This window comes from Aquimarina gracilis (genome assembly GCF_035285365.1).
Taxonomy (GTDB): domain Bacteria; phylum Bacteroidota; class Bacteroidia; order Flavobacteriales; family Flavobacteriaceae; genus Aquimarina; species Aquimarina gracilis.
The window spans coordinates 519,044-610,814 of record NZ_JAYKLX010000003.1 but is presented as its reverse complement, the minus strand read 5'-3'; the positions used below and the strand labels follow the sequence as shown (position 1 = coordinate 610,814).

The window sequence follows — 91,771 nt, the reverse complement described above, 5'->3', positions numbered from 1 at the left end:
AATATACAACCCCTTTTTTAACCACCAAAACTTTTTTAAATTATTTTTGAAAAAGTTTCCCCCTAACCACAAAACCTCATGAACAACACAAAACATAAACCCCGTTTTGCGGGTGCAAACATACACACCTTTTTCTAATCCACAACACTTTTTCTAAACTATTTTTTATCCTTTTTACAAACCCCTGATTATACATTGGTTACAAATAAAAAAAATCTTGAATTGATTATCCACATCAAACTTTGTGTATACGAACAATAATAGACTTACTAATAGGAGTATGACTTTTATCGGCAAAATGGTTGTAGGGAACTAGAATATTGGTTTCTGGAAAATATGCGGCCAAGTTTCCTTTTGGAATATTATAGGGTATCGCTAAGAAATTAATAGCCTTCCTTTCTTTATTATCATAGTGACTTGTTAAATTAACAATATCCAACTTCTCGATATTGTATTCTTTCATATCTTCACTATTAATAAACACAACCCTTCTTTCATTATACACTCCTCTATACCGATCATCCAAACCATATATTGTAGTATTAAATTGATCATGCGAGCGAATTGTCATAAGAACAAACTCATCTTTCTTCAATTTATGTTTAGGCAAACTACAAATACTAAATTGTGCTTTTTGATTAGGCAGCTTGCTAAAATCTAAATCTCTTACATTATTAGGAAGATAGAATCCTGTCCCTTTTGATCTATGCTCTATACTTTTAAATCCTTTGATGACAGTTTCTATTTTTTCACGAATCAATTCATAGTTTTCACTTAAGCTTTTCCATTGCACAACATGCCCCGTATCAAAATAAGCATTAGCAATACCTCCGATAATTTCGGGTTCACTCTTTAGGTTGTTCGAAATGGGTTTCATCAACCCCTTCGACCTATGCACCTTACCCATACTGTTTTCTACGGTAAAAAACCTTTGTTCTCCGTTTTTTTCATCTACTTCGGAACGTCCCAGCGTTGGCAAAATCAATGCTGTTTTACCAGTCACCAAATGCGTTCTATTCAATTTTGTACTAATATTAACGGTTAAGTCACAATTTTGAAGGGCTTCTGCTGTATATTTTGTATCTGACGCAGCTGACAAAAAATTACCACCTAAAGCAACAAAAACTTTAGCTTTTTTAGTATACATGGCTTCTATAGCGTGCACAGTATCCAATCCTTCTTTATTTGGTGGGGAAAAATTAAAAACATTTTCTATTGATTTATTTAAGACAGGAGAAACATGGTGCATAATCCCAACTGTGCGATCACCTTGAACATTACTATGACCTCTAACCGGGCAGGTACCTGCACCTGGCTTTCCCAAACTACCTTTTAGCAACAATAGATTTACGCATTCTTTGATATTTTCGACTCCATTTTTGTGCTGCGTTAATCCCATTGCCCAACAAATAATAATTTTGTCATTATCTGCCAGTACTGCAACTACTTTATCTATTAATTCTTCTTTTACCCCACATAGTTCTAAAAGTTCTTCTTTGGAATATTGTTCTATATCCTGTAATAATTCGGTAAATCCATGGGTATACCTCTTAATAAACTTATGATCAAAAACATCGGCTTTTTCTTTATCCAAAGCTGCCAACTTTTTGATTATTAACTTTAGAAGGGAAACATCTTGGTTAATTTTTACTTGAAGGTGAATATCGGTTAGTGATGTCCCTGAAGATAATACTCCTTTGATCTGCTGTGGATTTTTAAAACGAATTAAACCGGCTTCTTCTAACGGGTTAATACTTATAACTTTTCCGCCATTTTCTTTACATTTTTGAAGAGCAGATAACATTCTAGGATGATTGGTCCCTGGGTTCTGCCCCATAACGATAACCACTTGGGCTTCATCAAAATCTTCGAGTTTTACAGATCCTTTACCAATTCCTAAAGTCTCACTTAACGCAACACCACTTGATTCATGGCACATGTTTGAACAATCGGGCATGTTATTGGTTCCAAATGCTCTTACAAAGAGTCCATATAAGAATGCAGCCTCGTTACTAGATCTACCAGAAGTATAAAATATGGCTTCGTTTGGAGACTCTAATTTTTTTAGCTCATGAGTGATTAAACTGTAAGCATCTTCCCAGGAAATTGGTTCATAATGAATACTTCCTGGTTTTAAAACCATAGGTTCGGTTAGCCTTCCACTTTTACCAATTTGATAATCGGACCAATTTGAAAGTTCTTCGACAGAATATTTTGCAAAAAAATCTTTATCTACTTTTTTATGGGTTGCTTCTTCGGCCAGTGCTTTTACGCCGTTCTCGCAGTATTCTCCAAGCCTTGAAGGTTTCTCGGGATCTGGCCAGGCACACCCTGGGCAATCAAAACCTTCTTTTTGGTTCATTTTTGAAAGCGCATGAAAAGATTTAACCACACCCATTTCTTTAAAAGCATGTTGCAGCGCAACTTTTACAGCTGGGAGTCCAGCTGCATACTCGGCCGGTTCTTTTAATTTGATCCCCGTAAATTCATTTGGTCCTACAACCGAAATATTTCTTTTTTTGGTAGTGCTCATTATTTTGTGGTCTTGAAAAAACAACCCTTGATCAACTTCAAAGATACGCCTTAATCTTATGAATTGCACCAGGGATAGTAGTGAAAAATCCCGCAGTCCTATCAAGGCGAGGAATTGCAACGAATAGCCCGCCTGGGTGCCCATAATATTAGAGGAAGAAATTCCAGACCAACCCAAATCTGATGACTGCATCTCGAGTAGCATATCCCGGGGCCGAAAACTCTTTGTTCTGACTAAAAGCTTCTCCAAAATTTTCTACTTTGAAATAGATACGCGTTTGTCTTATTTTGGCATTAAAAAATATGTCTATTTGAGGAAAACCACCCAATTCTTCTTCGTTTTGAGTATAAAATTCTGATAAAACAGGATCGTATGCATCTGCAAAATACTTTGTGAAATACTTTAGTGTAACTCCTGTTTGCAAGAATAGGGCATTATTTTTAAAATAGCGATCTTCAAAATAAAGACTATTTCTAGTAATAATTTCGGGCACATTATACACTTGATCTCCACCATCAACGCTTTGATACATTACTGTATTTTCAAGACCAATTTTCCAGATTTTGAGCCCTTGAGAAAGTTTAACTTTAAGGAGGTTGATGCTTTCTGAGGATTGCAAAGGAACCGTAACAGAATCGGTATTTTTGGTAAAGTATGTGAAATTATCAATAGTAGTATAGCTTACCTCGAGGTTCGCAATTTTTTTAGCATTTACATTGACCTGTACTTTTTGTGTTTCTACATTCTCAAAAGAATTTTGCCAATTGTAATTTATATAATCACTTTGGTATAACAAGAAATTATAATTGGGTGCAACAGAGTTTGTACTTAATTTTCCTTGAATACGATATTTATCATTTAAATTATATGCGACACCTGCATTGATATAATTACCATCAAAATCGCCAGATACAATAGACATTCCGTCGGCAAAAATTTGAAGACCTTTATAATCATTTTGGTATTCACCCCCAACAGAGTATACATTGCCTTTGATACGATTTCTGATATTGATTTGATTACCCTCACTATCGGTTTGTCGAAGGATAGAATTGTATCCATAATTATAATTAGAACTACCTCCTGTAACACGAAGTTGTCCCAGCCATTTGTTTTTAAAATCAACAAAGACATGATTACTAAAATCCTCTAATGCTACTTTGTCGGTTTGTGTTCCTGATTCGTATGAGGCACCAAACAAATCATTTGCAGCGGTTTGATCAAACTGAAATGACTTATCTGTTAAATCCATTATATGTCCTAGAGAAAGCTCGGTATTGGTACTGTCTGTTTTTTTTACAATCGCGAATTTATGATTTAAGTAAAATCTCTTTCCTAAAAGAATGCTTTCTGCATCTTCGAATTTTACAGATATGGCGCCTCGATCTGCAAAATCTTCTTGTGCATCCTGACTGGAAAATTCTCCTAATGCCAAGTATTGTTGTAAGCCTTCATCAGATAACCCACCATTTTCTTCATTCAATAAATCCTGAGACACAAAATGCGACTTTACTTGATATCTTTTGTTTTTGGTAATATAATTTATTGTAGATCTAAAATTACCCGTACTTGTTAAAGCATGTTGGTATTTACCTAAGGAACGAACACCTTTATAAGCAATCGACAAGTTAAGTTGAGGCGAGGTATTTACAGTAAAAAAGGCATCCAATTGCTGCCCTTGTTCGAATGTCGTTTTAAAATATAATTCTGTAAGTGGGGTAGGCACATGATAATAGTCGATATCTTCTGCCTCCATGAAGTTAAAATGTCGAGCCCGAGCACCAAAAAGAGGCAAAAGATGATCTCTTTCTTCTCGTTTTGCCAAACTGTTGTATGTTTGACCTACATTATGAATGGGTTGCAGTTCAAAATCATCTCTCCTTAAATAGTTAAACCTATAATCCTTACGTAGTGTTAAGGTAGTATCAACATAAGTGGTATCATTTTCTATAGAAATGATTTTATAATCTGTAATCGGAGGTTTTTCCTTTTTTTCTTGGGCTCCCTCTACCCTTGATCGATTACCGGAGTCTTGAGAAGGTCTTCTACCAAACCCCGTATTTTCTTCTTGGTTTCTGTCCTGGGCCCATAGTATTGGTCCTACCAGAAGTAAAAAAATAATTATTAAGTTTTTTCTCATTCGAATGCTAAACTGTGGCAAAAATATACTTTTTTTAACGAAAGTAAATGATCTACATTGTTTGTTTAATTTATCTTTTTTATTGATTTCAAAAAATAGTTTCCTTTAAATCCTAATCAAACTGTATATTAGCATTATGCTTACCTTACAACTACATCCGAACAAACTTGAGTGCGGCACAGATGAAGCCGGTCGTGGATGCCTTGCAGGGCCTGTTACAGCAGCAGCCATAATATTGCCAAACGACTTTAATAATAGTGTTCTGAATGACTCTAAACAATTAAGCGAAAGCAAAAGAAAATCTTTAAAACCTTTATTAGAAGACTGCTGTCTTACCTATGGTGTTACACATATTTATATGGAAAAGATAGATGAAATTAATATTTTGAATGCATCAATCCTTGCCATGCAAAAGGCTATTTCGCAATTAAATCCGCAACCAGAACATATTGCTGTAGATGGAAACAAATTCAAAACTTATCAGGATATACCACATACCTGTGTGATCAAAGGAGATGGAAAATATTTAAATATAGCTGCCGCTTCGGTATTGGCTAAGACCTATCGAGACGAATACATGGAAAAAATCCATGAAGAATACCCTATGTACAACTGGAAAAAAAACAAGGGCTATCCCACTGTCGAACATCGCGAAGCTATTCGTAAATATGGTGTTACAAAGTATCATCGTAAAAGTTTTAGGCTCTTGCCAGAACAACTTACTCTGGATTTATTTTAATTCTTAAGAAATAAAAACAAAACAATATCCGTTTCAGGCAATAGGCGTATCAAAACTTCTAATTTTAAGAAAAACACTATATATCATAAATTATATTTCGGGTTTTGAAGTAGACTTTATATTTTGCAAACTCGAAATCTGAAATTTTTAAATTTGGAAACAGAGTCAAAGAATACAAAACGCACCCAAATAATGAAAAAAACAGTTGCATTGCTCTTACTATGTATTGCTATTTCCTGTACAAATGAGAGCAAAGAATCTAATGCTCTTATAGATCATATCCCCATAGACGCACAAGTCGTTATTAAAATTAATGACTTAGAAGAAACCTCAAGCAAGCTTAGGGATAACAACTTTATTAAGAACAATAAGCAAATTGATTTTTTTAAATACTTCGAAGAAATTTCGGTTTTGAATAAGACAAATCAACGTGAAGGATTATTATGTTTTTCTCCTCGAGGTAAAAACGACTTTGACTACACGTATATTTCTAAAATTGATCCCGCTTTACTTTCCAATGACTCCTTACAAACAAAAAAAATAGAGACTATAAACTATTCTGAAAAAACAATATATAAGGTAACAGATGTAAATCAGACTTTTTTTGCCACCAAAAGGGATAGTATACTTATTACTTCATCATCTCAATTACTAATTGAAAATGCTATTAGAATACAAGCAAATCCATTACCTATTGATAAAGATTTAAAAAAGGTATTTGAGGTTTCTGGATCGGACAACGCATTTTCTATACTGGTAAACGGAAAAAAATTACAAAGCATTCACAACTCATTACTACCAAATACAAAACTTGATGCCCTGGAAAATTTTAGCGGATGGGCATCTTTGGACGCCTCGCTAGACCAAAACACCATTCTTTTGGACGGAATCGCCATTGAAAAAGATTCTTTATATAGCACCATTGGCATTTTTGACAATACCATTGCCCAAGAGAATCGTATTGCAAAAGTTGCTCCAGTGACTGCCAAAGGCTTCATATCATTTACCTATGACGATTTCGAAGTATTAAAGAAAAATTTATCCTTGGCTCAGGATAGGGAATTCGAAGACATACCAAATGAGTTGGACGAAGTACTCTCTGGAGTTTCAGAAATAGGTTTGGTTTTTATGGAAAAGGAAAATGCATTGGTATTAACAACTTTGGATAGTGAAACGACTTCAAAAAGCCTTGGCGGAGCAAAGGTCGACACTTATAGAAATACCCCTATATATAATTATCAGAACACAGACGCTTTTTCGCAAGTGCTTAACCCTTTGGTCAAAAATTTTGAAGCAAAGTATTATTTTGTTAAAGATGAGTTTGTAGTTTTAGGCTCTTCTACCTCTACACTTAGAGATATTATTGCTAATATTCTTAACCAGACATTAATTTATCAACAAACGTACTACAAGAATACCGTAAAAGATTTATCTGATAATGCTTCAATTCTTATCGCCGGCTCTACCCAAAACCTTAAGAATTATATTTCTGAATATACCGAAGACAAGCTTAAGGATCAATGGGAAAATCTTCGAGATAAAGACCATCCTATCGGATTGATTCAAATCATTAAAGAAAATGATTTTGCTCACATACACGCGGTACTCAAGAAAGAAATAGCAAAAGGAGCAGCAACATCGGTAACACAAGTAGCTTCTACAACTTTAGAAAAAGAAGTATTGAACAAACCTGTTTTAGTAAAAAATCACCGAACAAAAGGGATGGATATTGCTATTCAAGATATAGAAAACAACTTGTATTTGATTTCTGACAAAGGGGACATATTCTGGAAGAAAAAAATAGATGGTGAGATTCTTGGAGAAATCCAACAAATAGATATTTATAAAAACGGAAGATTTCAGTTACTTTTTAATACAGCAAATACATTATATCTTGTTGATCGCGACGGTAAAGATGTTGCTCCTTACCCCAAAAAGTTTGAAAAAACAATTACACAACCCCTTGCATTATTTGACTATGACAAAAGCAAACGTTATCGCATCGTACTTACACAAGGCAATGAACTAACAATGCTTAATGCCGAGGGCGAAATAGTAACAGGTTTTGGATTTAAAGGTACAGATAGCAACTTGATCATTTCGCCAAAACATATTCGTATCGGCACCAAAGATTACATTTTATTATCTGAAGAAAATGGAAAGCTTAGTATTTTGGATCGACTAGGAAGAACCAGAGTTACAGTAAAAGATAAGGTCAATTTTTCAAAAAACGAATGGTATCAATACCAGGATAAATTCACATCGACTACCAAAGATGGAAAGTTAATCCAAATAGATGAAAAAGGTGGGGTAGTTACACAAAATCTAAATCTTGGTGAAAATAACGGCATCGTATCCACCAATAAAACCCTGGTAACTTTTTCGGAAAACAAATTATCTATAAAAGGACGGATCCTAGAACTAGATTACGGCGTGTATACTGAACCAAAGTTATATTATATCAATAACAAAATCTACATCACAATTACTGATGTACAAGCCAAAAAGGTTTATTTGTATGATAGCAATGCCGAGTTGTTCCCTAATTTCCCTGTCTATGGAAATTCTGTTTTAAGCTTAGGCAATATGGATAAAGACCCTAACCTAGAATTTGTTGTACAGGGCGAAGACAATAGTGTATTGATTTATCAAATTAATTAAAGAAAAAAATACAGAACAAAAAAACCGAGGTTAAGCCTCGGTTTTTTGTATATTAAATTCTGCTTCAAAAAGTGTTTTAAAATGCTTGAGTAGTTTTTCTTTTACCTCATCTATATTTACTTTTTCGAGGCCAAGTTCTACGTGAAGAGAGGTGACCGCTTTTCCTCTGATTCCGCAAGGGATAATATTGTCAAAATATCCTAAATCTGCATTTACATTTAATGCAAATCCGTGCATGGTTACCCAACGACTGGCCCGTACACCCATGGCACATATTTTACGGGCAAATGGCGTACCAACATCCAGCCAAACTCCTGTTTCTCCTTCACTACGGGTAGCTTTTATACCATACTCGGTCAAAGTAAGAATAACCATTTCCTCAAGAAAACGAAGATATTTATGTATATCGGTAAAAAAATTATCCAGGTCCAAAATTGGGTACCCTACTATTTGGCCGGGGCCGTGATAGGTTATATCTCCCCCGCGATTAATTTTATAAAAAGTCGCTTCTTTTTTTTCAAGCTCTTCTTCAGACAATAGAAGATTACTCATATCCCCACTTTTTCCCAGAGTATATACATGTGGGTGTTCTACAAAAAGAAAATAATTTGGCGTGTCGAGGCCGGCATCCTCTCTTCTGTTTTTAACCTTTATATCCAATATTTGCTTGAATAGCTGTTCCTGGTATTCCCAAGTATCTTTGAAGTCCTTATTCCCTAACTCCTGTATTTCGATCTTCTTATTCATCGGTACAAAGATACGACGAACTCAGTTCATTTTATTTGGTTATCCCGAAATTTTATTTATTTGGATTATTTAGTATTACCAAAGCGGCTATTACTCCAGGAACCCATCCGCAGATAGTTAATAACAAGACAATCAATACAGAACCGCATCCTTTATCTAATATTGATAGTGGTGGAAAAAAAATGGCTAATAAAACTCTCCAAAAACTCATAAATGTGGTAAAATAAATTAATATGTTATACTTATAGGTAGCTGGATGCAAAGTTATGTTACACCAGTTAAAAAATTAATCTTTATATTTCTCTTTTCTTTATGAAGATGAAACTACTATTTTCTTTATTTGGCATTCTTTTTTTAATACATCCTTGTGAAATCTTTGCACAGTACAAGTTTTCTGGTCATGTAAACAAAACAGATTGGCCCAATGGCGTTTACCTGTCTCTTGTTGAAGATTATAGGAAAATACATGGTATCTACTCCGAACAAATTATCCAGGAGGTTCAACCAGATTCTACTGGTTATTTCATTTTCAATGGAGATAACCTACCATCAGAAAATCGTATTTATAGAATCCATGTTGACAATTGTTCTGCGATTCACAAAAAAAGAGCGCACTTAAATGGTTTTTGTACAGATAGTGAAGAAATTCTTTTTATCGCAAACAATAAAGACTCTATTTCATTTCCTTTTTCTTTTGACAAAGAAATGTTTTGTAAAGTGGTCTCAGCAAGTGAAAAAAGTAATGGTTTCATAAAAATCGATTCTGTCATTGATGAGATGCATTATGCTTTTGGGAGCTATCGTAGTGTAGCAAACCGAAAAATCAATTCTGAAAAATGGATTAATACACTACGACAGTATAGTAAAAAATTAGACGAACCACTTATAGAACTGTATGTGTATAGTTTTTTATCCAACAAGACTAATGACTTATATTCGCAGTATCTAGAGGACTTGACTAGCAATACCTATTATGATGAATTATTAAGTAAGCTTGAGGAAAAATATCCTAATAGCACCTACAGCAATCAATATGAAATTGAATTGGCCGCTGATAAGTTTTTGCTCGACCCCAAAAAGGAAACCTCAAATAGTATGCTTTTATGGGGTATAGGAATTTTACTTATTTTTTCAATATCATTAAACCTATTTCAGTTTGTTAAGAGTAAAGAAGAAAGAAAAACAATATATGTTTCTGAAACCAAACTCACCCAACAAGAACAAAAAATACTAGAACTTATACTGGAAGATAAAACGAATAAAGAGATTGCATCTTCAATGTTTGTTAGTGTGAGCACTGTAAAAACTCATATCAACAATCTTTATAAAAAACTAGGCACTAGCTCCAGAGACGAGGTTAAGTCACTGTATATCAAATAACTTCAAAAAATCCAACCGGGGGTCTAGTCCCTATTTCATACCCGTTTTTTTCAATTCCTAGCTTTTAAAATTTCATTTTTGATGGTGTTTCTCAAGTACCAAGAGAGCAGTAAACTATTTCAATAATCCAAAAACCTATACCATGAAAAAAGAAATTTTAATGATTTTATCTACAGTGTTATTCATGACAACGTTATCATGTACACAAAAAGCTGTAGAAAAAGTGAAACCAGAAAATGTCGCAATAGCAGCAAAACATGACACTAAAGCAACAAAGTTACCTATTATGTCATTTTCAGAAACGACTTATAATTTTGGGACCATTAATGAAGGAGACGTTGTAGAACATGAGTTTCTTTTTAAAAATACAGGAGAAGCTCCTCTTGTGATCATTAGTGCAAAAGGCAGTTGTGGCTGTACTGTGCCAAAATGGTCTACAGAACCTATACAGCCCGGAGAAAGTGGATCTCTTTTGGTTCGTTTTAACTCTAGCGGAAAACCTAATATGCAGACCAAGCAGATTACAATTACAACCAATACCGAAAAGGGTAAAGAAATTCTTAAGGTTAAAGCTAATGTTACTCCAAAAAGCAGTATTGGGTCATAATTATTTCAATCTAACATCAAATAACCACAAGTAGGTAATGCAATATGTTCTTTATCTACTTGTTTCCACTTTAATTCATCAAAAAAATCAAAAAATGAAAGAGTTCATCTATATCATCCTATTGCTTATGATAACCGCAGTTTCTGGCAATGCACAACCGTTTAATAAAGAAGTTACCACAAGCAATAATCGCTCCTTACTTTTAGGAAAAATTAATAAGCAAGGACTTAGCCAAGCTCCTTATGGGCAATGGTTTCAAAAGAATTACAATCAATATGCTCCAAAAAAAGATGTGATCGAAACTATTAAGAACCAACTAAATCAATATACAATAACTGTATTCATGGGCACCTGGTGCGGTGATAGCAAACGTGAGGTACCAGCTTTCTATAAAGTGTTAGACTCGTTGAATTTTCCAGCAGAAAGAATAACTGTGGTCGCAGTAAATAATGAAAGGAATTTTTATAAACAAAGTCCAGGAGGAGAACATGAAGGCTTAAACATTCATAGGGTACCGACCTTTATTTTTTACAAAGATAGCAAAGAGGTTAATCGCATTGTAGAATCTCCAAAAGCCACACTTGAAGAAGATATTTTGCAAATAGTATCAAACAAATACATATCCAATTATTCTTCGGTGACTGCCATTGATGAAATACTAAAAGAACATGATCAGGATTACCTATTTAAAAAATCAAAAAAACTCATTTCAGAATTTAAAGAAAAAACGCAGAACATGTACGAGTTAAACACCTATGCCAATGTACTATTTTTTGCACACAAATACGAGGAAGCTATTGCTGTACTAAAATTCAATTTGATGTTATTTCCCGAAGAAGCCAATGCACATGTAAGCCTCGCAAACAAATATCTCTATTTAAATGATGAGACAAATGCAATCAAGTATTATGAAAAATCATTAAAGTTTGCCGATAATGAAGAAATTCAAAGTAAAATTAAAGAATTACGAATAGCGTCAAATCAAGAATAAAATTTTTAAGCAGACTTTTCCTTAAATTCTTTAAATACTATACTTTTGTGCCTCTAAAAAGGCAGATTTATGCAATTATCAGAACAAGAACTTGTAAGAAGACAAAAACTTAACTCACTACGCGATCTGGGTGTTAATCCGTATCCCGCTGCATTGTACCCTATTGATCACACTTCGGAAACTATAAAACATAGCTTTGAAGAAGGTAAAAAAGTGATCATTGCAGGTAGATTAATGTCGAGAAGAATCCAAGGAAAAGCTTCTTTTGCCGAGTTACAGGATGCCGAAGGGCGCATACAAGTATATTTTAATCGTGATGAAATCTGTACTGGAGAAGACAAAACAAAATATAACGAGATCTATAAAAAATTACTTGACATTGGTGATTTCGTTGGTGTAGAGGGAGAACTTTTCACCACTCAGGTAGGCGAAAAGACTGTGATGGTAAAAGATTTTACCATATTAAGCAAATCCTTAAAACCATTGCCTTTACCAAAGACCGATAAAGACGGTAATACGTATGATGAGTTTAATGATCCTGAGTTACGTTATCGTCAGCGATATGCAGATTTGGTTGTAAACCCTCATGTAAAGGAAGTGTTTATAAAAAGGACTAAACTTTTTAATGCAATGCGCGAGTTTTTTAACGATCGCGGATATTTTGAAGTTGAAACACCCATACTACAACCCATACCTGGTGGTGCTGCGGCACGTCCGTTTATCACACATCATAATTCGCTAGATATTCCTTTGTATATGAGAATTGCAAACGAATTGTATCTGAAGAGATTAATTGTAGGAGGATTTGATGGGGTTTATGAGTTTTCAAAAAACTTCAGAAATGAAGGAATGGACCGTACGCACAATCCAGAATTTACGGCTATGGAAATCTATGTAGCCTACAAAGATTATAACTGGATGATGGATTTTTGTGAACAGTTATTAGAGCATTGTGCTATTGCAGTAAATGGAAGCACAAAGGCGACTTTTGGCGAGCATGAAATTGATTTTAAAGCACCATATGCTAGAGTTACTATGGCAGATTCTATCAAACATTTTACTGGTTTTGATATTACAGGAAAATCGGAAGATGAAATTCGAAAAGCTGCCAAAGATATGGGAGTCGAAGTTGATGATACTATGGGTAAAGGAAAGCTTATCGATGAGATTTTTGGTGAAAAATGTGAAGGAAATTATATTCAGCCCACTTTTATTACCGATTATCCAAAAGAAATGAGTCCTTTATGTAAGGAACATAGAGATAATCCAGAATTAACTGAGCGTTTTGAACTGATGGTTTGCGGTAAAGAAATTGCCAATGCATACTCTGAGCTTAATGACCCTATAGACCAGCGTGAACGTTTTGAAGATCAGTTAAAACTAGGAGAAAAAGGTGATGACGAAGCTATGTTTATCGATCAGGATTTTCTTAGGGCATTAGAATACGGTATGCCTCCAACCTCTGGAATGGGAATCGGTATGGATCGTTTGATCATGTATTTGACCAATAATCAATCTATCCAGGAAGTTTTGTTTTTCCCACAAATGAGACCAGAGAAAAAGCAGGTAGAACTTAATGACAATGAGAAAACCATTTTTAATATCTTAAAGAAAGAGAAAAGCATGGTCCTTTCTGATCTTAAAAATGCAGCCGGACTTAGCAACAAAGGCTGGGACAAAGGAATGAAAGGTTTGTCAAAACTTGGGCTTACCAAGGTAACCAAAACAGAAGATAACCTAATTGTAGAGTTGGCAGAATAAAAATGTCAAAACTCTTTATACCAAACAAAAACGCAACCGGTATGGTTGCGTTTTCTCTTTTTTTAAAAACAGAATTCTAACCCTACGAAATAGTTTTTCCTGCCATTTCTGTATAATTGTCTTGAGCAATTGTATCGATAAAGTTCAATTGTAACTCTTCATTTCCAGCAGTAAAAGGTATCTTCACTCCTACTGTTTTAATGTTATCCTGCAATTACACAAGCCTTATTTATACCCAATTCAATATTAAGAATCCCTTATTCTAATGTTACGTAATTGAAGAATTTTTGTAGAAATTAAGTTATACTTGTAGTTTTCAAAGAATTCCTATATTTGAGTGTTCTAAAACTAACAACCATGCCTTTTATAACAGACGAAGAATTACAAGATTTTAAGGATCAAATAGAAAAAGCTGAAGAAGCTAAGCGTACTTCGAATTATATGCGTGAGAAAGCTATCAAAGATGAACAGGAAAACTCACAAAAATTTAAGATTGCAACCATCATATTAGGAATAGTTGCCTTGCTTGGTGTAGCAGGCACTATATACTTTATGAACTTCAGCACTCCTTCAAATATGATTTCGCAAAAAGAGCATAATGATCAAAAAGGGATCTTGGAGAATAAAATTGCAGGATTGGAAGAAACCATTCAGAATCTATCGATGAATCAAGAACTCAATGCGGATGACTCTGGAGAAAGTGCTGGTTCATTAAACGATGAATTGGTATACGCCGTACAGATAGGAGCTTTTGAAGAAAAAAATCTATCCATGTACTCTGAGAACTTTGTGAATTTCAAAGAAATTAGAAGTGAAGGCTTTAATAAATATGCATTAGGAAATTTTGAAACGCTAAATGAAGCCAAGAAATTTCGCCGAGAACTTGTAAAGCTAGGCTTTAGAAATGCTTTTATAGCTTCTTATCAAAATGGGAAACGCCTAAAAATTGAAGAAGCCTGGTAAAACACAAAATAATTAGTGGGTAGCCCTTCATTAATACCGACTACCCACTACAAACTCACTAACCGCCAACTATACGTTTACAATAACATACCCCCTTCGGGCTCTTTTGTAGTACACTCCATTACATCTGTAATATCGTACTCCTTTAACTTTCACAACCTTATACCCTCTTGGTAAAGTTGCTACTTTTACCCCAACTGGAGCTGCTACTGTTCTATACCCTCTATTGTTTTTCACATACCAAACTCCACCGCTTCTATAATACCGAACACTTTTATGCACAATAACAGTAGGGTTATGTAATTTTGTAATCACTATGGTTCGTGCAGGACGAACACGTACTGTTGTGGCACAAGAAGTCGTTAAAAAAGAAATTAATAAAATTGGTAATGCTATTTTTAGTATCGTCTTCATATCCATAGTTTTTTGCTTTCTCTATGAATAAGACCTCAATACCGAAAAAAGGTTTAATTGGCGGTTTATTATTTTTCTACATATTCCTGAATCGGTTTTCCATCGATAATCACATCTTTAAGTACTGCTTGCCCATTTTTTACATGAACAATTGCATATACATTTTGTTTTAAACTATCGCGATTTACTTTTGTGTATGCTACCTCGGCATCTTTAGCCTTGGTTTCTTCCATATAAAACCTGTTAAAAGGCAATTCAAAATTTACTACTCCTTTATAATTACCGGTGATTTTGGCGGTTACATAATCTTTTTGACCATCTAAAGGTTTTTTGCTTAGGCTAACTGCTTTGGCAAAACCATTATCATCTTTTTCTATATATACCCTAACCTTATCTCCATATGTAAGGTTGGTATCCGTAATGGTCATAGAATTCATTTCATAATTAAGTGTAATATACTTTCCTCGAAAAGGATCTGTTGGGTCAATTGGCATCGTTTTAAACTTATAAGCGTTCCCAGATTTTAATATATCTTCTTGTTTCCATATCATGTGTGAGGGAACAAAAATTTGAATCAAAGCGATCAATAGAAACCCTATAAATAGGTGTATCATCTTCATAACTGTAAATCTTTAAGTTGCTTTTTAATTTTTTGTTGTTTTTTGAGCATCACATAATTTGTTACAAAAAAACCTGCTCCCACTAGCACAAACAATATTCCTCTAAGGACAAAACTCATCCCAGTATCAAAAAACCTGCAAACTATTAGAATAGAAATAATCAATAACCCATAATTAAGTATGCCGAAGTTAAATTTATCGGCCCCTATTTTTATCGCAGATATCCCCAAAGCAAATACCAGCATATTCATAAGTATTACTGCCACAACCTCTAAAGAAGAAAAGGAGAAAAAGACGAACCAAAAAATCATAAATGCTACTTGAAACAAGTTAATGCCTTTTATTCCATTTTTTCCGAAGATATATCCCAAAGCGGTAATCGCAGCCACCAATAAGAATAATGCTGTATATAACCCCTGAGCGTTATAGTCGAGAATATCTGAATGTTCATCCCAAATCCATCTAAAAGTGAATATCATCAACGACACCGCGGTCCCCATGGATCCAATGATTAGATATCCATTTTTAAGCGTTCGTAATTTTTCAAAAATGGATAGCCTCCCGATATTATATAACAATCCAAATAAGGTAATATACTTCACAAAACCTAAATCGCCATTTTTACCAACAAAAGCTCCCAGAGCAATGACAATACTTGCTGGAAGTACCCAATTAAAAATAGCAACGGTATTACTAGAAATTTTCTTTTTCAATAAAAAGAAATAGTGCGGCAACACCCCAAAAAAGAATATTAAATACATCCATGGTGTTTGCGAATTTCTATAATTCCATAATCCTACCTCAACAGCATAATATGTACTAAATAGCACAACCAATAAAGCTACAGCATGTGATCGCAATAAATACATAAGTGGAAAACAAAGCGCAGTCCAGGTTAATAAATATGCTCCAAGATCACCTGGAATATTGTAGATCTGACTGATCAATGCTATACAGGCCCCAACCGAAAAAAACAAAAAGGTTCCCGATGCCTCTTTCCAGGTAGCCGATTTCTTTTTAAGTATCGAAAAACCAGTAAAAAACTGCCCTATTAACAATGGCGCAAAGGCTAGTATGGTTTTGGTTACTCTAGAAAAATCATCCCAATTATGCGCTAACATTAAGATAATTCCCGACCCGACTAATAATGCTCCAAAAACCCCAAAGATCATAAATAGTTTATTGGGCTTGCCAATATCTTTGGTGGCATAATATTGTTCTATTTTATCTGCAAGCTCTGGTGAGATCACTTTATCTCTAACCAAAGTCTTTAGTTCTTTATTAAATTTTGAACCCATGACACAAAATTGTTTAGTTATAAATGTAATGAAAAAGACGGCTACAGCCCTGCAGCCGTCTTCTACAATCATCAAAACAAGGAGCCTACCCCCAAATCTATCTAATGGTTACTATTAAATTGATTTGGCTCCTTCTTTTGATTACTTTCCTCTATCGTCTATATACTTTTTATCTCTGGTGTTTTTTTGCACCGCAATGGCCGCAAACAGACTTAGCGTAAAGGACATCCCATAAAATCCTTTTTCACTAAGGTCGAGATCTGCGTTCCATAAACCGATAATAAGTAGTAAAATAGAAGTAAGTGTTGTAAACCAACTTATCCCATAATAAATTTCGGTAACAGGAATTCCTTCTAATCGATCCCTAACACTTTTTTGCACCGATACTGCAGAGAACAATCCAAATAATAAGATTGTAAAATAGTATCCTTTCTCATTCAACATCATGTCGGCGTTCCATAAGCCGATACAATACGATATCATACCTATAAATAATGCCGACCACGAGGCCGATATAAAAGCCGATGTTGGCTTTTGATCATATACTTTTGGTTCTTTCTTTTCTTTTTTGTCTTTTGTATCAAGAGATACATCGTTGCTAAATTGATAATCCATAATAATTTGATTTTGATGATTTAACGGTACAAATGTGCAATGATCTGCCGAAGTACTAAATTCAATTTTTAATAAAAACTTACGATATATTTATATTAAAAATCAGTTATTTCTAATATTTATAGTATTTTTATATATATTATACTTACGATATAATGAGTACTATTTCATCTATTATAAACACTCTATCCGAAGAAGAAAAGCGAAGTTTTGTTGGGTTATTGCGACAAAAAAACAAAAGAAACGATACCAAAAACATTCAGTTATTTAAGCTTTTGGATACTACAAAACATATAAAGGACCTTGACATTAAACTCTATAGAAAACCCGCCAAAGGCGCGTTACATGCACTAAGCAAAAGATTGCATGACAACCTCATTGATTTTGTAGCTTCAAAGAGTTTTGAAGGCGAAACCTCTGAAGAAATGGAAATCCTAAAACTACTGCTCGCTAGCAGAATTTTCTTTGAACAAAAGCAATATAAAATTGGTTTTAAAACCTTACAAAAAGCAGAGCATAAGGCAAAAAGTTATGATTTGTTTACGATTCTTAATGAAATCTATTATACCAAAATACAATATGCACACCAGGATACTACACTAGTACTCGATGACCTTATCACAGATTTTAAAAACAACAAAGATTCGATACAGCAAGAAGAAAACCTAAACCTGTTTTATGCCAGTGTACAAAACGAACTTACCAAACAGCGAAGTGATTACGGAACGGTAATACGGGAAGCTTTATCAAAATTTGGGATCTCGACCACCCAGGACCTTACGTTTAGATCCTTGTTTAAGATTCTGGATATTACCAACAAAGCCGCCCAGGCTACTCGAAATTATTTTACGATACTCCCCTTTGTAGAAGAAGCCTATACACTTATAGACAACAAAGAAGACCTGATCGATAAGCACCTATTTTATCATATCCAGATTTTGTATTATGTTGCCAATGCCTATTTTAGAAACAAAGATTTTAAGACCTCGCAGCAGTATCTTGATCTCATGACACAGCAGATGGATAAGATGCAAGGCAAGTATTACCGTAGGTTTTTTCCACAATACACCCTGTTACACACCTTAAACCTTGCGTATACCGGTTGTGCAAATGAAGCAATTACCAGCCTTGAAGATTTTGACGACGACCGTCACAAAGAGCAAATCACCTATTTGTTGGACCTAAAACTAAGTTTGATTGTTTTTTACTTTATGAAATCCCGGTTTAAAGCAGCTTTGGGGGTGCTTAACAACCTTTATCATAGTGATCATTGGTATTTCGAAAAAGCAGGCACACTATGGGTCATCAAAAAGAACCTGGTCGAGATCCTACTACATATAGAGCTTGATAATCTGGATCTGGTAGAATCGCGTGCCAATAGCTTTAGAAAAAAACATGGCAGCTATCTTAAAAGCCACGGAGAACAACGCGCCCTGGATTTCTTAAAACTCGTACTCGAGTATTACCGTAAACCCGAAGTGGTCACCACCCAATCTTTTAAAAACAAAATAGAAATCACCCTCACTATCCCACCCCGAGAACAAGAAGATATTTTTGAGATGAGTTTTTATGCCTGGTTAAAAGCCAAAGCGTATGGCACAGATCTATATCAAACGGCTTTGAAGTTAGTTGGTCGATAGTGTACTGTCCATAGTCCGCAGTCCTTAGAAGAAAAACAGTATACAATAATTACTCACAATAGCTATCGAGTAAAACCAATCCCGGGATCACTATAAGGGTCCCGAGATTTTTTTATCCCCTCTGTATAACAAAAAGACTTCCCCGTAATTTATACAAGATCTCCTGTACTATACATACAGCTTTCCTGTAGGTTAAACACTATTCTTGTAGGTTACAAAAACACTCCTGTATATATTATAGATCTTCCTGTAGTGTATGCAAGTTACGGGACGAGCAAATCATATAACGGAAAGAGGCAATTATACTACGGGAAGCCTGTGTATGGATGATGGTTATTCCAGGAGCCAATAAAAAAACCCTTGTCACATTGTAAAAAAACAAAAAAAAAATCCCAGTTTCAAAAAATGAAACTGGCACGTATTAATATTGCCTTGAAAACAAAAAAACAAAAACCAAGATGAGGAAATCCGTAAACTATTTTTTTAATGAAATAACATTTTTTGTGTCGTTAATCCAAGTTATGAAACCGCATATCGAAAACTTTTAAAATAGGGGAAAATCCCCCTGCTGCCCCTATTGTTTAACCGTAAATATAATGATAGGTTTGCCAGCGGAAAAATTGAATCACTATCTACAAAACAACCATCGCTTATGAATAAATTTATTTGTTCTCTAACCTTTTTATTGGTTTTTTATACCTCGTTTTCTCAAGAGGAACAAGGGGCATCTGCTGAGTTTAATTATGACCAGGAGATCGCTAAAGCCACTCGATTACCAAATTCACCAGAAGCAGCAGCTTTTGCAAAATACGGGAATGTCCCGGTATCTATGTATACTGGAACGCCTTCTATAGAAGTTCCTTTATATACGCTACAAACCAAAGAAATGGCAGTTCCCATACGACTTACGTATGATGCCTCTGGACTAAAAGTAGAACAACTAGCCACTTGGGTTGGTTTGGGTTGGAACCTTCAAGCCGGGGGTGTTGTAACCCGCAATTTGATGGGGCGTCCCGATGCTCGATATTCAGCAACAGCTGCCTATAAAGCTCATTATAATTCTGAAACTCGAGCAGCCATGGCTTCTTATGGAACTCGTGTAGATGGAGGTCCATATCCACCGGGATTTATTCGTGATTACTTCGTTTTTTTAGATAAATATCAAGATGATGAGTACGATACTCAGCCCGATTATTATTCTTTTTCGGCACCAGGAGCATCAGGCACCTTTTTTATTGATTACACCACCGATCTTGGGGTATCCATGGAAAATCCCAATATCCAGATTATACCACAATTTAATACCACTCATGCTTCATACAGTAATAGCAACAATAGACTATTAAAAGGCTTTACAGTCATTACAGAAACGGGTACGCGATATGAATTCACGAACAGAGAAACTACACATCACTTCACTACCAAACATATTAATGGTGTAGAAGGAAACTTTAAAGAAGTGTATGCTTCTTCGTGGTTTTTAAGTAAAATCGTTACCGCAGTAACCCAAGAAGAAATCGAGTTCGTATATAGCACGGCTAAAATTTGGGATAACCCTCAAAATGGAGGTCGCACTACCTTTCGATCAGATTTTTTAAATAGTACCTCTTCACAGGTAAGCTGCTCAGGGCAGTTAGCCATCTCTAATGACTCTTCTTATCAAATCGAACAATTTGACTTAAAAGAGATTCGGGTAAATGGAAAGAAACGTCTTTTATTTACTACCAATCCAACCGATCGATTAGATCTTGCCGGAAAAAAATCTTTGAAAGAGATTAATATTTATGATGACAATTTGAAACTAAACAAAAAGATTACACTTAATACGACCTATTTTAATGACGACCTTTCAAACCCAACCGAATTTGACTTACGCCTTCGTCTTGACGGACTCACCATCGAAGGGTATGCCAGTACTAACGATGTTATCACACCAACTTCAAACGCCAACGCCATACAAACCTATGATTTTGATTACAATGCGGGTAGCTTACCTAGTCGTTTATCATTGGCCCAGGATTATTGGGGGTATTATAATGGTGAAAGTAACAGTACTTTAATTCCAAAATACAATGACGGCTCGACACTATTTAGTGGTGCCAATAGAGAGCCGGTCTTATCTTATACTCAAAAAGGAGTTTTACAAAAGATTACGTATCCAACCAGAGGTTCGACATCATTTGAGTACGAATTACATAAACTGAAACCCATAACACAAGAAAACACCTATGATCAATCTATTGCTAGTCTTACAGGAGGGATTGACCCCAATGACACTTATAACTACCTGGATTGTGATGATGCTGGAGCTGCACCAAAGGCAGTCAGCCGTTTTTTTACCGTTGATGAAGATGGAACCTATAAAATCACTTTAAGATCTACACAAACCGGAAATGCCACTACATCAGGTAATTTCACACATTTAGCGATTTATCAATCATATGATGGGGATGGTACTTGCAGGGATGTAGAATTTCCTCCAGGCTCTGGAATTATTAACCGCGTTTGTGATAATGACACGCCTCCAAGACAGTATTGCGAGGTGATGAACAATACTACTATCCCATTATGGGAAGAAGCCTTTGGAGTTAATTATACCAAAACCTTTACTGCTACCTTACAAACCGGAAAAGATTATCGAGTGTTTTTGGCCAGTATCATCGAGGGAAATTCTGTTTCAGTTACTATAGAAAAATCTAAGACTATCACTGTAACACCCCAGATTGGAGGATTACGTGTCAAAACAGTGAGAGATTATGACAATGATGGAACCCAAACCACTTCAAAACGATATATCTATGATCACTATAAAAGAGAGCAACCAGAATCTACAGCTTTGGTGCATCAGTCTGCCAGTTTTCATGATTTTCGACAACAAGAAACCGTTGCTGGATCAGGTCTAGGTGCCACAACAGAAACCTGCACCATGCTTAATCGATACTCATCAAATCTAAATGCACCGGTAAACAATGTAGTAACCTACAGTACCGTATCTGAAGTTTTAGAAGATGATAGCTTTACGGTTTTTAATTTCCATAACCGAATTGAAGCAAGTTACCGTCGCCCGTATCCTGTAAAGCATTTTCTAAATGGCCAGGTAAAATCACAAAGTGTGTATAAGGCTGATAAATCATTGCTTCAACACACCATACACCATTATGATGATGTGTATCTTGGGAATAAACGTGTTGGTTTCACTCTAGATAATTATGAATCCAAGCGTCAATTCGCAAAGATTTCGCAAAGTCCACAGGATCCAAATATGGAACAATTAGAATACCTGGCGATGTCTCCTCTGGGGGAGTCTTGTTTTGGAGCTCAAGGTATATATTGTAAACCGGGTCCTGTCTCTAAATTCCAACCACTAAAATACAGTTTCACCAACCATTGGATCAAAAACGACAGTACCATTACCAAACAGTTTTATGGTACAGATTCTCTAGTCACCAAAACAGCATATCACTACGATAATCTTGGACACAGATTACTCACTCGAATCTTAATTACAGACAGTAAAGGAAACCATGTAGAGACCCAAACTTTTTATCCTGAGGATGTAACCGTAACCACCAGCTTAGGACAAGCTTTGGAAAATGAAACCTATACAGCAATCCAGGAGCTTAAAAGAAATGGTTCTAATCCTCGTATTGCGGAACCGATACAAACGGTTACCACCAACAATGGATCACAAACAACGTTGCGACGCAATTTCAAAATTTGGAACAATGGATTTATTCAACCCAAAACTATCCAAACGGCCAAAGAAGATGACGAGCTAGAAAGCAGGTTGATCTATGAGAACTACGACACCAAAGGAAATCTTTTAGAGGCCTTTGCTCAAGACGGAGTGCATAGTATGTATATCTGGGGATATGATGGGCAATACCCCATAGCCAAAATTGAAAATAGTAGCTACACCGATATTCCGGTCGAAGTGCAGACCCTAATTGATGAAGCCATCACAGCGTCCGATAATGACACCGATCTAGCTAAAGAAACGCAGCTACTCGGTAAATTAAAACAGCTTCGGGAACATGTATATTTTGAAAACACCATGATCACTACCTATACCTATGACCCACAGGTAGGAGTAACCAGTATGACTGATCCAAGAGGGTATACTATGTATTATACCTATGACGATTTGGGTCGCTTGCACCATGTTAAAGATGCTCAAGGTCACCTGGTTTCTGAAAATAAATATCACTACAAAAACTAATCCACCACTACAAAGATGAAACATACATATATATACATTATACTGGGATGGCTACTGTGCCTTCCAAGCTTAAGCTATGGTCAATTTTCAAGTGATTGTGAAGATGAACTCTGGTATCGTGATGCCGATGGAGATGGTTATGGACATCCCTTCTATGTCATATGTTCACCTACCCGTCCTACAGGATATATAAAAAGACGAAATAGTGATGAATGGGATTGTAATGATACCGATGGTACCATTCACCCCGGAGCTCCAGAGCGATGTGATGGAAAAGATAATGATTGTGATCTTCAAATCGATGAAGACCCTCTACCTGGTATTCCTGCCACCATATCAGTATCTAACCAGTGCGGAAAAAGCGTCTTAACCCGCGGTAATCCCCCTGGTGGCATTACCTGGTACTGGCAAAGCAGTGCCTCGGGAACAAGCACCTCATATTACAGCACTTCCATTACACGAACCAGTGGTAGTAGTTACTATCTTCGAGCTAGAGACAATAGCACTCGATGTTGGGGTCCCGCTAGAAAAGCAAACTACAGTATCAAAGCAGTTCCTGGGCCTCCTTCGGCTTCTGTATCCAATCAATGTGGAAGAGCGGTACTTACCAGAGGTAATCCGCCTAGCGGAGTGACCTGGTACTGGCAAAGCAGCTCAAGTGGCACCAGTACTTCAAATGCTTCTAAAACGATTAATCGAACTAGTGGAAGTCAATATTACCTCAGAGCAAGACACAATACCTCGGGATGCTGGAGCAGCATTAAAACCGTAAACTATAGTATTAAGGCGGTACCCACTATGCCTGCTGCACCTTCGGTATCTAATTCTTGTGGAAAATCAGTACTTACCAGAGGCAATGCTCCTAATGGAATCTCCTGGCATTGGCAAAGCAGTGCTTCAGGAACAGATACTTCCTTTGCAAGTACAGTACCTTCATTGACCCGAACCAGTGGTAGTCGTTATTACCTGAGAGCTAGAAATACCAGTACCGGATGTTGGAGTACCGCCAGAACGGTGAATTATAGTATTAAATCAGTACCAGAAATGCCAGCACTAGCAGTTTCTGTATCCAATCAATGTGGAAAAAGTGTATTGACCCGTGGCAATCCGCCTAGCGGAGTAACCTGGTATTGGCAAAATAGCGTGAACGGAACAATACGAAATTCAACTAGATCCGCTGCCACTTTTACCGTAACTAGCGGAAGTCGATATTACTTGCGGGGAAGAAACAATACAACACGTTGCTGGGGTCCCGCTAGAGCCGTGGATTACAATATTAAACCTTTACCTGCCACTCCTTCCGGTGTTTCGGTATCCAATCAATGTGGAAAAAGTGTATTGACCCGTAACAATCCCCCTAGTGGAGTTACCTGGTACTGGCAAAGCAATGCTACAGGAACCAGCACTGCAAATTCTAATACTTCCATTACCAGAACCAGTGGTAGTACCTATTATTTGAGAGCAAGAAACAATAGCAACGGATGTTGGGGAAACGCAAGAACTGTAAATTATGATATAGAAGAACTGCCTCCCGCCCCACAACAGCCAGGTATCGCCTATAATTGTGGAAATACAGTACTTACCAAAGCTACACTTGTTCCACTAGAGGTAACAACCTATTGGCAAAGTAGCCCTACAGGAACTAGTACTGCCAATGCCAATGCATCTATTACGCTTACTAGTGGTAGTGTTTATTATTTACGAAACAAAAGTAGTGTTACCGGATGTTGGAGTCCAGTAACTACAGTTAATTATTCGATCACTTCACCACCTACCTGGTATAAAGATGGAGATGGGGATGGCTTTGCCAGTACTACCAAAACACAATGTGGAAATCCTGGATCAGGGTATAGCCTCACGGTAAAACCTTTGGGGGATTGTAATGATAATAATGCTGCGATTCATCCCAATACGGTTTGGCACAAAGATAGTGATGGAGACGGGTTTGCAAGTACTACCAAAACACAATGTGGAAATCCTGGATCAGGATATAGCCTCACGGCAAAACCTTTGGGTGATTGTAATGATAGTAATGGTGCAATACACCCAAACACCAAATGGTATGCCGATACGGATAACGATAGTTTTGGAGATCCAAATACAGTAAAAACACAGTGTGAAGCTCCGGCTGGATATGTTCTTGGAAACAATCAGGATCAATGTCCAAACGAGTCAGGACCGTATAACGGATGTCGTTATCGCCCTTATCAACCAGTGATCTTAAGCAACGAAAACTATGTCTATACCAAGGTATATCAAACCGCGGTAACTGCTGCCAACCAGGTGACCTTTAACAAAGATGTTATTGAAAGTGTGGCCTATTACGACGGACTGGGAAGACCCAAACAACAAGTAGCGATCAAAGCTTCTCCTGATGCTCACGATATCATCACGCATATCCAGTACGATGCCCTGGGACGACAAGCCAAAGAACACCTACCTTTTACCCATGAAGGGAATGGGGCGTTTAAGGCTGTGAATATTACCAACGATATTAATAGTCATTATCTCAACACCTATGCGGCTGACTTTAATGGTATCACCGATCCAGCACAAGTAAATGCCTATAGTGAAAGTGTATTCGAAGCCTCACCGCTTAATCGGGTACTTGAGCAAGGCGCCCCAGGAAAGGATTGGAAAGCCGATCCCAATAGCAATGCAGATCACACCATCAAGTTTGATTGGGATACTAACACAGCCAATGAAGTCGTGCGTTTTGAGGTGGCCTTTACTAACAACAACACCGAAAAACCAACAGTATCACAACATGGTTTTTATGCAGCCAATGAGTTACAGGTAACCATTACCAAAGATGAAAACTGGACCGAGAACGATGGCAACAATCATACCACCAGGGAGTACAAAGACAAGTTAGGACGTGTGATCCTGAAAAGAACTTATAATGCCGCTGGAAGTAGTAATGCTACAGGTAATGACGATGGAAATCATGATACTTATTATGTCTATGATGATTATGGGAACCTTACTTATGTGATCCCTCCCAAAGTAGATGTATCCGATGGGGTTTCTGCTATCGAGCTTGCCGAGCTGTGCTACCAATACAAATACGATTATCGTAACCGACTGATCGAAAAAAAGATCCCCGGTAAAGGTTGGGAGTATATCATTTACAATAAACTAAATCAGATAGTGATGACTCAAGATGCTAACCAGCGAAAAGAGAACTCTGGTAAATCTTCTGATGAATGGTTATTTACCAAATATGATGCTTTTGGGCGTGTAGCATATACAGGGATCATAGCAGACGATCGTGACCATAGTGCGATACAAGATGAAGTAAACGCGTTAACTACTTCGTTATGGGTAGAAAGCAGTAACGCTGTGATGGTAGGCGGAGTAACGATGTATTATGATAATGGCGGTTACCCGAATACACAGAACGCTGAAGTATTAAGTATTACGTATTATGATGATTATGACTTTTTAGCCAGTGAAGATACTTTCTTTGACAATCCTAATACCGTATATGGGGTACCTGTATCAAATCAAACGAAGTCACTTATTACAGGAACCAAAGTAAAGACCTTGAATACTTCGTATTGGACCACTAGCGTAAGTTACTTTGATAACAAAGCAAGGCAGCTGTATGCAGCCAGTAGGAATGAGTATCTAAATACTACCGATGTGGTAGCAACTAAGCTTGATTTTGTCGGAAAAATAGAGAAGACCAAAGTGACCCATAAAAAAGGAAACAACGCTGCAATTATTACCGAAGATGTATTTGAATATGATCATATGGGTAGAGTTATCAAGCAAACGCAAATCATAAATGGCCAGGAAGAAGTGATAGCCGAAAATAGTTATGACGAGCTTGGGCAACTGGTGACTAAAAAAGTAGGTGGTGGCTTGCAAGAAGTAGATTATACCTATAATGTGCGTGGGTGGTTACAAAAGATTAATGACGATGCCAAAAACGATAATGATATTTTTGATTTTAAGATTGCCTATAATAATCCAACACACGGTGCTGTACCTTTGTTTAGTGGAAATATTTCTGAAACGGAGTGGAAGACTACTATCGATAATACTACACGGTGGTATGCATACGATTTTGATGCTTTAAACCGATTAACCACAGCCAATAGCCATAGCGGTAATTTTGATGTATCCAATATCACCTATGATAAAATGGGGAACATCTTATCGCTGGATAGAGTAGGTCATTTGGGAGCCTCTTCTTTTGGAAGTATGGATATGCTTACCTATGAATATGCAGCCACTAGCAACAAGTTACTATCGGTAACCGATGGCACCACAGCTGCTCAAGGATTTAATGATGTAAACAAAACCAACGATGACTACGACTACGATGCCAACGGCAACATGATCCTGGATCAAAACAAAGGCATCTCTGGCATTACCTATAACCATTTGAACCTGCCTGAAACAGTTTCGATAAGTAATAGCGAGGGTACAGGAACTATTTCTTATATTTACGACGCCACTGGAACGAAGCTATCAAAGATCGTAACAGAGGGAAGTTCTTTAATCACTGAGTATGCGGGTAATTATGTTTATAAAAATGGGAATCTGGAGTTCTTTAACCATAGTGAGGGGATTGTAGAAAAAGAAGCTGATGGGTATAAGTATGTGTATCAATTTAAAGATCACCTGGATAATATTAGGTTATCTTACAAGGATGCCAATAAAGATGGTACCATTACCCAGGATGAGATTGTACAGGAAAAGAATTATTATCCCTTTGGACTTGAACATCGAGGATACAACAATACTATTGTTGGTAGGGAGCATCCATATAAGTTTCAGGGAGTTGAATTGGAAGAAAGTTTAGATTTAAACTTGTATGAGATGGATTGGAGACAATATGATCCTGCTATAGGTAGGTTTATTTCTATTGATCCACTTGCAGAAGAAAGAAATTGGTTAACTCCTTACAACTTTGTTCAAAACAATCCTATTATAAGAGTTGACCCAAGTGGTCTATTAGATGATTATGGGATAGATCGTCAAGGAAATATTACTTTATTACAAGAAACAGATGATACTACCGATACCTTATATGCTGTTAATACTAACGAGAATGGAGAAACCGTAGTAGATGAAAGCAGGGGCTCTGTAACTGTTAATAAAGAAGAAGATGGAAGTAGTATTTTATCTCAATTATCTGATAATACAAGAACCGAAACTTGGGCAGTAGGAAATGATGCTACAGAGGAAGTAGACGTAGATATTGCTGTAACAGATGAGAAAAATAAAAATGATGTATTCAAGGTATTCAAATTTGCAGCAGATAACTCAAATGTAGAATGGAGTGTTGGAAAAATTGAATACGAAGGCTTAGGGATTAATTATCAAATAGGTACTTATCATAAGAATGACTTATCGCCTGGTATACAAAACTCCAAAATAGGAAACCCTCTTGGCTTATTACACTCACATCCAAATCAACCAACGGCAAAAGATAGAAGCGAAAGTCTTTTTGGAGATAAGTATGTAGGTCGTAGCTTTTTGAGGAGAAATGGTAGTTCGTTGCCTTATTTAATATATTTTCCAGATACTAAAAGTACAACTAAAATAGGGTTACCTAAAAACTCTCCTTCAAATGGAGTTACTGTAAAAAGAGGTCTAAAAAATTATAAGTTCTAAATATGAGAATTCATAAAGAAATAATTAAAATACTTACTATAGCTATTATTTTTACAAGTTGTAGTACATCTGATAAGGAAAAAGACAAACACGGCTTGAGTACTGATTTTTCAAAAATTATAAATGATTATGTAAATAAAAACCCTTTAAAGTTACCAATTAAAGGTAAATTATACGAAAATGGCTTTTCATATCCGTCATATCAAGTTTATTTTGACATAAAGGATAATGATAGTATAATAAGTATTATTCAAGTAGCTCATTTTAATGATACTAAGCCTTATAATTACAAAGTAAATAAAGGGGAAACAACTTATGAAGTTACAAAAGCTAAAGGTTCTTTTTTATATGAAGATAAATATCCAATAACAATTTTTGATGAAAATTCACTTGGACAAAGGTTTTACAGCGAAAAATTGTTATTAAAAGTTCCTGATAGCTTAAAGTTTAACAAACATAATTATCATATAAAGCCCAATAAACAGGATTATAAAATTAAACAAGGATTAATAACAAATTAAAGAAAGCCACCTTCGGGTGGTTTTTTTATGCTTTAATTTTTTTGAATTTTGTGTTACAAAATTCAAAAAAATAGATGTTTAAGATATAAATGGCAAAAACCCGATCGCGGTTACCTAAATAATTAGTAAGAGGGCACAAGTTGCAAACTTGCACCGGCAAGGGGTAACGAAAAATGAAACTCGTAGCACCTATCATTGGATAATTTTTAAGGAAAAACAAGCTTGAAACTCCGGCAGCTTATTATCCCATCAGAATGTGTTGCCGGAAAACCCGGCACGTTTTTCCGGGCCCGGAAAATGATCCCGGGTTTTCCGGGGCGTTTTTCCCAGGTGTAGAATCATTCTAAATAATTTAAGTTACATATAACCTATGAACCATGTATTGGTCATGCTACAATGAAAAAGTTTTAAGAACAGAGAATTTTCAAAATACACCCGTACTGCCATACAGCCTGGCGAAGAACAAGATCTCGATGCCATAGCTTAGAACTTATGTAGACCCGATAACGCATTCTATGGATAAAAATAAAGAAAAGGTTGCGTATGATTAATCATTAGACTGACTTACAACCTTTTGCATTGCTAGTTCACCACTAGCTACCAATGTACTACCTAAAATTAATCGTGCAACTTTTGGATTGCCCAAACCACTTTACTCTGTTTCGTGAAGCCAGGTTATAGATCGCATCTCGTATCATTCTAGGAACAAAGGCCAACAACGCTGCAACCAACCGCCATCGTGGAATTTTGGAAACAATTTTCAAGAAACCATCAGAGTGGGTATGTGAACCATTTTCATCGATAAGAATAACAGTTTCAAGGCGTTCTAGCGGATAGTTATATTGCTTCAGGAACCCTTGTCCTTTTGGTGATTGAAAAGGTACAAACTCAAAAATATCTTTGGGAGCAAATTTCAGTAACCATCCTACTACCCCATTGCATAAATTACATTCGCCATCAAAAATAATTGTGCTTTTTGCTCCTAAATTCTCCATGTCATTGGTTTTTAAATTGTTATACTTCTATAGTCGAACAACACCATCAATCATTTCAATAGCACGATGAGAATTTTGATAAATTTTGGGATTATGGGTGGCCATAACCACCGTTTTACCTTTTTCGCGGGTAATTTTTTTAAGAAGATCAAACACTATATCGGTATTTTTTTGATCCAGATTTCCGGTAGGTTCATCGGCCACAATCAAAGTAGGATCATTGATTAATGCCCTTGCAATAGCTACGCTTTGTTGTTGCCCACCAGACAATTTATAAGCCGATCGCGCAGCAAAATCGTTCATACCCATTTCTTTTAGCAACTGCAAAGCATCTTGTTTAATCTCTTCTTTGCTTTTGCTACCAAGCTTCATAGCGGGTAACATAATGTTTTGCAATACGGTAAATTCGGGTAGCAAATAATGAAACTGGTAGATAAACCCAATATGTTTGTTCCTAAAATTTGTAAGTGCCAAAGAAGACAATGTTTTACTCTCTTGCCCATGAATCTGTAGTGATCCTTCAAAATCTGTATCCAGGGTAGATAAGATATACAACAGCGTAGATTTCCCACTCCCAGATTCTCCATATATCGACACTAGTTCTCCTGGATTAAGCGCTAAAGAAACGTTGTGCAATACCTGATGCCGTTTGGGATCCTCAAAAAACTTATTAATATGTTGTGCCTTTAAAATCATATCCCTCTTATAATGGTTACCGGATCTACCTTACTGGCTTTTCTAGACGGAAAATATCCCGCCAATACCGTTGTGAGCAACCCAAAAAGAAGCCCCATAACATAATAGGCAACCTTAAAATTAATAGGATAGGTGTCTACAATAATAAAGTCTGAGGTATCTAGCGGTGTGGTCGAGATCATATAACTGATCAAATACCCAAAGACAACGCCAAAAAAGGCTCCCAGCAACCCTATGATTACAGATTGTACCAGGAAAATAAAAACCACATCGTTACTGGCGTATCCCATTGTTTTTAGTACGGCAATATCCTTTCTTTTTTGAATTACGGTGATATTCAAAATATTATAGATCCCAAATCCGGCCACCAAAAGCAGCGCAAATGATACCGACCAGGTAAGAATATCTCTCACTTTGTTTCCTATAACTATGGTTTTATTACTATCCTTCCAATCCTGAACGGTAATTGTATTCAATCGTTCTGCGAGAATTGTCTTCAGGCTTACATCGTTTCGATTCTTTAGTTTTACATGAACATGGGTACTCTTATTTTGCTGGCCCAACAGTTTTTGCAAGGTCTTTGCCGAGAAATAGGTACGTACATTGTCTATAGTGGTGATTCCAAAACTAAAAATACCCGCCACTTGAAGGTGGAGGCTTTTTCCATTGGGAAGGATCATTTTTAACTCATCTCCAACCGACACCTGTAGTCTTTTTGCCAGGCTCACCCCGAGTAAAATGGAATTCTCTTGATTGAGGCTCTGAAACCCTTTGCCTTCTATAAGTCTGCGCTCGATATCTACCATTTTATTTTCTTCTGAAGAAAACACACCATTAATACTGCCCGGTAATTGAGCTTGATTACTTACCAATATTGCTGGCGAAATCATTTGATGCGCATACGATTGGACATTCTCATCTTCAGAAAGCAATGTGTCTATACGTTCAAGGTTTTTGAGTGTTTTAATCTGAATTCCTAAACCACTCTTGGAAGATTGCTGATTTTTGGCTCCAATAATGATATCCGGACTCCCGTTGAATACCGCATCATCCAAAAAGTCATTTACTCCAGTCATGAAGTTTATCATCACGATAAAGGTCGTTACCCCAAGCATAACACCCATCGTAGCCAAAATACTTTGCTTTTTTCTGGCAAATAGATACTGCAAGGCAATAAAAACATTGGTTTTATTCAAAACGGTTTTAGACATACCTCATAGGTCGGGAAAGTATTGATGAGATTACAAAACTATCAGAAAAGACAAACTCCCTACCAAATCTTTACCCAGCATCTATTTACAGACCTTTTTACTCATTTTCCAGAAATTTCCCCTGTAAAAAAAGGGGTTTATTCCCGATACCGCCGCATAGGTATTTGATGTAAGTTTGTACCGATCAAAAAAGAACAACCTAACCTTAATAGAAAAGGAAAGGGATCAAAAGTTGAGTTTGTGTTAGTTAGGTAACCCCATAGGATTTTTCTTAAAACCCTGTGGGGTTATTTCTTTGTTCTCTTTTTAACATACTCATAGTACTTTGTTATAAACTCAAAAAGTTATCTTAAAACCTCTTTCTACAACAAAAACAGTTGGAAAACGTTATATATTGCAAGAAATTTTCACACAAAGAAATGAGCATATTACCGCAATATGGCCTAATACAGTATCGCAACGCTACCAGAATATATACAAAAACGGTTAACGAAAGCTTGCAACTATTTAAACAAGAGCCACGTGATCTAATGGTTTCTGTATTTATTTTTCATAAGCATGACGAGCTTGAGGAACTGGATAGTGCAATCAATTTTTTGAACAGCTTTGGTGAATTGGTCTATGCCGATTGGATCGATGAAGACATGTATGAAAACACCACCGAAGCTACCAAACGTATTCATATTACCATTAAAGAGAAAATAAAAGAAAACCAAAAGTTTATCTTTCTCGCTACCGAAAGTGCATTGAACTCTAAAATGGGAAAGTGGGTCCTGGGACAACTACATGGTCAAAAAAACCTGGATCATATTGCTATTTTCCCAATCCGCGGGGATTATAGCGATTATAGTGGCGAAGAATATCTTGGTAAATATCCTTATATCCACGAAATAGAGAGTGAGGTGTACGGCGTAGAATTCCCAGATCAAAGTACTATAGAACTAGGGACTTGGCTCTCGTCAAAATAGGCTATTTACAATGTCTTTGCTACTTTACTAACCGCCAAAATAGTTTCATCGAGATCTTTGTATGTCAATGCCTCAGTAATGAACCAAGTTTCAAAAGCACTTGGTGCTATATAGACTCCATTTTCCAGCATTCCGTGGAAAAACTTTTTGAACGTATCGTTATTACCATTGGCAGCTGTATCAAAATCGATTACAGCATCCTCAGCAAAATGCACAGAAATCATAGACCCTAACCTATTTATGGTATACGTGATATTATGCTTGTCCAAAGCCTCAGCTATCCCCTTGTGCAGATATTCGGTCTTATCGGCTATGCTTTTAAAAATATCTTGATTTGTATTAAGTTCGGTTAACATTGCCAATCCAGCAGCCATGGCCAATGGGTTACCGCTCAAGGTTCCGGCCTGATATACTGGTCCCAGTGGTGCCAAATGGTTCATGATTTCTTCTCTTGCAGCAAATGCTCCAACAGGTAATCCCCCACCAATCACTTTACCGAAGGTAACTATATCGGCATCTACCCCCAATACTTCTTGCGCACCCCCTTTGGCAAGTCTAAAACCAGTCATTACCTCATCAAAAATCAATAGTATATTATGAGTATCACACAAAGATCGAAGTCCTTCTAAAAATCCTTTTGCCGGTGGGATACATCCCATATTTCCTGCTACAGGTTCAATAATAATACAGGAAATCTCATCTTTATTAGAATTGATAATACCTTCTACATGCTCAAGATCATTGTAACGTGCTAGTAACGTATCCTTGGCGGTGCCTTGAGTTACTCCCGGGCTATTGGGACTACCAAAAGTTACAGCACCACTTCCTGCCTGTATTAAAAATGAATCACTATGGCCATGGTAACACCCTGCAAATTTGATGATTTTATCTTTTTGTGTATATCCTCTGGCCAAACGCACAGCACTCATACAAGCTTCGGTACCCGAGTTTACAAATCGAATCTTATCGATATTTGGCACCATTGCTACGGCTAGTTCTGCAATTTGCGTTTCGATTTCTGTTGGCATTCCAAAGCTGGTTCCTTTTTTTGCCTTTTCTACAACCGCATTGACCACAGGAGGATGCGCGTGCCCCAGGATCATGGGTCCCCACGAATTAATGTAATCAATTAATCGATTACCGTCTTCATCGTATAAATATGCTCCTTTGGCCTCTTTTACAAATATTGGGTCACCCCCAACTGCTTTAAAAGCTCTAACTGGTGAGTTTACTCCTCCCGGAATTACTTTTTGCGCATCTTTGAATAACGCACTACTTCTTTGGTAGATCATGTTTAGTTGAAATCTTCTTCCTCTTCTTCAGCCGTTACTCTAAGTACTTGACCGATTTTGATATTATTATCGACTAGATTATTGAATGCTTTAAGTTGGTCTACAGAAATTTGATATCTTCTTGATATAGAATATAAGGTATCTCCTTTTTGCACTAGGTGTCCTCCACTTTGAGAAACTCTAGAAACTGCAACCGCTACATCTTCATTCTTTTTGGGTCTTTTTCGATTTTTCCTTCCTAATACTTCATTATCAAATTCGTATAATCTGTATTTTTCTATGATCCCGATTAATTTAGCCGGATATTTTTTGTCGGTTGCATAGCCTGCTTCTTTTAATCCCCGAGCCCATGATTTATAATCCCGTTGATTGAAAGTAAATAATCGCGCATATCGTTTTCTATTCTTCAAAAACAACGAGTGATCTCTAAACGATTCACTGGCATGATCATATTTTCTAAAACATTCTTGCAAACGATCATCGTCATGATAGACACGATCACCTTTCCAGTCATGGCATTTTATTCCGAAATGATTTTTGGCCCTACTGGTAAGGTCTCCATATCCCGCTCCCGACTCAAGAATTCCTTGTGCCAAGGTAATACTTGCCGGTATTCCGTAGGTTTTCATCTCGCTTTTGGCAATACCCGAAAATTCATAGATATACTGTTGTACACGCTCTTTGTATGAAAGGGTTGTTGCTGGTTTTTTGGAAGAAATAGTAGGGAGTTCTTCTTTTACAACTTCTTTGGCATTCCTTTCTACCTTGGTAATCGAAGTTTGTTTTGGTGTTGATCTTTTGGTTCTTGAAGTAGAGGTTACTTTTTTGCTTCCCCCGCAGGAAATCAAAAATGCAGTCATACATACAAGTGCAATAAATTTCTTCATTTTAGCATCAAATTGTAATAAGGGGTAGCTTCTTTTTCATTAATTTTTTGTTCATCCCCGCGATACCTTGTAACCCTCCGGTATGCACGGCTAAAATACGAGTATTTTTTGGAAAAACACCTTTTTTGACCATGTCAAAAATCCCAAAAAGCATCTTGCCTGTATAAACGGGATCTAGTGGAATTTGTTGCTCGTCTTTGAACGAGTTTATAAACGCTATAAGCTCTTGATTTACTTTTCCATACCCCCCAAAATGGTAATCACAAACAAGATTCCAATTTGTTTTTGACGTGTATGCATTTATTGCTTCATCAAGAAAATTTCCTTTTAGAGCAGGAAACCCAAGAACTTTTTGATGATCTTTGGTACTATTAATGAGTCCCGAAATAGTGCCCCCGGTACCTACAGCACAACAAACAATATCATATGTATCGTCTATTGATGTTATTATTTCTTGACACCCCTTTATTGCCAAAGCGTTGGTTCCTCCCTCTGGAATATGATAAAATGACCCAAATTCTTCCTTTAATTGATGTAAAAACTCGCTGGCAGTCTTTTCTCTGTATTGCGTTCTACTTACAAACTTAAATCGCATATCGTTTTTTGAAGCAAATCGCAAGGTATCGTTCTCTAATAAGGTTTTACTGATATCGATACCCAGTTCATCCCCTCTTATAACACCGATAGTGCTTAACCCCATCATTTTTCCTGCTGCTGCAGTCGCGGCAATATGGTTACTATACGCACCTCCAAAAGTTAACACTCTTTTATAACCAAGTTTTTTGGCTTCAATAAGATTATACTTTAATTTTCTGAATTTATTCCCCGAAACCTGCTGATGTAACAAATCTTCACGCTTAACATCCAGGAAAACTTCGGAAGCCTCTAAAATGGGATCTGTAACTGATTGATTTTTTGAAGGTATTGTTTCCGAAGAAAAAATATGCATACAATTAACTTTTCTATGACCGCAAAAATACATTTAATTTATTTTTATGTATTTTTGGTCAACCAATTTACAATTCTTCTTAAATGCAAGGTAAAAAAACTTTTCTGGCGATATTCATTTTGGGGTTTTTAATGTTATTGATAACTGCTTGCAGCTCCTCAGAAGAGGAAATAATTGATCGGCCTATAGATTCGGGAGAAACAAATCCAGATGTAGCATCACCTGATCAAGATACTGAGCAAGAGCAAAATTTTATTTGGAAAAACTGGTACTTATCTGTACCTATTGACAGAGGAAATGGTAAGGCGACTTCGATCTACTATGAAGCCATAGAAAATAATACGTTAACCGATGATCAATTAGCGTATTTCTATAAAAATAATGATGGCAGCTATACTTTGTATACAAAGTTTACAGGGTATACCACATCTGGAGAATATGCTTTGGATCAAAAAAAATACTGTAGAACAGAATTAAGAGAATATTGGAGAGGCAACCAAACCACTTCAGACAATTGGTCTATGACTACAGGAACTCATATTATGGAATCTACTTTAAAAGTAAATTTCTGTGAAGGCAATAAACAAACGTATGTTGCTCAAATACATGGCATCAAAAATGAGGCCCTTGGTTTACAGAATTCTCCGGCAACAGTCAAAGTACAATGGTATGATGGCGATATTGTTATCGAATACTATAAAAAACCTGAAAGTGGTGAATGGACCAGTCAAGGAGATGGCAAAATTACCATCGGGAAGGTAGACAACGAAAAGTTTACCATCTTTTTGAAAATCGAAAATGGTAAATTATTGTACAAACTAATTTGTGGTGCCAAAAATATAGAAACAGCATATGTTACCGTATACGATTATGTTGGTAACGGTTATTCTTATGAAAACTATTTTAAAACGGGTAACTATTTTAAATGGGACGATGACTACACGCAATCTGCAGAAGTAATTTTATATAGTGTTAAAACCACTCATGACTAATCTCTTGAAAAAAATTACCAATACTTTGTGAAACTCCAGAGTTTTCTGTTTTTCAGGTAATACAGATCGTCTTCATTATAGTAAGCTTCTCTTTCAAAAGAAATATTTCTATAAGCGAGTTGTGAATTTCTATACTGAATAAGTCGTATAATATACTCGGTAAAGTAAAGAAGATAAAATGGCAGTACGAGCAATTCTGCTTGTTGTCTTATATGTATGCGTTCATGATTAATAAAAGCTTCATCTTCTTTCAGAAAAGAATCTTTGACCACAATAAATGGCCACAGAGCAATACCCACAAAGTGACGACCTATCAAATATTTGTTAACAACTATGCGCATATAACTGCAAGATACTATTTTTGTAAAAGATGAATAACTCTAAAAAAATAATAACTCCAAAAGAAGGAGATTATTATATTACCCCGGAAGGGTATCGATGTTTTACAGAACAATACCACTTAAGAAGAGGATATTGTTGTGAGAGTGGCTGCAGACACTGCCCATATGGCTATGACAAGAAAACAAATAGCTATTCTAAAAAATAGCCTTGCACTACTCTATATGGTATGATTATTGTGGGTTTTTAAAATAAAAAGGCTATTGTTAAACCATTAAAATTCAGGGATTATGAAATTTTTCTCTCTTTTATCATTAATCCTTATCATAACTTTAAGTTCTTGCACTACTGTGCGTGTTGCTTCAGATTATGATAAGCAGGCAAATTTCGACAGTTACAGAAGTTTTGCATTTTATAAACCGGGAATCGACAAAGCAGAAATAAACGACCTGGACAAAAAACGCATTTTACGAGCTATAGAATCAGATATGAAGGCAAAAGGATTTGCCAAGTCTAGTGACCCAGATATGCTGGTTAGTATTTTTACAAAAACCAGAGAAAATGTAAATGTTTACAACAACAACTGGAACTGGGGCTGGGGATGGGGTCCTGGTTGGGGTTATGGATGGGGTTGGAACCCTTGGTTTTGGGGTGCAAACAACAATACGGTCTCTCGTGTTACCGAGGGTACTTTGTATATTGATTTGATCGATGCATCCAAAAAAGAACTAATTTGGCAAGGTATGGGGACTTCTGCACTTACCAAAAATGTAGATAAGAAACAGGAAAAGATGAATGAGATTGTTTCTGCAATACTTAAAAAATACCCACCGCTTGCCAACAAGTAACAAAAATCTTAAAAATTGCATATAGCTCTTCTTTTCAGAAGGGCTATTTTTTTTCTGTACATTTATAGAGAACTTTACAAAATAAAAATATGCGTAATTTTCTATTAGGTGCAGCTATTATGGCACTTTTGGCTTTTGGAGTCAAGTATTTTATTGACCAATCCAATACTAGAAAAACAGAACTTGAATCTTCTGACCTTATCCTGGATCAAATGAAAAATGTTGGTAAACTTGTAGTAACCGAAGGACATTTTGCCGAAGTAATATCATATAAGGATAATAAAGGCTTTTTTTCGGGCCTATTTACCGCTACAAAAACTGCATTGGTTGTGGTTAATGCAAAAGTCCAGGTCTCATATGACCTAAGTAAAATTGATTATATCGTTAATAAAGACATTAAAACGGTTGTGATTACCAAAATTCCTGAGCCTGAAATCAATATTAATCCAGATATCAAATATCATAACCTGGCTTATGGTTTTCTTAATCAATTTGCTCCCAAAGATCATAATCTAATCAAAAAAAAAGTAATTGATCAACTTGAAAAAAAAGTACATAACTCTTCATTGGTTGCCAATTCTGAAAATCGACTAATTAGTGAACTCCAAAAAATATATATTCTTACGAATTCGCTGGGTTGGACACTAAAACACAAAAATACCATAATCGATACTCCAATTGCAATCGAGGAGATACTACCCTAGTGTTTATGGTTTGCAAATGTTTTATTCTAATATGATTGCCACCCCGAATCTAAAGATTCGGGATCCGTTTCACAAACTCAACCAACATGGATTCTGTATGCAATAATTTTTTTGATCTTATAAATGCGTAAACAGAACGGCAATATACTTTTAGGGTTGTATAAAAAAGATGGAAAGAGAAATCTCCTTCCATCTTACTATAAAATCTGTGTTTATAGAAATTTGTTTGTCCCTCAAACTCTACATCATTTTACAGATTATTATTTTGTTTACGTATCTAAAACGAACCAATGTTGAGATACCCTACCCCTTTTACTAAAAAAAATAAAATATTTTAAACAGGAAGTGTTTTTAACTCATCCAAAGCTTTATTAAATAGAGCCTCAATAAACTTAACCACATCTTTAACATTAAAATCAATATTCCAATGATAATCTTTTCCTAAAAGTGCAACATCCAACTGTGCATCAAATAGGTTTCCTTTTTCTATTTCCTTTAAGCTTCCTGAAATTTTAATCTTCTTTATATCGATAATATCTCCTGCATGTTTTGCAATATATTCTGAAAGTTTCAATACTCCTTTTGCCCCCAATTTTGCTCCTTCCAAAATTGCTTTGGCGCTCTCAAATGCAACCGCCTCTGTACTTTTTTGAATAATTTCAAGTTCTTTTTTAGCTGCTTCGAAGGCCAAATATGCTGCAGATCTTCCTATGGTGTTAATTGCATTACTTGCCTGTGTGATCGCTTGTTCCCCAGATACCTTTACAGCACTTAAACTTTTTAAAGCTCCTTGCCACACCGTATAGTCGCTTCCGTAACGAACACTTTCTAGTGTTTTCTTGGCGGCTTCAAAAGCGGTGTAATTCACTCCTGTCTTTGCAGCTTGTACTGCAGCTTTTGCAGATTCGAATGCGGTATAGTTTACTCCCGTTTTTGCCGTTTGCAATGCTGCTCTTGCTGATTGAAATGCGGTGTAGTCTACCCCGTATTTCGCGCCATCTAAAAATTTCTTTGCTGCAGCCAATACTCCTTTGGCAATCCCATATGCTGCCAATGTTGTACCGTAATTATAATGATGCTTTTTTAGTTTATTACACTTGCGGCTGGCACTATCTACAGCTCTTTGAGCAGCGCCTATACTGTTATTATATTTTCGTTCTGCATCATTTACAGCTTTTTGTGCTGTTTTTATACCATTATTATATTCTCTTTGGGCAACATCCAGGTCACTTTGCGCTTTTTTCATCCCAGCATTGTATTCTTTTTGAGCGGTAGTTACATCGTTTTGAGCTTTCTTTAATGCATTGTCATACGTACCTTTTGCCTTCTTTACATCTTTTTGGGCTTTTTCAAGATCTTTGACATACTTTTCCCTCTCTTTATTAAGGTTGTCTGTAAGTTTTTTGAGATAGACATCTGCATCTTTTTGAGCTTTGGTAAGTGCTTTTTGAGCTGGAACAAATTTGGCATCGTATGCTTTTTGGGTCTTATCCACATCGGCTTCAGCTTTATCTATTCCTGCTTCAGCATTTTTGAGAGCTGTATCCAATCGTGCTGCAACTTCATTTTTCAGATATGCACTGATATTATTGTCCATCTCTCCTGAAAGTTTGAAATCCAATGTTTCTGGCTTCGTAATGGTTCCTATACTTTCTCCTTCAATTTTATATGTTAGAGCACCAAAAAAGTTTTGCTCGAATGTAAAGGCTATTCCTTGATTAGAAATATCTACATAAACCCCTTCTTTGGCACCCAAAAAAGAAATACTTCCATCGATTAACAAGGACTGTTTTGATGTGGTTAGTACAAGGTCTACAGAAGCATCTTTGCCTTTTTCGCCTCCTATCTTTAGAGGACCAAAATTAAGGTTATCTATATGTCCTACTCCTTCGATTCCGGTATCAGAAACTCGGGTATACATCGCTATTTTTTTTCCGGCTATTACCAAATCCCCTGAAAAGCTAAACCCGGGTTTGTAGGTAATTGTTCCTATAGATCCTCCAGCAGGCGCACAATACAACTCTAACTCCTTTAGCTCAAAAAAGTCTGGAACATCTGGTATATTTATATGAGTTAGATTGGCGGCAAATTCTATTAATTGCGAAGGATTTAATTCCTCTAGTTTCCCCATTAGAATTTCTTCCATAGGGTTTTCTGAAATGCTTACTGCCATATCGATTACAGTATCTGCAATTTCGAGTCCACCTGCAATTCCAAACTCCGATGGGATTCCCGTTGCTACAAACTGCTCATAAATAATGCCTATTTGTAAAGCTAGAGCCGGACCAATTTTCACACCATGAATACCGAATGGATTAACCCAATAGTTTTTCATAGTAACCGATCCTTTGGCTTCAATTGCTCCTACCGATAGTGCCATATCAAAATGAAGTGGTGTTGTTTGTTTTGGCACATCTACTTCTATACCAAATACCAACATTAATGATGGCTGTGGGGTAATATTAATTTGAATTTTAAAAGGGTCACATTCTACCGAGTGTCCAAGATGCAATCTCGTATCCGGTATCTCTATGCCAATATTGGTTGCGGCTCCAAAATGAGCTGTTAATATTAGCCCCACATGCTTTTCACCTGTCAAACTTGACAACCCCGGAATCTCTTCTAAAACTCCCATTAATTGTAAACCTTCTTGTACAGAATAATTAAGCCCTTCATTTTTGGTAACACAACTAGCCGAAGCGTAAATAAATCCAACTTTTGAAAACGACAGTTCATCTACAAAAGAACCTTGAGTTTCGGGAAAAACATGAGACATTTTAAAAGAATTTGCAACAAGATCAGCATATAGGACTGTAGTCCAATCGGTATATTTTTCGAAGTAGATTCCGCAGTCAACAGTAACCCCTTCGATAACTGCTTCGCCAGAAATTTCGAATTTGGCAGGTTTCTGCGTCGATTTCTTATAAATCTGAAAATCTAGTGCGGTCTTGTTTATTTTAACCGGACCCAAGGTGAGATTACCTAAAGCTCCATAAAATACGACTCCCATACACGAAATCTCTGCCTGGGTATCAAAAGTGTGCCCATGTGCGGTAGCATTGGTCATTACAGTAAGCCCCATTTTCACATCGGTGGTGTCAATTTTACAATCTGCCGTCGCCAAAGCAATACTTGTATTCTTAAAATCAATAGTAAATTCTGGTAGTGTTAATCCACCCGGGGCAATTTTTATAAATATGTTGTTAAGCTCATCTAGATTAAAATCATCTACTTTTGCTATCACACCAGTAGCTTCAGGTGTTACAACACCGCCAAAATCAAATGTTGTATTACCTACAACAAATTGCGATGCTATATTTAATGATTTGGTCTCGCCAATTTTTCCATTGACGGTAACATTTTCTAGAAAAAGTTCCTGAATTCCAAATGCTCCTTTTAAGTTTTTGGCAGTAGCATTTAAAATCAAGGTTTTGTTTTCTTCGGTAAGCTCGGCAGTTAGTTTACCTTCATCTTTATCTGTAAGGTCATTTATATCAAAATCCCCAGCAATTTTTGGCACGATCACCCAATTTTTATCCTTTTTGGTAAGATCTAACTGTATCCAGGCTTGTGTTAATGTCACCCCTTGAAATATTTCTTTGTGAAATTGTAAAACGCTTTTAAAAGTTGCATTTTGAGGCGTTATTTTTTGAGTAAGATCTTTGCAACTAGAAATTATTGTTCCAGTAATTTCGATATAATCATCACTATTTAAGTAGTCCTTAAAGATAGAAAGTGTTCCTTCCATCGTTAACTTACCCTTAAAAGATATTTTATTTTTTAATCCCGATGCGCTAGCATCTTCAGAAATTTTGAGAGTGACTCCGTCAAAAACAAATTCATCGACATTTGTGCAGTTAAAATCTTTAAAAAGGTCCGAAAATTTAAAATTATCCTTTATAACAGGACTTGATTGAATTGTGGTAAGCATCGTTGTTATTTTTTGTGCACTTCTGTCTAATATGATCATCAAAAAGACAGCGTTGGTTGATTACTTAAAAATACCACAGTTTTAACAGCGGCACCAGTATTTCTATGCTTATTTTTTGTAGAAAAAGAAATTTTACTTTGTTGAACAAGAGTCTATAGAATGTTTCATTCAATTTGTTATAAAACCAATAATAATTCTGGCCAATTCCTCCTTATCTACTTGTTCGATAGGATGAGGACAATTATCTATTACTTTAAACTGCCCTTTGAGCAATGAATTAGCAATTCTTTTAGATTCTTCGTGACCTACCATCTTGTCTAAATCGCCTATTCCAATAAGAGTTTCATTATCTATATGCATTATTTCCTTTTCTTGTAATGTTGGGTTATTTCCCAAATCGCTCATCATTTTGGCCGTCTGTTCTACAACATGACTCCAATACCTTTCTGAGTGTACTTTTTTAAGATATTTTGTAAATTTTGGAACTTTTTCTTGCATTTTTACAGGGTTTAACATTTTCACCTCCTGTTCTGCAAATGCCGGAGTCCAATCAAATTTGGTCCCCAAAGTCATAATTTTCCCGATTACTCCATTATATTTTCGAGCTACATTCAACCCCACATAGCCCCCCATACTATACCCAAAAATATGTGCGCCCTGTATTTTATTTTCCTTTATAAATGCCAAGGTTTGTTCTGTAAATAAATCTATACTATAATCATGAGTAATAGGTTTACCCCCATGTCCTTCAAAATCAAAAACCAAAACATTCAGTTCTTTTGACAAAATATTGGTGAGTTCTTTAAATTGATTTTTACTTCCCAAAGCTCCATGAAGCAGAACTATATTTTCACTCATATTGCGATTCATTTAATTGTGCTAAAACATTAAAGTGTTGATATTTACTTTCTATACATTTTAAAAATACTTTTTTTTAATGAAAAAATAAATCCATACACAAATCATAAACAATTACATATCAATAAAATAAAAGTTTTTAAACGACTACAAACGGTTACAAACGAAACTAAATACTTCCTAACCGAATCTCTAGCAAAACCAAATCTATGTTTGCATCGTCGAAACATAAGAACTCGATAGTATCAATTGTTTAATACGAAAAACTAAAAATTATGAACACGATTAAAAACAAAGTACAGTTGATTGGAAACTTAGGACAAGAACCAGAAATTGTAAATCTGGAATCTGGAAAAAAATTGGCCAAATTCTCTATCGCCACCAATGACCATTATTATAATAAACAAGGTGATAAAGTTACAGATACACAATGGCACAATATTATAGCATGGGGTAAAACTGCCGAGATCATAGAAAAATATGTAAATAAAGGTCAGGAAATTGCCATAGAAGGAAAATTAACCTCTAGAAGCTATGAAGATAGTGAAGGAAAAAAAAGATACATCACAGAAGTAGTTTGTAATGAACTATTGATGTTGGGTAAATAAAAAAATGGGCGTCAGGTATCTGACGCCCATCTTTATGTTTTCATTCTAAAGGAAGTTACCTTCATCATCAGTTTTTACTCTTATAAGCTTATCACCATTTTCTAATCTAAGCTTATACATTTTTTTTGTAACACCTTTCTTGTCATGGAAATTAACCAAATAGACATCTTTGGTAACATTCCAACCCGGAAATCTTTTTTGTATAGATTGCGATACGGATACCGGTAGTTTTACATTCTTAAATTTTTCTACAGTACGCAAAACTTTACCATCCTTATCATAAGCCGCCAAGATCTTACCCTCTGGGATATAAAAGGCTACTTCGTAGTGATCATATTCATCGTTATAGATATCAGAACTTTTTATATCATATGTTGCCACTTTGCGTTGTAATAGCTCTATAGGAAGTGCTTCATCTTCCGCGTCTGTCTCACTGAGATATTTATAATTCGTAGCAATAATCCATACTTCGGCCAATTGCTCTACATTTTGAGAAAAGGACTGAAAAGTGAATCCGAATACAAGTAAACCTAAAACTATTTTTTTCATGATTTTAATTTTTTATGAATGATTAGTAAAAATTAAAAAAATGACCTTTGTTGTGTATCCCCTAAAAATATCCAGCCTATAGCTAGTAAACTATGACATTTATCAGTTTTATTAGTAATGTCCTTTTGTAATCCGAAGTAACTTTCAGAGACTAATTCGTAAAAGGTAATCACAAAATTCATTATTTTTAACAATACTAACTCATAAACCGTCGTCCTCTCTTGAATATATATGCCAAATATTGGGTTTTGGAAGCATGTAACTATTTTAATAAATTAGGTCGAATCTTCGCACTACGTGCTGGCGAAATTCTGGAAACCAAAAACATTGATCTGAATGCTACCACCGGGTTAATTAAAATTTTGATTTTCAAAAATATTTCAGTCCCCTAACCTTAAGATCAAGCCCGCAATACTTATAACGTCAAGAATGATTTTACCTCTCATATATGAAACTCACACAACTAAAACTCATCTTACTGCTCATTATTCTTTCTCGGGGAGTTTTACATGCCCAGGAAATTGAGGCCTCTATTTTTATAACGGCCAATACAAATGAGAATTCGGGATTAGACATCCTAGAAAAAATTCAATCTTCTTCCGTGGATGCACAAAATGCCACGCTTCTAATTGTTGGAAATACTATAGAATCCAAGAGCATCAAAAAAAGAGCATCAAAAACTTCATTAGGCATGCAACTGGATGCCATCTCAGACTTTAATGGAGAAATCATATTTACTCCCGGAACTAATGAATGGAAAATATCGGGTTATAAAAATGTAAAGAGAATCGAAAAATTTATACAAGAAAATAGCCGAGCAAAATACTATCCCGATGATGGCTGTCCCATTAAGAAAAAAGATATTTCAGAAAATGTAGTTTTAATAGCTATTGATTCTCAATGGTTTTTGGAGGATTGGGATAAAAACATCTACATTAATGATGATTGCGACATACAAAACAGAACTCAGTTTTTTCAGGAGTTTGAAAGTCTTCTCAAAAAGAATCAAGATAAAATCAAGATTGTTGCTATGCACCATCCCATTTTCTCGAATACCAAAACGGGAATTCTGGCAAGAACAGGTGGTACTTCAATACAGGATTTTCAGAACAAACAATATACCCTCTTAAGAAACAAACTTATTACACTCACCAGACAAAAGGAAAATACTATTTTCATTTCTGGAAAAGACAAAAACTTACAGTACATTAATAAATATGGTATTCCTCAAATCATAAGCGGTTCTGTAGGACGAACGGAAAAAACTAAACTTGGTAAAACCAATGAATTTGGTTCTACAAAAAATGGTTTTGCCAGATTAGATATTTATAATACTGGAAAAGCTGGGGTTGAATATTTCGATATTGAGACCAATTCTACTCTTTTTTCCAAAATCATATTTCCTGGAGAAAGCCCAGAAATATCTTACGATTTTAAACCTAAAAGTAGCTTTGGAACTTCGCAAAAAGCCTCAGTTTATTCAGTCGAAGAAACTACAAAAGGAAAACTCTATCGCGGTTTATGGGGTGATCATTACCGAAAATACTATAGCACCCAAGTAGAGGCCCCAATTGTATTTCTCGATACTCTTAAAGGAGGGCTTACACCTATACGGCGAGGAGGTGGACACCAATCTAAATCGTTACGATTAGAAGGTAAAGATGGGAAACAGTATGTAATGAGAGCCCTAAGAAAGAGTGCCATTAAGTTTTTACAGGCCACTGCATTTCAAGATAAGTATATAGAAGAAGATCTTCAAGATAGTTTTGCCGACCGGTTTCTACTGGATTTTTATACTACTGCACATCCTTATACACCATTTTCGGTAAATACTTTGGCAGCTGCAGCAAATGTATATCACACAAATCCCGTCTTATATTATGTTCCAAAACAAGAAACTCTAGGCGTATTTAATGATGAATATGGCGATGAACTATACATGATTGAAGAACGAGTAGAATCCAATCATAGTGATTTGGCAAGTTTTGGAAAACCCAAAGATATATTAAGTACCGATGATGTCCTACAAGAAATTCGAAAAACGGGCAAATCCATTGTTGACGAACCTTCTTACATACGAGCAAGACTATTTGACATGCTAATTGGTGATTGGGATCGCCACGAGGATCAATGGCGTTGGGCTCGTTTTGAGAATGGTGATGGTACAGAGCTATGCAAACCTATACCGCGAGATAGGGATCAAGCTTTTTCTGTATTCGACGGAAGCATACTTTCCTTTTTGCGTTTTGCGGTTCCTTTTATACGAATGATGCAGTCTTTTGATGAAGAGCTCCCAAATACCAAATGGTTTAATTTCGAACCCTATCCTCTTGACCTTACATTTATAAATAAATCAGATTGGACCGTGTGGGAACAACAGGTGAATTACATTCAAAATAATGTGACCGATGAAATTATCGAAAAGGCATTTAAAAAACTTCCTAAAGAGGTTAAAGGATCAACCATTGAAGAGATCAAAACAAAACTAAAGGGTAGAAGAGAAAATCTAAAAGATATTGCCAGGCGATACTATCTGTATATTAGTAAATTTGAAGTCATCGCCGGGACCCAAAAAGATGACGATTTTATTATTAAAAGACTTCCCGATGGCAAAACCTCTATTGACATTCTAAGAAAGGATTTGACTATTTTCAATAGAACATTTAGCGCACAGGAAACTAAAGAAATTTGGCTTTACGGTTTGGATGGAAACGATTCATTTGTAGTTGAAGGCAATGGCGATAACCCGATTAAGACCCGAATTATGGGAGGTCGAAAAAATGACACCTATGACTTTAAAAACACAAAGAAAGTAAAACTCTATGACTACAAATCAAAGAACAATACTATAGTAAATAAAAAATCGCGTAGGTGGCTTGTAGATTCTTATGAGATCAACAATTACGACTACAAAAAACGTAAATACAATGTAAACCAGTTACTTCCCTTAATCGCATTTAATCCAGATGATGGCCTTCGTGCCGGATTTCTAAACACCTTTACGCAATATGGATTACAACGAAATCCTTTTACCCATAAACATTCTTTAGGAGCCTCCTATTATACGGGATCGGGTGGCTTCGATGTTTCCTATACCGGTGAATTTTCAAACATCTTCCATAATTGGAACTTTGGTATCGAGGCAAAATACAACAGTCCTACATTTGCTATCAACTTCTTTGGATTCGGGAATGAAACAGAATATGATCGAGATGATGTAGACTTTGACTTTAACAGAACTCGAATTGAAAAAATAAGTACCGCAGTTTCTCTTATTTGGAGAGGTCGGGATGGAGGAAATTTTTATGTTAAACCTATATTCGAATCCTTTGAAGTCGAGAACACCGCCGGAAGATTTATCAATGCAATCCCGGCAGATAACGATGTATTTGAAAAGCAAAACTATGCAGGAGCCGAAGTACATTATCATTTCGCAAATAAGGATAACCTTGCTTTTCCAACCTATGCGTTAAATACAGGTATTACCGCTGGCTACAAAACCAATATAGATGGAGGAGATAATAAAAATCGTTTTGCATATGTAGAACCATATTTTTCTATTGATCATCGACTTGATAAAACTGGAAATCTTGTTTTTGCAACAAAAATTGGTGGAGAGGTCATTTTGGGAGATGAATTTGAATTTTATCACGGAGCCCAAATAGGAGGAAATAATGGACTACGAGGTTTTAGAAATGAACGGTTTACCGGGAAATATGCACTATATCAAAATGTTGATTTAAGATTACTTCTGGGGAAATTCAAAACTAGTTTTATCCCATTAAAATATGGCATAACCGGAGGGTTTGATCATGGTAGAGTTTGGATTAAAGATGACAATTCTGATCAATGGCACATCGCCACAGGTGGGTCATTTTGGATTAGCGGATTAGATACTTTCTCTGCAAATATTGGATTCTACGGTAGCGAAGATAGTGGCCGTATCATTTTTACAGTAGGATTCGCTTTTTAACACAAAAAAGAAATTATTCTTTAAAATAAAGTTTCACTCTAAAAACATTCACAAATGTCACAGCAATTAAAAAAAATCACTGAAAGCCAATGTTCTGGTGCCCCTTCAAAATATAATGATTTAAAAGTACTATTTCTAAATTGCACACTCAATAGAACACCTGTATTATCACATACTGAAGGGCTAATTGAAGTCGCCAAAAAGGTTTTTGAAGCCAACGGAGTAACCACAAAAGTGATTAGACCGGTAGATTATGTAATCCCGGCAGGATTGGGGCTCGACATGTCACAAACTCCCGAATGGGAAAAAGATGACTGGCCAATGCTTCAAAAAGAAGTAGATGCTTGTGACATATTAGTACTATGTACTTCAGTTTGGTTAGGCGAGAAATCTTCGGTATGCAATCGAGTACTTGAACGAATGTATGGTTACACCCATCAATTTAATAGCAAAGGACAATATAGAGACTATGGAAAAGTTGGGGCGACTCTCATCACAGGAAACGAAGATGGAGTAAAACATTGTGCAATGAATATCCTTTTTTCACTTTCGCATATTGGTTACACAGTGCCCCCTCAAGCCGATGCAGGATGGATGGGAGAAGCCGGACCAGGCCCCTCTTACAGGGATGAAGGATCCGGAGGACCAGAAAATGATTTCACAAATAGAAATACAACCTTTCTAGCATGGAACTGCATGCATTTGGCCCGAATGTTAAAAGATAATGGAGGTATTCCTGCTCATGGTAATCAACCAGACGAATGGGAGGCGGGTTGCAAGGCCGGGTTTGATAGTCCTGAACATAAAAGGTAGTTGGATAACCTGTTACATACTTCATAAAAAGTATTCTGTATGAAAACTTATTTTGCAATTGCAAAGCTTTGGTTGGTACTACTGTTATTTTCAGAAGTCAATGTATATGCTCAACAAGGATGGATGCTAGGAATAGCTCCATCTTTAGAAATGAATGAGCAACTTTTGGGAATTAACGGCAGGATCTACTATGGCCCCAATGATCATTTTTGTTTTGGTCCTGAGGTTACTTTTTTTCCTTATCAGGAAATTAATGAAGAATACGAACTTTCCCTTACCGAACTGAATCTTAATACCCATTACATCTTTGAACTTACCCATAAACTAGGGATATACCCACTTGCGGGTTTAAATTACAGTATCGAAAAAGAACGCCTTATTAATCAAAATACTCAAACTAAAGAAGAAAATGAGTTTGGATTGAATTATGGTTTTGGTGCTCATTACAACTTAAAAAAACTTTTTGCTTTTATAGAATTTAAAGGTGTAGCCGGTAAACTTAATGATGAATTTATTTCTGCCGGTGTTATCTTTTCAATCTTCAGAAAAACTCAAAAACAACCACATTAAATACTACAATTCTAAATATATCACACGTCAAAACATTTATTAAAATCACAACACATGACAACTCAATTGCACTTAGCAGCACAGTACCTCGCCGCTGCCGGAATAAGCTTTCTAGAAAAAAAGGAAGACGATAGCCATACAAATCTTGGATTCTCAATAACCGAAGGAAATCTATATACACGTCCTCTAAATGAAGCTGGTGATACACTTTCTCTTAATTATCATCGTTTTACTTTAGAATGGAATTCTAAAAATTCGAAAAGCTCATTGCGGTTAGATAAAACCCTGCATTCTGAAGTTTTAAAGTGGATACAAGTAACCGCTGAAGAAGCAAATATCAAAAAGCAATATAATTATGATTTTCATTATGACTTACCCTATGACAAGATTACTAATGATTTCGAATTTAAATTAACCGATCCCTCGAGGTTAAAAAGGTTAATTCACTTTAGGACTCTGGCACAGCTCTCGATAAAAACCTTTCTAGAAAACCATAAAATAGAATCAGACATAAGAATTTGGCCCCATCACTTTGATACAGGAGCATTTGCAATGCTTAAAAACAAATCAAATATGTCTATTGGCTTGGGGCTGGCAATCCCAGACTCTGTGGTTAATGACTACTATCTCTATATTAGCGGTTATCACGGTCATGATGCGGTAGACACATCCAACTTTAATTCTTTAACCATAGGAAATTGGTACACTGAAGGCTTTAAAGGTGCGGTCTTGCCTGTTAGTGAAATTGATCAAAAAGACGCAGTTATTTTCTTTGATCAGGCATTTTCAATCTATTCTAATCAATAAATATGGAAAACTGGTATGTCCCAATAACAATTATCCCTGGTATAGGATTATTAATCCTATCTACTTCAAACTTGTTAATTGCCCTAAGTAACGAAATTAAAAACCTTATTCAGGACTCAAACAATCAACGTTTAATTCAAAGAAAATTAAAACAGCTTAAGTTACTTAATGGGGCAATGGTCTTTTTGTACCTATCGGTAGCTTGCTTTATGATTTCGGGATTAATTTCTGGATTGTTTAGAATTGTAGAGACCAAAATGAATTTTTCTGTTTATATGGCAATTATAGGTATTGTATCGGCACTATTGGGGCTTATTGCTCTTATTGTCTATTCATTTAAAGCTGTTAAAATAAGACAAGATCAATTTCAAAATTTACCAAATGAATAAAGGAAATTGAAAGATTTAAAACTTTATATTTTTTTACACAAAAATAACCTAACCATAATTTATTATCCTTTTAAATCTTTGAATATCATTTTTACATTTCACAAATAAAATCGAAAAAAACATGGCATTAATATCAAACAAATATTATAATAGAGATTTGTCTTGGCTGCGCTTTAATCATCGAGTGTTACAAGAAGCAGCCGACAGAAACAATTCTCTTTATGATCGTATAAAGTTTTTAGCCATTTTTTCTTCAAACCTTGATGAATTTTTCAAAGTTAGGGTGTCTGATATAAGAAAGATTAAGAATCTGGATAAATCATTGCGCAAAAAACTAATCACAAAGCCCAATAAACTCCTGAAACAAATAAAAAAGCAGGTACATCTTCAACAAGAAGAATTCGGAAATATTTATACAAATGACATCCTAAATGAGCTTAAAAATGAAGGAATCAAATTAATTGCTTGTGAAAGTTTTTCAGAATCCCAAAAGAAGTTTGCCAAAGTATATTTTGAAAAACATCTAAAAAATGAACTGGTAACCACTATTAATAATATATCAAACCGTGAATCTGTTTTTATTGAAAATGAACAGCTTTATCTTACTGCATTTGTAAATAACAAAGAACTTCTTGTGGTCAAAATTCCTTCAGACACGCCTAGATTTATTGTGTTTCCAACCAAAGGCAGTTCTTTTGACATCACTTTTGTTGATGATATTCTGAAATATAATTTAGCAGAACTTTATGCCGAAAAAAAGACTTCTGATTTTTATGCCATTAAAATTTCAAGAGATGCAGAACTCTATATTGAAAATGAATATTCGGGTGATTTACTTACCAAAATAAAAAACTCTCTGGGAAACCGGGATACTGGACAAGTCACCAGGCTTCTTATTGATGAACGAATGCCAACAGAATTGTTGGAACGTACCCAACAAATACTAGATGCAAACGAAACAGATATTCTTTATGGAGGGAAATATCATAACTTTAAAGATTTTTTTGGTTTTCCCAATCCAACAAATAAAAAGCTATCAGAAGACAGCATCGAACCTATTCCTCACCCAGAACTTAGAAACTACACCTCTATTTTTAAGGCGATTGCCCAAAAAGATAGATTACTCTATTATCCCTATGAATCTTTTGAGGATATTCTTCGATTGGTAGAACAAGCAGCAGGTGATAAAAATGTTACCAAAATCAAGGTTACTCTTTATCGTGTAGCAAAAAAATCTAGATTGGCAGAAGCTTTGCTTAAAGCCACACAAAATGGAAAAGAAGTTTTCGTTTTTATAGAAACCAAAGCCAGATTTGATGAAGAAAACAATATACGATGGGGTAAGATCCTAGAAGAAAATGGGGCAAAAGTAAGATACAGTTATCCAGGAATTAAAGTACATTCGAAAATATTATTAGTTGAGCGTATTGAAAATGAAAGCACTAAACATTATAGCTACATAAGCACAGGTAACTTTAACGAAAAAACTGCCAAAATTTATACCGATTTTGGTCTTATGACCGCCAATAAAAAAATTACCTCAGAGTTAAATCAAGTATTTCAATTATTGGAGGGAACTATAATTGTTCCTAAAACCAAAAAATTGTTGGTTTCTCCTTTTTCAACACGAAATACATTTGAAAAATTAATAGGAAAAGAGATTGATAATGCAAAAGAAGGAAAAGAAGCTTATATCATCTTGAAACTAAATAGTCTTCAAGACTATAAAATGATTGATCTACTATACAATGCAAGTAATGCAGGAGTGAATATACGACTTCTGGTTAGAGGAATCTGTTGTTTGGTACCAGGAATCAAAGATCAAAGTGAAAATATTTATATTACCAGCATTGTTGATCGATTTTTGGAACATAGTAGAGTATATATATTTGCGAATGGAGGAGATGAAAAAATGTTTATAGGCTCTGCAGATTGGATGACTCGTAACCTTGATCACAGAATAGAAGTAATCACACCAATACTAGATCAGGATGTATTCTTAAAAATAAGAAAGATGATCCAACTACAATTGGATGATACCATAAAAGCCCGTATTATCAATGCCGAGCAAGACAATGCATATGTAAATTCAACTAAATCTGTGAGAGCCCAAATAGCCACTTTATCTGCAATAACCCAGAAATAAAAAAGAATAGCTTATTTTGTATAAAACTTAAGATATTCTTGTTCTAATATTTCTGAAGATAGACTTTCACTGGCAATAAAGTCAGACTGGATGCAAAGCCCTCCCGAAATGGTTCCATATTGCATGCATTTTTCAAGTGAACATCCCTTTGCAAAGCCATATAAAAAACCTGAAAAAAAGGCGTCTCCGGCTCCATTGGTATCCTTTACTTTATAATTCTTAATTGCTGAAACTTCAATCCAACCATTTTGACTAAGTAATGTGGCCCCTTTTCTTCCGTGTGTACAAACAACCAGTTTTTTACCTCGATCAATCATTTTTTTCATAAATATCTTATAATCTTTCAGATTATCTGAACTTAAAAAAATATAATCTGATGCGGCTATAAAATCCTGATGATACTCACTATGACCATCATAATCGTGCAAATCTGTCCATATTGTGATATGATGTGATTTACAAACAGGCAATACATTTCGGCAATAGTTCGAAACATTTACTACCACGAAATCAGATTTCTTAATTACTTCATCAAACTTATTGTACTCAATGTTAGGTTCATCGGTCATTGGATTCATAAAAATAGAGATGCGTTCACCTTTTTTATTCATAAGGTTTAAGTGGCGTTCGGTTCCATTAAGGTCAATATCATGAATGAATTTCAGGTTAGGTTGGTCAAGATATAATTTGATTTTTTCGGCATATATATCGTCGCCAATTAATGAATGAAATGTAACATCAAATCCTAATTTTGCGAGAGTAACTGCTTTTCCTGCTCCCGTATTACCAACGGTCTCTTTAAACTTGCAATGATGAATTGTAGTTGGGATTGGGTTTGGAAACTCATCCAGGTGTATTACTGAATTAAAGGATACACCACCTATATTAAACACTTTTTTCATTTATTAATTTTTACAAAAGATGCCCCATAAGAGATTCCGGTAGGTTTATGGTTTTTATCATATTCGATAGATTTCAATACATATTCATCTTCTGAAACCCACTTGTAAGTATATATTCTATATCTACCATCGGTTATCCCTTGAAAAAATACCTTACTCGCTACGTTTCCATTTTTATCAATGGTACCATTTCCTACAGAAGTGCGATTCCCAGAAAAACTAGAAAGAGTATTAATTTCTTTTTTATCAGAATCATAACTCCAAAAAGCACTACCATGTGATGCCCCGGTATCTACAATCAAAAGAATACTGTTTTTTGTATTTATTTCTTTACAAACAGTGTGGTGATCTTTTATTTTAATGGATCTTTTCGTTAAGTTTTCGTCGACATATTCCCAGTTATCATCTTTTAATGTCCATTCACCAATAAATTTTTTGAATGGATTTTCACTTTTTTCAGCATATCTAAAAGTATCTTTAAAAGTATTTTCATTGCTTTTTAACGTGATCTTTCTATTCTCTCCTGCTTCCCAATCGTCGCCATTCAAAGTATATTTATAATTCAAAAATTCGATTCCTTCAGGGGTTTCAAAATCAAAAGAAACCGTATATACTCCATCTTTATCTGGATCTAACATTTTGATTCCTTCATACCAGGACAATGGTCCAAAATCTCCTCGGAGCTGAACATTGAAATCTGTATTTTTATTTTTCATATCGACATTAAACGTAAGTTGCCTTTTCTTTTGCGCATAACTGTGTATGGGAAACATAACCATAGAAATTACTAGAAGTGTCGAAAAAATAAATCTAAGTCTTAGAAGCTTACTTGTTTTGTGATTGTTCATTTCTCTTAGTTTAAAAAGGTTAATATTATTCTTTTTGATGTATATGCGTACCAATTTGTCTGTGTATTCTTAAGGTATTGTCCTCGAGTCTTTGCCAATAGGAAATTCCCAATCCCTGCGTATTCCCAGAAAACCCTGGTACTGTCCAATCAACATAAAAGCCCGTATATCGTATATAACCATTATCTACGACATCATAATCATATGTCCATACTTGCAAAGAGTCTATTTTTGCAGGATTTTTATAATAGGCCTGATAATGTTTCAACAAAGCAGATTTACCAACCTTAATTGTATCTGCAAAAGGAAGATATTTTGCATCTTCAGTATATCCATTTGCCGATCTTTCTGGAATTCTATCCATCACATTAGTTTTATTTAAGGCGTTATAGGCTTCCATCTCCCAAGGTATATTTACCTTATACGGTTTGGATACTGTGACATTGGCAGCGATTAACGCTTCGGGATTTTTTATATGATTTAGGTAGCCAAAAGCTTCCGCTTTTAATGTAAGTTGCTTATCCTTTAATTTCCATACGTTCAGGTATTTTCCTTTATACTCTTTTGTATTACTTAATGTTTTGGTAAACAATCCAATTTCGATAACTCTATTTTCAAAAACAATTACTTCAATGATTTCTCTTGTATACTTTTTTAAACTTTCTTTTTCGAAAATTTCATTATAGTATCCTTTGATATTGTTCGTATTTTGTATCAAAGGGTGAAACTCTGCCATTAGCAATGCATCTTCAGCATACAATCCGCTTATCTTGTCAAACGATTTTGTTATTGCAGCGTCAATAATTTGCTCGTTGTATTTATGCAACTGTTTTCTTATATCTCTTTTTTCAGGAATTTGTGTTGTAAATTGTTTTGTACCCGAATCTGTACATGAAAAAAACATTAAAATGACGAAAACAGAGATATAATTAAGTTTCATTGGTCTATTGTATTAGGTTTGTACTACTTCTTTAAATCCAAAATCAACGCTGTGTTTTTACCAATTGCAATGGTGTCGAGAGTTTCATAGTTGTTACCTGTAATGATATCAATCCCTTTTGAATATCCTTTGAATGATTCATAATATCTAGTCAGGTCAAATGTTTGAATATTCTTATCACTATTATTGATTATCACCATGGTATTTTCGTTATCCGTGTGCCTGAAATAGACATAAACATTATGATCTGGTTTATAGTGCGTAAGCTTTCCCTGATGGATGGATTTTGCATTTTTTCTCCAATTAAGGATTGTTTTAACGTAATTAAACACTTCATTTTCTTTATCTGTTCTTCCACTTGCGGTAAATGCATTTCGGGTATCCCCTTCCCACCCCCCTGGAAAATCCTCTCGCAACTGCCCATCGGGTTTATCTTTTTTCATAAGAATTTCATCTCCATAATACAGTTGTGGAATTCCCCTGGTGGTTAGAGTAAACACCATGCTTAGTTTTAATTTTTCCACATTCTCTCCTAATATTCCAAATATGCGCCCTTGATCATGATTACCATTAAATACTTTATTGTTATATGCGTTTCCGTAAACAAAATCTTCTGCCAGAGTTTCATATAGTTTGTATATGTCACCTTCTTTGCCAAACGACTCTAAAATTGCAAAGTAAAGTGGATAGTCACTCACGCTATTCACATAAGAGGTATATCCATTTCTATTGGTGTTTTCATTATTCCAATACGATAGGTATGACGTTCGACTAGCCCAAGTTTCGGCTACCATATAAAAACCAGGGTACTCGTTGGTCAAGGCTTGCATCCAATTTGACATAGCATTTTGATCCGGATATGGGTATGTATCCATTCGTATACCGTCTAGACCAGCATACTCGACCCACCAAATTGAATTTTGGATCATGTATGTTTCCATATACTTATTTTCAAGATTTAAATCAGGCAAGTTTTTATCAAACCAACCCTTTGTTAAAAGATCATAGTCGCTACGTGAGGCATAAGGATCAGAGGCTATAATGGTTGCAAAATTTGTAGACGTATAAGATTCCCATTGGTTTAACCAATCTTTTGAAGGCAGATCATTCATCCACCAATGCCCGGCTCCACAGTGATTAAATACTTGATCCATAATAACCTTCATTCCATTTTGATGACTTTTATCTACCAGTGTTTTAAAGTCTTCATTAGTACCAAATCGAGAATCGGTTTTATAAAAGTCTGAGATCCCATATCCATGATAAGAATATGCAGGCTGATCATTTTCTTGAAAAGGATTTAACCATAATGTAGTAACCCCGTATTCTTTGATATAATCAAAATGATCCAAAATTCCTTTAATATCTCCTCCATGTCTCCCATCGTGATTCTTGCGGTCAACTTTTTCAATAGTATCATCTGTAGAATCATTGGAAGTATCTCCATTTGCAAAACGATCGGGTGTAATAAGGTATATAACATCAGAACCATCGACTCCCTGTCCTTGATTTTCTCTTTTTACCCTTGGTTTCAATGAATATTGATACTCCATTTTTTTGCTTCCCTTTATAAAAGATACCCGAAACATTCCTGGTTTGGTGTTTTCAGAAATCTTAAGGTTCAGGAATATATAATTAGGATTCTCCGCTTTGTTTGTACTTATAACCTCTACTCCTGGGTAAGAAATTTCAATTTTGTAGTCACTTATCTTATCACCATGAACGAGTAATTGTAATTGAGTGTTTTTCATCCCAACCCACCAAAAGGGAGGCTCAACATGTTTAAGTATTTTGTTGTCGTTTTGTTGTGCATTAAGGAATAGTCCTAAAAAAATGACACAAATAATGATTAGTGGTAATGTTTTTTTTTGCATGTATTAATTATGATTTTCCTTCATAATTACAATGCATAATTGTTGCAACCAAATTGTTTATACAGATGTCAATTTTCAAGGACCGAAAGCAAGTTATCTGTTAACTTTAGAAAATATAATCTGATTTTGTAGTTCGTAAGAGATTGCAAGTCATTTGTCCTTGATTTTGTTTTTTACCAATATTTTTTCAGACTTTAGTAATCGCTATGAAATCAGAACAAATTATAAATACAGTACCTCTAAACAGTTTGTTTTCCAAAAAGATTACAAAACATATATTGTATTGGATCGGGATTTTAGTTTTTTTCGGAATTACCTGGGGCACCTATGATCACGATTACAAACGATCTTTTCTTATTCAGTTCTTTGGGCTTCCCGGCAAAATTGTTCTGGTCTATATTACATTATTGTTTCTAATACCAAAATTCTTTGTTACCCGTAAGTTTACTTTATTTGTCATTTTCTACTTCTTCACTTTAGTGGTAACAACCATCATTATTCAAAGACCGATAATGTTGTATCATGTAGAGCCCAATTACCTACCCGGGTGGAACAGTGCCGGTTTTTTTGCTGTCAACGAGATTATGAAAACTGCTCTTGATGTAAACAATGCAGCCATACTCCCTATGGCTTATATTTTCTTCAAATTCTACTACAATTCGCAACAAAAGGCGCTTAGCCTTGAAAAAGAGAAACTGGCAGCAGAATTAAATCAACTTCGTAATCAGGTACATCCACATTTTTTATTTAATACCTTAAACAACTTATATTCTTTAATTATTCAGAAATCGAGCAATGCTGAAGCTGCGGTATTAAAACTCTCGGGTTTAATGCGATATATGCTTTATGAAGCCAATGTTCCTAAAGTTCCCTTATCAAAAGAAATAGAATACCTAAAAAACTATGTAGATTTGGAGAAGTTAAGGTTTGATGACCAAATGGATATCAGTTTTAATACTGAGACTGATAAAGAATATATGATACCTCCTTTTTTACTTATTCCTTTTGTAGAAAATGCGTTCAAACATGGCTCTCATATACAAAGTAACTCGTGGATTGTCATTAGCATTTTGGTAAAAAAGAAGAGCCTAATCATGAAAGTGGAAAATTCAAAATTGCAAAATCAAAAGCAGGATATAAATCTTGAAGGAGGAATAGGATTTACCAACGTAAAAAAACGATTAGAATTATTATACAAAAACAACTACTTATTAAAAACTGAAGACACCGGACTTTCTTATGAATCAACCTTAAAGCTAAATCTTGACACCAATGAACGCTAAAGATAAAATAACTTGTTTGGTTGTAGACGATGAGCCTCTGGCCAGAGATATCTTGGTAAACTATATTTCTAGAGTTGATAATCTTGAACTTATAGGTAACTGTGCCAACGCCCTTGAAGCCTTTAATGTAATTGCAAAAAAAAATGTCGATTTGCTTTTTTTGGATATCGAAATGCCAGAAATTACAGGAACCGATTTCTTGAAGCAATTAAACAATCCTCCAAAAGTAATATTCACAACAGCATATAGTAACTATGCTGTAGATGCTTTTGATCTAGAAGCATCAGATTATCTTTTAAAACCCATTGAGTTTCCAAGGTTTTTAAAATCAATACAAAAAATTTTTAAAGAGTTAACACCTATAAATGTTCCTCAACAAATACCCAACGAGAGTACTGTAAACCCAGACAATAATGCTTTTATTTATCTTAAAGTTGAAAAAAAGATGCAAAAAGTGTTTCTAAGAGAAATCCAGTATATCGAGAGCATTAGAAACTATATAAAAATTAAAACGGTAGATCGGGAAATTGTGGCACTCAAAAGCATATCAAATATTGAAGAAACACTTCCTAACACAAAGTTTTTAAGAGTGCATAGGTCATTTATTGTTTCGCTAGACTTTATTGATTCTTTTTCGCCAAGTGAAATTGATATTAAAGGAGTTAAGATTCCCGTAGGCCGAAATTACAAGGAAATTGTTAAAGATACTTTAGGGTATTTTTAGTATACACAGTTTATCGTATTTACGTAGCAGTACGTAGTCATTTTTTTCTTTAAAATACATATCTTTAATCCTACACAAAAGCAAAACAACTTTTAATCAACCTACCATGTCATGAATGTTTCACAAACACTCTCCAGCCTTCTCAAAAAGGATAAAATCTGGATTATTGTTATTACCACGGCTCTTGTTATTTTGGCTTTTACTAATATTTTTGTAAATCCGGCAATAGATTTTTTATCAAAAGTAAATAGTGATATGATGCTTGGTCTAGGAGCCGCGATGGAACTAAAAAGTATTGCCACAAATGTAGATAATTCTAATATACCGCTACTAGGAGGGCTTGCTACAGAACTTGAAGGTATTTTTTCGAGAGCTGTAAATTATCTAACTTTTGCAAACATCGTAATTGGTGTTCAAACTATATTAGTGAATATTGGGAAATCGGTTTTATTCAAAGTGCTCCCACTTATATTTCTCGCAGGTATATTTATAGAAAAATATAAACGACTAGCTCTTAAATTGTTGATTGTAGCACTGCTTATCAATCCCGGTCTTTCCTTATATGTTAACGGTATTCATTATGTATCGGACACCATGGAGCTGGACTTGGGATCAAAATTACATGAACATCTATCTGCAATTAAAAATAAATACAACAAAAAAAGAGAAAAAATAACAACACAACAGGAAGCACGTAAAAAACGGCAGCTCGAAAAAGCCAGAAAAAAAGGACACAAGGATATCAGTATTGTCAAAAAAGTGGAAGATGCTGTTGTAAATAAAGTTGAAGATATTGGGGTAGGTGTTGAAGAAGGATTCTCTGAAGCTTTTGAAATTTTAAAAGAGGGTAAAAAAGAGCTCATGAAACTTATAATAAATATGGCTAGTAATTTGGTGGTTCTTTTCTTAATATTACCCTTATTGTATTTTTATATCATGAGCTTTGTTTTTAAAAAATTCTTTCATTTTTCCAGTTTAAGTGCTATTGAAACTGCCGAGGTTAAAAATTTGAAAAACCTTGGAAACGATTTCAAAAGTGACATTAAATAATTTATAAATGCTCTTATTTCCTAAACCAATTATCCAATGAAAAAGATGTTACCTTTTGTACTGTTTATATTGTTTTTAACTATTTCTTGTAAAAAGGATACAAATGCGAAAACCGATAACAAAAACCAAGATTCACAAAAGAGCCTATGCAATGATGAAAAAAGACGAATCGAAACTGAACCCACAATTTTGGGCATTGACATTTCGCATTTTCAGCACGATATAAAATGGGATGAAATTAAGGCTGACGGTGTCAATTTTGTATACATGAAAGCCACCGAAGGAACACATTTTAAAGATCCTAAGTTCAAAGAAAATCATGCAGCAACAAAAAAAGAATGTTTATATCGTGGTGCGTATCATTTTTATGAAACAGGGAAAGATCCCAAAAAACAAGCCCTTAATTTTATAGAAGCTGTTGGTGAGCTAATCGCGGGAGATCTACCTCCTGTTTTGGACCTTGAAGAGTTAGGTGTCAAAACACCTGTAACTAAAGAAATGTATGAAGTAAACACCCTTATTTGGTTAAAGACTGTCGAAGAAAAGCTAGGTGTGCGGCCCATAATCTATACCAACTCTTCTTTTGGAAATCAATATTTAAAGCATCCAGAATTTGCAAAATACCAATTATGGGTGGCAGAGTACACCAAGGCCCAATCTCCCAAAGTACCAGAAACATGGAAAAATAGGGGTTGGATTATCTGGCAACGCACTGATAGAAAAGCAGTAGAGGGGGTAGGCAAAGTAGACTACGATTTATTTAATGGAAAGGCTGAAGACTTTTTGAAAATGATAAAAAAATAGTTTTCTAAGGTTGCAATGTTTTTTGAATACATTTGTTCATGAATCAGAATCGATCCAAAGAAAGTGAATATTGGACACAACGGTATGCCGAAGATCGCACAGGTTGGGATATTGGTTATGTTTCTACACCTATTAAAGAATATATTGATCAACTGAGCGATAGAAATCTTAAGATCTTAATTCCAGGAGCTGGTAATGCCTATGAAGCCGAATATTTGTTTAAAAAAGGATTTAAAAATGTTTTTGTGTTGGACATTTCTCAAACTCCATTAGACACCTTTATAGAAAGAGTTCCAGAGTTTCCAAAATCTCAACTATTGCTCGATGATTTTTTTACAATGACAGGAAGTTATGATCTTATCCTGGAACAAACTTTTTTCTGTTCGTTTATTCCTACTCCAGAAAATAGAAAGGCTTATGTGGTCCAAATGGCAAATCTTCTAAAACCTTATGGTAAATTAGTAGGGCTTTGGTTTGATATTCCACTTACCGGAGATATGGAAAAACGACCTTTTGGTGGGGATAAAGAACTATATCTTTCCTATTTACAAACTCATTTTGAAACTAAAACTTTTGAGAAAAGCTACAATTCTATCCTTCCCAGACAAGGAAATGAGCTCTTTGGAATTTTTATAAAAAAATAAACCTCTATAACAGAGGCTTACTTTTAGTCTATCATTGCTTTTTTGAGTTCTTAATAATTCAATAACTCTTCAATTTTTACTTTTACTTTTGCCGTTGAAGGGATCATCGTTTGCTCCAAAGTACTATTTAAAGGAATTGCTGGCATATTTTCTGAACCTATCGTCATTACAGGAGCATCAAGGTATTTAAAACATTCTTCCTGTATTTTTCCAGCCAAAGCTCTTGCAAAAGAATTGTTAGTTGGTTCTTCAGTTACTACCAAACACTTTTTAGTTTTCTTTACAGATTCCATAATAGTCTCTTCATCCAAAGGATGTAACGTTCTTAAATCTATAATTTCTACTATATCTTGTATATCTTTTGTAGCATTCAATGCCCAATGAACACCCATGCCGTATGTAACCACAGTCATTGTTTCTTTTTCATCCTGAGGCCAAATGCGCTGTACAATATTTGCTTTACCAAAAGGTAAAATGTAATCTTCTGAAGGTTCAATTGTTCTGGCTGCGTCTGTTCCTTTTACTTTTGACCAATACAACCCTTTATGCTCAAAAATTACAACAGGGTTTGGGTCATAATACGCAGCTTTCATCAATCCTTTTAGATCTGCTCCATTACTAGGGTACGCAATTTTAATTCCTCGAATATTGGTTACTACAGATTCTACAGATGAGGAATGGTACGGCCCTCCACTTCCATAAGCTCCAATGGGAACTCGTAAAATCATAGATACAGGCCATTTCCCATTAGAAAGATAACAAGACCTACTTACCTCGGTAAACAACTGATTAAGTCCCGGCCAAATATAATCTGCAAATTGTACTTCGACAATTGGTTTCAATCCAACTGCAGACATCCCTACTGTAGATCCAACAATAAATGCTTCTTGAATAGGTGTATTAAACACGCGCTCATCGCCAAATTTTTGAGCCAGTGTCGCAGCTTCTCTAAACACTCCCCCTAATCTTCCTCCAACATCCTGACCGTACAACAAACACTCTTTATGCTTTTTCATTAGCTCCTCAACAGCAAAAAGTGCACAATCCACCATTACAACTTCTTCTTTATCAGATGGCAATCGATCTCCTTTCTCTTCTACAACCGGAGTCGGTGCAAAATCATGAGTAAATAGATCTTCTGGTTTGGGATCTTCGGCTTTCATGGCCTCTTCGAGATCTTTTTCTACAATGTTTTTTGCATTATCTTCAAGTTTCAGAACTTCTTCTTCAGTAAAACCATTCTCTAGTAACTGATTTCGTAAAACAGGATATGGATCTCTAGATCGTGCTTCATCAAGGTCATCTCGATACCATTCCATACGTACTCCAGAGGTATGATGATTCAGTAACGGAACTTTAGCATGCACCAACATGGGTCTACGCTCCTCTCTAATTGTTTGAATTATTTCTTGTATCGCCAGATAACTTTCTGTAAAATTAGCACCATCTATAGCGATGGCATCCAATCCATTAAACCCTCTGGCATATTCAAAAGCGTTTTGTGCTCTTGTTTCGGCTTCGTTTGCAGAAATATCCCACCCATTATCTTGTACCAAATACAAAATAGGAAGTTGTTTTAATGCCGCCATTTGAAAAGCTTCTGCAATCTCACCTTCGGTGACTGAAGCATCCCCCAATGAGCATACTACCAACGGTTTTTCCTTTATTTCTTTATCATTAAGTCCAACTAATTCTTTGTACTGCATTCCCAAAGCTACTCCAGTAGCTGGAATTGCCTGCATCCCCGTCGCGGAAGATTGGTGTGGTATTTTAGGTTTATCGTCATCTCGTAAACTTGGATGCGAATAATAGGTTCTTCCTCCAGAAAAAGGATCATCTTTTTTTGCCAACAATTGCAACATCAAATCATAAGGTTTCATCCCAATACCAAGCAACATCGCATCATCTCTATAATACGGAAATGCAAAATCCTGGGGTAACAATTGCATGGCCACTGCTATTTGTATTGCCTCATGACCACGAGATGTAGCATGTACATATTTAGAAACAACCTTAAAATTCTCTTCATACAACTCTGCCATTGATTTTGCCTTGCAAAGCGTTAAAAATGCCTCTTGCAGTACTTCTTTGGCAATTGTTTTTTCAGCTAACATATTATTAATTTTTGATATACGATTTATGAATTATTCATTTTATTGATTGAGCATCAGTCAAGCCGAACTTGTTTCAGCTTCTTATCCTACCTCACTGATAATAAACTCTAGAGATCCTGAAATAAATTCAAGATGACACTAATTTCAATATTAAGGGTGATAATGAACAATTAAACTCTATCATTTGTAAATCCAAATTCGTAAATTCTTCTTATCCAACTTTTTCTTCTACATCTACCGGAATGATCCAACCGTGATCATCTTCTCTTTTCTGAGTTTTGATTTCATCAAGAGTAGTTTTCATATCTAGGCTTACAGGATTATGATCTGGTAAAGTAATCACCTCATCCTTATATCCAATAGCTTCTACCATTGCTATGGCAACTGCAGTACCCGTTCCAAAAGCTTCTTCTAACTTTCCTTCTTTAGAAAATTGAATTACCTCATCGATAGTAATAGGACGTTCTTCAACCTCGAAACCTTTATCTTTTAATAAAGTGATCACACTATCTCTTGTTATTCCCTTAAGAATAGATCCATTGGTACTGGGGGTAATAAACTTACCATCAACCTTAAAAAAGATATTCATAGTGCCCACTTCTTGCACATATTTATGTTCGTTGGCATCCAACCATAACACCTGATCGTATCCTTTTGCTTTTGCTTTTTCTGTGGGTAATATGGCTGCAGCATAGTTTCCCGCTGCTTTAGCTTCTCCGGTTCCTCCATCTGCTGCTCTTATAAACTCAGTCTCGGCATACAACCTAATTTTCTTAGTAAAAAACGGACCGGCCGGAGAACAAATCACAATAAATTTATAACTCGTAGCGGCTCTCATCCCAATAAATGGTTCATCGGCATACATAAATGGTCTTAAATACAAGGCACTACCGTCTTGCGGAGGGATCCAATTATGCTCTACTCCTACAATTTGCTTCACAGCTTCGACAAATAATTTCTCGGGAACCGTAGGCATTCCCATGCGAACAGCACTATGATTAAATCGTTTAGCATTTTCTTCAGGTCTAAACAAAAGTGGGGTCTTTTCTTGCCCTACTGTTGCTTTCATGCCTTCAAAAATTGCTTGACCATAATGCAAAGCCATTGCCGCTGGATGCGTAGGAATCATCTGCAAAGGTTCGATACGAGGGTTTTGCCAATTTCCATTTTCATAATCACAAACAAACATATGATCGGTGAATACTGTCCCTAAAGGAATATTTTCAAAATCAATGTGTTGCAATCCCGAATTTGAAGTTCTTGTAATTTTGATCTGCTGTTCCATTTTTTGTTATTGTTTTGGGCGCATCCCTTTGGGTCGGGCTATTCGCGCTACATGGTAGCCTGCTTCTATCCCTTGCGCATATCTTTTAGTTCTATTTTTCTATTATTATCAAATGCTTCCAGTTCATCTCCTACTTTACGTAAAAATGATCCTCCTAAAAACCCATCGACCACGCGATGATCAAAAGACAGGGATAGATACATCATACTTCTTATGGCAATCTCATCCCCTTTTTCGGTAGTAATTACCTCTGGTCTTTTCTTAATGATACCCAAGGCCAAAATGGCTACTTCGGGCTGATTGATAATAGGGGTTCCCATCAAGCTTCCAAAAGTGCCCACGTTAGAAATGGTAAAAGTGCTTCCTCCTATCTCATCAGGTTTCAAAGCATTATTACGTGCATTATTGGCTAGATGATTTACCTTTTTTGCCAATCCAAGAAGGTTCTTTTCGTCAGCGTTCCTTACTACGGGTACAATTAAATTTCCGCTAGGCAATGCCGTAGCCATCCCTACGTTAATCTCGTCATGTACCACAATTTTATCTCCATCAACAGATACATTGATCATCGGATATGCCGCAATCGCTTTTGCTACAGCTTCTACAAAAATTGGAGTGTAGGTTAGTTTCTCCCCATACTTTTCTAAAAACTCATTTTTAACCGCATTTCTCCAATTCACAATATTGGTTACATCTACCTCGATATAACTAGTAACGTGCGGAGAGGTATGCTTAGAATAGACCATATGATCTGCTATCATCTTTCTCATACGACCCATCTCTACAATACGATCTTTCCCTTCAACAAAATTTATTGGAGGGGTATTATATGTTGACTTTGGAGTTATAGTCTGAGGTCTACTAGGTAGAGGATACTTTCTGTTCTTGAGGTATTGTATGATATCGCTTTTGCGAATGCGACCTCCTTCGCCAGTTCCTTCAATACTCTGAACCTCTTCAATACTTAAGTTTTCTTTTTTAGCGATATTAATTACCAGAGGTGACAAGAATCCGTCATTATCTCCTGTATTTAATATTCTGAAATCACTATTGGTAGTAGATTTTGTTTTCGTTTGCACTAATGGATTCGGTTCTTTTTGAGTACTCTTTTCGGGTTGAACCTCATCAGACGAAGAAGTTTTAGAAACAACTTCACCGTCGGCATCGATTACGGCAATGACCGTTCCTATCTCGACCACCTCATTAGGTTCAAATCGTATTTCAGAAATCACCCCATCACAAGGTGACGGTACTTCAGAATCTACTTTATCTGTAGCAACTTCAAGTATCGTTTCATCTTCTTCTACAGAATCACCAACTTTTTTCAACCAATTTAAGATGGTTGCTTCTGAAATACTTTCGCCCATCTTGGGCATTTTTAGTTCTACTATTGACATTTTGGTTAACTAATGTTCGTTAGTTTTGTTTTTATACTTTATTATTTATTTTGTCATTCTAGTCCAGGCAAGAATCTACGGCCTTATACATTTGGATCCCAGATCAAGTCTGGGATGACAAAATTTGTTTTATTTGTTCTTAAATTCTTCGAGTGTTTTATAAAAAGCTTCTTGTGTTGGTCTTTCGTTTGGAACCTCTCTTAATGGTGCTACCTCTTGCAAAGAATCAAAACAATCTGCAGGCAATTGTTGATACAACTTGGTACCTTTAGTTTTCCATGCAATCATTTCATCACTTACCTTCTTGATTACTTTTGCTGGGTTTCCCACAATTAAGCTTCGATTAGGAAAAACTGTATTTGCTTTTACAAATGACATAGCACCAACAATACATTCGTCTCCAATCTCGGCATCATCCATAATCACAGTATTCATACCAATAAGACAATTACGGCCCAAATTTGCACCATGTATTACTGCACCATGCCCCACATGGGCACTTTCTTTCAGCACTATCGACTTACCGGGAAACATATGCACAGTACAATTTTCCTGGACATTTACTCCATCCTCAAGAATAATTTCTCCCCAATCGCCACGAATAGCTGCTCCCGGGCCTATATAACAGTTTTTACCAATAATTACATTACCAGTTACTGCCGCTAACGGATGAACGAAACTACTCTCATGAACAACAGGTACATATCCTTTGAATGAATATATCATTTGAACCTTTTTAAAGTTTCTTTTGTAAACTCACTCAACACCAATCGCCCGCTAATCACCGCTCTTTCAGCCAACAAAGCATCCCAGTCTTCAGTTCCTTGCCAAAATACTTTTTTCATTTCACGCATTGCTTCCGGGTTATAGGTACATAAGTGCTCCGCAAAAGCTTGTACTTCGGCATCTAATGTTTTGATATCTTCAAAAACATGAGTAAACAACCCTTTATCTCTCGCCCATTCGGCGCTATAAAACGTATTGGCATCTATCGCTATTTGAGACATTGCAGATAATCCAATTTTACGTTCTACAGCGGGTCCTACCACAAAAGGTCCAATACCAACATTAAGCTCGCTTAGCTTAATTTCTGCATATTTGGTTGCCATACAATAATCGGTCGCCGATGCTACTCCAACTCCACCTCCAACAGTCTTTCCTTGTACCCGACCAATAATAAATTTTGGGCATTTGCGCATCGCATTAATCACATTGGCAAACCCCGAAAAGAATACTTTCCCTGTGTCGGCATCAGTGATATTTATTAATTCTTTAAAACTGGCTCCTGCACAAAATGTACGATCTCTTCCGCTTTTAAGAACAATTACTTTTATCTCATCATTATTACCAGCATCGGTTATTGTTTCTGCCAATTTTGCCAGAATATCTCCCGGTAATGAATTGTGAGCAGGATGAAAGAACTCTATAGTTCCTACTGCATTCTCTACTTCTATATTTACGTATGGTGCTGTCAATTTTATTTTATTAAATTTTACAATATTCCAAATTGTTCAAAATGGTGATTAAAATGTTTTGAACTCAATAAATCCCATTCGAACTTGTTCATTTCTCCGAAAACCGCATTTTTGGTTATAGCTTCCGGATCTTCTTTGAAATAAGTTTCAAACTCATCATAAGCTTCTAGTAACTTAGCTTTGGCAGTAGATAAATCCTCATATTTTAAATCTTCCAACGTTCCTTTTTTCATTAAAGGATGGTTATGTTCTTTAGGCATTGGTCTATGGTTATAAATCATTTCCTGAGCCCTTTCTAATTTATCTTCAGGAGTTGCGACTTCAAAACCCTGAATCTGGCCAGCGCCAATTCTAATAGTATACTCTAAATGTTCTACCATATGCTGCGGGGTCATCGTTCCCCAATTGGGTTTTAAATCTTCCGTTAACTTTGCTAAAAATCTTTCGATATTTGATCTGTCGATTTTTACAAATGGTGATTTTTTCTGTACCATCGTCAAAATGGTTGCTATTGCAGCCAATTCATCTTCTTGATCAAACACCTCTACAAACCATTTTACAATGCCGCTTGGCAATTCTTTACCTCGATGATCGCGATCTATTTTTTGTTTACATGTTAATCTTACATATACAGTATCGTTATGGTATATTGGTCGTAAGAACCTACATTCTTCTAGACCATAATTAGCCGCTACTGGTCCTTTGTTAGGATATACAAATAACCCTGCGGCAGCTGCAAGAATAAAATACCCATGAGCTGTACGCTTTTCAAAAATACTTCCATCTAAAGAAGTAATATCGGTATGCGCATAGAAGTGATCCCAGGTAAGGTTTGCAAAATTAATAATATCTGTATCGGTAACTGTTCGTTTATGGGTTTTAAGAGACATTCCTGGTTCTATATCTTCCCAGTAATATGCAAACGGATGTTTTTCTGAAGATTTATAAGCCGAATTTGCTTGGTAAATACCGGTAACTTCGGTCAAGGTTGTTGGAGTTCCTTGTACTGCACATCGTTGCATATAATGCTTGATACCGCGTATACCTCCCATTTCTTCTCCACCTCCAGCACGACCAGGCCCCCCATGAGTTAACATAGGTAATGGAGAACCATGACCTGTACTCTGTCTGGCGTTTTCTCGATTTCCAACCAAAATACGTCCGTGATGAGAAGCAGCCCCCACTACAAATTCCTTAGCGATCTTATCATCATAGGTAAAGATAGATGATACCAATGACCCTTTTCCCATATGTGTTAAAGCAATAGCATCATCCAAAGTATCGTATGGCATTATAGTAGATACCGGTCCAAAAGCTTCAATAACATGAGCCTCAGTATTCTTGAATGGATTATCTTCTCTCAAAAGAATTGGTGATACGAATGCCCCCTTTTGAGCATCGGCACCAACAGTTTCTATTCTATCTAAATCGCCATACACCAATTGGGCAGTTTTGGCAATCTCTGAAACATTATTTCTGAAGCTGTCAACTTGCTGTTTACTAGCTAAGGCGCCCATTCTAACTTCTTTTAGTCTTGGGTCACCTATAACAACCTTATCCAGTTGTTGTCCTAAAGCAATCTGAACATCTTCAACGCGATCTGCAGGTACAATTATTCTACGAATAGCTGTACATTTTTGACCGGATTTCACAGTCATTTCTTTTCGTACTTCTTTAATGAACAAATCAAATTCTGGTGTTCCAGGTACAGCATCTTTTCCTAATACCGAGGCATTCAAAGAATCTGCTTCCATAGTGAATGGCACAGACTCTTCTATCAATCTTGGATGTGCTTTTAACAATCTACCCGTATGAGCAGAACCTGTAAAAGTAACAACATCTTGAGATTCTACGGTGTCTAATATATTTTTGGTCATCCCGCTTAAAAGCTGCAAAGAACCTTCGGGAAGAATTCCTGAATCGATGATTACACGAACCACTGCTTCTGTTAAATAAGCCGTTTGGGGAGCGGGTAATACTACCGCAGGTACTCCTGCCATCCAATTTACGGCACATTTTTCTAGCATCCCCCATATTGGGAAATTGAAGGCATTAATATGTACTGCTACTCCTCTTTTAGGCACCAAAATATGATGTGCCATAAAGCGCCCACCTCTTGAAAGATCTACTGGGTCTCCTTCTACGTGATATGGTTGATTAGGGAATAGTTTACGCAAAGAAGCATTTGCAAATAAATTACCAAAACCTCCTTCAATATCAATCCAACTATCTACTCTCGTAGCTCCGGTTCGATAGCTCAACTCATAAAACTCTTCTTTTCTTTTGGTAAGGTAAAGCGCCAATTTCTTAAGCATATTACCGCGTTCCTGAAACGTCATTTTTCTAAGAACTTCTCCTCCTTTAGTTCTACCATATTGTAAAACTTCGGGAATGTCCAGGCCTTCTGTAGTGGCTCGACCAATAACCTCACCGGTAACAGCATCATGCATTACAAGTCCTTCACCAGAACCTGCAACCCATTTACCATTGATATAACTTTCTAATATTTGCATGGATTAGAGATTTATGTTTTCAATTACACAAGCATATCCTTGTCCTACGCCAACACACATAGTAATTAGGGCATATCGTTTGTTTTGTTCTTGTAATTCTAATGCTGCAGAATATGCAATTCTGGTTCCAGTAACGCCAAGTGGATGACCAATAGCTATTGAACCTCCGTTGGGATTTATTCTTGGGTCATCATCTTTTAACCCCCATTCGCGTATACAGGCTAAAGCTTGTGATGCAAAAGCTTCGTTAAGCTCGATAACGTCAACATCATTCATAGTGATCCCTGCTTTTTCCAAAGCTTTGTTAGATGCTTGAACCGGCCCAATACCCATGATTCTAGGTTCTACACCAACTACGGCAGAACTTACTATTCTTGCCAAAGGTTTCAGATTATATTTTTGGACTGCATCTTCTGAAGCAATAATTGTTGCCGCAGCACCATCATTCAATCCCGAAGAATTTCCAGCGGTTACGCTTCCATCCTTTTTAAAAGCAGGTCTTAACTTAGCCAATACTTCTTTACTTGTAGATGGTTTTATAAATTCGTCTTTAGAAAATAATATTGGATCTTTTTTTCTTTGCGGAATCTCGACTGTAGTGATTTCTTTTGCTAATCTTCCGGATTCATTAGCTTTTGTAGCTTTCATTTGGCTCCAATACGCAAATGCATCCTGATCTTCTCTTGAAATATTATATTTCTCCACTAAGTTTTCTGCAGTATTACCCATACCATCGGTTCCATAAAGATCATGCATTTTTTGATTTACAAAACGCCAACCAAAACTAGAATCATACATTTTGGAATCATTCCCGAACGCCGAAGATGGCTTTGCAATTACATAAGGACCACGAGTCATGTTTTCTACACCTCCTGATATAAAAAGATCTCCATCTCCTGCTTTAATGGCTCGATTTGCATGGATAATTGCTGATAAACCAGAACTACACAATCTATTTATAGTTTCACCAGGCACTGTAAAAGGTAGACCGGCTAGTAATAATGACATGCGAGCTACATTGCGATTGTCTTCGCCTGCCTGATTAGCACAACCCATGATCACATCGTCATAAGCCTCTTTAGGAATATTTGAATTTTTTTCTACCAATTTTTCTATGACTAAGGCTCCTAAATCGTCTGTTCGCACAGCAGACAGGGTACCTTTATAACTTCCAATTGGAGTTCTTATTCCATCTATGATATATGCTTCTTTCATATTAATTCTTACGTATTTTACTCCCAATCTTTACTGGTTCGATATACAACTCCTTTAAATAAGGCTACTATTTGCTCTCCTCTTTTAACCTCAACAATATTGAATCCTATTTTGGTTTTTGCAATATCTGTCACGGCTTCTGCAGTCAAATAATCGCCTTCTTCCAAAGCTTCTATATGATTGATCGATGTTTCTATAGACACTGCATACTTACCATGTGTATTGGCAGAAAACCCAAAGGCCGTATCTGCCAAACTATATGAAATCCCGCCATGTGCCTTACCCATACTATTTAACATCTCTTTTCTCACAGTCATACCCACTTTACATTTTCCTTTTTCAACTTCCAGAACCTCGATCCCTAACCATTGACTAAAAGGGTCCAGAGACAACATTTTATGAGGAATAGCTTCAGATTTTATTGTCATACTACTTGCCTGCTATGTGTTCTATATTGAAAAATCTTTTATTCTCTCTATTCATTTTTCTAAGTAAAGGGCTACATCGATAGCGGTCTTCACGATATTCATCATACAACTTATCCAATGTATTTACGCACCAGTCGATTCCTTTAGCATCTGCCCACGACAGTAATCCTTTAGGGTAATTTACACCTTTTGTCATTGCATTATCTATATCTTCGGCAGAGGCAATATTCCAAAACAAGGCATCAGCAGCCTCATTGATTAACATCACCAAAACTCTTTCAAAAATATATTGAGCAAGTATCTCATCTTTTACAGGTTCGGGATTTTGGCTTCCTTCATTATAATCATAATACCCTTTTCCGGATTTTCGGCCTAGATAACCGGCTTCAGACAATCTTTTTTGGGTAAATGAAGGTTTATATCTTGGATCATAATAAAAGGCTTTGAATACAGTTTCAGTAACTGTGTAATTCACATCATTCCCAATAAAATCCATTAATTCAAAGGGGCCCATTCTAAATCCTCCCAGAGTTTTTAAACTCCAGTCTATGGTGGCAACATCAGCTATACCTTCTTCCAAAACGCGAAGAGATTCTCCATAAAATGGTCTAGCTACACGATTTACAATAAAACCGGGCGTATCTTTTGTCAAGGCAACCACTTTTTTCCATCCTTTTATGATCTCTATAACCTCATTAGTTACTTCCTGAGAAGTTTGCACAGCGGGAATTACTTCTACCAACTTCATTAAAGGAGCCGGATTGAAAAAATGAATTCCGATACATCGTTCAGGGTTTTCCAAAGCTGATGCTATAGAAGCAATAGATAGCGAAGAAGTGTTTGATGCGATAATTGCATTTTTTGAAACATAATCTTCTAATGCTGCAAATACTTTCTTTTTAATTTCAATATTCTCAATAATAGCTTCTATAGTGAGATTGGCATCTCCTAAATCTTTTAAATTATTAACATGAAATATATTTCCTTGAATACGATTCTTTTCATCTTGGTCAATTCGTCCTTTTTCTACCAAACGAGCAAGAATCTTTTCTAATGTACTTTTACTTTTTTCTAAGGCTTCTTCGTTGGTATCAAACACTTTTACAGTACAACCGGCTGTAGCGGCCACTTGTGCTATCCCACTTCCCATGGTTCCTGACCCTATTATACCTACAATCATATTTTTGATTTAAGAATTACGACTGACGATTTTAGATTTTCTGCTCCAAATTCATGCTTCGTAAATCGTACATTTTTATTTACCTTTAAAGACAGGTTTTCTTTTTTCTATAAATGCATTAACTCCTTCTTGATAGTCATCACTTTCGGCTGTTTCGATTTGTAAATCAGATTCCATAGCCAATTGTTGTTCCAGGTTATTTGTCATAGACTCATTCAACAATCTTTTTGTTAGTCCAAGTGCTTTTGTTGGCATTTTGGAAAGTTGATTCGCAAGCTTATTCACTTCTTCTTCAAAAGTTTCAGAAGAAAATACCTTGTACAACATTCCTAATTGTTCTGCTTCCTTTGCACTTACTTTGTCACCAAGCATCATAAGCGCAGAGGCTTTTTGAAAACCAATTAATCTTGGTAAAAAGAAGGTTCCTGCACTATCTGGAATCAGTCCTATTTTACTAAATGCCTGAATAAAGCTTGCCCCTTCAACGGCTACTACGATATCACAAGCCAATGCGATATTAGCGCCAGCTCCAGCTGCAACTCCATTAACCGCTGAGACAATAGGTTTTTCTATAGCTCGTATTCGTTCAACTATTGGATTATAATGCTCTTCTAATATTTTTCTGAAACCAGGATTTAATTCTGGAGAAGTAACTTCATTAAGATCTTGACCCGCACAAAAAGCTTTTCCGCTACCAGTTAATACGATTGCCCTTACCTCTCTATTTGTTTCACAATCATCTAAGGTTTTTTGCAAAAGCAAAGCCATTTCTCTATTAAAACTATTAAAGGTTTCAGGTCGATTAAGGGTAATTTTAGCAATATTGTTTTCTATCTTTAATTCTATTGAAGGCATTTTATTTTACTTTAAGCATTTAAAATAATCAAAGGGTTCTAAGCAATCTTCACATTGAAACAATGCTTTACAAGCGGTTGATCCAAATTGACTTATCAATTTTGTGTTCTTAGAGCCACAGTGAGTACATTTCACTAATTTTTTATTTCCTAGTAGTGCTTCTTTATCTGCGTTTTCTTCTAAAGGAGCCGCAATACCATAATCTTCAAGAGCTTTTCTCCCTTTTGGTGTAATCCAATCTGTAGTCCATGCTGGCGATAATACCAAGGATACTTTTGCTTTTACATCAACTTTTTCAAAAGCATTAATGATATCATCACCTATGACATCCATAGCCGGACAACCACTATATGTTGGTGTAATCTTGATCTCAACTACATCATTTACCCATTGCGCAGATCGCACTACTCCCATATCCATAATCGATAGTACGGGAATTTCGGGATCATGTACCTTTTCTAAAATAGGTACTAGCTGCGGATCAATATGTTGCTCTAAATCGATTGTCATTGCTTTTTATAGATTCCAACCTTTGCTGGAATGACATTCTATTTTGAATTATTACCATTTCATATCAGGATAGGTACGTTGCATGTATTGCAAATCAGAAAGTAAATACCCCATATGTTCACTATGGATACCTTCTTTACCTCCCTTTTGAAACCATTTGATATCAGGAACCTCAAGCGTAGCTTCTTCTAACACTTCTTGAATTCTCTGATAATATTTATCTTTAAGTTTTGCAACATCAACGCCGATTTCCGACTCAATAGCCATCATATCATCGGTAGTAACATGAAACAATTCATCAGTATATTTCCACAAGTCATTTACAGCTTCTTGTACTTTTTGGTGACTTTCTTCAGTTCCATCTCCTAATCTTTTTATCCAATCTGAAGAAAACCTTTGGTGATAACTTACTTCTTTAATTGCCTTTTTTGCAATAGCAGCAACCGTTTCATCCTTACTATCCTGAAGCTCTTGTAACAACAGTAGATGAAACACATCATAAAAAAACTGCCTTGTGATTACATAACCAAAATGTGTATTTGGTTGTTCTACTAATAGTACATTTTTATATTGCCTTTCTGTTCGTAAAAAAGCAATGTCATCTTCAGTTTTTCCATTGCCAGACAATTGTGCTACGTATTGATAATAACTTCGGGTTTGCCCCAAAAGGTCGAGTGCCATATTTGTTAAAGCGATATCAGTCTCCAAACTGGGCCCATGACCACATAATTCTGACAGGCGTTGCCCTAGAATCAATGCATTATCTGCTATGCCGTAGATATATTGTATTAAGTTTTCGTTTTTCATTTTTACAATTTTGCTTTAATTAAGTAGATTCTATCCAGCTTTCAACTTAACTTGGACTGATTTACAAAGCAAATCACATATGCTTTACTTCATCCGGCAGCGTATAGAACGTTGGATGTCTGTATATTTTATCTTGTGCAGGTTCAAAAAGCTCACCACTGTTTTCAGGATTTGAAGCCGTGATATGTTTAGACTCTACCACCCAAATACTTACTCCTTCATTTCTGCGTGTATACACATCTCGTGCATTTTCAAGAGCCATTTCGGCATCTGCAGCGTGTAAGCTTCCGAAATGACGATGTTCTAAACCATTTTTACTTCTAACAAATACTTCCCAAAGTGGCCAATTATTCTTCATTTCCTATATTTTAAATTGCTTTTTTAAGCTTTTTATCTTCTTTTTTCTTGGCATATGCCATGGCCGCATCTCGAACCCACTCTCCTTTTTCCCAGGCATTTACTCTGGCCGACATTCTTTCATGGTTACAAGGACCATGACCCTTTACTACTTGCCAGAATTCATCCCAATCTATCTCTCCAAAATCATAATGCTTTGTTTTCGCATTCCATTTTAAATCAGGATCTGGAATCGTCAACCCTATTAAATCTGCTTGCGGAACGGTTTGATCGATAAACTGTTGACGTAGTTCATCATTAGTTTTACGTTTCAGCTTCCATTTCATAGATTGTTCTGTATGTACTGATTCTGCATCGGTAGGTCCTAACATCATTAATGAAGGCCACCACCATCTATTTAGAGCATCCTGAGCCATTTCTTTTTGTTCTGGTGTGCCTTTCGCCAAAGTCATCATGATCTCGTATCCTTGGCGTTGATGAAAACTTTCTTCTTTACACACACGAACCATAGCTCTTGCATAGGGCCCATAAGAAGTACTACATAGAGGAACTTGATTAATAATTGCAGCACCATCAACCAACCAACCGATGGCACCTATATCTGCCCAAGTAATGGTTGGATAATTAAATATGCTTGAGTATTTAGCCTTACCAGTATGCAATTGATCATACAATTCGTCTCTTGAAATCCCTAATGTTTCACATGCACTATATAAATATAATCCATGACCAGCTTCATCTTGCACTTTGGCCAATAATGCCACTTTTCGGCGCAAAGATGGTGCTCTGGTAATCCAATTTCCTTCAGGCAACATCCCAACAATTTCTGAATGCGCATGCTGAGATATTTGTCGAATATGCGTTTGCCTATATTTCTCTGGCATCCAATCCTTGGGTTCAATCTTTTCGTCTCTGGCAATTTTTTGCTCAAAGATTTCCTCTAAATTCTTTACTTCTTTTTCACTCATAGCATTCGAGTTTTAAACATCAAAATCCACTACTACTTTCTCTGTAGTAGGTACGGCTTGACAGGACAATACCAAGCCTTTGGCTACTTCATCCTCTTCAAGCGCATAATTTATTTTCATTTCTACAGCACCATCAAGTACTTTACACTTGCAGGTACTACAAACTCCTCCTTTACATGCAAAAGGCAAATCTGCCCCTGCGGCCAAGGCTCCATCTAATATATTATCATAATCGTCATCCATGGCAAAATGAAATTCTTTTCCGCCATCGATAATTGTTACTTCTGTTCCTTCAAATTTATGCTCTAAAGCTTCCGCTGCTTTTTTCTTATCCTCTTCGGTAACTCCAGAAAAGAAAAGTTCATAATGTATTCTATCCTTTGGCAATCCAGCTTTTTCTAACTCATCCCGAATTAAAAATATCATTTCTTCGGGACCACAAATAAAACATTCATCTACTTCGGAAACATTGAAGACTTTACTGGTAAGTTCTTGTATTTTTTCTGAAGTAAATCTTCCGTTTAACAAGGGAATATCACGTTGTTCTTTGGTCAAAAAATAAAATATCTCAAATCTTCCAAAATATGTATTTCTTAGTGCTTCAATCTCTTCCTTAAAGATAATAGATTTAGCGTTTCGATTCAAGTAAAACAGTTTGAAAGTACTACCTGGCTCTGAAGCTAAGTGTGTTTTAATTATAGATAAAATCGGTGTAATCCCACTTCCGGCAGCAAAAACGACATAATTCTTGGCTTTAGATGGTACTACCTGAACAAAAAAGTTACCCACAGGCGGCATTACTTCCAAAACATCACCAACCTTTAGGTCATCATTGGCATAATTTGAAAACACACCTCCGTTAATTCTCTTTACCGCAACCTGCCATTTATTTTCTAAGGGGCTCGAACAAAGAGAATACGACCGCCTTACTTCATCTCCATCTATACATGTTTTAAGGGTAAGATGTTGGCCCTGGATATATGAGAAGTTCTCTTTTAATTCTGCAGGAATATCAAAAGTAATAGCTGTACAATCCTTGGTTTCTTTGTATACTTCAGAAACTCGTATGGAATAAAAATCGGTCATATTCTTGTGCTTAACTACAACGTTATAGTCAAACAAAACTAACGATTGTTAGTTTTATACACAAATAATTGTTTGTTAATTTTGGGAGCCTACGAACTTACTTAAACAATACCTTTTAGCAGAACAGAAATCATATCGTGCTTAAGGATATCTGCATCGATGTTCCTTTGCTTTGGATACCACAAATAAAGAGTACGTAAGGTAGACAGTGTAGAGAACACCATAATCTCTATATTAAAAGGTTTAATTTCACCTTGATCCACACCTTTTTTTACTATGTTTCTGAAATTTTCTTCATAATCATGACGCATTTTCTCAAAATATTGAAGATTTTCCTCTTCCAGATGCATCCAATCATTATTTAAGGAAGCTAGCCCATCTGAATTACGTAACGTGACATCAATATGAAGATCGATAATATTCTCAATTTTTTTTGTTGCGTTCTTATCAGAACTTACAATCTGATTCATCCCAGAAGTAAACTCTTCGGCCAGATCAATTATTATGGTTGATAAGATTTCTTGTTTAGATTGAATATGATTATAAAGACTAGCTGCTTTAATTCCCATAGCTTTTGCTAAGTCTCTCATCGTAACAGCGCTATAGCCTTTTTCTTTAAAAAGAATAGATGCCGCGTTAATAATTTCTTCCTTTCTACTTTCGGGTTTCATATTTGATTTCCTTAATTTCCCTACCAAAAATAAATTTTAATCTTTTATAAACCTTGATTTTAGGACGAAAACCCAATTATAATTAATTTGCTTCTTTAAACTAATGCTTTATATTCGAAAAAATATACTTTATTCATGAAATACTTTATCATCATATTATTAACTGTAACTTTTAGCAATACAAAGACTTGCAATAACAAAAATGCTTCAACTGCCAAGAATATTGAAACAAGTATCCAGGAAGCCAAAAATATGTATTATATAAATACATTAAACGGAAAAGATGTTGTCAAAGAAAAACTATATATAACATTTGACGAAGAACGCAATTTAATTTCGGGCTACTCTGGGTGCAATACTTTTTCTAGCAAATACACCATCGTCAACGATCAAATTTCTCTTGGTTTTCCGATAGCATCAAAAATATATTGTGAAGAAAAAATGGTTTTGGAACAAGGTTTTTTTAAAGCATTACTCGAGATTAAGACCAAAACAATTACCGGTAAGGTTTTATCTTTAAAAGATACCAATGGAAATGAGTTATTATCTGGAATACGTAAGGACTAATTTCATTAAGATTCTCTAGAACCCTCTATCTATGATCACTTTTTTTGTAAATGAACTTCCATCTGTAGTATCAGTGATATAAATTAGGTACATTCCGGAAGACCTATCTCCCATATCAATTACTTCATCACTTCTTGTAAGACGGCCCGAAGTAATTTCTGTACCTGCCAAGTCAAAAACAATATACTCTAAAATTTTGTTTGCACCATTGGCAAGGTTAATTATTGCTTCTTTAGGCGAATAGTACACAATTATTTCCTCTTCTTCAACTGGTGGGGTTCCTCCATTGGTAAGTTCTTGAGAAAGCATATCCAAAGTAACTTTTCCGGTACTGGCCGGATCCAACCAGTTCAAAAGCCTGGTATTATCCCTATTTCCAAAATCCCATGACACCTCGAACCTACCATATTGATCATTTCTACCATTATCATTGGTTCCTGCACATGCCGCAAAACCACCGGCTAATTGGCCTATAATTCGGCCGTTTTGATCAAACAGGGCAGATCCCGAAGATCCTCCTTCGGTAACCCCTAACTCCCAACCATTACCTGTTTCTGTGATTTCCCACATATCAGTCTCGGGATTTTCAAATTGTGTAGTAATTTTACTTAATGGACCATCATCTCTACAAACTTTCATAATATCTCCAGAGGGATGATGAATACCCACAACAAAATCGGGCGCTTCCCCCGATCGGTCCCAACCAGCCCATTCTAAATCCCAGGACTCATCTAAACCACCATCCAGATTAAGTAGTTTCATATCTGACTTCGAGTTGGATGCTCTAACTGTGGCTCCACTGGTAGTCTGATTAATCGTTGCATCTGTACTGTTATCGGTAGTGGCGCAAGAAGGATTAGGACTTATCCAATTAAAACGAAATGCCCACGTCGCTTCATCCCCTGCATCACAATGATTTGCAGTTAAAAAATAGGGAGCCTTGTCATTATTTGTATTATTAATTAAAGTACCCGTACATACAAAACCTCGCATTATGATAAATCCAACAGAATGTTTTAATCTATCTTTCAACACATCAAAATCTCTACCTACCGTACATTCCACATCTTGGTTACAACTTCCCGAATCTCCTAAAGATTTTTCAAACACATCTTTACTTGTTACTGATCTATAACCATGGATTACTTTTGAAATATTTAATTCTCCTTGTCCCCTTACAGCATAAGGCTCATGATATTCTATCCATACATTTTCACCTTCAACAAGCCAGGTTCCAAGCATTTCATCTGGCCTGTTAAAAATATTAGTATAGGCCCCCAATACATCCGACTTGTCGTTATTATACAGATAAATAGTTGCTCCTCGTGGCAATCTATAGGTATCAAAAATGAAATTGATTGTTTTAGCTCCCTTAGATATTATGTTAAGTCTCCATATCCGACTGCCATCAGGCAGATCATCCCAAACTCCGGCATTACTTAACCCTAAATTTACTTTGAATTCATATCCAAATCTCCATGGTTTAGTTCTATCCAAATCATTGGCAGCATCTTCGGCCTTAATTTTATTAAGATCGAAATTTTTCATCACCATTGGGGTTATGGCGTTTTTACTTACAAGCTTCCAGCTTCTTGGTTCTCCGACATTCGTAATCTGCGCACTTGAAACAAATACGCAAAGCAACATCATTATTAAAATCTTATACTTCAAAACTTGTACTTTTAAAAGAATCAAATTTAACCAATCAAAGATACTTCAATATCAAAATAAAACTATTAATTTTCATTTTTGAAATCTTTTAACCAAAATTTGGCTTATCATGTCTTTAAATATAGAGTCTAATCCATTAATTGACAAATTACCGCCACATCTAAAGCAATTTATAAAACCTCAAGATTATGATGACTACACTCCAGTTGATCAAGCCGTTTGGAGGTATGTAATGAGGAAAAATATCAATTCTTTAACGCAAGTTGCGCATAATTCTTATTTAAACGGGCTTAAAAAAACGGGTATTTCTATAAATGATATCCCAAGTATGTATGGAATGAATAGAATTTTAAAAGAAATTGGATGGGCCGCGGTTGCCGTAGATGGTTTTATTCCTCCCAATGCTTTTATGGAGTTTCAAGCCTATAATATTTTGGTTATAGCATCAGATATACGACAATTAGAAAATATTGAATACACACCCGCTCCAGACATAATTCATGAAGCTGCCGGCCATGCCCCAATTATTGCTAATCCAGATTATGCTGAATACTTACGTCGTTTCGGAAAAATTGGTTGTAAAGCTATTTCTTCTAAAAAGGATTATGACATGTATGAAGCTGTAAGAATGCTTTCTATTCTGAAAGAGGCTCATGATACGGATCCCAAAGACATTGAAGATGCTCAAAAAAGAATAGAAGAATTACAAAATCAAAAGGATGAACCATCAGAAATGGCACTAATTCGTAATTTACATTGGTGGACCGTAGAGTATGGACTTATTGGAACCACTGATGATCCCAAAATTTATGGTGCCGGATTACTTTCCTCTATAGGAGAAAGTGAATGGTGCATGACAGATAAGGTTAAGAAGTTACCATATTCCCCAGAGGCAGCTTCCCAGGATTTTGATATTACCAAACCACAACCTCAGTTGTTTGTTACGCCAGATTTTGCTTATTTATGTCAAGTTTTGGAAGAATTTGCGGATACTATGGCTTTACGAAAAGGAGGACATAAGGGACTAGCCAAGCTCATTGAGTCCCAAAATCTTGGAACCATAGAATTAAGTACTGGATTACAAATTTCTGGAGTTTTCACAAGGATGATAAAAAATGAGGATAACGAAGTTATTTACTTCGAAACTACGGGTCCAACAGCACTTTCTTTTCGCGAAAAAGAACTTATTGGACACGGTATAGATGCTCACCCAAATGGATTTAGATCTCCATTAGGAAAATTAAAAGGGATCAACCTTGCTATAGAAAACATGTCTCCCCGAGACTTAAAAGCTTATAACTTTTATGATGGTGAATATATTGAGTTTGAGTTTGAAAGTGGTATTACTGTAGCAGGCAACAATATTACTGGTATGCGCAATATACAAGGAGAATTGATTCTAATTCAGTTTAGTGAATGTACTATAAAATACAAGGATGAACTACTCTTTAAACCCGAATGGGGTACCTTTGACTTTGCGGTAGGAAAAGAAATTGTTTCTGCGTTTTCTGGTCCTGCAGATGATTATTCGTTTGACCTTGTAACGCACAACCCTGAATTGGTTACCGCAAAGCGCACATATTCTGAAAAAGAGCAAGAACTACATGACCTATATCAATCTGTAAGAAATGTACGTGAAGGAAAAAACACAAAATTTTCGCTTGAAGCGGTTTTTGACATCCTAAGAACAGATCACAAAAATGATTGGTTATTACCTTTAGAAATTTATGAATTGGTACATGATCGAGATACTACATTTTCTAATAAAATCCTGGATCACCTGAAGAACATAAAAACGGAAAGACCAAACATTAGCCATCTTATTGAAAGCGGATTGAAAATAGTAAAAACCAATTATACTGAAGTCTGACTAGAAATCCATGAATGGGAATTCTTGTTGCAATTGTTTCTTTTTAAAAGTCAATTTTTCAAGAAAAGCAACATGTTCTTTACTATCGGGGTTAAAAGATCTATGAGTTAACCCCTTTTGCACCTCTTCTACTCGTTTCATGGTATTCTTTGCCGAGTCAGAAATCCAGATTTCAGAAAACCGTTCCCAGATATACTGTATCGCAATTTCGTTAGGATGAATCATATCTGAACCATAAAATCGATAATCCCTTAGTTCATCCATCATCAATTCATATGAAGGAAAATATATGCTATTTTGCACTTTGGACACAACTTCATATACTGCCGAAAGAAGATGGGACTTACTTCTGTTATTCTCTACAAATCCATCTTTAATGTGTCTTACCGGGGAAACTGTAAAAATTACTTGCGCTGTTGAATTTAGGGTCTTTATAAGTTGCAAACAATTTTGAAGACATTGTATAATTTCATCTACAGACAACAACTCTTTATCAAACTCTTTTTGCGGGATTTTATGACAATTGGCCACTACCATATCCAAAGATTTAAGCCGGTAAACCCATGAAGTACCTAAAGTGATAAAAATATGCGTGGCTGCTTCAATCTTTTTCTTTGCAAGTAACAACTTGTCATTTAAATCTATAACCAAGCTATATTTATCTCGATTGCTTAAAGAAGAATGCACATCAAAACAATGCCAGCGCTCGTTATGATAAAACACATCTGTTTCAGTATATTTCTCATCCTGACTTGCCATCCATAAAAAGGTTTCAATTGCTTTTGGATGAAACAAAATCCCAAACGGATTAACTGTATTCCTAAATTGATAATATTTAAACTTTTCTCCTACATTTTCTGCAAAACAAGACCCCAACGTCATTACTTCAGAATGATAATCAATCTTAGGTTCTTGAGATGATAATGGTATTTTGGTTTGTAGGTTCATAGGCCTTCATCCAATGCTCTCAAATCCGATGAGCTTTTCAATTATGATACTTAATTCAAATACTGTTTTGCTTGAGCTAAAGCCTCTTCTATACCTGCTGGGTTTTTACCCCCCGCTGTCGCAAAGAATGGTTGGCCACCACCCCCACCTTGGATAAATTTACCCAGTTCTCGTACTATTTGACCGGCATTCAACTCTTTTTCGGCAACTAGATTTTTGGACACATAACATGACAACAATGCCTTTCCGTTCTGCTCGGCGCCAAATACTACTAAAATGTTTTCAATCTCTCCTCCTAACTCGAAGCATAAATCTTTGATTCCAGCAGCATCAAGATCCACTTTCTTTGCCAAAAAGTTCACTCCTGCTATTTCTTCAAACTCAGATTTGATATCTCCTTTCAAACTTTTAGCCTTGTCTTTAAGAAGTGCTTCAATTTGTTTTTTAAGGCTTGTGTTTTCTTCTTGTAACGATGTAATAGCTTTTACCGGATCTTTTGCATTCTTAAGCACTGATTTCACTTCATTATACGCTTCAGACTGAGAAGTAAAATATTCTTTTGCTGCATCACTTGTAATCGCCTCTATACGTCTCACTCCAGCGGCAATTGCACTTTCTGAAGTTATTTTAAAGTGCCAAATATCTCGTGTATTCTGTACGTGAGTTCCTCCACACAATTCCATAGACTCACCAAAACGAATCGCTCTCACCGAGTCTCCATACTTTTCTCCAAAAAGTGCTATTGCACCTTCTGAAATTGCCTGATCATACGAGATACCCCTTCTTTCCTCCAAAGGAAGATTCTCTCGAATCCTAGCATTTACAAAATCCTCTACTTCTTTTAATTCTTCACCACTAACCTTAGAGAAGTGAGAAAAATCAAATCGTAAATTACCACTATGCACCATAGATCCTTTTTGCTCTACGTGTGTTCCCAAAATAGAACGAAGTGCCTGATGAAGAAGATGCGTAGCCGTATGATTTGAAGCAGTTCTAGCCCTTTGTTTTCCATCTACTACCGCTCTAAACTTTCCTTCTATCTTTTTTGGTAGCGTCTTGGAAAAATGAACTATCAGATTATTTTCTTTTTTGGTATCAATGACATATATCACATCTCCATTATCTGATTCGAGATATCCTTTATCCCCTACTTGCCCTCCTCCTTCTGGATAAAAAGGGGTTTTATCGAAAACCAATTGATATAATTTTCCTTCTTTTTTACTACTAACTTTTCGGTATCTAGTGATTTTTACAGCAGCAGCAAGGTTATCATACCCGATAAATCCTTCAGAAGTGTCTTTTGTTAACTCTTCCCAATCACCTGTTGAAACTTGAGAAGCTGCCCTTGATCTTTCTTTTTGTTTCTGAAGTTCAGTTGCAAAGCCTTTTTCATCTAACTCATACCCTTGCTCACTCAGAATCAAAGCAGTAAGATCAATAGGAAAACCATAGGTATCGTATAATTCAAAAGCTTTTTCTCCTGAAACTACTTTCCCTTTGGTATTTTTAATAACACTATCCAAAAGTGCCAATCCCTGATCCAAGGTTCTCAAAAAGGATTGCTCTTCCTCTTTGATGACATTGCTAATAAGGTTTTTTTGAGCTTTCAACTCTGGAAATGCCGCACCCATTTGCTTTACTAGTGTATCCACTAATTTATAGATAAAAGGCTCTTTGGTATCGAGAAAAGTAAACCCATATCGTATTGCTCTGCGCAGAATTCTTCTAATTACATATCCTGCACCTGTATTGCTTGGCAATTGTCCATCGGCAATAGAAAAGGAGACTGCCCTAACATGATCACCAATCACTCGAATAGCTACACTAACCTTACCTTTTTCTTCAGTTGGAAGGCTATCTTTATCATAGGTTGAGTTGGTAATCGTTTCAATTTCTCGAATTAACGGAGTAAAAACATCGGTATCATAATTGGATTTAACCCCCTGCAATACCATACACAAACGCTCGAATCCCATACCAGTATCTACATGTTGTGCGGGTAGTTTCTCTAAAGAGCCATTCGCTTTTCGATTATACTGCATAAATACGAGGTTCCAGATCTCTACTACTTGAGGATGATCTGCGTTAACCAAATCTCGGCCAGGAGTTTTTGCCTTTTCTTCTTCAGAACGGATATCGACATGAATTTCGGAACAAGGACCACAAGGTCCCTGATCTCCCATTTCCCAGAAATTATCTTTCTTGTTACCCATAATGATTCGATCTTCGGGAACAATTTCTTTCCAAAGATCATAAGCTTCTTGATCCATTTCGAGATTTTCATCTTTGGCACCTTCAAAAACCGAGACATATAAAATGTCTTTGTTGATTCCGTATACTTCTGTAAGCAACTCCCATGCCCACTCAATAGCTTCTTTTTTAAAGTAATCTCCAAAACTCCAGTTCCCTAGCATTTCGAACATCGTATGGTGATATGTATCCATACCCACTTCTTCCAAATCATTGTGTTTACCACTTACTCGTAAACATTTTTGGGTATCTGCAATACGATTACTTTTTGGAGTTCCATTACCTAAAAAGAACTCTTTAAACTGGTTCATCCCGGCATTTGTGAACATCAATGTAGGGTCATCTTTGATGACCATCGGTGCAGATGCTACGATTTGATGTTTTTTGGATTTAAAAAACTCTAAAAATTGATTTCTGATTTCCTGGGATTTCACAAGCTTACTATTTATTCAAAAAAATTACATATTACACTAACAATCAGTACTTATAAAGTCAAATAAACCTATCAACACAGTTCCGATATTTGTCAGTTTTTTCTACACTTTGCAACATTTTACTATATTTGTTGCCTAGTCTTGCTATAAAACAAGACTTTTTTGGTTGATATCCTGCAAAAATAGCATATTTTAGATTATGTCAAAGGTTAAATATTACTATGATAGTGACACGCTTTCTTATCGCAGAATAGAGCAAAAGAAAGGGCGTAAATTTGGTATCGCAGCATTGGGAGTAATCGGTGCATTTTTAGCTGGTTTTGTACTCCTTCTTATCTATTTAAATATCCCTCAACTAGAAACACCCAAAGAAAAGGCATATCGAAGAGAACTTGAAAATATGCAACTGCAATACGATCTAATGAATAAGAGGTTAGAACGTGACGAAAACATTTTAAGGGAGATCGCAGAACGAGATGACAATATTTATCGTCTCTATTTTGGAGCAAACCCCATACCTGAAGAGTTGCGTAATGCTGGATTTGGAGGGGTAAATCGTTACAGAAATCTGGAAGGGTTTGACAACTCTAAAATGATTATAGAAAGTAGCGAAAGAATAGATAAGCTGACCAAACAAATTGTAGTACAATCAAAATCTCTTGACGAAATTGCTGCTCTTGCCGAACAAAAAGAAGAACTACTTGCCACTATTCCCGCCATCCAACCTATTAAAAATTCTGATCTAAAAAGAATGGCGTCTGGTTACGGATGGAGAAGTGATCCGTTTACCAAGGCTAGAAAATTTCACTACGGGATGGATTTTTCTGCTGCAACAGGTACTCCTATCTATGCATCTGGAAATGGGGTAGTTACACGTGCCGATGCAAACTCTACGGGATACGGAAGACATATTCGTATTGATCATGGATTCAACTATGTAAGCTTATATGCACATCTAAGCAAATACAACGTTAAGAAAGGCCAAAAAGTAAACCGAGGAGATATTATCGGATATGTAGGTAGCACTGGGCGCTCTGTGGCACCGCACCTGCATTATGAAATTTTCAAGGATGGTAAAAAAATTAATCCAAGGAACTTTTACTATGGAAGCTTAACTCCTGAAGAATTTGATAAAATGCTCAAAGCATCTAATCTTGTCAACGAATCTTTAGACTAATTCTCAATGCGTAAACTATTTCTTATTGTTATCATTTTTGGTTTCAGTGCCTCTGTTCATGCCCAAAAATATTCAAAAGAAGTAATCGATTCTATGTACGTTCTGGTTAAGGATGTTCAAGAAAAGCTTTCAAGACCTAGCGAAATAAAAATCATGGCCGTCGGAGATATCATGATGGGAACCAATTTTCCGAATGATAGCTATCTTCCTCCAGCCGGCAAGGGGCCTTTTGATGATGTAAACGACATTTTAACTCAAGCGGATATCTTATTTGGAAATTTGGAAGGTACGCTTACCGATGAAGGTGAAAATGCGAAAAGATGTTCTGATCCATCAAAATGCTACTCATTTCGCTCTCCTGAATCCTATGGTAGATATCTTGAAGAAAGTGGGTTTGACGTTATGAGTATTGCCAATAATCACATCGGTGATTTTGGTGATATTGGAATCAAAAACACCTCTAAAACCTTAGAAAAACATAATATCGCTTATGCCGGAGTATTTGCACAACCCGCTACAATTTTTGAAAAAGATGGTATTAAATATGGATTTTGTGCTTTTGCACCCAATAAAGATTGCGTAAAAATTCATAACTTAACAAATGCAAAACAAATCGTAACCGAACTTAAAGAAAAAGCAGATATAGTGATTGTTTCTTTTCATGGTGGAGCCGAAGGTTTTAAACATACACATGTAACCAGAAAAACAGAGCGTTTTTATGGTGAAGATCGTGGTAATGTATATTTATTTGCTCATACTATGATTGATGCAGGAGCGGATATCGTAATTGGTCATGGCCCACATGTTTCAAGAGCGTTTGAAGTTTATAAAAACAAATTCATAGCCTATAGTTTAGGTAATTTTTGTACGTATTCCAGGTTTAATCTGGACGGAATCAAAGGATATGCCCCCATCGCCGAAATAAACATTGACCTTGAAGGAAACTTTATTAAAGGAAAGCTCCATTCTGCTAAGCAAATAGACGAGGTTTATCCTTTTATGGATAACAAAAAAGGTGCGCTAAAGGAAATTGAAAAATTAACCAATGAAGATTTCCCGGAAAGCAAACTGATTTTTGAAAAAGACGGAAGTTTTACACAACAAAAACAGTAATTATGTATGTAGACTTACCAAAAAAAATGTACTATGGCATAGGCGAGGTGGCAGAAGCGTTTAACGTAAACACTTCATTAATTCGTTTTTGGGAAAAAGAATTTGACATCCTGAAACCCAAGAAAAATGCCAAAGGAAATCGAAAATTCACTCCAGAAGATATCAAAAATCTCGAATTGATTTATCATTTGGTAAAAGAACGTGGATTTACCCTCGAAGGAGCCAAAATTCGTCTTAAAGAGCAAAAACAAGAAGCTTTAGATAGCTTTGACATTATTCGAAAGCTTGAATCTATTAAAGGACAACTACTTAAAATTAAGGAGCAGTTATAGCCTCACTTTCTTAAAATTTCACTTCAATATTGAAACAAAATTCGATAATTGTAGACTAATCAAATAGAATAATCTGAAAATAACCACATATTAAATGAAAAAGATTTTAATTCCTATAATCGTTCTTATTGTTATAATTGGCGGTTTATATGGTTTATTTGCTGGAAGGTATAACAATGCTATAATACTTCAGGAAGACGCCAAAACAGCTTGGTCAAATGTAGAAAGTGCCTACCAAAGACGAAGCGATCTTATCGGAAATCTGGTAAAAACCGTTCAAGGTGCGGCTGATTTTGAACGCTCTACCTTAAAAGAAGTAATCGAAGCTAGATCAAAAGCCACTTCAGTAAATATTGACCCTAGTAATATCACCGCAGATCAAATGGCACAATTCCAACAGGCGCAAAGTGGATTATCCTCTGCTTTATCCAGATTATTGGTGACCGTAGAGCGATATCCTGATTTAAAAGCCAATCAAAATTTCTTAAATCTGCAAACCCAGCTTGAAGGAACCGAAAATCGAATTAATGTAGAACGAAATCGTTACAATGAAACCGTTGGAAAATACAATAAATACATAAAAGTATTCCCTAATAACTTAATTCTTGGAATGTTTGGAAGTTTTGATGAAATGGCTAGGTTTAAGGCCGATGAAGGTGCAGAAAAAGCGCCAGATGTAGATTTTGATTTTAAGTAATGTCAAAAGTTGAAGATTTTCTCACCCAAGAACAAGAACAGCAAATAGTTGCTGCTATACGACAAGCTGAAAAAACGACTTCGGGTGAAATTCGTGTTCATATCGAAAAGCACACCGATCTAGATGTCTTGACCCGTACCAAAGAGGTTTTTCACTTTTTAAAAATGGATAACACCATACAGCGTAATGGTGTTTTGATTTATGTAGCTGTAGAAGACCATAGATTTGCTATTTACGGGGACAAAGGCATTAATGATGTAGTTGCTAATGATTTTTGGGAAAGCACCAAAGATGCAATCTTAAACCAGTTTAAAAAAGGTGATTTCACACAAGGATTAATTGATGGTGTTCTTATGGCAGGAGAACAATTGCAAAAATATTTTCCCTGGGATCATAATGGCTCAAATGAATTATCAGATGAAATATCTAAAGGGTAAATGAAAAATACAACACAGCACATACTATCCTCATTCTTTTTGATTGGCATATTTTTTATCTCGATACCGCAAACCTTCGCACAAAGGGATATCCCTGCAAAACCAAAAGAGCAAACTGCGGTTTATGATGATGCTAGTATGCTATCTGGTTCTGAAGCTAAAAGATTAGAACAAAAACTAATTCGATATTCTGATACCACATCTACCCAAGTTGTGGTAGCTACCATAACTTCTTTACAAGGTGAAAATATAGGATTATATGCTGCAGAATGGGCCCATAAATGGGGAATAGGACAAGAAAAAGAAGATAACGGGGTTTTTATTCTCGTTGCCAAAAATGATC

77 protein-coding genes (1 of these 77 only partly in view) are annotated in these 91,771 nt (G+C 35.9%); 36 read left to right on the top strand and 41 right to left on the bottom strand.

The window, feature by feature from the left end; genetic code table 11:
* Nucleotides 1–235: 235 nt before the first annotated feature.
* Together U6A24_RS08585 and U6A24_RS08580 are read right to left on the bottom strand one after the other, a co-directional pair.
* Nucleotides 236–2,533: an FdhF/YdeP family oxidoreductase gene (locus tag U6A24_RS08585; protein ID WP_324179545.1), complete on the bottom strand. Its 2,298-nt coding sequence runs from the start codon at nt 2,531–2,533 to the stop codon at nt 236–238.
* Nucleotides 2,534–2,681: 148 nt separating this feature from the next.
* Complete coding sequence (locus U6A24_RS08580) at nt 2,682–4,673, bottom strand: putative porin (RefSeq protein ID WP_324179536.1); 1,992 nt, start codon at nt 4,671–4,673, stop codon at nt 2,682–2,684.
* A gap of 136 nt (nt 4,674–4,809) precedes the next feature.
* On the opposite strand from U6A24_RS08580, the gene U6A24_RS08575 reads away from it, so the two are divergent.
* Together U6A24_RS08575 and U6A24_RS08570 are read left to right on the top strand one after the other, a co-directional pair.
* Complete coding sequence (locus tag U6A24_RS08575; RefSeq protein ID WP_324179535.1) at nt 4,810–5,412, top strand: ribonuclease HII; 603 nt, start codon at nt 4,810–4,812, stop codon at nt 5,410–5,412.
* A 192-nt stretch (nt 5,413–5,604) separates the two neighbouring features.
* The gene (locus tag U6A24_RS08570) at nt 5,605–8,073 is read left to right on the top strand and encodes a hypothetical protein (protein WP_324179534.1); all 2,469 of its coding nucleotides are present in this window, start codon (nt 5,605–5,607) and stop codon (nt 8,071–8,073) included.
* A 30-nt stretch (nt 8,074–8,103) separates the two neighbouring features.
* Here U6A24_RS08570 and lipB read toward each other — a convergent pair whose 3' ends face one another.
* Together lipB and U6A24_RS08560 are read right to left on the bottom strand one after the other, a co-directional pair.
* Nucleotides 8,104–8,820: a lipoyl(octanoyl) transferase LipB gene (gene lipB / locus U6A24_RS08565; RefSeq protein WP_324179533.1), complete on the bottom strand. Its 717-nt coding sequence runs from the start codon at nt 8,818–8,820 to the stop codon at nt 8,104–8,106.
* A 52-nt stretch (nt 8,821–8,872) separates the two neighbouring features.
* On the bottom strand, nt 8,873–9,031 hold the full coding sequence (locus tag U6A24_RS08560) for a YqaE/Pmp3 family membrane protein (RefSeq protein ID WP_248328337.1): 159 nt from the start codon (nt 9,029–9,031) through the stop codon (nt 8,873–8,875).
* A gap of 107 nt (nt 9,032–9,138) precedes the next feature.
* Here U6A24_RS08560 and U6A24_RS08555 point away from each other — a divergent pair, with 107 nt between their 5' ends.
* The 5 genes from U6A24_RS08555 to U6A24_RS08535 all read left to right on the top strand — a co-directional run bounded on the left by U6A24_RS08555 (nt 9,139) and on the right by U6A24_RS08535 (nt 14,522).
* Nucleotides 9,139–10,200, top strand: coding sequence for a response regulator transcription factor (locus U6A24_RS08555; protein WP_324179532.1), 1,062 nt, complete (start codon nt 9,139–9,141; stop codon nt 10,198–10,200).
* Between the two features lie 142 nt (nt 10,201–10,342).
* Nucleotides 10,343–10,807, top strand: a complete 465-nt coding sequence (locus U6A24_RS08550) for a DUF1573 domain-containing protein (RefSeq protein ID WP_324179531.1) — start codon at nt 10,343–10,345, stop codon at nt 10,805–10,807.
* Between the two features lie 94 nt (nt 10,808–10,901).
* The gene (locus tag U6A24_RS08545; protein ID WP_324179530.1) at nt 10,902–11,798 is read left to right on the top strand and encodes a thioredoxin family protein; all 897 of its coding nucleotides are present in this window, start codon (nt 10,902–10,904) and stop codon (nt 11,796–11,798) included.
* A 69-nt stretch (nt 11,799–11,867) separates the two neighbouring features.
* Nucleotides 11,868–13,559 carry a lysine--tRNA ligase gene (gene lysS / locus U6A24_RS08540; RefSeq protein WP_324179529.1) on the top strand — a complete coding sequence of 564 codons (1,692 nt, stop codon included), beginning with the start codon at nt 11,868–11,870 and terminating at the stop codon, nt 13,557–13,559.
* Between the two features lie 357 nt (nt 13,560–13,916).
* Complete coding sequence (locus tag U6A24_RS08535; RefSeq protein ID WP_324179528.1) at nt 13,917–14,522, top strand: SPOR domain-containing protein; 606 nt, start codon at nt 13,917–13,919, stop codon at nt 14,520–14,522.
* 69 nt (nt 14,523–14,591) lie between these two features.
* On the opposite strand, the gene U6A24_RS08530 is transcribed toward U6A24_RS08535, so the two are convergent.
* The 4 genes from U6A24_RS08530 to yiaA form a co-directional block, all read right to left on the bottom strand.
* Nucleotides 14,592–14,936, bottom strand: a complete 345-nt coding sequence (locus tag U6A24_RS08530) for a DUF6515 family protein (protein WP_324179527.1) — start codon at nt 14,934–14,936, stop codon at nt 14,592–14,594.
* A 68-nt stretch (nt 14,937–15,004) separates the two neighbouring features.
* Nucleotides 15,005–15,556 (bottom strand): GDYXXLXY domain-containing protein, encoded by a 552-nt coding sequence (locus U6A24_RS08525; protein WP_324179526.1) that lies wholly within the window; start codon nt 15,554–15,556, stop codon nt 15,005–15,007.
* Nucleotides 15,553–16,854, bottom strand: coding sequence for a DUF2157 domain-containing protein (locus U6A24_RS08520; RefSeq protein ID WP_324179525.1), 1,302 nt, complete (start codon nt 16,852–16,854; stop codon nt 15,553–15,555). The genes U6A24_RS08525 and U6A24_RS08520 overlap by 4 nt, the downstream gene beginning before the upstream one ends.
* 141 nt (nt 16,855–16,995) lie before the next feature.
* Nucleotides 16,996–17,469 (bottom strand): inner membrane protein YiaA, encoded by a 474-nt coding sequence (gene yiaA, locus U6A24_RS08515; protein ID WP_324179524.1) that lies wholly within the window; start codon nt 17,467–17,469, stop codon nt 16,996–16,998.
* 155 nt (nt 17,470–17,624) lie between these two features.
* On the opposite strand from yiaA, the gene U6A24_RS08510 reads away from it, so the two are divergent.
* The 4 genes from U6A24_RS08510 to U6A24_RS08495 all read left to right on the top strand — a co-directional run bounded on the left by U6A24_RS08510 (nt 17,625) and on the right by U6A24_RS08495 (nt 29,477).
* Nucleotides 17,625–19,109, top strand: coding sequence for a hypothetical protein (locus U6A24_RS08510; protein ID WP_324179523.1), 1,485 nt, complete (start codon nt 17,625–17,627; stop codon nt 19,107–19,109).
* A 652-nt stretch (nt 19,110–19,761) separates the two neighbouring features.
* A complete protein-coding gene (locus U6A24_RS08505; protein ID WP_324179522.1) occupies nt 19,762–23,328 on the top strand; it encodes an RHS repeat domain-containing protein in 3,567 nt (1,188 codons plus the stop codon).
* Between the two features lie 15 nt (nt 23,329–23,343).
* Nucleotides 23,344–28,956, top strand: a complete 5,613-nt coding sequence (locus U6A24_RS08500) for a DUF6443 domain-containing protein (RefSeq protein WP_324179521.1) — start codon at nt 23,344–23,346, stop codon at nt 28,954–28,956.
* A gap of 2 nt (nt 28,957–28,958) precedes the next feature.
* The gene (locus U6A24_RS08495; protein WP_324179520.1) at nt 28,959–29,477 is read left to right on the top strand and encodes a hypothetical protein; all 519 of its coding nucleotides are present in this window, start codon (nt 28,959–28,961) and stop codon (nt 29,475–29,477) included.
* 608 nt (nt 29,478–30,085) lie between these two features.
* Here the strand turns inward: U6A24_RS08495 and U6A24_RS08490 are convergent.
* From U6A24_RS08490 to U6A24_RS08480, 3 genes are read right to left on the bottom strand one after another with little or no spacing between them, the layout of a single operon-like run.
* Nucleotides 30,086–30,472 (bottom strand): thiol-disulfide oxidoreductase DCC family protein, encoded by a 387-nt coding sequence (locus U6A24_RS08490; protein WP_324179519.1) that lies wholly within the window; start codon nt 30,470–30,472, stop codon nt 30,086–30,088.
* A 27-nt stretch (nt 30,473–30,499) separates the two neighbouring features.
* Nucleotides 30,500–31,168 (bottom strand): ABC transporter ATP-binding protein, encoded by a 669-nt coding sequence (locus U6A24_RS08485; RefSeq protein ID WP_324179518.1) that lies wholly within the window; start codon nt 31,166–31,168, stop codon nt 30,500–30,502.
* A complete protein-coding gene (locus U6A24_RS08480) occupies nt 31,165–32,379 on the bottom strand; it encodes an ABC transporter permease (RefSeq protein ID WP_324179517.1) in 1,215 nt (404 codons plus the stop codon). Before U6A24_RS08480 ends, U6A24_RS08485 begins: the two co-directional genes overlap by 4 nt.
* Nucleotides 32,380–32,798: 419 nt before the next feature.
* On the opposite strand from U6A24_RS08480, the gene U6A24_RS08475 reads away from it, so the two are divergent.
* Nucleotides 32,799–33,347: a hypothetical protein gene (locus tag U6A24_RS08475; RefSeq protein WP_324179516.1), complete on the top strand. Its 549-nt coding sequence runs from the start codon at nt 32,799–32,801 to the stop codon at nt 33,345–33,347.
* Between the two features lie 5 nt (nt 33,348–33,352).
* On the opposite strand, the gene hemL is transcribed toward U6A24_RS08475, so the two are convergent.
* From hemL to U6A24_RS08460, 3 genes are read right to left on the bottom strand one after another with little or no spacing between them, the layout of a single operon-like run.
* Nucleotides 33,353–34,639, bottom strand: coding sequence for a glutamate-1-semialdehyde 2,1-aminomutase (gene hemL / locus U6A24_RS08470; RefSeq protein ID WP_324179515.1), 1,287 nt, complete (start codon nt 34,637–34,639; stop codon nt 33,353–33,355).
* A gap of 2 nt (nt 34,640–34,641) precedes the next feature.
* Nucleotides 34,642–35,526, bottom strand: coding sequence for a glucosaminidase domain-containing protein (locus U6A24_RS08465; RefSeq protein WP_324179514.1), 885 nt, complete (start codon nt 35,524–35,526; stop codon nt 34,642–34,644).
* Between the two features lie 7 nt (nt 35,527–35,533).
* Nucleotides 35,534–36,475 (bottom strand): 1-aminocyclopropane-1-carboxylate deaminase/D-cysteine desulfhydrase, encoded by a 942-nt coding sequence (locus U6A24_RS08460; protein ID WP_324179513.1) that lies wholly within the window; start codon nt 36,473–36,475, stop codon nt 35,534–35,536.
* Nucleotides 36,476–36,558: 83 nt separating this feature from the next.
* On the opposite strand from U6A24_RS08460, the gene U6A24_RS08455 reads away from it, so the two are divergent.
* A complete protein-coding gene (locus U6A24_RS08455; protein WP_324179512.1) occupies nt 36,559–37,467 on the top strand; it encodes a polysaccharide lyase family 7 protein in 909 nt (302 codons plus the stop codon).
* Between the two features lie 14 nt (nt 37,468–37,481).
* Here U6A24_RS08455 and U6A24_RS08450 read toward each other — a convergent pair whose 3' ends face one another.
* Entirely contained in the window at nt 37,482–37,808 is a 327-nt protein-coding gene (locus tag U6A24_RS08450) for a hypothetical protein (RefSeq protein WP_324179511.1), read from the bottom strand.
* Nucleotides 37,809–37,837: 29 nt separating this feature from the next.
* Here U6A24_RS08450 and U6A24_RS08445 point away from each other — a divergent pair, with 29 nt between their 5' ends.
* From U6A24_RS08445 to U6A24_RS08435, 3 genes are all read left to right on the top strand, one after another.
* Nucleotides 37,838–38,014, top strand: a complete 177-nt coding sequence (locus U6A24_RS08445; protein ID WP_324179510.1) for a DUF5522 domain-containing protein — start codon at nt 37,838–37,840, stop codon at nt 38,012–38,014.
* An 82-nt stretch (nt 38,015–38,096) separates the two neighbouring features.
* Nucleotides 38,097–38,654, top strand: a complete 558-nt coding sequence (locus U6A24_RS08440; protein WP_324179509.1) for a DUF4136 domain-containing protein — start codon at nt 38,097–38,099, stop codon at nt 38,652–38,654.
* A gap of 89 nt (nt 38,655–38,743) precedes the next feature.
* Entirely contained in the window at nt 38,744–39,358 is a 615-nt protein-coding gene (locus U6A24_RS08435) for a DUF4230 domain-containing protein (protein WP_324179508.1), read from the top strand.
* A 334-nt stretch (nt 39,359–39,692) separates the two neighbouring features.
* Here the strand turns inward: U6A24_RS08435 and U6A24_RS08430 are convergent, their stop codons facing one another.
* Both U6A24_RS08430 and U6A24_RS08425 read right to left on the bottom strand, forming a co-directional pair.
* Nucleotides 39,693–43,289, bottom strand: a complete 3,597-nt coding sequence (locus U6A24_RS08430; RefSeq protein ID WP_324179507.1) for a hypothetical protein — start codon at nt 43,287–43,289, stop codon at nt 39,693–39,695.
* A 168-nt stretch (nt 43,290–43,457) separates the two neighbouring features.
* On the bottom strand, nt 43,458–44,147 hold the full coding sequence (locus U6A24_RS08425; protein WP_324179506.1) for an alpha/beta fold hydrolase: 690 nt from the start codon (nt 44,145–44,147) through the stop codon (nt 43,458–43,460).
* Between the two features lie 275 nt (nt 44,148–44,422).
* Between U6A24_RS08425 and U6A24_RS08420 the strand changes: the two genes are divergently transcribed.
* Nucleotides 44,423–44,755: a single-stranded DNA-binding protein gene (locus tag U6A24_RS08420; RefSeq protein ID WP_324179505.1), complete on the top strand. Its 333-nt coding sequence runs from the start codon at nt 44,423–44,425 to the stop codon at nt 44,753–44,755.
* Nucleotides 44,756–44,800: 45 nt separating this feature from the next.
* On the opposite strand, the gene U6A24_RS08415 is transcribed toward U6A24_RS08420, so the two are convergent.
* Nucleotides 44,801–45,304 carry a nicotinate-nucleotide adenylyltransferase gene (locus tag U6A24_RS08415; protein WP_324179504.1) on the bottom strand — a complete coding sequence of 168 codons (504 nt, stop codon included), beginning with the start codon at nt 45,302–45,304 and terminating at the stop codon, nt 44,801–44,803.
* A 448-nt stretch (nt 45,305–45,752) separates the two neighbouring features.
* On the opposite strand from U6A24_RS08415, the gene U6A24_RS08410 reads away from it, so the two are divergent.
* From U6A24_RS08410 to ppk1, 6 genes are all read left to right on the top strand, one after another.
* Complete coding sequence (locus tag U6A24_RS08410) at nt 45,753–49,277, top strand: metallophosphatase (protein ID WP_324179503.1); 3,525 nt, start codon at nt 45,753–45,755, stop codon at nt 49,275–49,277.
* Nucleotides 49,278–49,331: 54 nt separating this feature from the next.
* Entirely contained in the window at nt 49,332–50,090 is a 759-nt protein-coding gene (locus tag U6A24_RS08405) for a flavodoxin family protein (protein ID WP_324179502.1), read from the top strand.
* 39 nt (nt 50,091–50,129) lie between these two features.
* Nucleotides 50,130–50,660 (top strand): outer membrane beta-barrel protein, encoded by a 531-nt coding sequence (locus tag U6A24_RS08400; protein ID WP_324179501.1) that lies wholly within the window; start codon nt 50,130–50,132, stop codon nt 50,658–50,660.
* A gap of 54 nt (nt 50,661–50,714) precedes the next feature.
* Nucleotides 50,715–51,467, top strand: a complete 753-nt coding sequence (locus U6A24_RS08395; RefSeq protein WP_324179500.1) for a hypothetical protein — start codon at nt 50,715–50,717, stop codon at nt 51,465–51,467.
* A gap of 2 nt (nt 51,468–51,469) precedes the next feature.
* Complete coding sequence (locus tag U6A24_RS08390) at nt 51,470–51,856, top strand: DUF2721 domain-containing protein (RefSeq protein ID WP_324179499.1); 387 nt, start codon at nt 51,470–51,472, stop codon at nt 51,854–51,856.
* Between the two features lie 121 nt (nt 51,857–51,977).
* Nucleotides 51,978–54,002, top strand: coding sequence for a polyphosphate kinase 1 (ppk1, locus tag U6A24_RS08385; protein ID WP_324179498.1), 2,025 nt, complete (start codon nt 51,978–51,980; stop codon nt 54,000–54,002).
* Nucleotides 54,003–54,013: 11 nt separating this feature from the next.
* Here the strand turns inward: ppk1 and U6A24_RS08380 are convergent, their stop codons facing one another.
* The 4 genes from U6A24_RS08380 to U6A24_RS08365 are packed head-to-tail and all read right to left on the bottom strand — an operon-like array spanning nt 54,014 to nt 58,566.
* Nucleotides 54,014–54,904 carry a carbohydrate kinase family protein gene (locus U6A24_RS08380; RefSeq protein ID WP_324179497.1) on the bottom strand — a complete coding sequence of 297 codons (891 nt, stop codon included), beginning with the start codon at nt 54,902–54,904 and terminating at the stop codon, nt 54,014–54,016.
* Nucleotides 54,901–55,752, bottom strand: a complete 852-nt coding sequence (locus tag U6A24_RS08375; RefSeq protein ID WP_324179496.1) for a hypothetical protein — start codon at nt 55,750–55,752, stop codon at nt 54,901–54,903. Before U6A24_RS08375 ends, U6A24_RS08380 begins: the two co-directional genes overlap by 4 nt.
* A 25-nt stretch (nt 55,753–55,777) precedes the next feature.
* Nucleotides 55,778–56,692 (bottom strand): YybH family protein, encoded by a 915-nt coding sequence (locus tag U6A24_RS08370; protein ID WP_324179495.1) that lies wholly within the window; start codon nt 56,690–56,692, stop codon nt 55,778–55,780.
* Between the two features lie 23 nt (nt 56,693–56,715).
* On the bottom strand, nt 56,716–58,566 hold the full coding sequence (locus tag U6A24_RS08365; RefSeq protein ID WP_324179494.1) for a glycoside hydrolase family 13 protein: 1,851 nt from the start codon (nt 58,564–58,566) through the stop codon (nt 56,716–56,718).
* A 206-nt stretch (nt 58,567–58,772) separates the two neighbouring features.
* On the opposite strand from U6A24_RS08365, the gene U6A24_RS08360 reads away from it, so the two are divergent.
* The 5 genes from U6A24_RS08360 to U6A24_RS08340 all read left to right on the top strand — a co-directional run bounded on the left by U6A24_RS08360 (nt 58,773) and on the right by U6A24_RS08340 (nt 63,071).
* A complete protein-coding gene (locus tag U6A24_RS08360) occupies nt 58,773–59,849 on the top strand; it encodes a sensor histidine kinase (protein ID WP_324179493.1) in 1,077 nt (358 codons plus the stop codon).
* Entirely contained in the window at nt 59,839–60,573 is a 735-nt protein-coding gene (locus U6A24_RS08355; protein ID WP_324179492.1) for a LytR/AlgR family response regulator transcription factor, read from the top strand. Before U6A24_RS08360 ends, U6A24_RS08355 begins: the two co-directional genes overlap by 11 nt.
* Before the next feature lie 111 nt (nt 60,574–60,684).
* Nucleotides 60,685–61,623 carry an ATP synthase subunit B family protein gene (locus U6A24_RS08350; RefSeq protein WP_324179491.1) on the top strand — a complete coding sequence of 313 codons (939 nt, stop codon included), beginning with the start codon at nt 60,685–60,687 and terminating at the stop codon, nt 61,621–61,623.
* Between the two features lie 36 nt (nt 61,624–61,659).
* Nucleotides 61,660–62,427 (top strand): glycoside hydrolase family 25 protein, encoded by a 768-nt coding sequence (locus U6A24_RS08345; protein ID WP_324179490.1) that lies wholly within the window; start codon nt 61,660–61,662, stop codon nt 62,425–62,427.
* 38 nt (nt 62,428–62,465) lie between these two features.
* Nucleotides 62,466–63,071 (top strand): methyltransferase domain-containing protein, encoded by a 606-nt coding sequence (locus tag U6A24_RS08340; RefSeq protein WP_324179489.1) that lies wholly within the window; start codon nt 62,466–62,468, stop codon nt 63,069–63,071.
* A gap of 50 nt (nt 63,072–63,121) precedes the next feature.
* Here U6A24_RS08340 and U6A24_RS08335 read toward each other — a convergent pair whose 3' ends face one another.
* From U6A24_RS08335 to U6A24_RS08260, 16 genes are all read right to left on the bottom strand, one after another.
* The gene (locus tag U6A24_RS08335) at nt 63,122–65,185 is read right to left on the bottom strand and encodes an alpha-ketoacid dehydrogenase subunit alpha/beta (protein WP_324179488.1); all 2,064 of its coding nucleotides are present in this window, start codon (nt 65,183–65,185) and stop codon (nt 63,122–63,124) included.
* A gap of 211 nt (nt 65,186–65,396) precedes the next feature.
* The gene (locus tag U6A24_RS08330) at nt 65,397–66,470 is read right to left on the bottom strand and encodes a branched-chain amino acid aminotransferase (RefSeq protein WP_324179487.1); all 1,074 of its coding nucleotides are present in this window, start codon (nt 66,468–66,470) and stop codon (nt 65,397–65,399) included.
* Between the two features lie 65 nt (nt 66,471–66,535).
* A complete protein-coding gene (locus tag U6A24_RS08325; protein WP_324179486.1) occupies nt 66,536–67,867 on the bottom strand; it encodes a dihydrolipoamide acetyltransferase family protein in 1,332 nt (443 codons plus the stop codon).
* 129 nt (nt 67,868–67,996) lie between these two features.
* On the bottom strand, nt 67,997–68,593 hold the full coding sequence (locus U6A24_RS08320) for an acyltransferase (RefSeq protein ID WP_324179485.1): 597 nt from the start codon (nt 68,591–68,593) through the stop codon (nt 67,997–67,999).
* Entirely contained in the window at nt 68,590–69,342 is a 753-nt protein-coding gene (locus U6A24_RS08315) for an enoyl-CoA hydratase/isomerase family protein (protein ID WP_324179484.1), read from the bottom strand. Before U6A24_RS08315 ends, U6A24_RS08320 begins: the two co-directional genes overlap by 4 nt.
* Nucleotides 69,343–69,359: 17 nt before the next feature.
* Nucleotides 69,360–71,855: a phenylacetic acid degradation bifunctional protein PaaZ gene (paaZ, locus tag U6A24_RS08310; protein ID WP_324179483.1), complete on the bottom strand. Its 2,496-nt coding sequence runs from the start codon at nt 71,853–71,855 to the stop codon at nt 69,360–69,362.
* Nucleotides 71,856–71,858: 3 nt separating this feature from the next.
* Nucleotides 71,859–73,070, bottom strand: coding sequence for a 3-oxoadipyl-CoA thiolase (gene pcaF, locus U6A24_RS08305; protein WP_324179482.1), 1,212 nt, complete (start codon nt 73,068–73,070; stop codon nt 71,859–71,861).
* A 17-nt stretch (nt 73,071–73,087) separates the two neighbouring features.
* Nucleotides 73,088–73,498 carry a PaaI family thioesterase gene (locus tag U6A24_RS08300; RefSeq protein ID WP_324179481.1) on the bottom strand — a complete coding sequence of 137 codons (411 nt, stop codon included), beginning with the start codon at nt 73,496–73,498 and terminating at the stop codon, nt 73,088–73,090.
* Nucleotide 73,499: 1 nt separating this feature from the next.
* A complete protein-coding gene (locus U6A24_RS08295; RefSeq protein WP_324179480.1) occupies nt 73,500–74,678 on the bottom strand; it encodes a 3-hydroxyacyl-CoA dehydrogenase NAD-binding domain-containing protein in 1,179 nt (392 codons plus the stop codon).
* Nucleotides 74,679–74,753: 75 nt separating this feature from the next.
* Complete coding sequence (locus tag U6A24_RS08290) at nt 74,754–75,533, bottom strand: enoyl-CoA hydratase-related protein (protein WP_324179479.1); 780 nt, start codon at nt 75,531–75,533, stop codon at nt 74,754–74,756.
* 6 nt (nt 75,534–75,539) lie between these two features.
* The gene (gene paaD, locus U6A24_RS08285) at nt 75,540–76,043 is read right to left on the bottom strand and encodes a 1,2-phenylacetyl-CoA epoxidase subunit PaaD (RefSeq protein ID WP_324179478.1); all 504 of its coding nucleotides are present in this window, start codon (nt 76,041–76,043) and stop codon (nt 75,540–75,542) included.
* A gap of 51 nt (nt 76,044–76,094) precedes the next feature.
* Nucleotides 76,095–76,850 (bottom strand): 1,2-phenylacetyl-CoA epoxidase subunit PaaC, encoded by a 756-nt coding sequence (paaC, locus tag U6A24_RS08280; protein ID WP_324179477.1) that lies wholly within the window; start codon nt 76,848–76,850, stop codon nt 76,095–76,097.
* Nucleotides 76,851–76,923: 73 nt separating this feature from the next.
* Nucleotides 76,924–77,208 (bottom strand): 1,2-phenylacetyl-CoA epoxidase subunit PaaB, encoded by a 285-nt coding sequence (gene paaB / locus U6A24_RS08275; RefSeq protein WP_324179476.1) that lies wholly within the window; start codon nt 77,206–77,208, stop codon nt 76,924–76,926.
* A 10-nt stretch (nt 77,209–77,218) separates the two neighbouring features.
* Nucleotides 77,219–78,175, bottom strand: coding sequence for a 1,2-phenylacetyl-CoA epoxidase subunit PaaA (gene paaA / locus U6A24_RS08270; RefSeq protein WP_324179475.1), 957 nt, complete (start codon nt 78,173–78,175; stop codon nt 77,219–77,221).
* Between the two features lie 12 nt (nt 78,176–78,187).
* Nucleotides 78,188–79,261: a 1,2-phenylacetyl-CoA epoxidase subunit PaaE gene (gene paaE / locus U6A24_RS08265; RefSeq protein ID WP_324179474.1), complete on the bottom strand. Its 1,074-nt coding sequence runs from the start codon at nt 79,259–79,261 to the stop codon at nt 78,188–78,190.
* Between the two features lie 101 nt (nt 79,262–79,362).
* Nucleotides 79,363–79,932 carry a TetR/AcrR family transcriptional regulator gene (locus U6A24_RS08260; RefSeq protein WP_324179473.1) on the bottom strand — a complete coding sequence of 190 codons (570 nt, stop codon included), beginning with the start codon at nt 79,930–79,932 and terminating at the stop codon, nt 79,363–79,365.
* Nucleotides 79,933–80,067: 135 nt separating this feature from the next.
* Here U6A24_RS08260 and U6A24_RS08255 point away from each other — a divergent pair, with 135 nt between their 5' ends.
* Nucleotides 80,068–80,499 carry an META domain-containing protein gene (locus U6A24_RS08255; RefSeq protein ID WP_324179472.1) on the top strand — a complete coding sequence of 144 codons (432 nt, stop codon included), beginning with the start codon at nt 80,068–80,070 and terminating at the stop codon, nt 80,497–80,499.
* Nucleotides 80,500–80,514: 15 nt separating this feature from the next.
* Here U6A24_RS08255 and U6A24_RS08250 read toward each other — a convergent pair whose 3' ends face one another.
* Nucleotides 80,515–82,170, bottom strand: coding sequence for a trypsin-like peptidase domain-containing protein (locus U6A24_RS08250; protein WP_324179471.1), 1,656 nt, complete (start codon nt 82,168–82,170; stop codon nt 80,515–80,517).
* A 109-nt stretch (nt 82,171–82,279) separates the two neighbouring features.
* Here U6A24_RS08250 and U6A24_RS08245 point away from each other — a divergent pair, with 109 nt between their 5' ends.
* Complete coding sequence (locus U6A24_RS08245; protein WP_324179470.1) at nt 82,280–84,040, top strand: aromatic amino acid hydroxylase; 1,761 nt, start codon at nt 82,280–82,282, stop codon at nt 84,038–84,040.
* Here U6A24_RS08245 and U6A24_RS08240 read toward each other — a convergent pair whose 3' ends face one another.
* Together U6A24_RS08240 and alaS are read right to left on the bottom strand one after the other, a co-directional pair.
* Nucleotides 84,041–84,988, bottom strand: coding sequence for a GSCFA domain-containing protein (locus U6A24_RS08240; RefSeq protein WP_324179469.1), 948 nt, complete (start codon nt 84,986–84,988; stop codon nt 84,041–84,043).
* Between the two features lie 50 nt (nt 84,989–85,038).
* Nucleotides 85,039–87,672: an alanine--tRNA ligase gene (alaS, locus tag U6A24_RS08235; protein ID WP_324179468.1), complete on the bottom strand. Its 2,634-nt coding sequence runs from the start codon at nt 87,670–87,672 to the stop codon at nt 85,039–85,041.
* Nucleotides 87,673–87,871: 199 nt separating this feature from the next.
* Here alaS and U6A24_RS08230 point away from each other — a divergent pair, with 199 nt between their 5' ends.
* The 6 genes from U6A24_RS08230 to U6A24_RS08205 form a co-directional block, all read left to right on the top strand.
* Nucleotides 87,872–88,849, top strand: a complete 978-nt coding sequence (locus U6A24_RS08230; RefSeq protein ID WP_324179467.1) for a M23 family metallopeptidase — start codon at nt 87,872–87,874, stop codon at nt 88,847–88,849.
* A 6-nt stretch (nt 88,850–88,855) separates the two neighbouring features.
* Nucleotides 88,856–89,962 (top strand): CapA family protein, encoded by a 1,107-nt coding sequence (locus tag U6A24_RS08225; protein WP_324179466.1) that lies wholly within the window; start codon nt 88,856–88,858, stop codon nt 89,960–89,962.
* 2 nt (nt 89,963–89,964) lie between these two features.
* A complete protein-coding gene (locus tag U6A24_RS08220; RefSeq protein ID WP_324179465.1) occupies nt 89,965–90,294 on the top strand; it encodes a MerR family transcriptional regulator in 330 nt (109 codons plus the stop codon).
* A 94-nt stretch (nt 90,295–90,388) separates the two neighbouring features.
* Nucleotides 90,389–90,991: a LemA family protein gene (locus U6A24_RS08215; RefSeq protein WP_324179464.1), complete on the top strand. Its 603-nt coding sequence runs from the start codon at nt 90,389–90,391 to the stop codon at nt 90,989–90,991.
* On the top strand, nt 90,991–91,428 hold the full coding sequence (locus tag U6A24_RS08210) for a TPM domain-containing protein (RefSeq protein ID WP_324179463.1): 438 nt from the start codon (nt 90,991–90,993) through the stop codon (nt 91,426–91,428). The genes U6A24_RS08215 and U6A24_RS08210 overlap by 1 nt, the downstream gene beginning before the upstream one ends.
* On the top strand, nt 91,429–91,771 hold the 5' portion of the coding sequence (locus U6A24_RS08205) for a TPM domain-containing protein (protein WP_324179462.1). The gene runs 461 nt beyond the window's last position; 343 of the gene's 804 nt are visible here — the first part of the coding sequence; its start codon is at nt 91,429–91,431; the stop codon falls past the right edge of the window. It abuts the gene before it with no gap.

What these genes read in the sequence shown, in the direction of transcription:
- U6A24_RS08585 (WP_324179545.1), bottom strand. Translation starts at nt 2,533, where the DNA reads ATGAGCACTACCAAAAAAAGAAATATTTCGGTTGTAGGACCAAATGAA.
- U6A24_RS08580 (WP_324179536.1), bottom strand. Translation starts at nt 4,673, where the DNA reads ATGAGAAAAAACTTAATAATTATTTTTTTACTTCTGGTAGGACCAATA.
- U6A24_RS08575 (WP_324179535.1), top strand. Translation starts at nt 4,810, where the DNA reads ATGCTTACCTTACAACTACATCCGAACAAACTTGAGTGCGGCACAGAT.
- U6A24_RS08570 (WP_324179534.1), top strand. Translation starts at nt 5,605, where the DNA reads ATGAAAAAAACAGTTGCATTGCTCTTACTATGTATTGCTATTTCCTGT.
- lipB (WP_324179533.1), bottom strand. Translation starts at nt 8,820, where the DNA reads ATGAATAAGAAGATCGAAATACAGGAGTTAGGGAATAAGGACTTCAAA.
- U6A24_RS08560 (WP_248328337.1), bottom strand. Translation starts at nt 9,031, where the DNA reads ATGAGTTTTTGGAGAGTTTTATTAGCCATTTTTTTTCCACCACTATCA.
- U6A24_RS08555 (WP_324179532.1), top strand. Translation starts at nt 9,139, where the DNA reads ATGAAACTACTATTTTCTTTATTTGGCATTCTTTTTTTAATACATCCT.
- U6A24_RS08550 (WP_324179531.1), top strand. Translation starts at nt 10,343, where the DNA reads ATGAAAAAAGAAATTTTAATGATTTTATCTACAGTGTTATTCATGACA.
- U6A24_RS08545 (WP_324179530.1), top strand. Translation starts at nt 10,902, where the DNA reads ATGAAAGAGTTCATCTATATCATCCTATTGCTTATGATAACCGCAGTT.
- lysS (WP_324179529.1), top strand. Translation starts at nt 11,868, where the DNA reads ATGCAATTATCAGAACAAGAACTTGTAAGAAGACAAAAACTTAACTCA.
- U6A24_RS08535 (WP_324179528.1), top strand. Translation starts at nt 13,917, where the DNA reads ATGCCTTTTATAACAGACGAAGAATTACAAGATTTTAAGGATCAAATA.
- U6A24_RS08530 (WP_324179527.1), bottom strand. Translation starts at nt 14,936, where the DNA reads ATGAAGACGATACTAAAAATAGCATTACCAATTTTATTAATTTCTTTT.
- U6A24_RS08525 (WP_324179526.1), bottom strand. Translation starts at nt 15,556, where the DNA reads ATGAAGATGATACACCTATTTATAGGGTTTCTATTGATCGCTTTGATT.
- U6A24_RS08520 (WP_324179525.1), bottom strand. Translation starts at nt 16,854, where the DNA reads ATGGGTTCAAAATTTAATAAAGAACTAAAGACTTTGGTTAGAGATAAA.
- yiaA (WP_324179524.1), bottom strand. Translation starts at nt 17,469, where the DNA reads ATGGATTATCAATTTAGCAACGATGTATCTCTTGATACAAAAGACAAA.
- U6A24_RS08510 (WP_324179523.1), top strand. Translation starts at nt 17,625, where the DNA reads ATGAGTACTATTTCATCTATTATAAACACTCTATCCGAAGAAGAAAAG.
- U6A24_RS08505 (WP_324179522.1), top strand. Translation starts at nt 19,762, where the DNA reads ATGAATAAATTTATTTGTTCTCTAACCTTTTTATTGGTTTTTTATACC.
- U6A24_RS08500 (WP_324179521.1), top strand. Translation starts at nt 23,344, where the DNA reads ATGAAACATACATATATATACATTATACTGGGATGGCTACTGTGCCTT.
- U6A24_RS08495 (WP_324179520.1), top strand. Translation starts at nt 28,959, where the DNA reads ATGAGAATTCATAAAGAAATAATTAAAATACTTACTATAGCTATTATT.
- U6A24_RS08490 (WP_324179519.1), bottom strand. Translation starts at nt 30,472, where the DNA reads ATGGAGAATTTAGGAGCAAAAAGCACAATTATTTTTGATGGCGAATGT.
- U6A24_RS08485 (WP_324179518.1), bottom strand. Translation starts at nt 31,168, where the DNA reads ATGATTTTAAAGGCACAACATATTAATAAGTTTTTTGAGGATCCCAAA.
- U6A24_RS08480 (WP_324179517.1), bottom strand. Translation starts at nt 32,379, where the DNA reads ATGTCTAAAACCGTTTTGAATAAAACCAATGTTTTTATTGCCTTGCAG.
- U6A24_RS08475 (WP_324179516.1), top strand. Translation starts at nt 32,799, where the DNA reads ATGAGCATATTACCGCAATATGGCCTAATACAGTATCGCAACGCTACC.
- hemL (WP_324179515.1), bottom strand. Translation starts at nt 34,639, where the DNA reads ATGATCTACCAAAGAAGTAGTGCGTTATTCAAAGATGCGCAAAAAGTA.
- U6A24_RS08465 (WP_324179514.1), bottom strand. Translation starts at nt 35,526, where the DNA reads ATGAAGAAATTTATTGCACTTGTATGTATGACTGCATTTTTGATTTCC.
- U6A24_RS08460 (WP_324179513.1), bottom strand. Translation starts at nt 36,475, where the DNA reads ATGCATATTTTTTCTTCGGAAACAATACCTTCAAAAAATCAATCAGTT.
- U6A24_RS08455 (WP_324179512.1), top strand. Translation starts at nt 36,559, where the DNA reads ATGCAAGGTAAAAAAACTTTTCTGGCGATATTCATTTTGGGGTTTTTA.
- U6A24_RS08450 (WP_324179511.1), bottom strand. Translation starts at nt 37,808, where the DNA reads ATGCGCATAGTTGTTAACAAATATTTGATAGGTCGTCACTTTGTGGGT.
- U6A24_RS08445 (WP_324179510.1), top strand. Translation starts at nt 37,838, where the DNA reads ATGAATAACTCTAAAAAAATAATAACTCCAAAAGAAGGAGATTATTAT.
- U6A24_RS08440 (WP_324179509.1), top strand. Translation starts at nt 38,097, where the DNA reads ATGAAATTTTTCTCTCTTTTATCATTAATCCTTATCATAACTTTAAGT.
- U6A24_RS08435 (WP_324179508.1), top strand. Translation starts at nt 38,744, where the DNA reads ATGCGTAATTTTCTATTAGGTGCAGCTATTATGGCACTTTTGGCTTTT.
- U6A24_RS08430 (WP_324179507.1), bottom strand. Translation starts at nt 43,289, where the DNA reads ATGCTTACCACAATTCAATCAAGTCCTGTTATAAAGGATAATTTTAAA.
- U6A24_RS08425 (WP_324179506.1), bottom strand. Translation starts at nt 44,147, where the DNA reads ATGAGTGAAAATATAGTTCTGCTTCATGGAGCTTTGGGAAGTAAAAAT.
- U6A24_RS08420 (WP_324179505.1), top strand. Translation starts at nt 44,423, where the DNA reads ATGAACACGATTAAAAACAAAGTACAGTTGATTGGAAACTTAGGACAA.
- U6A24_RS08415 (WP_324179504.1), bottom strand. Translation starts at nt 45,304, where the DNA reads ATGAAAAAAATAGTTTTAGGTTTACTTGTATTCGGATTCACTTTTCAG.
- U6A24_RS08410 (WP_324179503.1), top strand. Translation starts at nt 45,753, where the DNA reads ATGAAACTCACACAACTAAAACTCATCTTACTGCTCATTATTCTTTCT.
- U6A24_RS08405 (WP_324179502.1), top strand. Translation starts at nt 49,332, where the DNA reads ATGTCACAGCAATTAAAAAAAATCACTGAAAGCCAATGTTCTGGTGCC.
- U6A24_RS08400 (WP_324179501.1), top strand. Translation starts at nt 50,130, where the DNA reads ATGAAAACTTATTTTGCAATTGCAAAGCTTTGGTTGGTACTACTGTTA.
- U6A24_RS08395 (WP_324179500.1), top strand. Translation starts at nt 50,715, where the DNA reads ATGACAACTCAATTGCACTTAGCAGCACAGTACCTCGCCGCTGCCGGA.
- U6A24_RS08390 (WP_324179499.1), top strand. Translation starts at nt 51,470, where the DNA reads ATGGAAAACTGGTATGTCCCAATAACAATTATCCCTGGTATAGGATTA.
- ppk1 (WP_324179498.1), top strand. Translation starts at nt 51,978, where the DNA reads ATGGCATTAATATCAAACAAATATTATAATAGAGATTTGTCTTGGCTG.
- U6A24_RS08380 (WP_324179497.1), bottom strand. Translation starts at nt 54,904, where the DNA reads ATGAAAAAAGTGTTTAATATAGGTGGTGTATCCTTTAATTCAGTAATA.
- U6A24_RS08375 (WP_324179496.1), bottom strand. Translation starts at nt 55,752, where the DNA reads ATGAACAATCACAAAACAAGTAAGCTTCTAAGACTTAGATTTATTTTT.
- U6A24_RS08370 (WP_324179495.1), bottom strand. Translation starts at nt 56,692, where the DNA reads ATGAAACTTAATTATATCTCTGTTTTCGTCATTTTAATGTTTTTTTCA.
- U6A24_RS08365 (WP_324179494.1), bottom strand. Translation starts at nt 58,566, where the DNA reads ATGCAAAAAAAAACATTACCACTAATCATTATTTGTGTCATTTTTTTA.
- U6A24_RS08360 (WP_324179493.1), top strand. Translation starts at nt 58,773, where the DNA reads ATGAAATCAGAACAAATTATAAATACAGTACCTCTAAACAGTTTGTTT.
- U6A24_RS08355 (WP_324179492.1), top strand. Translation starts at nt 59,839, where the DNA reads ATGAACGCTAAAGATAAAATAACTTGTTTGGTTGTAGACGATGAGCCT.
- U6A24_RS08350 (WP_324179491.1), top strand. Translation starts at nt 60,685, where the DNA reads ATGAATGTTTCACAAACACTCTCCAGCCTTCTCAAAAAGGATAAAATC.
- U6A24_RS08345 (WP_324179490.1), top strand. Translation starts at nt 61,660, where the DNA reads ATGAAAAAGATGTTACCTTTTGTACTGTTTATATTGTTTTTAACTATT.
- U6A24_RS08340 (WP_324179489.1), top strand. Translation starts at nt 62,466, where the DNA reads ATGAATCAGAATCGATCCAAAGAAAGTGAATATTGGACACAACGGTAT.
- U6A24_RS08335 (WP_324179488.1), bottom strand. Translation starts at nt 65,185, where the DNA reads ATGTTAGCTGAAAAAACAATTGCCAAAGAAGTACTGCAAGAGGCATTT.
- U6A24_RS08330 (WP_324179487.1), bottom strand. Translation starts at nt 66,470, where the DNA reads ATGGAACAGCAGATCAAAATTACAAGAACTTCAAATTCGGGATTGCAA.
- U6A24_RS08325 (WP_324179486.1), bottom strand. Translation starts at nt 67,867, where the DNA reads ATGTCAATAGTAGAACTAAAAATGCCCAAGATGGGCGAAAGTATTTCA.
- U6A24_RS08320 (WP_324179485.1), bottom strand. Translation starts at nt 68,593, where the DNA reads ATGATATATTCATTCAAAGGATATGTACCTGTTGTTCATGAGAGTAGT.
- paaZ (WP_324179483.1), bottom strand. Translation starts at nt 71,855, where the DNA reads ATGCAAATATTAGAAAGTTATATCAATGGTAAATGGGTTGCAGGTTCT.
- pcaF (WP_324179482.1), bottom strand. Translation starts at nt 73,070, where the DNA reads ATGAAAGAAGCATATATCATAGATGGAATAAGAACTCCAATTGGAAGT.
- U6A24_RS08300 (WP_324179481.1), bottom strand. Translation starts at nt 73,498, where the DNA reads ATGACAATAAAATCTGAAGCTATTCCTCATAAAATGTTGTCTCTGGAC.
- U6A24_RS08295 (WP_324179480.1), bottom strand. Translation starts at nt 74,678, where the DNA reads ATGATTGTAGGTATAATAGGGTCAGGAACCATGGGAAGTGGGATAGCA.
- U6A24_RS08290 (WP_324179479.1), bottom strand. Translation starts at nt 75,533, where the DNA reads ATGCCTTCAATAGAATTAAAGATAGAAAACAATATTGCTAAAATTACC.
- paaD (WP_324179478.1), bottom strand. Translation starts at nt 76,043, where the DNA reads ATGACAATCGATTTAGAGCAACATATTGATCCGCAGCTAGTACCTATT.
- paaC (WP_324179477.1), bottom strand. Translation starts at nt 76,850, where the DNA reads ATGAAAAACGAAAACTTAATACAATATATCTACGGCATAGCAGATAAT.
- paaB (WP_324179476.1), bottom strand. Translation starts at nt 77,208, where the DNA reads ATGAAGAATAATTGGCCACTTTGGGAAGTATTTGTTAGAAGTAAAAAT.
- paaA (WP_324179475.1), bottom strand. Translation starts at nt 78,175, where the DNA reads ATGAGTGAAAAAGAAGTAAAGAATTTAGAGGAAATCTTTGAGCAAAAA.
- paaE (WP_324179474.1), bottom strand. Translation starts at nt 79,261, where the DNA reads ATGACCGATTTTTATTCCATACGAGTTTCTGAAGTATACAAAGAAACC.
- U6A24_RS08260 (WP_324179473.1), bottom strand. Translation starts at nt 79,932, where the DNA reads ATGAAACCCGAAAGTAGAAAGGAAGAAATTATTAACGCGGCATCTATT.
- U6A24_RS08255 (WP_324179472.1), top strand. Translation starts at nt 80,068, where the DNA reads ATGAAATACTTTATCATCATATTATTAACTGTAACTTTTAGCAATACA.
- U6A24_RS08245 (WP_324179470.1), top strand. Translation starts at nt 82,280, where the DNA reads ATGTCTTTAAATATAGAGTCTAATCCATTAATTGACAAATTACCGCCA.
- U6A24_RS08240 (WP_324179469.1), bottom strand. Translation starts at nt 84,988, where the DNA reads ATGAACCTACAAACCAAAATACCATTATCATCTCAAGAACCTAAGATT.
- U6A24_RS08230 (WP_324179467.1), top strand. Translation starts at nt 87,872, where the DNA reads ATGTCAAAGGTTAAATATTACTATGATAGTGACACGCTTTCTTATCGC.
- U6A24_RS08225 (WP_324179466.1), top strand. Translation starts at nt 88,856, where the DNA reads ATGCGTAAACTATTTCTTATTGTTATCATTTTTGGTTTCAGTGCCTCT.
- U6A24_RS08220 (WP_324179465.1), top strand. Translation starts at nt 89,965, where the DNA reads ATGTATGTAGACTTACCAAAAAAAATGTACTATGGCATAGGCGAGGTG.
- U6A24_RS08215 (WP_324179464.1), top strand. Translation starts at nt 90,389, where the DNA reads ATGAAAAAGATTTTAATTCCTATAATCGTTCTTATTGTTATAATTGGC.
- U6A24_RS08210 (WP_324179463.1), top strand. Translation starts at nt 90,991, where the DNA reads ATGTCAAAAGTTGAAGATTTTCTCACCCAAGAACAAGAACAGCAAATA.